This is a genomic window from Paenibacillus sp. W4I10, from assembly GCF_030816325.1.
Classification (GTDB): Bacteria; Bacillota; Bacilli; order Paenibacillales; family Paenibacillaceae; genus Paenibacillus; species Paenibacillus amylolyticus_B.
In genome coordinates this window covers 2,941,246-3,056,588 of sequence record NZ_JAUSXX010000001.1, presented here as the reverse complement: position 1 = coordinate 3,056,588, position 115,343 = coordinate 2,941,246, and the positions used below count along the sequence as shown (strand labels likewise).

Annotated in this window: 119 protein-coding genes, 2 tRNA genes, 1 other RNA gene, 1 pseudogene and 1 riboswitch (2 of these 124 only partly in view); of the genes and pseudogenes, 81 read left to right on the top strand and 42 right to left on the bottom strand. The window is 45.9% G+C overall.

Features of this window, described 5'->3' with window-relative positions; genetic code table 11:
- The 3 genes from QF049_RS13585 to QF049_RS13575 all read right to left on the bottom strand — a co-directional run.
- Nucleotides 1-179, bottom strand: partial view of a putative quinol monooxygenase gene (locus tag QF049_RS13585; RefSeq protein ID WP_307538049.1) — the 5' portion only. The gene continues 118 nt to the left of window position 1, outside the view; the window shows 179 of its 297 coding nt (coding positions 1-179); its start codon is at nt 177-179; the stop codon falls past the left edge of the window.
- A 97-nt stretch (nt 180-276) separates the two neighbouring features.
- On the bottom strand, nt 277-927 hold the full coding sequence (locus QF049_RS13580; RefSeq protein WP_307538046.1) for a nitroreductase family protein: 651 nt from the start codon (nt 925-927) through the stop codon (nt 277-279).
- A gap of 27 nt (nt 928-954) precedes the next feature.
- Nucleotides 955-1,374 carry a MarR family winged helix-turn-helix transcriptional regulator gene (locus QF049_RS13575; protein ID WP_017689456.1) on the bottom strand — a complete coding sequence of 140 codons (420 nt, stop codon included), beginning with the start codon at nt 1,372-1,374 and terminating at the stop codon, nt 955-957.
- Nucleotides 1,375-1,768: 394 nt separating this feature from the next.
- Here QF049_RS13575 and QF049_RS13570 point away from each other — a divergent pair, with 394 nt between their 5' ends.
- From QF049_RS13570 to QF049_RS13515, 12 genes are all read left to right on the top strand, one after another.
- Nucleotides 1,769-3,370 carry an AraC family transcriptional regulator gene (locus QF049_RS13570; RefSeq protein WP_307538044.1) on the top strand — a complete coding sequence of 534 codons (1,602 nt, stop codon included), beginning with the start codon at nt 1,769-1,771 and terminating at the stop codon, nt 3,368-3,370.
- A gap of 108 nt (nt 3,371-3,478) precedes the next feature.
- Nucleotides 3,479-4,462, top strand: coding sequence for an ABC transporter substrate-binding protein (locus tag QF049_RS13565; RefSeq protein WP_124113892.1), 984 nt, complete (start codon nt 3,479-3,481; stop codon nt 4,460-4,462).
- Nucleotides 4,459-5,271, top strand: a complete 813-nt coding sequence (locus QF049_RS13560; protein ID WP_307538041.1) for a hypothetical protein — start codon at nt 4,459-4,461, stop codon at nt 5,269-5,271. Before QF049_RS13565 ends, QF049_RS13560 begins: the two co-directional genes overlap by 4 nt.
- 234 nt (nt 5,272-5,505) lie before the next feature.
- Nucleotides 5,506-6,027, top strand: a complete 522-nt coding sequence (locus QF049_RS13555) for a TetR/AcrR family transcriptional regulator (protein ID WP_105598084.1) — start codon at nt 5,506-5,508, stop codon at nt 6,025-6,027.
- Between the two features lie 119 nt (nt 6,028-6,146).
- Nucleotides 6,147-7,100, top strand: coding sequence for an NAD-dependent epimerase/dehydratase family protein (locus QF049_RS13550; RefSeq protein ID WP_307538037.1), 954 nt, complete (start codon nt 6,147-6,149; stop codon nt 7,098-7,100).
- 234 nt (nt 7,101-7,334) lie between these two features.
- Entirely contained in the window at nt 7,335-7,574 is a 240-nt protein-coding gene (locus QF049_RS13545; protein ID WP_076326982.1) for a DUF896 domain-containing protein, read from the top strand.
- Nucleotides 7,575-7,895: 321 nt separating this feature from the next.
- Nucleotides 7,896-9,326, top strand: coding sequence for an NAD(P)-binding domain-containing protein (locus tag QF049_RS13540; protein WP_307538034.1), 1,431 nt, complete (start codon nt 7,896-7,898; stop codon nt 9,324-9,326).
- A gap of 134 nt (nt 9,327-9,460) precedes the next feature.
- Nucleotides 9,461-9,952 (top strand): hypothetical protein, encoded by a 492-nt coding sequence (locus QF049_RS13535; protein ID WP_307538032.1) that lies wholly within the window; start codon nt 9,461-9,463, stop codon nt 9,950-9,952.
- A gap of 310 nt (nt 9,953-10,262) precedes the next feature.
- On the top strand, nt 10,263-11,009 hold the full coding sequence (locus QF049_RS13530) for a DeoR/GlpR family DNA-binding transcription regulator (RefSeq protein WP_307538030.1): 747 nt from the start codon (nt 10,263-10,265) through the stop codon (nt 11,007-11,009).
- A gap of 2 nt (nt 11,010-11,011) precedes the next feature.
- Complete coding sequence (gene pfkB / locus QF049_RS13525; protein WP_307413972.1) at nt 11,012-11,923, top strand: 1-phosphofructokinase; 912 nt, start codon at nt 11,012-11,014, stop codon at nt 11,921-11,923.
- A gap of 90 nt (nt 11,924-12,013) precedes the next feature.
- Nucleotides 12,014-13,981: a PTS fructose transporter subunit IIABC gene (locus QF049_RS13520; protein WP_307538028.1), complete on the top strand. Its 1,968-nt coding sequence runs from the start codon at nt 12,014-12,016 to the stop codon at nt 13,979-13,981.
- 197 nt (nt 13,982-14,178) lie between these two features.
- Nucleotides 14,179-14,967 (top strand): class I SAM-dependent methyltransferase, encoded by a 789-nt coding sequence (locus QF049_RS13515; RefSeq protein WP_307538026.1) that lies wholly within the window; start codon nt 14,179-14,181, stop codon nt 14,965-14,967.
- A gap of 138 nt (nt 14,968-15,105) precedes the next feature.
- On the opposite strand, the gene QF049_RS13510 is transcribed toward QF049_RS13515, so the two are convergent.
- The 3 genes from QF049_RS13510 to QF049_RS13500 all read right to left on the bottom strand — a co-directional run bounded on the left by QF049_RS13510 (nt 15,106) and on the right by QF049_RS13500 (nt 18,584).
- Entirely contained in the window at nt 15,106-16,245 is a 1,140-nt protein-coding gene (locus QF049_RS13510) for a zinc-dependent alcohol dehydrogenase (protein ID WP_307538024.1), read from the bottom strand.
- Nucleotides 16,246-16,323: 78 nt separating this feature from the next.
- Nucleotides 16,324-17,487 carry an oxalate decarboxylase family bicupin gene (locus tag QF049_RS13505; protein WP_307538021.1) on the bottom strand — a complete coding sequence of 388 codons (1,164 nt, stop codon included), beginning with the start codon at nt 17,485-17,487 and terminating at the stop codon, nt 16,324-16,326.
- A gap of 218 nt (nt 17,488-17,705) precedes the next feature.
- Nucleotides 17,706-18,584 (bottom strand): SDR family NAD(P)-dependent oxidoreductase, encoded by an 879-nt coding sequence (locus tag QF049_RS13500; protein WP_307538020.1) that lies wholly within the window; start codon nt 18,582-18,584, stop codon nt 17,706-17,708.
- A 169-nt stretch (nt 18,585-18,753) separates the two neighbouring features.
- On the opposite strand from QF049_RS13500, the gene QF049_RS13495 reads away from it, so the two are divergent.
- Nucleotides 18,754-19,191, top strand: coding sequence for a MerR family transcriptional regulator (locus QF049_RS13495; RefSeq protein WP_091017593.1), 438 nt, complete (start codon nt 18,754-18,756; stop codon nt 19,189-19,191).
- Nucleotides 19,192-19,255: 64 nt separating this feature from the next.
- On the opposite strand, the gene QF049_RS13490 is transcribed toward QF049_RS13495, so the two are convergent.
- Nucleotides 19,256-20,191 (bottom strand): AraC family transcriptional regulator, encoded by a 936-nt coding sequence (locus QF049_RS13490; RefSeq protein ID WP_307538018.1) that lies wholly within the window; start codon nt 20,189-20,191, stop codon nt 19,256-19,258.
- A 159-nt stretch (nt 20,192-20,350) separates the two neighbouring features.
- Here QF049_RS13490 and QF049_RS13485 point away from each other — a divergent pair, with 159 nt between their 5' ends.
- From QF049_RS13485 to QF049_RS13465, 5 genes are all read left to right on the top strand, one after another.
- Nucleotides 20,351-20,626: an Atu4866 domain-containing protein gene (locus tag QF049_RS13485; protein WP_307538016.1), complete on the top strand. Its 276-nt coding sequence runs from the start codon at nt 20,351-20,353 to the stop codon at nt 20,624-20,626.
- Nucleotides 20,627-20,649: 23 nt separating this feature from the next.
- Nucleotides 20,650-21,387 (top strand): SDR family oxidoreductase, encoded by a 738-nt coding sequence (locus QF049_RS13480; protein ID WP_307538014.1) that lies wholly within the window; start codon nt 20,650-20,652, stop codon nt 21,385-21,387.
- A 59-nt stretch (nt 21,388-21,446) separates the two neighbouring features.
- The gene (locus tag QF049_RS13475) at nt 21,447-22,349 is read left to right on the top strand and encodes a LysR family transcriptional regulator (RefSeq protein ID WP_076209057.1); all 903 of its coding nucleotides are present in this window, start codon (nt 21,447-21,449) and stop codon (nt 22,347-22,349) included.
- 123 nt (nt 22,350-22,472) lie between these two features.
- Nucleotides 22,473-23,249, top strand: coding sequence for a spermidine synthase (locus QF049_RS13470; RefSeq protein ID WP_307538012.1), 777 nt, complete (start codon nt 22,473-22,475; stop codon nt 23,247-23,249).
- Between the two features lie 365 nt (nt 23,250-23,614).
- The gene (locus QF049_RS13465; protein ID WP_373428246.1) at nt 23,615-25,030 is read left to right on the top strand and encodes a sensor domain-containing diguanylate cyclase; all 1,416 of its coding nucleotides are present in this window, start codon (nt 23,615-23,617) and stop codon (nt 25,028-25,030) included.
- A 50-nt stretch (nt 25,031-25,080) separates the two neighbouring features.
- Here the strand turns inward: QF049_RS13465 and QF049_RS13460 are convergent, their stop codons facing one another.
- Nucleotides 25,081-25,443 (bottom strand): winged helix-turn-helix transcriptional regulator, encoded by a 363-nt coding sequence (locus QF049_RS13460; RefSeq protein WP_091017583.1) that lies wholly within the window; start codon nt 25,441-25,443, stop codon nt 25,081-25,083.
- A gap of 223 nt (nt 25,444-25,666) precedes the next feature.
- Nucleotides 25,667-26,659 carry a Gfo/Idh/MocA family protein gene (locus QF049_RS13455; RefSeq protein ID WP_307538006.1) on the bottom strand — a complete coding sequence of 331 codons (993 nt, stop codon included), beginning with the start codon at nt 26,657-26,659 and terminating at the stop codon, nt 25,667-25,669.
- A 220-nt stretch (nt 26,660-26,879) separates the two neighbouring features.
- Between QF049_RS13455 and QF049_RS13450 the strand changes: the two genes are divergently transcribed.
- Nucleotides 26,880-26,964: transfer RNA gene (locus tag QF049_RS13450), tRNA-Leu, on the top strand.
- A 105-nt stretch (nt 26,965-27,069) separates the two neighbouring features.
- On the opposite strand, the gene QF049_RS13445 is transcribed toward QF049_RS13450, so the two are convergent.
- The gene (locus QF049_RS13445) at nt 27,070-27,255 is read right to left on the bottom strand and encodes a hypothetical protein (RefSeq protein ID WP_036609735.1); all 186 of its coding nucleotides are present in this window, start codon (nt 27,253-27,255) and stop codon (nt 27,070-27,072) included.
- A 158-nt stretch (nt 27,256-27,413) separates the two neighbouring features.
- Between QF049_RS13445 and QF049_RS13440 the strand changes: the two genes are divergently transcribed.
- Nucleotides 27,414-28,568: a sn-glycerol-1-phosphate dehydrogenase gene (locus tag QF049_RS13440; protein ID WP_307538004.1), complete on the top strand. Its 1,155-nt coding sequence runs from the start codon at nt 27,414-27,416 to the stop codon at nt 28,566-28,568.
- A 221-nt stretch (nt 28,569-28,789) separates the two neighbouring features.
- Here the strand turns inward: QF049_RS13440 and QF049_RS13435 are convergent, their stop codons facing one another.
- Nucleotides 28,790-29,386, bottom strand: a complete 597-nt coding sequence (locus QF049_RS13435; protein WP_017689431.1) for a helix-turn-helix domain-containing protein — start codon at nt 29,384-29,386, stop codon at nt 28,790-28,792.
- Between the two features lie 415 nt (nt 29,387-29,801).
- Between QF049_RS13435 and QF049_RS13430 the strand changes: the two are divergent.
- The 10 genes and pseudogenes from QF049_RS13430 to QF049_RS13385 all read left to right on the top strand — a co-directional run.
- Nucleotides 29,802-30,218 (top strand): annotated as a pseudogene (locus QF049_RS13430) (phage holin family protein); the annotation flags it as partial.
- Nucleotides 30,219-30,503: 285 nt separating this feature from the next.
- The gene (locus tag QF049_RS13425; RefSeq protein WP_017689429.1) at nt 30,504-30,791 is read left to right on the top strand and encodes a Dabb family protein; all 288 of its coding nucleotides are present in this window, start codon (nt 30,504-30,506) and stop codon (nt 30,789-30,791) included.
- 173 nt (nt 30,792-30,964) lie between these two features.
- A complete protein-coding gene (locus QF049_RS13420) occupies nt 30,965-31,426 on the top strand; it encodes a DUF86 domain-containing protein (RefSeq protein WP_124113915.1) in 462 nt (153 codons plus the stop codon).
- A 10-nt stretch (nt 31,427-31,436) separates the two neighbouring features.
- Entirely contained in the window at nt 31,437-32,351 is a 915-nt protein-coding gene (locus QF049_RS13415) for a DUF4261 domain-containing protein (RefSeq protein ID WP_150364383.1), read from the top strand.
- Between the two features lie 185 nt (nt 32,352-32,536).
- The gene (locus QF049_RS13410; RefSeq protein ID WP_091017573.1) at nt 32,537-32,914 is read left to right on the top strand and encodes a YtxH domain-containing protein; all 378 of its coding nucleotides are present in this window, start codon (nt 32,537-32,539) and stop codon (nt 32,912-32,914) included.
- A 218-nt stretch (nt 32,915-33,132) separates the two neighbouring features.
- The gene (gene racE / locus QF049_RS13405; protein ID WP_076209504.1) at nt 33,133-33,942 is read left to right on the top strand and encodes a glutamate racemase; all 810 of its coding nucleotides are present in this window, start codon (nt 33,133-33,135) and stop codon (nt 33,940-33,942) included.
- A 228-nt stretch (nt 33,943-34,170) separates the two neighbouring features.
- Nucleotides 34,171-35,382: a M14 family zinc carboxypeptidase gene (locus tag QF049_RS13400; RefSeq protein ID WP_373428245.1), complete on the top strand. Its 1,212-nt coding sequence runs from the start codon at nt 34,171-34,173 to the stop codon at nt 35,380-35,382.
- Nucleotides 35,383-35,578: 196 nt separating this feature from the next.
- A complete protein-coding gene (locus QF049_RS13395) occupies nt 35,579-35,836 on the top strand; it encodes a hypothetical protein (RefSeq protein ID WP_017689423.1) in 258 nt (85 codons plus the stop codon).
- A 142-nt stretch (nt 35,837-35,978) separates the two neighbouring features.
- On the top strand, nt 35,979-36,281 hold the full coding sequence (locus tag QF049_RS13390; protein WP_036670085.1) for a heme biosynthesis protein HemY: 303 nt from the start codon (nt 35,979-35,981) through the stop codon (nt 36,279-36,281).
- Between the two features lie 21 nt (nt 36,282-36,302).
- Nucleotides 36,303-36,524: a YuzB family protein gene (locus QF049_RS13385; protein ID WP_017689421.1), complete on the top strand. Its 222-nt coding sequence runs from the start codon at nt 36,303-36,305 to the stop codon at nt 36,522-36,524.
- Nucleotides 36,525-36,630: 106 nt separating this feature from the next.
- On the opposite strand, the gene QF049_RS13380 is transcribed toward QF049_RS13385, so the two are convergent.
- Entirely contained in the window at nt 36,631-37,029 is a 399-nt protein-coding gene (locus QF049_RS13380; RefSeq protein WP_307538000.1) for a hypothetical protein, read from the bottom strand.
- A 150-nt stretch (nt 37,030-37,179) separates the two neighbouring features.
- On the opposite strand from QF049_RS13380, the gene QF049_RS13375 reads away from it, so the two are divergent.
- Together QF049_RS13375 and QF049_RS13370 are read left to right on the top strand one after the other, a co-directional pair.
- A complete protein-coding gene (locus QF049_RS13375) occupies nt 37,180-37,461 on the top strand; it encodes a hypothetical protein (RefSeq protein WP_307413937.1) in 282 nt (93 codons plus the stop codon).
- Nucleotides 37,462-37,635: 174 nt separating this feature from the next.
- Complete coding sequence (locus QF049_RS13370; protein WP_307413935.1) at nt 37,636-38,466, top strand: aldo/keto reductase; 831 nt, start codon at nt 37,636-37,638, stop codon at nt 38,464-38,466.
- Between the two features lie 297 nt (nt 38,467-38,763).
- Here the strand turns inward: QF049_RS13370 and QF049_RS13365 are convergent, their stop codons facing one another.
- The 4 genes from QF049_RS13365 to QF049_RS13350 form a co-directional block, all read right to left on the bottom strand.
- Nucleotides 38,764-39,489 carry a DsbA family oxidoreductase gene (locus QF049_RS13365; RefSeq protein WP_307537998.1) on the bottom strand — a complete coding sequence of 242 codons (726 nt, stop codon included), beginning with the start codon at nt 39,487-39,489 and terminating at the stop codon, nt 38,764-38,766.
- An 84-nt stretch (nt 39,490-39,573) separates the two neighbouring features.
- Nucleotides 39,574-39,999 carry a cytidine deaminase gene (locus tag QF049_RS13360; RefSeq protein WP_307537996.1) on the bottom strand — a complete coding sequence of 142 codons (426 nt, stop codon included), beginning with the start codon at nt 39,997-39,999 and terminating at the stop codon, nt 39,574-39,576.
- Nucleotides 40,000-40,074: 75 nt separating this feature from the next.
- Nucleotides 40,075-42,075 (bottom strand): LTA synthase family protein, encoded by a 2,001-nt coding sequence (locus QF049_RS13355; RefSeq protein ID WP_307537994.1) that lies wholly within the window; start codon nt 42,073-42,075, stop codon nt 40,075-40,077.
- Nucleotides 42,076-42,290: 215 nt separating this feature from the next.
- Entirely contained in the window at nt 42,291-43,445 is a 1,155-nt protein-coding gene (locus tag QF049_RS13350) for a THUMP domain-containing class I SAM-dependent RNA methyltransferase (RefSeq protein ID WP_307543239.1), read from the bottom strand.
- Nucleotides 43,446-43,684: 239 nt separating this feature from the next.
- On the opposite strand from QF049_RS13350, the gene QF049_RS13345 reads away from it, so the two are divergent.
- The gene (locus QF049_RS13345) at nt 43,685-44,317 is read left to right on the top strand and encodes an O-methyltransferase (protein WP_150364378.1); all 633 of its coding nucleotides are present in this window, start codon (nt 43,685-43,687) and stop codon (nt 44,315-44,317) included.
- 182 nt (nt 44,318-44,499) lie between these two features.
- Here the strand turns inward: QF049_RS13345 and QF049_RS13340 are convergent, their stop codons facing one another.
- Complete coding sequence (locus QF049_RS13340; RefSeq protein WP_307537990.1) at nt 44,500-45,711, bottom strand: asparaginase; 1,212 nt, start codon at nt 45,709-45,711, stop codon at nt 44,500-44,502.
- A gap of 485 nt (nt 45,712-46,196) precedes the next feature.
- Between QF049_RS13340 and QF049_RS13335 the strand changes: the two genes are divergently transcribed.
- Complete coding sequence (locus QF049_RS13335) at nt 46,197-47,399, top strand: cytochrome P450 (RefSeq protein ID WP_307537988.1); 1,203 nt, start codon at nt 46,197-46,199, stop codon at nt 47,397-47,399.
- Between the two features lie 106 nt (nt 47,400-47,505).
- Here QF049_RS13335 and QF049_RS13330 read toward each other — a convergent pair whose 3' ends face one another.
- Nucleotides 47,506-48,717, bottom strand: a complete 1,212-nt coding sequence (locus tag QF049_RS13330) for an MFS transporter (RefSeq protein ID WP_036670103.1) — start codon at nt 48,715-48,717, stop codon at nt 47,506-47,508.
- 204 nt (nt 48,718-48,921) lie between these two features.
- Here QF049_RS13330 and hemE point away from each other — a divergent pair, with 204 nt between their 5' ends.
- The 6 genes from hemE to QF049_RS13300 all read left to right on the top strand — a co-directional run bounded on the left by hemE (nt 48,922) and on the right by QF049_RS13300 (nt 55,403).
- A complete protein-coding gene (gene hemE / locus QF049_RS13325; RefSeq protein ID WP_133384225.1) occupies nt 48,922-49,986 on the top strand; it encodes a uroporphyrinogen decarboxylase in 1,065 nt (354 codons plus the stop codon).
- Nucleotides 49,979-50,929 carry a ferrochelatase gene (hemH, locus tag QF049_RS13320; RefSeq protein WP_036609705.1) on the top strand — a complete coding sequence of 317 codons (951 nt, stop codon included), beginning with the start codon at nt 49,979-49,981 and terminating at the stop codon, nt 50,927-50,929. Before hemE ends, hemH begins: the two co-directional genes overlap by 8 nt.
- Nucleotides 50,929-52,353, top strand: a complete 1,425-nt coding sequence (hemY, locus tag QF049_RS13315; RefSeq protein WP_307537984.1) for a protoporphyrinogen oxidase — start codon at nt 50,929-50,931, stop codon at nt 52,351-52,353. The genes hemH and hemY overlap by 1 nt, the downstream gene beginning before the upstream one ends.
- A 181-nt stretch (nt 52,354-52,534) precedes the next feature.
- Nucleotides 52,535-53,947 carry a CapA family protein gene (locus tag QF049_RS13310; RefSeq protein WP_307537981.1) on the top strand — a complete coding sequence of 471 codons (1,413 nt, stop codon included), beginning with the start codon at nt 52,535-52,537 and terminating at the stop codon, nt 53,945-53,947.
- A gap of 24 nt (nt 53,948-53,971) precedes the next feature.
- Nucleotides 53,972-54,724 (top strand): glycerophosphodiester phosphodiesterase, encoded by a 753-nt coding sequence (locus QF049_RS13305; protein ID WP_307537978.1) that lies wholly within the window; start codon nt 53,972-53,974, stop codon nt 54,722-54,724.
- A 46-nt stretch (nt 54,725-54,770) separates the two neighbouring features.
- The gene (locus QF049_RS13300; protein WP_124113929.1) at nt 54,771-55,403 is read left to right on the top strand and encodes a fumarylacetoacetate hydrolase family protein; all 633 of its coding nucleotides are present in this window, start codon (nt 54,771-54,773) and stop codon (nt 55,401-55,403) included.
- Nucleotides 55,404-55,525: 122 nt separating this feature from the next.
- Here the strand turns inward: QF049_RS13300 and QF049_RS13295 are convergent, their stop codons facing one another.
- Entirely contained in the window at nt 55,526-55,933 is a 408-nt protein-coding gene (locus QF049_RS13295; protein WP_307537973.1) for a hypothetical protein, read from the bottom strand.
- Nucleotides 55,934-56,321: 388 nt separating this feature from the next.
- On the opposite strand from QF049_RS13295, the gene QF049_RS31385 reads away from it, so the two are divergent.
- From QF049_RS31385 to QF049_RS13250, 10 genes are all read left to right on the top strand, one after another.
- Nucleotides 56,322-56,684, top strand: coding sequence for a MarR family winged helix-turn-helix transcriptional regulator (locus QF049_RS31385; RefSeq protein WP_373428243.1), 363 nt, complete (start codon nt 56,322-56,324; stop codon nt 56,682-56,684).
- Nucleotides 56,632-56,880, top strand: a complete 249-nt coding sequence (locus tag QF049_RS31380) for a hypothetical protein (RefSeq protein ID WP_373428242.1) — start codon at nt 56,632-56,634, stop codon at nt 56,878-56,880. Before QF049_RS31385 ends, QF049_RS31380 begins: the two co-directional genes overlap by 53 nt.
- A 65-nt stretch (nt 56,881-56,945) precedes the next feature.
- The gene (locus tag QF049_RS13285; protein ID WP_307537971.1) at nt 56,946-58,394 is read left to right on the top strand and encodes an aryl-sulfate sulfotransferase; all 1,449 of its coding nucleotides are present in this window, start codon (nt 56,946-56,948) and stop codon (nt 58,392-58,394) included.
- Nucleotides 58,395-58,406: 12 nt separating this feature from the next.
- On the top strand, nt 58,407-59,462 hold the full coding sequence (locus QF049_RS13280) for an ABC transporter substrate-binding protein (RefSeq protein ID WP_307537969.1): 1,056 nt from the start codon (nt 58,407-58,409) through the stop codon (nt 59,460-59,462).
- A 27-nt stretch (nt 59,463-59,489) separates the two neighbouring features.
- Nucleotides 59,490-60,266, top strand: coding sequence for an ABC transporter ATP-binding protein (locus tag QF049_RS13275; RefSeq protein ID WP_307537967.1), 777 nt, complete (start codon nt 59,490-59,492; stop codon nt 60,264-60,266).
- Nucleotides 60,267-60,283: 17 nt separating this feature from the next.
- Entirely contained in the window at nt 60,284-61,057 is a 774-nt protein-coding gene (locus QF049_RS13270) for an ABC transporter permease (protein WP_307537965.1), read from the top strand.
- Nucleotides 61,058-61,285: 228 nt separating this feature from the next.
- On the top strand, nt 61,286-62,095 hold the full coding sequence (locus QF049_RS13265; RefSeq protein ID WP_307543238.1) for a DUF92 domain-containing protein: 810 nt from the start codon (nt 61,286-61,288) through the stop codon (nt 62,093-62,095).
- 13 nt (nt 62,096-62,108) lie between these two features.
- Nucleotides 62,109-62,687: a TetR/AcrR family transcriptional regulator gene (locus tag QF049_RS13260; RefSeq protein WP_124113935.1), complete on the top strand. Its 579-nt coding sequence runs from the start codon at nt 62,109-62,111 to the stop codon at nt 62,685-62,687.
- Between the two features lie 60 nt (nt 62,688-62,747).
- A complete protein-coding gene (locus tag QF049_RS13255; protein WP_307537963.1) occupies nt 62,748-64,679 on the top strand; it encodes an ABC-F family ATP-binding cassette domain-containing protein in 1,932 nt (643 codons plus the stop codon).
- 163 nt (nt 64,680-64,842) lie between these two features.
- Nucleotides 64,843-65,781, top strand: coding sequence for a hypothetical protein (locus QF049_RS13250; protein WP_307537961.1), 939 nt, complete (start codon nt 64,843-64,845; stop codon nt 65,779-65,781).
- 119 nt (nt 65,782-65,900) lie between these two features.
- Here the strand turns inward: QF049_RS13250 and QF049_RS13245 are convergent, their stop codons facing one another.
- From QF049_RS13245 to QF049_RS13225, 5 genes are all read right to left on the bottom strand, one after another.
- Entirely contained in the window at nt 65,901-66,941 is a 1,041-nt protein-coding gene (locus QF049_RS13245; protein ID WP_307537959.1) for a M42 family metallopeptidase, read from the bottom strand.
- 113 nt (nt 66,942-67,054) lie between these two features.
- A complete protein-coding gene (locus tag QF049_RS13240; RefSeq protein WP_105598114.1) occupies nt 67,055-67,435 on the bottom strand; it encodes a LapA family protein in 381 nt (126 codons plus the stop codon).
- Between the two features lie 132 nt (nt 67,436-67,567).
- Entirely contained in the window at nt 67,568-69,358 is a 1,791-nt protein-coding gene (gene pepF / locus QF049_RS13235; RefSeq protein WP_307537955.1) for an oligoendopeptidase F, read from the bottom strand.
- A gap of 213 nt (nt 69,359-69,571) precedes the next feature.
- Entirely contained in the window at nt 69,572-69,757 is a 186-nt protein-coding gene (locus QF049_RS13230; RefSeq protein WP_047842378.1) for a hypothetical protein, read from the bottom strand.
- A 3-nt stretch (nt 69,758-69,760) separates the two neighbouring features.
- Nucleotides 69,761-69,994, bottom strand: coding sequence for a hypothetical protein (locus QF049_RS13225; RefSeq protein ID WP_017689395.1), 234 nt, complete (start codon nt 69,992-69,994; stop codon nt 69,761-69,763).
- Nucleotides 69,995-70,156: 162 nt separating this feature from the next.
- Between QF049_RS13225 and QF049_RS13220 the strand changes: the two genes are divergently transcribed.
- Nucleotides 70,157-70,354, top strand: coding sequence for a cold shock domain-containing protein (locus QF049_RS13220; protein WP_017689394.1), 198 nt, complete (start codon nt 70,157-70,159; stop codon nt 70,352-70,354).
- Nucleotides 70,355-70,508: 154 nt separating this feature from the next.
- Here the strand turns inward: QF049_RS13220 and QF049_RS13215 are convergent, their stop codons facing one another.
- The 3 genes from QF049_RS13215 to QF049_RS13205 are packed head-to-tail and all read right to left on the bottom strand — an operon-like array spanning nt 70,509 to nt 73,063.
- Nucleotides 70,509-71,036: an MFS transporter gene (locus QF049_RS13215; protein ID WP_307537952.1), complete on the bottom strand. Its 528-nt coding sequence runs from the start codon at nt 71,034-71,036 to the stop codon at nt 70,509-70,511.
- Nucleotides 70,924-71,682 carry an MFS transporter gene (locus QF049_RS13210; protein WP_307537950.1) on the bottom strand — a complete coding sequence of 253 codons (759 nt, stop codon included), beginning with the start codon at nt 71,680-71,682 and terminating at the stop codon, nt 70,924-70,926. The genes QF049_RS13215 and QF049_RS13210 overlap by 113 nt, the downstream gene beginning before the upstream one ends.
- A 40-nt stretch (nt 71,683-71,722) precedes the next feature.
- Nucleotides 71,723-73,063 carry a polysaccharide biosynthesis protein gene (locus QF049_RS13205; RefSeq protein WP_307537947.1) on the bottom strand — a complete coding sequence of 447 codons (1,341 nt, stop codon included), beginning with the start codon at nt 73,061-73,063 and terminating at the stop codon, nt 71,723-71,725.
- Between the two features lie 179 nt (nt 73,064-73,242).
- Here QF049_RS13205 and QF049_RS13200 point away from each other — a divergent pair, with 179 nt between their 5' ends.
- Nucleotides 73,243-74,322, top strand: a complete 1,080-nt coding sequence (locus tag QF049_RS13200) for a tetraprenyl-beta-curcumene synthase family protein (protein ID WP_307537945.1) — start codon at nt 73,243-73,245, stop codon at nt 74,320-74,322.
- A gap of 53 nt (nt 74,323-74,375) precedes the next feature.
- Entirely contained in the window at nt 74,376-75,347 is a 972-nt protein-coding gene (pfkA, locus tag QF049_RS13195) for a 6-phosphofructokinase (RefSeq protein WP_053783630.1), read from the top strand.
- 83 nt (nt 75,348-75,430) lie between these two features.
- Here the strand turns inward: pfkA and QF049_RS13190 are convergent, their stop codons facing one another.
- From QF049_RS13190 to QF049_RS13175, 4 genes are all read right to left on the bottom strand, one after another.
- Nucleotides 75,431-76,783, bottom strand: coding sequence for an MATE family efflux transporter (locus QF049_RS13190; protein ID WP_307537943.1), 1,353 nt, complete (start codon nt 76,781-76,783; stop codon nt 75,431-75,433).
- 205 nt (nt 76,784-76,988) lie between these two features.
- Entirely contained in the window at nt 76,989-78,170 is a 1,182-nt protein-coding gene (locus tag QF049_RS13185) for a putative glycoside hydrolase (RefSeq protein ID WP_307537941.1), read from the bottom strand.
- Between the two features lie 162 nt (nt 78,171-78,332).
- Entirely contained in the window at nt 78,333-78,521 is a 189-nt protein-coding gene (locus QF049_RS13180) for a hypothetical protein (RefSeq protein WP_029880762.1), read from the bottom strand.
- 173 nt (nt 78,522-78,694) lie between these two features.
- A complete protein-coding gene (locus QF049_RS13175) occupies nt 78,695-79,516 on the bottom strand; it encodes a YitT family protein (RefSeq protein WP_124113945.1) in 822 nt (273 codons plus the stop codon).
- 304 nt (nt 79,517-79,820) lie between these two features.
- On the opposite strand from QF049_RS13175, the gene cshA reads away from it, so the two are divergent.
- The 4 genes from cshA to QF049_RS13155 all read left to right on the top strand — a co-directional run bounded on the left by cshA (nt 79,821) and on the right by QF049_RS13155 (nt 83,254).
- Nucleotides 79,821-81,416, top strand: coding sequence for a degradosome RNA helicase CshA (cshA, locus tag QF049_RS13170; protein WP_307537938.1), 1,596 nt, complete (start codon nt 79,821-79,823; stop codon nt 81,414-81,416).
- Between the two features lie 208 nt (nt 81,417-81,624).
- Nucleotides 81,625-82,437 carry a YesL family protein gene (locus tag QF049_RS13165; RefSeq protein ID WP_017689383.1) on the top strand — a complete coding sequence of 271 codons (813 nt, stop codon included), beginning with the start codon at nt 81,625-81,627 and terminating at the stop codon, nt 82,435-82,437.
- Between the two features lie 51 nt (nt 82,438-82,488).
- A non-coding RNA gene (gene ssrS / locus QF049_RS13160) (6S RNA) lies at nt 82,489-82,680 on the top strand.
- Nucleotides 82,681-82,861: 181 nt separating this feature from the next.
- Entirely contained in the window at nt 82,862-83,254 is a 393-nt protein-coding gene (locus QF049_RS13155; protein WP_017689382.1) for a DUF1499 domain-containing protein, read from the top strand.
- A 72-nt stretch (nt 83,255-83,326) separates the two neighbouring features.
- On the opposite strand, the gene tpx is transcribed toward QF049_RS13155, so the two are convergent.
- Nucleotides 83,327-83,845: a thiol peroxidase gene (gene tpx, locus QF049_RS13150; protein ID WP_307537936.1), complete on the bottom strand. Its 519-nt coding sequence runs from the start codon at nt 83,843-83,845 to the stop codon at nt 83,327-83,329.
- Between the two features lie 148 nt (nt 83,846-83,993).
- On the opposite strand from tpx, the gene QF049_RS13145 reads away from it, so the two are divergent.
- Together QF049_RS13145 and gltC are read left to right on the top strand one after the other, a co-directional pair.
- Complete coding sequence (locus QF049_RS13145; RefSeq protein WP_036609651.1) at nt 83,994-84,620, top strand: rhomboid family intramembrane serine protease; 627 nt, start codon at nt 83,994-83,996, stop codon at nt 84,618-84,620.
- A 69-nt stretch (nt 84,621-84,689) separates the two neighbouring features.
- Nucleotides 84,690-85,601 (top strand): glutamate biosynthesis transcriptional regulator GltC, encoded by a 912-nt coding sequence (gene gltC / locus QF049_RS13140; protein WP_062833647.1) that lies wholly within the window; start codon nt 84,690-84,692, stop codon nt 85,599-85,601.
- Between the two features lie 43 nt (nt 85,602-85,644).
- Here gltC and QF049_RS13135 read toward each other — a convergent pair whose 3' ends face one another.
- Entirely contained in the window at nt 85,645-86,325 is a 681-nt protein-coding gene (locus QF049_RS13135; RefSeq protein WP_036609646.1) for a zinc metallopeptidase, read from the bottom strand.
- 28 nt (nt 86,326-86,353) lie between these two features.
- Nucleotides 86,354-86,782 (bottom strand): MerR family transcriptional regulator, encoded by a 429-nt coding sequence (locus tag QF049_RS13130; protein ID WP_017689377.1) that lies wholly within the window; start codon nt 86,780-86,782, stop codon nt 86,354-86,356.
- Nucleotides 86,783-87,134: 352 nt separating this feature from the next.
- On the opposite strand from QF049_RS13130, the gene QF049_RS13125 reads away from it, so the two are divergent.
- The 3 genes from QF049_RS13125 to QF049_RS13115 are packed head-to-tail and all read left to right on the top strand — an operon-like array spanning nt 87,135 to nt 90,396.
- Nucleotides 87,135-88,535: an ammonium transporter gene (locus tag QF049_RS13125; protein ID WP_074094452.1), complete on the top strand. Its 1,401-nt coding sequence runs from the start codon at nt 87,135-87,137 to the stop codon at nt 88,533-88,535.
- A 41-nt stretch (nt 88,536-88,576) separates the two neighbouring features.
- Entirely contained in the window at nt 88,577-89,662 is a 1,086-nt protein-coding gene (locus tag QF049_RS13120; RefSeq protein ID WP_373428346.1) for a DUF294 nucleotidyltransferase-like domain-containing protein, read from the top strand.
- Nucleotides 89,659-90,396 (top strand): exonuclease domain-containing protein, encoded by a 738-nt coding sequence (locus QF049_RS13115; protein WP_091032202.1) that lies wholly within the window; start codon nt 89,659-89,661, stop codon nt 90,394-90,396. The genes QF049_RS13120 and QF049_RS13115 overlap by 4 nt, the downstream gene beginning before the upstream one ends.
- Here the strand turns inward: QF049_RS13115 and QF049_RS13110 are convergent.
- Entirely contained in the window at nt 90,382-90,873 is a 492-nt protein-coding gene (locus QF049_RS13110; protein ID WP_307537932.1) for a M67 family metallopeptidase, read from the bottom strand. The genes QF049_RS13115 and QF049_RS13110 overlap by 15 nt on opposite strands.
- Before the next feature lie 226 nt (nt 90,874-91,099).
- Between QF049_RS13110 and QF049_RS13105 the strand changes: the two genes are divergently transcribed.
- Complete coding sequence (locus QF049_RS13105) at nt 91,100-91,651, top strand: TlpA family protein disulfide reductase (protein ID WP_307537930.1); 552 nt, start codon at nt 91,100-91,102, stop codon at nt 91,649-91,651.
- Between the two features lie 81 nt (nt 91,652-91,732).
- Here QF049_RS13105 and cimA read toward each other — a convergent pair whose 3' ends face one another.
- Nucleotides 91,733-93,352 (bottom strand): citramalate synthase, encoded by a 1,620-nt coding sequence (cimA, locus tag QF049_RS13100; RefSeq protein ID WP_091017507.1) that lies wholly within the window; start codon nt 93,350-93,352, stop codon nt 91,733-91,735.
- A gap of 532 nt (nt 93,353-93,884) precedes the next feature.
- Here cimA and QF049_RS13095 point away from each other — a divergent pair.
- From QF049_RS13095 to QF049_RS13085, 3 genes are all read left to right on the top strand, one after another.
- Nucleotides 93,885-95,186 carry a DNA polymerase IV gene (locus QF049_RS13095; RefSeq protein ID WP_091017506.1) on the top strand — a complete coding sequence of 434 codons (1,302 nt, stop codon included), beginning with the start codon at nt 93,885-93,887 and terminating at the stop codon, nt 95,184-95,186.
- Nucleotides 95,187-95,303: 117 nt separating this feature from the next.
- A complete protein-coding gene (locus tag QF049_RS13090; RefSeq protein WP_017689369.1) occupies nt 95,304-95,546 on the top strand; it encodes a ferredoxin in 243 nt (80 codons plus the stop codon).
- 218 nt (nt 95,547-95,764) lie between these two features.
- Nucleotides 95,765-97,207 carry a L,D-transpeptidase family protein gene (locus QF049_RS13085; RefSeq protein WP_307537927.1) on the top strand — a complete coding sequence of 481 codons (1,443 nt, stop codon included), beginning with the start codon at nt 95,765-95,767 and terminating at the stop codon, nt 97,205-97,207.
- A 42-nt stretch (nt 97,208-97,249) separates the two neighbouring features.
- On the opposite strand, the gene QF049_RS13080 is transcribed toward QF049_RS13085, so the two are convergent.
- The gene (locus tag QF049_RS13080; RefSeq protein WP_017689367.1) at nt 97,250-97,387 is read right to left on the bottom strand and encodes a hypothetical protein; all 138 of its coding nucleotides are present in this window, start codon (nt 97,385-97,387) and stop codon (nt 97,250-97,252) included.
- A gap of 254 nt (nt 97,388-97,641) precedes the next feature.
- Here QF049_RS13080 and QF049_RS13075 point away from each other — a divergent pair, with 254 nt between their 5' ends.
- The 3 genes from QF049_RS13075 (at nt 97,642) to QF049_RS13065 (ending at nt 100,158) form a co-directional block, all read left to right on the top strand.
- Entirely contained in the window at nt 97,642-98,739 is a 1,098-nt protein-coding gene (locus tag QF049_RS13075) for a quinone-dependent dihydroorotate dehydrogenase (RefSeq protein ID WP_076209015.1), read from the top strand.
- A gap of 134 nt (nt 98,740-98,873) precedes the next feature.
- Nucleotides 98,874-99,689 (top strand): GTP diphosphokinase, encoded by an 816-nt coding sequence (yjbM, locus tag QF049_RS13070; RefSeq protein WP_091032183.1) that lies wholly within the window; start codon nt 98,874-98,876, stop codon nt 99,687-99,689.
- Nucleotides 99,676-100,158 (top strand): DUF309 domain-containing protein, encoded by a 483-nt coding sequence (locus QF049_RS13065; RefSeq protein WP_307537925.1) that lies wholly within the window; start codon nt 99,676-99,678, stop codon nt 100,156-100,158. The genes yjbM and QF049_RS13065 overlap by 14 nt, the downstream gene beginning before the upstream one ends.
- Nucleotides 100,159-100,375: 217 nt before the next feature.
- Here QF049_RS13065 and QF049_RS13060 read toward each other — a convergent pair whose 3' ends face one another.
- Nucleotides 100,376-100,924 (bottom strand): thioredoxin family protein, encoded by a 549-nt coding sequence (locus tag QF049_RS13060; RefSeq protein ID WP_036609632.1) that lies wholly within the window; start codon nt 100,922-100,924, stop codon nt 100,376-100,378.
- A gap of 221 nt (nt 100,925-101,145) precedes the next feature.
- Here QF049_RS13060 and QF049_RS13055 point away from each other — a divergent pair, with 221 nt between their 5' ends.
- The 6 genes from QF049_RS13055 (at nt 101,146) to QF049_RS13030 (ending at nt 108,005) form a co-directional block, all read left to right on the top strand.
- Nucleotides 101,146-102,843: an RsmB/NOP family class I SAM-dependent RNA methyltransferase gene (locus QF049_RS13055; protein ID WP_307537923.1), complete on the top strand. Its 1,698-nt coding sequence runs from the start codon at nt 101,146-101,148 to the stop codon at nt 102,841-102,843.
- Entirely contained in the window at nt 102,840-103,586 is a 747-nt protein-coding gene (locus QF049_RS13050; protein ID WP_307537921.1) for a pseudouridine synthase, read from the top strand. The genes QF049_RS13055 and QF049_RS13050 overlap by 4 nt, the downstream gene beginning before the upstream one ends.
- 496 nt (nt 103,587-104,082) lie before the next feature.
- The gene (locus QF049_RS13045; RefSeq protein WP_036670159.1) at nt 104,083-104,886 is read left to right on the top strand and encodes a Cof-type HAD-IIB family hydrolase; all 804 of its coding nucleotides are present in this window, start codon (nt 104,083-104,085) and stop codon (nt 104,884-104,886) included.
- 97 nt (nt 104,887-104,983) lie between these two features.
- Entirely contained in the window at nt 104,984-106,027 is a 1,044-nt protein-coding gene (locus QF049_RS13040; protein ID WP_307537919.1) for a hypothetical protein, read from the top strand.
- A 107-nt stretch (nt 106,028-106,134) separates the two neighbouring features.
- Complete coding sequence (locus QF049_RS13035) at nt 106,135-106,683, top strand: GNAT family N-acetyltransferase (RefSeq protein ID WP_307543235.1); 549 nt, start codon at nt 106,135-106,137, stop codon at nt 106,681-106,683.
- 191 nt (nt 106,684-106,874) lie between these two features.
- Nucleotides 106,875-108,005, top strand: a complete 1,131-nt coding sequence (locus tag QF049_RS13030) for a glycosyltransferase family 4 protein (RefSeq protein WP_076209009.1) — start codon at nt 106,875-106,877, stop codon at nt 108,003-108,005.
- A 130-nt stretch (nt 108,006-108,135) separates the two neighbouring features.
- On the opposite strand, the gene QF049_RS13025 is transcribed toward QF049_RS13030, so the two are convergent.
- Nucleotides 108,136-109,191, bottom strand: a complete 1,056-nt coding sequence (locus QF049_RS13025) for a YkvI family membrane protein (RefSeq protein ID WP_307537917.1) — start codon at nt 109,189-109,191, stop codon at nt 108,136-108,138.
- Nucleotides 109,192-109,395: 204 nt separating this feature from the next.
- On the opposite strand from QF049_RS13025, the gene QF049_RS13020 reads away from it, so the two are divergent.
- The 4 genes from QF049_RS13020 (at nt 109,396) to QF049_RS13005 (ending at nt 111,217) form a co-directional block, all read left to right on the top strand.
- On the top strand, nt 109,396-109,977 hold the full coding sequence (locus QF049_RS13020) for a xanthine phosphoribosyltransferase (protein WP_036609617.1): 582 nt from the start codon (nt 109,396-109,398) through the stop codon (nt 109,975-109,977).
- 97 nt (nt 109,978-110,074) lie between these two features.
- Entirely contained in the window at nt 110,075-110,404 is a 330-nt protein-coding gene (locus QF049_RS13015) for a hypothetical protein (protein WP_036609615.1), read from the top strand.
- A gap of 119 nt (nt 110,405-110,523) precedes the next feature.
- Nucleotides 110,524-110,742 carry a hypothetical protein gene (locus QF049_RS13010; protein WP_124113962.1) on the top strand — a complete coding sequence of 73 codons (219 nt, stop codon included), beginning with the start codon at nt 110,524-110,526 and terminating at the stop codon, nt 110,740-110,742.
- Between the two features lie 145 nt (nt 110,743-110,887).
- Complete coding sequence (locus QF049_RS13005) at nt 110,888-111,217, top strand: carboxymuconolactone decarboxylase family protein (RefSeq protein ID WP_017689352.1); 330 nt, start codon at nt 110,888-110,890, stop codon at nt 111,215-111,217.
- Nucleotides 111,218-111,287: 70 nt separating this feature from the next.
- Here QF049_RS13005 and QF049_RS13000 read toward each other — a convergent pair whose 3' ends face one another.
- The gene (locus QF049_RS13000; protein ID WP_307537914.1) at nt 111,288-111,989 is read right to left on the bottom strand and encodes a hypothetical protein; all 702 of its coding nucleotides are present in this window, start codon (nt 111,987-111,989) and stop codon (nt 111,288-111,290) included.
- A 124-nt stretch (nt 111,990-112,113) separates the two neighbouring features.
- The gene (locus QF049_RS12995; protein ID WP_124113963.1) at nt 112,114-112,578 is read right to left on the bottom strand and encodes a C40 family peptidase; all 465 of its coding nucleotides are present in this window, start codon (nt 112,576-112,578) and stop codon (nt 112,114-112,116) included.
- A 5-nt stretch (nt 112,579-112,583) separates the two neighbouring features.
- Nucleotides 112,584-112,715, bottom strand: a riboswitch (cyclic di-AMP (ydaO/yuaA leader).
- A gap of 428 nt (nt 112,716-113,143) precedes the next feature.
- On the opposite strand from QF049_RS12995, the gene pelA reads away from it, so the two are divergent.
- A complete protein-coding gene (pelA, locus tag QF049_RS12990; protein ID WP_373428241.1) occupies nt 113,144-114,097 on the top strand; it encodes a pectate lyase in 954 nt (317 codons plus the stop codon).
- 173 nt (nt 114,098-114,270) lie between these two features.
- Nucleotides 114,271-114,354: transfer RNA gene (locus QF049_RS12985), tRNA-Leu, on the top strand.
- Nucleotides 114,355-114,490: 136 nt separating this feature from the next.
- On the opposite strand, the gene xynC is transcribed toward QF049_RS12985, so the two are convergent.
- On the bottom strand, nt 114,491-115,343 hold the 3' portion of the coding sequence (gene xynC / locus QF049_RS12980; protein ID WP_373428240.1) for a glucuronoarabinoxylan endo-1,4-beta-xylanase XynC. The gene runs 842 nt beyond the window's last position; only the last 853 of its 1,695 coding nucleotides appear in the window; its start codon lies beyond the right edge, outside the window; the stop codon is at nt 114,491-114,493.

The following is a 115,343-nucleotide window of genomic DNA, read 5'->3' as shown; positions in this document are numbered from 1 at the left end:
GCTTCATCTTTCCAAAGCTCGATCATCGTGTATTGTTGTTCGCGTTCTGTGTTTTTTGTCAAATCGTAGCTGATGTTACCTTCTTCTTGACGTGTAGCAGCAATCAGTTCTTTCGCAGCTGCGAGGAATGCTTGCTCTTGATCCGGTTTAACTTGCAGATGAGCGTGAATGATAATCATAATGTATAACCTCCATATTGTGTTTGTTTGGAATGTGTTAAGAATGTATGCTTATTGACTAGTATAATCGTGACTTACAAGGAAACCGTCCCTGATATTATGCCCAAGTTGTGATGGTTTCTACAGGCAGACGGTAAGAAGGATGACCTTCTTTGGCCGATTTACCGATCGAGATCAACATAACGGGTTGATAACGCTCTTTGTCCATGCCAAATGCTTCTGCAATTTGATCTTTCTCATAACCACCGATTGGGTTGGTGTCATAACCATGAGCACGTGCAGCAAGCATCAATTGCATGGAAGCAAGGCCAGCATCGATCAGGTTAACGTCGCGAAGATCGGAAGGAGCCATCTTTTCGTAATAAGGCATTACGGTTTTGAGCTGCATATCCTTAATGTCTTGTGGCATGTAACCAAGTTCTACAGCTTTACCAAAAATCTCATCCATGTATTCAACGTTGTTCATATCAATGAATACGCCAATAACAGCGGCAGAAGTCAAAACCTGATTTTGATTGAATCTTGCAAGAGGCGCAAGCTTTTCTTTGCCTTCAGCTGTATCTACAACCAGAAAACGCCAAGGCTGTAAATTGATCGAAGATGGTGCACGGGAAGCTTCTGACAGAATTTCAGTCATTTCTTCACGGCTGATTTTCACTTCAGGATCGTAAAGCTTAACAGAACGGCGACCGTAGGTAATTTCGTTGAAATCATTGGTTTTTTGGAATTTGCTTTGAATTGTACTCATGCATGGATCTCTCCTCTATATATGGGTTTAGAAATTGTTGTGCATACGTTCCAGGAAATCGGCGAGTGACTGAACTTCGTCTTCACTGAAATCCTGTAAAATCTGGTTGATAAAATTAGTCTTCTCAGCTTTGTAGCCTTCAATCTGCTTCCGACCGTGGTCCGTCAGACGAACAAAAGTGACCCGATTATCATCGGGGTTCTTACGTCTTGTAACCATCAGATCCGCCTCAAGCTGTTTTAAGTGGCGTGTAATCGCAGCACTATCAATGTTAATGATTTTCTGCAGCATGGATTGGTTAATCTCATCTACCTGATCCAGCTCATGCAGAATTTCAAAGCGAGAGGAACTGATACCTGTACAGCGTTCGAACTTGGGACTGATTTTGTTACCCAACACGTTCAACAGATTGATGATTTGTTCTTCTTTGGAAACAATACGTGTCATGACTAGACCTCCCGGGTGAATCTGAATCATGAACAACGGCGTATGTTAACCAATGATTAATGTTGCAGTATACAATGCCATTGCCTAATGATTATTTGGATGCTCTCGATCATTGATGTATCAATATTTGATGCGTCAATCATTGATGGCTCAATTAATATATCATGCCGTTTATGATTTGGCAACAGGTTAGAAAATGTTGCTGATGCTGGCGCTATTTTCCCGCTACGTATACATTACAGTCCGTATAGGGTGCCCAAATGTATAAGTTAATATTGATTGTTTATGTTATTGAGAATTGTTATCAATCTATCTATAATTAACTGAAAGGCAAAAAATATGGTTTAATCAGGCGATTACAGGGTTCGATCAGAACAGGGAGGGGACGTGAGCAATGGAGGAAAATGATTGGATCAAACAACTGGAGCAACTACATTTCTCTGCTGTCCACGTCTGCCATTACTCTAGCAATCCGGGGGCTGTACAGCGTCGGATCTGGAAAAGGTTCGCCATTTGCAGGGTCATCGTTGGCAAGGGATCTTTGTCTATGGATAACATTGTACATACCGTGTCTCAAGACGAGTGGTTTTTATTGAAGCCAGGAATGCATGTGGAGTTTCAGACGGATACGGAAGCACCTGTCCGATATCAGATCATTTTATTTTCCTGTGTTACACTTACCCGGCGTAAGAATGCTTGGCATACCGAGGCATTTGATCTCCCTGTGACGGGCAAACTTAATGTTCCTTCCAATACACGTGATATTCAGGAGATGATGGATACCCTAGTGAGTGGAAAGTACTCCATCACGAGTCTGGAAAAGACGCACAGGAAACATCTTTTGCATCAGTTGTTGATTCAGTTAATGATGCACGTGAATGAAGCGACACCCCCTGCAGCAGGGATGGATTTGGCACTTGAATATATGACGCATCAGTATATGCAAGACATTCGAATTGATCAGATGGCCCGCATGGCAGGGCTTAGTGTGAACCATTTTATCAGAACGTTCAAACGGCAATTAAATATGACCCCAATTGAATATATACTGAAACTACGTATGGCAAAGGCCAAGCAGCTGTTATTTTCTTCAGATAAAATCAAGGAAATTGCGGAGCAAGTGGGTTATAAGGACGAGCACTATTTCAGCAGAGTCTTCAAGAAAAACGAAGGAATCGCCCCAACGTTGTATATGAAAAATAAAGTGAATCGCATTGCCACCTTATATTACGGGTTGGACGATTATGTGATAACGCTCGGTTTGAGGCCAGTATCCGCTTTATCCTATGGTCAGAGGGTGGCTCGTCATATTGCCATACCTGCGCTTCAAGCACACAGTCATCAGGGACTTATCCTGGATAGCTTCAATCAGAACTATGATGATTTGAGGCGAGTCCAACCGGACCTGATCATTACAAGTAATCGTTTGGAGCCAAACGACTCCCTGCATCGTATCGCGCCTACCACCATGCTGGAGCACACCAACCATTTTGGCGAGAGGCTTCTGTATATGGCGGACATTATGGGTCGCACCGAACAGGCTGTACAGTGGATTGAACAACATGCTGAACTGAGCCGGGTTCTTCGAGGACGCATTCAATCGAGGTGGGGGAAACAGAGTGCCATGTTCATCCGGGTGACTTCTCATTTCTACCGAATGTATGGATTGAACAACCAGACAGGGGCCTTATTGTATGATGATCTGGGATTTTATTTGCCTCGTGATTTTCCGGAACAACAGTGGGCTGTAGAGAGTAAAGTTTGCAATTTGCAGTTATACGACGCGGATCATGTGTTTGTAATGGTCGATCCCACAGGAGAGGCAAGTGCTCAACTGAGGCAATTACAGCAATCCAGTGCTTGGTTGGCATTAAAGGCTGTTCAAGAAGGCCATGTATATAATGCAGGAGATATTTTCTTCAAAACGCTGGGTCCCACCGGACGCATGTGGGCCATGCGATATGTGGCAGAGCAACTTGGGGTTACGTTACGGTGATATTGTGCAAGAGAAGAGAGTGGAATAATCCATGGTAAGCCTGTATGCTTTTCCCTACTATAGTGATAATGATTATTATTATTAAATAGTAGAGGGGATTTACTACAAATGGTAAGACAGAGAGCAGCAACGATGATACTGTTGGCCCTGCTTGTGCTCGTCCTGACGGCATGTAGCAAGGCATCAGAAGTAACAGAAGCAACGCCTCCGCAACAGGATACACCTGTGGAAGAGAGTGGTACACAAACGATTGAGCATCTTAAAGGAACAGCGGTTGTACCGCAAAAAATAGAGCGTATGGTGGTATTATCTGCTGCTTACATCGATCACATGTTGACGATTGGTGAGAAACCAGCAGGAGTTAATGTAGAAGTTCGTTACGGAGGAGATTATTTGCCTTATTTTGCAGATCAGCTTGCCGGCGTTCCAACGGTAGGATCGGCCGACAGTCCTAACCTGGAGGCTATCCTTCAGATTGATCCGGATGTCATCGTTATTGAGAGTCGAACTGCGGAGAATACGTATGATCAGTTGGAGAAAATCGCTCCGACGATTGTACTTGGTACCGAATGGCTGGATTATGCTGATGATACAACATATTGGACACAGGATCTGTTGACCATTGCCGGGATGTACAACAAAGTGGATCTGGCAAAAGAAAAGATAGCCGAGGTAGAGCAGCAGGCGAAGCAACTAAAAGCGAAGATCGAACAACTGGATCAAAAAAAGTTGGCTTATCTGCGTGTAAGAGAGAAGACCTTGCAAATTTACGCGGCAAAAGGACATCCAACCAACACACTTTTGTATCATGATCTTGGATTTGTGCCAACGACTGTGACACCTGCCGAACAACGTGAGGACCTGTCCATGGAGAAAATTGCAGATGTGGATGCTGATTTCGTAGTTCTGGAGATTGACCCAAATGCCGATGAGTATTTAAACAACATCAATGCAAGCTCACTCTGGAAGGGAGTACCGGCTGTTGGTGCAGATCAGGTCTATACGACAGATTCGTTCTGGTTGTTTAAGGGCTGGGGAGCAATTGGGCGAAGCGAGATTATCAACGAAGTTGAAGACATGATTAATAGATGAGACGTTATCCAAGACATGATTATTCAGAGATGTCGGGAGCGTTACAGCAATTTTTTGTGACGACGATCCAAGTGGACTGCGATGATTCCAAGTATCCTTTCCGTGTGAAGGATCTGCTGAATGAAGAGAAACGAAACTTGATATTGCGTGAACAGGCTATGCAGCAAGGGCTTCAACTGGGAGGCAAAGGAAGTGTGGCCGTCGGTACACTTTTTGCCAAGCGTTACTCCGTATTCGTTATGTCCGTAATCTCAGCATTCAGTCTATACGATACTATACTTAGCATTGCAGACGATGATGTGCGGTTTGAATTGAATGGAACAGGTGGCATGCGATATGAGACTCGGCTGAAGAGCTCCTTTCTGGAGGGTGGAGACCCTGTTCAGCGCAGATCAGAGAGCGGCTTGCTCAAGAAGAGAATGCTGTTACATCTGGAACCTGTTCTGCGAGCAGTAGCCGTTAGTACAGGAGCGAGCGATAAGGTGATGTGGTCTCTAGTTGCCCATAATGTGCAACAATTGTATGAACGAATGATCAATGATCAGAGCATATGGAAGACGGATCAACGGCTTGAACAGATCAAGGAAGATCAAAGCATATGGCTTGACGAACAAAATGAAAATGCATTTACATTTGCCTTCGAGCTGCATCGCTTTGATCACCCCAAGTGGCAGGGACCGCCGTTCCTGATACGCCGATATTGTTGTTTGGCATATCAGGTTGGGAGCGGCAGTCACGCACATGCATATTGTAATAGTTGTCCGAAGCTGGATTCGGAATCCCGATTGCGCAATCTTCTCCAGCAGTGAACAGACACTCTTGTACTGCATGGTACGAATCTGTTTCAGACAATCCATGTTCCCTTCGGTTTCCAGTGGGTAGAATCTAGGATCAACAAGCTACACAACCTGCAGCGGCTTGAGCCAGCGTCTGCGGGTTTGTTGGCTTTGTCAGGGTCACGATACCTTTGCATTGAGGGATAGTATTCGTTATACTACAAGCTATTGATCAATTAATCACTAACTATTGGAGGACGAATTATCATGGCTAAAGATACAGCAGCGTCGGTTAACCGGCGAAATGATATTATCTCTGCAGCAATTGACGTCTTCGCGGAAATTGGCTATTATCGTGCGACTACAGCTCAGGTGGCTGAACGGGCACAGATCTCACAGCCGTATATATTTCGTTTTTTCAAAACAAAAGAAGCTTTATTATTAACTGCAATTGAGGTCTCATGGACACGGGTGATTGATTCGTTTCGAATTGTGGTTGAGACGGCGACGCCAGATCAGTTGGAACATGATCTAATTGAAGCCTACGATAAGATTCTGGAATCGCACAAGAGCGAAATCTTGCTTCAGATGCAGGCGCAAACGATCAGGGAGGAAGTCATTCGTCAGGCCATGCAAAAAGGCATTAGTGATGTACGAAGCATGGTACTGGAAGCTTTCACCGTTGCAGGAATTGCTGAACCGCTAAAAAGAACCATGATTTTTCTGGCAATCGGGATGTTGTGTAATGTATCTAATGCACTGGATATGCCGGAGCTGAAGGAGCGATAGAGAGGGAGGAAAAATCCCTTTTTGAATTTTAGTTATTGATCAATCACTAAATATGGTTTATATTGTTTTCAGGTAAGTAATTGATCAATAACTAAATGGATGAAAGAGGTCGATCTACGATGAAAAGAGCTATTGTTATTGGAGCCACAGGTGGAACAGGTGCAGCAATTACGGAAGAATTGATTAGACGGGGTATTTTTACAATTGCATTTGGGCGATCCCGTCAAAAACTGGAGCAACTTGTGGTAAAGTTGGGATCTCCAGATCACCTGCAAATCGCAGTGGGAGATGCATTTCGGTCGGATGATATTATCGCTGCTTCCCTAGAAACGGATGTCATGTTTCATTGTGCGAATGTCTCGTATAACGAGATGGAAAGCAGGCTAATTCCGCTGGGCGAATCCGTGATGGCGGCGGCAGAACACTTGGGTCTGAACGTGGTTGTAATAGACGGAATCTACCCTTATGGTAGAAGACAAATGAAGGAAGTAACCGAAGAACATCCGAAAGAGCCACATACCCGCAAAGGCAAGACACGACTTGCCTATGAACAGATGTTATTCAGTACAAGATGGAACAGAGCTCAGGTGATGATTGTTCGCTTGCCAGACTATTATGGCCCAACGGCAAATCAAGCTTCCTATCTGGGTTCAACCCTTGAAGCGATAGCAAAAAGTAAGATGGCTTTTTTTATCGGAAATATGAAGGTACCCAGAGAGTACATCTATTTACCGGATGCTGCAGTCATGGTGGTGGAGCTGGCTAGCAGAGAGATGACGTATGGACAGAATTGGAACATCCCTGGATCGGGGATCATCTCGGGTCATGACATCGTGCGATTGGCACAGAAGGCTGCGGGAAGAAGCAAACCTGTGATGGCGTTAGGAAAAATAGGGTTGTCGTTGATTGGACTAGGTGTACCCGTTATGAAAGAAATTGTAGAAATGTTATATCTGACCGAGGAACCCCTGATCTTGAGTAGACAGAAGTATGAGGAACGGATTGGCCCGGTTGTGGCAACATCTTTTGAAGAAGGAATTGCATTGACGATTAAGGAGTTGCAGGGGGAGTAGAGGGGAATATATTTTTTAGAGAAAAGTAATTGATTGATCACTAATTTCAGGGACTTCATAGGCTTATCGAATAGCAGTGGTGCTACGAATGGCATCGTGTGGTCTGTGCATGAGATCACCTAAACACTTCTCAATGGATTGCGCCTATGGACAAATTCGTAAAGTTGTAATAAGTTAGTTTGAAGATATTCGAAATATCTTCTGGAAAGTGGACTAACAAGTGAGGTGGATTTCATGATTCCTATTTTGGGACGCATTAACGAATTAAGTCGAAAACAACGCAGCAGCGTCGGTTTGACAAAAGCAGAAAAAAGCGAGCAGCACGAGCTTAGAAAACAATATTTGCAGGCTATTCGAGGTCAGGTACTGACAACCATGCTGGCAGTATCCGTTGTGGACCCGCTGGGTCATGATGTGACCCCTGAGAAATTAACCAATGAAAAATTGCAGCGCCGTGAACAAGCCGGCCAATAGCATTCCTTTAATAAGACAGACCAAGGTTACATCTTGGTCTGTCTTTTTTTTTCTGCAAATCATCCGTTCAGCAGGAACTGTATCAATAATCCAATTAGGGATTCGTGCGAATTAACAAGCATGTTAGATATTTTTAGTGTTGATGACAATAAAGCTGCCGCCAACTTCAATTCATCCCCGATAACTCATATAATAACGCTAATATATTTCAGAAAAACAAACAAAAAGTACAATTACTCTCAAAATAACTAACAACAAACTTACATCAAATAATTAAAGAAAGGCTAGTTCATATATGTATCTCGAAAGGGTTGATGAATCATGAGTCTGGAGGCTTTGAATGAACGTGTGAAGAATGATCTGGCTTATTTGTCATTTGGTGGCGCGAACTGGGTACGTCCAAGAGAACATGCGGATGGTCATGTCTATGATGTCGTCATTGTGGGTGGAGGACAGAGTGGATTAGGGGCGGCATTTGGCCTTCTTCGTGAACGGATCTCCAATATTGTCGTCATTGACGAGAATGCAGCAGGGCTTGAAGGACCTTGGGAGACTTATGCACGTATGGTTACTTTGCGCACACCAAAGCATCTGACTTCCATCGATCTGGGTATCCCCTCGTTAACCTTTCGCTCGTGGTGGGAAGCACAGGTTGGGCCCGAAGGTTGGGAAGAGGTAGACAAGATCCCGCGTGGAGACTGGATGGATTATTTACGCTGGTATCGGAAAGTGCTGAAGCTGCCTGTGCTTAATGAAGTGAAATTGACGCTGGTTGAGCCAATAGAGGACGGAATACATCGACTTCATGTGAACAAGGCAGGAACTCAGATGGATGTTATACTTGCTCGCAAAGTAGTGTTTGCTACTGGAATACAAGGTGGTGGAGAGTGGCATGTGCCATCCATGATTGCGGATAGATTACCTCGGGATCGGTATGCCCATACGTCGGAAGCGATTGATTTTGATCGGTTAAAAGGTAAAAGGGTTGCTGTGCTTGGCGGCGGCGCTTCTGCATTCGATAATGCGAGCTATGCCCTTACCACGGGTGTGGCGGAAGCCCATGTATTTGTACGGCGGGAACAGTTGCCTAGTGTTAATCCTATTCGTCAGATGGAACAATCCGGTATGATTGAGCGATACCACGCTCTTCCGGTTGCTGATAAATATGAAGTGATCTCTCATTTCTTCAAATTCAATCAACCGCCAACCAATGATACGTTTAATCGTGCGGCAGCCTGGCCTGGTTTCGAGTTGCATCTGAACGCTCCATGGCTGAGTGTGGAAGCGACGGAGCAAGGCGCGATTGTTCACACGGCAAAGGGAGCATTTACGTTTGATTTTCTAATTATTAGCACAGGTTTGCTCAGTGATCCGGCACTCCGTCCTGAACTGAAGCTTGTGGAGCCATACATCGCGCGCTGGGAGGACTGTTACCAGGCTCCGCCAGAGCATCGCAATGCATTGCTGGACGCACATCCGTATCTGAGTTCCGGGTTTGCGATGACTAGCAGGAGTGAACAAGGTAAGAAACCGTTGCACGGACTGTTTGTATTTAATTACTCTGCACTTGCCAGCTGCGGTCTGTCGGCATCGGCAATATCGGGGACCAAGAGTGCGGTGCCCAAACTGGTCACTGCCATAGCGGATCAATTGTTCCTCGATGATCGGGAGATTATTTTGCAGCAATTCTATGCGTATGAAGAACAGGAATTTACGGCTACATGGGTGAAAAGTGGTGCCCTCGCTGAGTAATTGCACTCCATAATATTGCGAACGTGTGGCATCTGATGCTGCACGTTTTTTTGTTTTTCATATGATGAAGGTTACACTTGCCTTTAAATTGTTGTAAAATGTCGGTTGGAACATGTTAAAGGCAGGGATAATAGATGAATGAAATAAAAATGAACTATGAACAATTTAGAGCCCATTTGAAGAAAGCGTCACGTAAACGAAATGTACCTTTGATTAAGATCGTTGCATTTCAAGAGAAATACATGAAGATTGAAGAAGTTCAATTTTACGATGTGGAACAAAATCATATGAGTGTTCAGGCCTGCAATACGTTGTGGTTGCATCTGGAGAATAAATCTTTCCGTAATATGGTGTCCCAACATTTGCAATTTTATAGAGATATGGAGAACCTGGGTCGGCATTCCTTTGAGAATCTGATCAAAGAACTATATGATACGTCTGTTCCTGTACTGCTCGATTACAATCCCGCTCATTATTACACCTCGGGGCAGCTCGCTGAGATTCTGGTCATGGACGAGGAGAGGCTGATTGAACAATTGGAGATGGGCCGCTTCAAGGGGGCTTTTATTAATGAAGATGGAAAATGGCTTAAACCCAAACCGGATGGAATGGTTGTAGAGTCATAAACGCCATAAAGGTTTCATGATAAGCAAAATCCTGCAGCGCCGCGCATCAAGCGCTGGAAGCTGCAGGATTTTTAATGGAGACACGAAGGGCACGAAATTCCAACTTTAAGAACATGAGGTAAGTCAGGTCACCACCTTCGATAAAATCGGGACTAGATCAGATGTGCGTTCAGGCGTCAGAGAAAGGGAAAATTGGACAAGGAAATAAGTCGAAAGATGCGTGTTTTTGAATGTTTTTAAATTATTTTGAATGAAAGTGGTTGTTTTTTGAGTGGATTATGATACTATAGAAGCAGTTGGAGGAATGAAGATGCTGACTGAAGAACGATATGCTGCAATTATAGAGCGCTTACATTTACAGGGAATTGTGAAATTGCAAGAGCTTGTTGATGTGTTGAGTGCTTCTGAATCAACGATTAGGCGTGACTTGATCGATCTGGAGAGTCGTCAGATGCTCAAACGCATCCACGGCGGTGCCGCACTGGTGAATGAAAAAACGCTGGAACCGGGCATGGAAGAAAAAACGTTCAAAAACATTCAACAAAAAACGACGATTGCCCGTTTGGCTGCACAGGAGATCGAAAATGGCGAATGCATTTATCTGGATGCAGGAACGACAACGTTAGCCATGATTCCTTTTATTGAAGCTAAAGACGTAACGGTTGTTACCAACGGACTTTCACATGTTGAAGCTTTGGTAAGCAAACGTATTCGCAGTTATTTGCTCGGAGGTATGATGAAAATTCATACAAAAGCAGTCATTGGCAGTATCGCATTACAGAACATGGATAATTTCCGTTTTGATAAATGTTTTCTTGGAAGCAACGGAGTTGACCCCGAAATGGGGTATACAACACCGGATCCGGAGGAAGCCTTGATTAAAAGGCGTGCACATCAATTGTCGGGAAAATCTTATGTGCTGGCTGATTCCAGCAAAATAGGGGAAATTACTTTTGCCAAATTGTTTGATTTGGAGGAGGCCGATTTGATTACAGAGCAGATGCCAGAACACTGGCGGCCTGGAATCGCCCAGAAAACTAAAATAATTGAGGGATAACGATGATATATACGATAACACTTAACCCGTCCATTGATTACATCGTGGAAGTGGATGAGCTGAAGCTTGGCGGATTGAATCGAATGAATCGGGATTTGAAGCTCCCTGGCGGCAAAGGCATTAATGTCTCTCGCATACTGAATCAACTTGGAGCAGATAACACGGCCATTGGTTTCCTTGGTGGATTTACTGGACGTTTCATTAATGACAAGTTGCAAGAAGATAACATTCGGACAGACTTTGTTACGATTGCAGACGATACTCGCATTAACATCAAGCTGAAGCATGGAGAAGAGACAGAGATTAATGGTCTTGGACCTGCAATAAGTGCCGAAGAGGCCGAGCAGTTGCTTCACAAATTGTCTTCGTTGGAAAAAGGAGATATTGTCATTCTCTCCGGAAGTGTACCGCCTTCACTTGGAACAGATTTTTATGATCGTCTCATTAAAGTATGCAAGCAAACGGGTGCTGAATTTGTAATTGATACAACTGGCCCTGCGTTAATGGAAGCTCTTGAACATGCACCATTGCTGGTGAAGCCAAATCATCATGAACTGGCTGAACTGTTCGGTGTAACGATTGATACTCGCGAGGAACTGGTGTTATACGGGCGTAAGTTGCTGGAAGCCGGTGCCAAACATGTGTTGATTTCCATGGCAGGTGAGGGTGCACTATTCATTACCAAAGCGGAAGTTCATCATGCGAATGTGCCAAAAGGCACTGTGAAAAACTCGGTTGGTGCCGGTGACTCCATGATTGGCGGATTCGTAGGTACCTATGTACAGAGCGGAGATTTGCTGGAAGCTTTCCGCACAGGGGTTGCATCTGGAAGCGCGACTGCGTTCTCGGATGATCTGGCATCACGAGAATTGATTGATGAATTACGTAATCAAGTAACCATTACGACGATTTAGTCTAACGGCCATATAAAAGGTTTTTACTGTAATTGTAATGTAGTGAGGCCTGTTTAGGCAGGCCGACTGAACTTAAGGGAGTGTACCAAGATGAGAATAACAGACTTGATGATCCAGGAAACGATGATCATGGACCTGCAAGCCACAACCAAAGATGAGGCTATTGATGAACTAATTGCAAGCCTGAACCGAAGCGGACGAATTAATGATCCGGTCCTGTTCAAGGAAATGATCTATAAAAGAGAAGCTGAATCCAGCACGGGGATCGGTGGCGGAATTGCGATGCCACATGCCAAAACAACAGCGGTGAACGAACCAACAGTTGTATTTGCCAAGAGTAGAAAAGGGCTTGATTTTGAAGCGTTGGACGATCAGCCAGCTCATGTGTTCTTCATGATTGCGGCTCCAGAAGGCGCAGGTAATACCCATCTGCGTACGCTTGCAGCTCTTTCCAGGTTGTTGATTGATAGCGATTTCATCTCACAATTGATGAGTACAGATACACCTGCCGAAGTTAGTGCATTGTTTGATGCCAAACAGGCAGAAGCAGCGGAGAAGGAAGCAGCCAAAGAAAAAGCAAAAGCTGAAAAAGCAGCGAATGCCGCATCAGGCTCCACTAGCAATCAGCAACAAAACACCTCTGGTATGATTGTAGGTAATGCCAATTCGGAAGATTTTGTTGTTGCGGTTACAGCCTGTCCAACCGGTATAGCGCATACATTTATGGCTGAAGATGCACTTAAAAAGAAAGCTCAGGAAATGGGCATTAATATTCGCGTAGAGACCAACGGTTCCGAAGGAGCACAGAATGTTTTGACGGCTGATGAGATCGCTCGTGCTAAAGGGGTTATCGTTGCCGCAGACAAAAATGTGGAGATGGCACGTTTCGATGGCAAACCGGTATTGCAAAGACCGGTGAGTGATGGAATCCGTAAATCCGAAGAGCTGATTCGCAAGGCCGTTAACGGTGATGCACCGATCTATCGCAGCCAAGGCGGAAATGCCAAGGAAGAGGGCGCAAGCGCTGGCAAAATCAGTGTAGGTAGCAAAATCTATAAAGATCTGATGAATGGTATCTCGCATATGCTGCCATTCGTTGTAGGTGGCGGTATTCTGCTAGCAATCTCCTTCTTGTTCGAACAGCTTGCTAGCCCTGAGAATCCGATTGTGCAACTGCTTCAAACGATCGGTGGCGGAACAGGTGCGTTCCACTTCCTGATTCCGGTACTTGCCGGATTTATCGCGATGAGTATTGGTGATCGCCCGGCCCTGATGCCTGGTATGGTCGGTGGATTGATGGCGGTTAACTCAAACGCCGGTTTCCTTGGTGGTTTGGCTGCCGGTTTCCTGGCGGGTTATGTAGTTATTGGTCTCCGTAAGTTGTTCAAAGGATTGCCAAAAGCGATTGATGGCTTGAAACCAATCTTGCTGTATCCGGTATTTGGCTTGCTGATCGTGGGTGCAATCAGTTTCTATGTCTTTGATCCAATCTTTGGTTCCCTGAACACATGGCTTGTAGATGCACTGGGTAATCTGGGTACAGGTAATGCGGTATTGCTGGGCTTGCTGCTTGGCGGTATGATGTCCATCGATATGGGTGGACCGTTCAACAAAGCGGCTTACACGTTCGCCATTGGTGTATTCACATCCAGTGGTAACACAGACGGTGCATGGATGGCAGCGGTTATGGCAGGCGGTATGGTGCCTCCTCTGGCGATTGCACTTGCAACAACGTTCTTCAAATCCAAATTTACAGAGCAAGAACGAAAATCAGGCCTGACTAACTATGTACTTGGATTCTCTTTCATTACAGAAGGTGCAATTCCATTTGCTGCGGCTGATCCATTGCGTGTATTGACTTCTTGTATTCTGGGTTCCGCTGTTGCTGGCGGATTGACACAACTGTGGAGCATTAATGTACCAGCTCCGCACGGCGGGATCTTTGTTGCAGCACTGGCGAACCACGCACTATTGTTCCTGCTCGCTGTTGCGATTGGTTCTGTGATCTCCGGTCTGATTCTGGGCTTTTGGAAGAAGTCACCAACGCTTGTGAAGTAACAAATATAAGTAACATCTCCTGAGTGAAATTCACTTGGGGGATGTTTTTTATTTCAGCTTTTTCTTCGGGTAGTGGAAAGTTGCCTCCGGATTTGTGTAAAATGCTTATTTAGATTTTACATTCATGTGTGGTAAACTAAATATAATTATTTTGAAACTATGTTTCGTCTAATGAAACTTATGCAGGAGGAATTGGAATGTCTGATGTAATCAAAAGTCAGGTGCAGAAGCAGTTTGCGAAAAATGCAGGAAAATACGTGACGAGTGCGGGGCATGCCAAAGGTGAGGATCTCGCGTTACTCGTGGCTTCATCTCAAGCCACTCCGGATATGAACGTGCTGGATATCGCCACAGGGGGAGGGCATGTTGCTAATGCTTTGGCTCCACTTGTTCAGCGGGTGACAGCCCTCGATCTAACGGAGGAAATGCTTCAGGCAGCTGAACGATTTATCCAGGGGAATGGACACGGTAATGTAGATTTTGTAGCCGGAGATGCAGAGAAGCTGCCATTCGATGATGATGTCTTTGACCTTGTGACCTGCCGAATCGCTGCTCACCATTTTCCGGACGTTTCTTCGTTTGTTCATGAGGCATTACGAGTCATGAAGCCTGGTGGAAGGTTGTTATTTATTGACAACGTGGCACCTGAACGTGATGAGAATGACCAGTTTTACAATGAAGTGGAGAAGTGCCGGGATGCAAGCCATGTTCGAGCATGGCGCAAGACGGAATGGATTCATATGTTGGAGTATGCCGGCTTCCGAATGGAAACGATGGTTTCCTTCCAGAAGCGCTTTAAGTTTGAAGAATGGTGTAACCGTGCAGCACTGCCGGAACAGGAAAGAGAGGAACTTGAAGCGAGCATGTTGAGTGCACCGTCCATTATCAGAAAATTTTTTAATTTTGAAGTGACAACGAACGGGAAGCTCGACAGCTTCCAAGGGGAAAGTGTGTATATCCAAGCGATTAAACCGACTCATGTCTGATTAGGTAAAACAAAAGATTTAGCTGTGCAGTTTATGAAAGAGCTAAAGGATGAATGTCGATAAAATAAAACAAGCAGAGTACCTTGAACAGGTAGTTCTGCTTGTTTTATTTTGCATATTTATAATCAAAACGACGGTTCAGGGTTTTAGTATAACTTTGGTACATTCGTCTTCATGATCGTTGAAAATGCGGTACGCATCGCTTGCATTCTCTAGTGAAATTCGATGGGAGATGATCTCGGTTGGATCAAATTCATCAGCAGTGATTTTGCGGAACAATTCAGGCATGTAATGTATAACAGGAGCTTGTCCCATTTTAAGATTGATATTGCGTTCAAACAAATTGCCCAACGGAAACATGTTGTAGGAAGAGCCATATACACCCGTAAGTTGGAGTGTACCGAATTTGCGGATCGCTTTCATGCCGATTTCGATCGCACTCAGTGAACCGCCATGAAGTTTGAGCTTCTGTCCGATCTCCTCCAGCGTGGTTTTTTTTCCATCCATACCTACACAGTCGATAACAACGTCGGTTCCGCCTTGTGTAATCTCGCGAATGTGCTCACCCATATCATCGTAATCTTCGAAATTAAAGATTTCTGCATCGTTCAAACGTTTGGCTTTCTCCAGTCGATAGGGCAGGCGATCCACGGCAATAACGCGTTGGGCACCTTTCATCCAGGCGAACTTCTGCGTCATCAACCCAATGGGTCCGCTACCGAGTACGGTGACCGTATCTCCCGGTTTAACCCCGGCATTCTCGACGCTCCAGTAAGCGGTTGGAAGAACATCGGACAGGAACAATAAGGCTTCATCTTCCAGTTCACAGGATTCCGGAATCACAAACGGAGTGAAGTTCCCGTAGGGAACACGCAATAATTCCGCCTGACCTCCAGGGTGGTTTCCGTAACGCTCGGTGAACCCAAAATAACCACCTGTATGAATATCCGGATTGCCATTGGAATTATCGCATTGGCTCTCCATGTCATGATTGCAATAGAAGCATTCACCACAAGCGATGTTAAAAGGCAGGACCACACGATCCCCCTTCTTCACACGTGTCACTTCCGGACCAACTTCTTCTACAATGCCCATCGGTTCATGACCGATAACGTAATCTTTGGCAGCAGGCAAGGCTCCCTGATAAATGTGCAAATCGGATCCACATATGGCTGTGGAAGTAATACGAACGATAATGTCGTCCTTGTCTTGCAGTTTGGGATCCTCAACCTCTTTGACTTGGATATCCTTGATTCCCTGAAACGTAACGGCTCTCATCTTCATATTCCTCCTTGTATAGTGGGATTCTCTGACAATTACCCAGTTTCGGCACAAATGATAGAGGTGCATACTAAATTAAACGACAGGCCATTTTATTTTTCGCAGCGCATCGAGCAACTCAGGGGGTGCATTCAGATTGTCACGGACCAGATCCCGAGGCGTTAAAGCCATCCACTGATTCAATGACACATCCTCAAAGCGATCACTCCGGAATATCTCCAAGAACCATAATGTGTCTGTACCGGTATTCTGTATATAGTGTCCCAATGCCACGGGTACATATCCCACATCTCCAGCCCGATAATCAAATGTTCGAGCAATGCCATTGCCTCCGAAGACGGTCATTCTTCCTTGTCCTGTCAGATAGTATTGCCATTCATCTGCATTGGGATGCCAATGCAGTTCACGCATAGCACCAGGTCTGATCTCAACAAGTGCGGCTGCAACAGTAGTTGAGATGGGGAAGTTGGTGGAGTCTACAATCCGAACGCTTCCGCCGGGTGTAATTAGCGGTTCCTGAGCCAACAATCGGTGTTTGAATGTGAGAGGAACGGTGCCGTATGGCGACTGAACTTCCTGGCTTTCGATGGAACCCGGAACGGTATCTTGGAAAATGTAGACCTGTTCCTTCGGCATCGACTGAAATGCGGATTCGGGCACACCGAAATTGACAGACAGTACCTCTGGTGGTGTATGGGCAAACCAATCGGATATGGATAACGTATTCAGATCGGAGAAAGAGCCATCATCAAACACAAGCAGAAATTCACAACCATCCTCCAGCCCCTGAATGGAATGAGGCAGACCTTTTGGAAAAAACCAGAGATCTCCCGGTCCGACATCCGCAATAAAATTACGTCCGTTCTGATCTACCGAGGTGATTCTTGCGGTTCCCCAGATCATATAGGCCCATTCGGATTGTTGATGCCAGTGCAGTTCCCTTACACCTCCGGGCGTCAGACTCATGTTCACACCAGCCAATGTAGTGGCAATAGGGAGATCCCGTACGGTGATTTCACGTGACCAACCCCCATGGTTCAATTGCATATGCGTATCGGAAAAAGACATTTTTAGATTGGGCAATAACCCGTTATCGGTTACCGGAGGTACCAGCATATCGGGGTTCTGTATATCTCTCATGACGTCTCTGGGTCCCAGATCAGGTCCTCCAGCGCCATCACTGCGAATGGGTTGCGGGATAATAAATGGTTTTTCGTTAGGTTGCTGTCCTTTGGTCATTGAGTGATCCCTCCAGATTCAATAACATGTCACACGCGACATTGCATCGTTATGTTTACACCTATGAATCAGGGCCTGGATAATATGAGGGACAAACGACAAAAAAGACGTGACCGAATGTGGGCACGTCTTTATACGTATAGGATAGGTCGAACAATTCATGTATCCAATTATTGAATCAAATGAAGGCACTTATTGCTTGCTTGCAATCCTCATGATTAGACTGGGGTGGATGCGGGATTTCCAGACTGATTTATAAGAAAACGTTGCTCATAGATCTCATTTACCCGATGGAGAACGGCAGGACCTTGCTCTGTGAAACGAAGTGCTGTCGCTTTATTTTTCACCAGAAATGTACCGGATTCATGTCTGGTGGGTGATAAAGCCGCATTGTAGAGCAGCGAAGCGCCATGGCTTGGATGAGGAAAGAACCATTTCATAATAGGTTTGATATAGAAGGGCAGGCCGGATGTTTTGTTGCCCCTTAGCGTATTATTTCCACCGGGATCTACGCTAAGCAGTTGTATGCCATCCGCTTTGGCAGAATTGGCAACCTCGCGTGTCCATAGAGATAGACCGAGCTTCGAGACAGCATAGGGACCAAACAGCTTTTTGAATTCAGCTGGACGTTCCAGGATGTTTAGATCAAATTGTTTGACCATACTGAACGCGGTGGTGGAAGTATTGACGACTGTTTTCATCTGTCCTTTGAGCAATAGCTCCACTAATTCCATGTAGATGATGTAAGGGACTACAGTTTGAAGTTCAAAGTGCAGTTCATGCCCCTGATCAGAGAAACGAAGCTCCGAAGCGCTGCCCCCTGCATTATTAAACAAGACATCAATTGAATCGGTATCGGATTTAATCTGATCCAGTGCAGTCCTCAGACTGTCGTAGTTGGTCAGATTAGCCTGAACCCAACGGAGCTGGCCTGAACGTAAGGCGTTCTGAATATCGGTATCCTCAAATGGGAAAGCAGAACGGTTGAGACCGATTACCTGCCATCCTTCAGCCAGTAACTTGCGTGTCAGTTCAAGACCAATTCCTGACGTTGAACCTGTGATAAGAGCTGTGCGAAGTTGATTTTGTATATTCATATATACCTCCAGATAGAATGGGATTACAGAACGAATCTGTATGCTGCGCTCATTCTATAACTTGGAGTCGACTCCAAGTCAAGAGGTATTGGGATTGAATGGATCATGCTTGACTTGGAGTCAGCTCCAAGTTGTAATATGGAGAGAAATGAATGTGGAGGAGGCCCATATGATGAGAGAGAAAGAAGTATTCTCCATTAAAGAAACGTCAGAACAGGCCGGATTATCAGAAGATACAATTCGTTATTATGAGAAGATTGGGCTGCTTCCTCGAGCTGAACGCAAGGCCAATCGCCATCGGGTATATCGCTCTGAGGATATCCATACGATGAAGTTGATCACTTGCCTGAAAAAAACAGGAATGTCTCTGGAGGAAATGAAGCCTTATTTACAAATGTCCATGGATTCCGATCTCGCAGATTTCCCGGATGAACGGGAGATGCTGGTAAATCACCGGAAGAAAGTTGAAGCACAGATTGCTTCGCTACAACAAGTCGTTGATTTTATCGATGAGAAGTTGGAGAAACGAAGTATGTATCCTGATGAATGTCCTATTACCGGGGAGAACCAGATGTCTGTTTTTGAAAAACAGAACATATTCTCTTGATGGCGCAGCTGCCTATTTGAATCCGAAAACCCACGTCATGATGACGCGGGTCTTTTTGCTGTTTCTAGCATTTAATATCGAGTGTATGACGAAGTCGTTTGATATCGCTTTTGGGAGGGAGACCATACATGCGGGCATACTCCCGGCTGAATTGAGACGGACTTTCATAGCCAACCTGGAACGCAGCGTCGGCGGCATCGGTTGAACCTGCAAGCAACATTCGCCGGGCTTCATGCAATCGAATTTGTTTCTGGAATTGCAAAGGGCTCATGGCGGTAATGGCTTTGAAATGATGATGTAATGAGGAAGAACTCATGTTGATCATGGCAGCAAGTTGTTCAATCCGAAGTGGCTTAGCATAATCAGATTGGATGACTTCGATCACCTCGGCGATGTGCTGTGCATGACTGTCCTGAATAGCAAACTGCTTGATGGAATGTCCATGTTCATCCTGAATAATACGATATAGAATTTCGCGGATAAACATAGGGGCAAGGACGGGAATGTCTTCAGGTGTATCCAGTAGTCGAACTAATCGGATCACGGCTTCAAGAAGGTCAGGTTTGGTTGAACTAACAAACAATCCTCTTCGTGTTGAATGGTCAGGTATGGGTTGTACAGAAGGCGTATCCTGAATCAGATCGAAAATCTGTCTTGAATTAAAATCCAGTCGAATACATAGATAGGGATGTTCGGTTGTAGCCTGTACAACCTGCCCTGAAATAGGCAAGTTTACGGAAGCTACCAAATATTGTGACAGGTCGTAGATGTAGCTCTCGCGGCCGAGTATAACTAATTTGGAACCTTGGGCGACAATGCAGAGGGAAGGCTGATAAACGGAATATATGGGTTGTGAGATTTCGGAGGCACGGATTAAGACAAGCGACGGAATTGCTGTAGGATGTATCCCGTCACTTGGGGTGAAATGCTCAATAAGTTGAGCCAATTGTTGCTGCTGCTCCGTGATGCCCGTATCCGTTTCATTTGTTTTGATAAGCATGAATTGCAGCCCCCTTGTAAACCGCTATTACTATTATTTTAAAACGCGCTGGAGGAATAGGCAAGAATATTGCGGGATTTTTCTATCGTACAACGACTGATCCTCTACATAATGGAGATAAGCAACAGAATCTTTTGAAGCAGAGAGGAGCGAGAAACAATGGAGCGTAATTTAATGGGCGACCAACAAGAACCAAAACACCCGTATGTGGGGATGTGGGTCACGAAGGATGGATATATCAGACACGAACTTCTTCCTTGCGGTAGATATGATGAAGCGAGAGGAGATCGGCAAAGTGCATATCAGGGTCGCTATATTGTTCATGGGAAACATATAGAGTACGTGGATGATACGGGATTTACAGCGGATGGAGACTTCAGAGACGGCGTTTTGTATCATGCAGGCATGGTTTTGTATAGAGAAAATGTACAATAACAACGAATAAGGAGCGATTTAATATGTCCAATGTAAAGGGGAAAGTTGTTGTGATTACCGGTGCGAGTAGTGGAATTGGTGAGTCAACAGCTCGATTGCTTGCACAGCATGGAGCACATGTAGTTATTGGAGCTAGACGTATGGAACGTTTGGAGGCATTGGCCTCCTCCATTCGTTTGGAAGGCGGATCGGTGGAGTATCATTCGCTGGATGTTACCAGATTGGAAGAGATGCAAACGATCGTTGACCTCGCTCAAACTCGCTATGGACGTATCGATGTTATTTTAAATAACGCTGGAGTCATGCCGCTATCTCCCCTTGAATCGTTAAAAGTAGATGAGTGGAATCACATGATAGATGTTAACATTCGTGGTGTTCTGCATGGCATTGCGGCTGGACTACCCGTCATGAAAAAGCAGGGTTTCGGCCAGTTTATTAATATCGCCTCTATTGGAGCCTATGCCGTGTCACCAACGGCAGCGGTATATTGTGCAACCAAATACGCGGTCCGCGCCATCTCGGAGGGGTTGCGACAGGAGGTAGGCGGAGATATCCGTGTAACCCTTGTATCACCGGGCGTGACGGAATCGGAACTCGCGGATACGATCTCTGATGAAGAAGCACGTGATTTCATGAAAGAGTATCGGCGCATATCCATTCCCGCCTCGGCGATTGCGCAAAGTATCTTGTTTGCCATTAGCCAGCCTGCAGAGGTGGACGTAAATGAGATTGTAGTCAGACCGACAGCAAGCATGGCTTAAGGTCGGATCCTCTTTTGGTATATAATAGGTTCAATTGATACGAAAAGAGGAATAGTGCAGTGACATTACAACAACTAAAATATGTGATCGAAGTTGCCACGCGCGGTTCCATGAATGAAGCAGCCAAAAGGTTGTTTATCTCGCAACCCAGCCTTTCGAATGCCATTCGGGATCTGGAGCAGGAGTTGCGAATTACCATTTTTGAACGTACCAATAAGGGGATATCTCTGTCTAAAGAAGGCGTTGAGTTTCTGAGTTATGCCCGTCAGGTGGTAGAACAAGCTGAATTGCTGGAGAATCGTTATCTGAACGCTAAGCCATCCCCGCAGCACTTCTCTGTATCGACGCAGCATTATGCGTTTGCCGTGAATGCCTTTGTTCGTCTGGTACAGCAGTATGGTCAGGATGAATACGAGTTGGCGCTTCGGGAGACAAAGACCTACGAGATTATTCAGGACGTGAAAAGCCTGCGTAGTGAAATTGGCATCCTGTATTTGAATGAGTTCAATGCCAAGGTCATTAACAAATTGTTAAAAGATGCGGGATTGGTTTTCACGAGTTTGTTCACAGCCAAGCCCCATATCTTTATCAGTGTGAAGAACCCGCTGGCGAAGCAGGAGTCGGTTGCAATCGAGCAACTGCAGGATTATCCGTACTTGTCATTTGATCAGGGAGAGTACAATTCCTTTCATTTTTCCGAAGAAATCCTGAGTACGTTATCTCACCCCAAAAGCATACAGGTCAATGACCGCGCAACATTGTTTAACCTGTTGATTGGTCTGAATGGTTATACGATCTCTACGGGTGTACTTAGCGCTGATCTGAACGGAAACGAGATAATTCCTGTACCGCTGGAATGTGAGGAATCCATTAATGTAGGGTGGATAAGCCACAAGAGTACTTCTCTATCTAATCTGGGTGTAGCATATGTCCAGGCTCTGCATGAGGCCATAGGGTCTTAGGAGTGTTAAATGGTTCATCAAAAGGCCGTTTCCGTATGAGTCGGAACGGTTTTTTTGTTGTACTATGACCTTTCAAGTATATAGGGTGGAATGTTGTCATCCCGTGTAATAGAATGAAGGTATATGTCGAAAAGGCTTAAGAGATTGAAGGGAGAACGGTTAGTGAGAGTTCTGTATCGGAATAAAAGTGAACAGCATGAGCTGACGGTATATGATACCAAAAAGCTTTATGGAGAGAAGGGCCAGTTTCGTGTATTAGAATTCTCCAACGCAGCTGTGCAGGGAGCCATGGATTTAGATGAGCCTAACCGGATGGTGTTGGAGTATCTGAGAGCGATGGTGCATCTAATGGAACGGAATGATCCTGAGTTTGATACCGTATTTGTGGTGGGACATGGTATTGGCACATTGCCAACCTACTTGTCTGATCGTCAGGTAAAAGTAGCTGAGCTTGACGCAGAGGTCGTGGAGTTGAGCCAAACCTTTTTTGGATATGAGGGAAGTCCTGTGCTCATCGGGGATGGTCGTGAATTATTAGGCCAAGAACCCGCTGCGACATATGATTATATTATTATTGATGCCTTTACGGCAACGGGTACACCCGAGCAGTTTATATCCAGTGATTTTTTTGCCATGGTCAAGGACAAGCTGGACTCGGACGGAGCTGTGATCCTTAATGTGTTTGGGCGTGCGGGCAACGATCGGCTTGTCAATGCGATCTATACGACACTTCAGGCACAGTTTGCCTATACACGTGCATTTGCATTACCTACAGAAACAGCGGATGAAGTCCAGAATCGAATTTTAATGGGCAGTCATCACCCAATCGAATTTCAGGTTCGTCACATGGCAGGGTTTGTTGAACAAGAACCAGAAGAAGGATATATCATTGTCGATTAAGGCGATCCTGAACAGTGATTCTTCCAGGGAAAGTAAAATGTCATTAAATCGTCAATCTTACGATGTAATTGTTAAGATTTCTCAAACTCTTTATTTGATCTTAACAACTTTTGTATAAGATAGAAGGAATATGCCTTTTCATGAAAATCCGGGGGAAGTAAACGATGATTGCACAGATCAAGAGATCTAGGTTACGAAAAAAAATAAAAAACATCAAGAAGATCAGCCTCACGGCTTTACTCGGCGGGTTGGTCACTATATCAGTTATAATGACATTGACCCTCATGGTCATCTCATCTTATACATCTCAGAAACAGTCACTCATTGATAACACCCTTTCGCTAAACTATGCAAGCGCTGTGCAAATGAGCCAAACGCTGGATTCGCTTTTTTATTCCATGCAGGAGAGCTTGAAATATGCAGCCCAATATTTCCCGGATATGGATCACGCCAATACAAAAGAGTTGAATTCCACATTGGATTTGGTTCGCAATAGTAGTAATTTTTTTAATTCCGTTTCTTTGGTAAATAAAGCGGGGGTAGTCAGGTCTACCTCACCTTACTCACAGGCTAGCGTAGGTCACCATGTTAGTTCCAATGCAGCAAAAGAAGCGGTTAAATTGAGGGCTTCGTATATTTCCGAAGCGTACCAGACACCCAGAACCAAACGCAGAATTGTATTTGTCAGTGAACCAATCTTTGATTCGGCAGGGGAGTATCAAGGAACAATCGGTGGAAATATCTTTTTGCAGGAAAATAATATATTGAGTCTGTCTTTTGGTAGTCAGCTCAAGACAAGTAATGGTTCCTACTTTTTTATTGTGGATAAGAAGGGCACTTTGTTATTTCATCCAAACACCAACCGAATTGGTGAAAATGTCAGTAAAAATGAAGTGGTGCAAAAGCTGTTGGCAAACAAGAACGGTAAAGAACAATACAAAAACCTGGCAGGTGTGGATTCGCTTGCAGGTTATTACAAAGTTCCATCAACAGACTGGGGCGTCGTAATCGTGTCTCCAACCCAAACGGTGTACGATCAGTTGAATCATCATATCCGTATGTTGTTACTGTACACTTCAGTGCCTTTCCTGATCCTGACCCTTATTGTGGTTCGGGTTGCACGCAAGCTGGCCAGTCCTTTTGCTATGCTCGCTGATTTGGTGAATCAGGTCGATAAGGGACAAGTGGATCTACCTGTGATGAAGCCTCATTGGAATAGAGAGGCAGACCTTCTAACGAGAGCAGTTGTTGGCGCATTGGCGAACTTTAGGAAACAGACAAACCAGCTTGTCTATGATGCCAGAACCGATGTTTTAACAGGCATGAACAATCGCAGAACTTTCGAAGAAGTCATCCAGGAATGGATTCAGGATGAGGTGCCATTCTCCATTATTGTTCTGGATATTGACCGCTTCAAGTCCATTAATGATACATTCGGGCATCATGCTGGGGATGAAGTATTGAAACACATTGCCAATATCATTCAATTGTCTGTTCGACCAGAAGATGTCTGCGCCCGGTTTGGTGGAGAGGAATTTGTAGTCTTGTTAAGAAATTCCGAGTCTAACGTGGCTTTTGAGATTGCTGAACGTATCCGAATAACGGTCGAAGAAAGCATATTGCCTATAGATCGTTCCGTCACCATCTCGGCTGGAATTGCTGAATATCCGAAGCACTCCACAACTTCCACAGAACTGTTTCACTTGGCGGATAATGCATTGTATCAAGCGAAGGAAGACGGGCGTAACCGTACGGTTACGATCCAGACGGTTATTAAATAAGCAAGCAAAGAAGCTGTTCCCTAAAAACTAGGGACAGCTTCTTTTGTGTTTTATACCTCTTGCGAGGATCTGGCCAGAACCTCATTTGTATACGTTTCTCCCCAATCTCGCATGCTGAAGATAATCGGCCGTAACGTTTCACCAAATGGTGTGAGGGAATACTCTACTTTAGGTGGAATCTGGGGGTATATTTCACGATGAACAATTCCGCTGCTTTCCAACTCTCGAAGTTGCAGGGTGAGCATACGCTGGGTGATTTCAGGAAACAATTTTCGGATCTCGTTAAATCTCAAAGGACCGGAGAATAAATGATACAAAATGGCACCTTTCCATTTGCCTCCGATCACACTGAGGGTAACTTCCACGGAACAGCCGTATGGCGCGGGACATAGCTTGGTAGCGTCCTTTTTCATTATAAGTACACCTCCACTTTAGGGTGATTTTCTATGGTATCTATTTGGGTGGTTATATTTCATAAAGTACGTATAGTTCATGAAAGAGCATATCACTTATGATGCAGATTATAAACCCTAATTATAGTCGAAGGCAGATGTGTTGATGTCTATAAGATAAAAAAGAGCCCCGGTTTCAGGCTCTTCTCTGAATGTATAAAATATGATGATGAGCGTATATACGCTACTTCAGTGACGATAGAATGGAGTCACATAGAGCCATCGTTGCTATATTATCCTTGGCGCTGGAATGTGGGACAGTCTGATTCTGGCAACACGCGATAAAGTGCACCATTTCACCAACAAACCCGCGTAGATAAAGGTCGCGATAAGCTCCTGACATAGGAGATCCGGAAGGTGTATATACAGTATCTTGCTCCTCGAGAGATTTCCAGGGAAGGCTGGTCGAGCTTCGGGATTGATGAACAGTAAGTGTGTTGATCTCTTCAGCTGACGCAAATCCGTTGTCAAAGGTGACGAGTACACTTTCACTCTCCCGTGACCAAGCGCTCATGCCGGTAAAATAAGCGCTGCCTACTACGTTATTCTCAAAAACAAGGGAAATGCTTTGATTAATGTGTTCCCCATCCTTCACGGTTGTGCCTGTAACCCGTATTACTTCTCCGAATAAGTAACGCATCAGATCGACCATATGTATGGCAGCGAGCTTCATGAACTGTTCCTCATCCTTGCAAAATGGGGTACTGTCTACAGCGAATTTCATCTGGAATGAACGTACCTTACCTAGCGAACCACTATCAATGAGCTCCTTCAGCTTCATGTATACGGGAGCATAACGTTTCATAAAACCGACCATGACAACGACGCCAGCCTGCTCGGCAGCTTCTGCTACAGCTGCGGCTTCCGCTGCATTCCATCCGAGTGGCTTATCCACGTATACATTCTTACCAGCCCGAATGCATTCAAGGACAAGAGTGGTCTGATCTACAGGCTGGGCGACCACAACGACTCCGTCACAAGTTTCCTGTTGTAACATTAGCCCAGCGTTATCATACGCTTTTCCGTTGCTGCCAAATCGCAGCAGAGCTGCTTCAGAGCGTTCCATACTGCGTGTGGCAATGGCCTGGATCTGCGCTCCGGCTTCAACAACAGAAGGATATATATTCGTGGATGCATGAAACCCGGCACCGATAAAGCACAGATGGGTTGTTTTCAAGGTGGATCTCTCCTTCATTTTTTGCATTTGTATGGATGTTATATTTGTTTAATGTTACGATAGGGTGTTTGAAGTTGAGAAAAAAGGACATATGTCCTATCTTGAATGAAAAAAAGAAGTTGCATTTTTATTTTGGAGCATGTATACTCTGAATTACGGTAAAACAAGGAATTGCTTCACCGGAACGCTTTTCATCGATGGATGAGGAGATACATATTATGCGGTCGTGGCGGAATTGGCAGACGCGCACGGTTCAGGTCCGTGTGGGCTAACCCCCCGTGGAGGTTCGAGTCCTCTCGACCGCATCTAACAAAAAAGGTTCGTGAGTTGCTCTAGGGCAATTCACGAACCTTTTTTTATTTTTTGGATCATTCGTGTGAAGCCTACATTTTGCTACCAGCATGCTAATACTAATGTTGCCGTTGGCGCAGAATGACTGCCGTGATGATCCCGGCAATGGCTCCTGCAATACCAAATAGCGTAACACTGGCAACCACTTCAACCGACTGGAGACGAAACAAAAAAGCGATACCACTGCCAAAAGTGGTTCCGGCCAGAAATCCGAGCGATATTCCTAATTCTTTCGTTAATTTCATTGCTTCACCTACTTGGAAATGTGAGATGTGGATTTGCAAATATTGGGTACAGGCAGTAAAGTGTGATCAGGAAAATCATCACATTTTATTTCCTTTTTTATCTTGTGGTTTTAACCCGTTAATTATGCATGATATCTCATATGGGAGGGTAAGAGCGAATGAATATGAACGAACGAATTGCAGCATGGAATGAGGAAGCACAACAGTGTGCTTGCGGTCATCAACACCGGGTGGTGGATATGCTGATTCATCTGGAAGCTGGGGCCATTCAGAGGTTACCGGGTTATTTGTCTGAGCAAGGATATCGTCAGGTGACGGTTGTTTATGATCGACATACGTTTCAGGCGGCCGGATCTGATGTGCTGAGCAGTGTTCGCGAAGCGGGAATACATGTGGATGAGATCGCTCTGCCGGAAAATCGTGCGGGTGATATCATTGCGGATGAAGCAGCTATTGTACAGGTCATGTTGGGTGTGAAACTGGAAAGTCAGGCTGTAATTGCGGTGGGTTCAGGTACCATTCATGATCTGGTGAGATTTGTTTGTTCCAAAATGAACAAGCCCTTTCTGTCCATACCGACAGCGGCTTCAGTGGATGGGTTTACCTCTGCGGGTGCACCCTTAATTGTAAGCGGCGTCAAACAAACATTTCAGGCTGTTCCGCCGGAGGCTATCTTTGCCGATCTGGATATTCTGGAGCAAGCCCCGCAAGTGATGACAGCTGCCGGATTCGGAGATATGCTTGGTAAATATACTTCACTTGCAGACTGGATTGTTTCTCGTGAACTGGGCGGAGAACCGTTCTGTCCAGTTGCTTATCGGATGACAGAAGAAGCGCTGAATACCTGCATAGATCATGTACAAGCTATTGCGGAGGGGCGAGCAGAGGGAGTAGCTGTATTAATGGACGCATTAATTGTTTCCGGTATCTCCATGCTGATCATTGACCATTCCCGTCCGGCATCCGGAGGTGAGCATCATCTGTCTCACATCTTGGAGATGGATCTGATGCAAGCGGGAGAAAGACCGGTTCTGCATGGTGCCAAAGTTGGCGTAGCTTGTGCATTGCTTACGGTGAAATATAAAGAGCTTGCACAGACATCGGGTGAGCCGGTGTTTGGGATATATGACCAATTGCCGGAGGCTTCTCAGCTCATTGCATGGTTGGAACAAGTAGGTGGACCTGTGACTACTGGGCAACTCGGTGTAACCCCTGAGATGGTGGAACATGCGTTCAACACAGCGCATACGCTTCGTCCTCGATATACGGGGTTGAGATATATCAATGAAGTGTTGAACACGAGGTTAGGATGACCTTTTAGAGAGAATGGTCATGATGAAATGCATAATCTTAGCTTGTAGCGGGCTCTGATGGCTCTCCTAGGGAGCAAAAGGCAAAAAAGGGGAGGTTATCTGACACTTCTGATGGAATAGCCAGAACAGTGCTTCAAGTCCGAGAGAGAAGGTATGCATTTCATTTTAAAAAGGCTCTGGCCTCCTAAGAGGAGATCAGAGCCTTTTGGCTGTTCGCTTATTTAGTTGTTGCGACGATCTTTCAAGATGACATCTGCGAACAAAATAGTTTTCGGGATACGGAAAAATTGCTCCGCTTGTTCCTGAAACGCAGCAGAAGGCAGTGTTCCCTGATGCAGCCATTTGCGGAAAGTGCCGGGATGAACCCCGATCCAGTGGCTGACATCTGTCACCGACAAATCATGGACCATACACAAGCCTGTCAAAATACGGTTACTAACCGGAGAGCGGGTCACCGTACGCTTCATGAAGCGAGATGACTCGGGTTGACATATGACAGGGCTATTACGCACAACTTCTTCGTTGAAGAGGATATGACGCGGGTAGCCGAGTAATTGGCAAGTCTTGTCCAAATTGGTACTGCCGGGTATCCGTCCTTCATATACCCACGCACTGACACTGCGTGAAGAGATGGAGAGGTCTTCAGCAAGCTGGGACAACTTGATATCATTGGCCATCAGCACGGCAAGAAGAACCCGATTGCGGATTTGACAGCGTGTCGGTTTTCGGAATCGTTTAACACGGACGCCTTTTCCCAAGTATTTACGGTTGATCAGAGACCACGCCTGGATGGAATGTTGTTCTGGTTGATTAGGCATATTTCCTCCGATTTTTTTTAACCAAATACTACAATAAACAACGGGGTACTTTCAAGTGCCGGGTTTACCGGTTACAAATGCGTCAATGCGTCAATTCATGATAAAGAGGGAACTACGAACTAGACCATGCGCAATTCACATCCTAGTATATTCCTAGATTACAATGTTTCACTAAAAATGAGGGGAGAAATTGAACAGGAATAAAAATAATATAGTTCTAATTACTTATTATTAGGTCTAAAGAACTTTTATCTGTTTTTTGTTGATATGATGCGGTTTATTTCCCTGAATTCCCCAAAAGCATGTGAATTTCGCTCCCCTGTTGCGAAGAGGATGTGCACAAATCTGAAATGATAAATCCGCGTGTTCAGCATGACATGTGACCTGTCAAATCTCTTATTTTTACATATATTGTATGATACTCAAGTGTAAGGGAGAGGTGAGGGACGTGAATCTATCTGTGAATACCTTTGCTGCCATCTCGGGAGCGTTTGTTACGTTTGCTTTTGGCGGATGGGATCAGTTGCTGAGCCTGCTCGCGGTCGCGATGGCTGTGGATTATATAACAGGTTTGGCAGCGGCGGTAAGAACGGGTACCGGGTTGAATAGCAACATTGGATTCTGGGGGATTGCTCGCAAAGGGCTCATGCTGACCGTTGTTTTGCTTGCTCATCGAATTGATCTGATCATGGGAACGGATTTTATCAAAGGCGGAGCTATTTATTTCTATCTGGTGAATGAACTCATTTCGATTACCGAGAATTATGCCAAAATCGGTCTTCCATTGCCTGCAAAGCTCAGACAGGCCATTGCAGTGTTGAAGAAACAGGAAGATCAGGAGTATCTGATGAATCGTGAATGGGCCAAACCGCAGCAAACTCCAGACAACAGCAAGCAGCAGGCTGAAACAGGACAAACTTTGCAGGATGACTCAGCGAAACAGACGGAGGATGGATCGCAAAAGAAATCCGAATCGAAAGGAAACGGTTCGGGTTAGTTTTTCTTATCAAGAGAACGTTTCCAAGTATCCTTTCGTAATAGAGAACGTTATGATATATTTTGGATACATGAAAATTCATTCATTTCTACTATTATATTAAACGAGGTGCTTGCCCAGATGATAAAACATATTGTCCTGTTTAAAATGAAAGATCGCTCAGCAGAAAGTATTGAAGCTGCAGCCCAGGTGCTTCGCAATCTGGAAGGTAAAATTGATGTCCTAGTTTCACTTGAAATCGGGATTGATGTGCTTCGCTCGGAGAGATCGTTCGACATTTCACTCACAGCGGAGTTTGCGTCATTGGAAGATCTCCAGGCGTATCAGGTACACCCGCTTCATCAGGAAGTTATCAAGTACATGAACGAAGTCAGAGAACAGTCAATTGCAGTGGACTACGAAATCTGATCTGTCATTCAAACTACGTTGAGATAAAGGGGACTCTGCATGAGCGATTTAAGAGACGTTATGGAATTTCTATATATTTTTGTTGTGTTTCTAATCGCTTGTCCTGTGATGATATTCTGGCTTAAGCGAAGAGGGAAACGGAACCGATAACTCACTGAACGGGAAGTGAACGAATGTATTATGTGAACAGAGAACAGATTGCCCGCCGGCTTGCTGCTGTACCGGAAGTAGCTGAAGGACTTCGTGGGGCAGCAGAGGCTTGGGACGGCAGTCTCATGCTGGGGATGGTACAGGAACGTTGTCTTCACCTGGCGATAGAAATTGTTACCGATGTGGGAAGTTATCTGATAGACGGCTTCATCATGAGAGATGCGAGCAGTTATGATGATATTATTCAGATTAATTATGAAGAAAAGGTTTTTGATGATTCGACCTATGAGATATTGCGTCAGCTTGTCACGTTACGCAAACCACTGGTGCAGGATTATTACAGTTGGGAGCGGTCTGAGCTGCATCCGATTAGCGTAGAGTTGCCGAGTATACTTGAACATTTTACTACTCAGGTTAGCGCCTACGTGGAAACAGAACTTGGTCCTTTCAATACGGCACAGGCCGAGGGACAGCGTAAGGAATGAGGGAAATCGCATGACAAATGAATCAAGAGAATTCAATGAAGTAAATACTGAAAGTAACGAAACGAATGAAACACCTTCCGGATTCCATCCGGTGTATATGGTTGAATTCTTGTTCCGGGAACGTCCAGAGGTGGATCACTTGCGTTTGCAGGAAGCGATGATTCGTCATACAGGACAAGTCCGACTGGATGTGAAACAAGAAAGCGGAGGGCAAAAGCATGAGATGCTCGTCTTCTACCATCTGGACCATAAGGTATCCTTTCAGGAAGGGGATATCCCTGCGCAGACCTGCATGCTTCCTGTGAATGAAATCGCAGATCGTGCTCGCTTTGGCGGTGCTCTGCAACAAGCATGGCATTGGCCGGAAGTGGGACAGGTTGTAGAAGCTTCGCGGTACTCCATCCGGATACATGATATGTTCACGGCTGCCATGCCTCGTAAGCAGCGCCTGGAGCTGTTTCAGAAGACTGTGCTGGCAATCATGGAAAGTTTGACCTGTGACGCGCTGTATTGGTATGGCAGTGATAAGCTCGTTGAACCGGAAGCATATACGCAAGCTCAGGAACGTGAGGAACATCTGTATGCAGCCATGAATGTTCGAATGTATCAAGCCGGAGGTACAGAGGAACAACGCGGGTTGGTCATGGATACCGTGGGATTATCTGCGCTGGGTGTACCTGATGTCCAGTGTCACTTCGTCGGTCTTGATCCAGATACGGTGGCTCAGACCTTACTGGGTGCAGCGTATTACATATTTGATCAGGGGGATGTCCTGCAAGATGGACAGACGCTGGGTTCTTCAGGTGGACGTCGCTGGCGTTGTGAACATCAGGCGGCATTGATTGCACCTGGACGATATGTGATTGATTTGGACCCGGGGGATGAGCATGCCGCGGCTGATCTCGAGCCGGCTCGTCAGAACTGAGTTTAAGCCAAGTCATTTGCATCCATTCAAAAAGGGCGTGCAGATTATTTTTAACATCTGGAGTGTCAAGTCAAGCCTGTGCTGCTTATAATGCATCAACAGAGTAGGCATTCGCCCGGATGGCTGAGCGACAGACCGTTGCTTCTAGTCCGGTACTTAAACAATAGTAAAGGGAGAGATGTGACGTGAAGGATTCTAACAAAAGTTTGTTGTGGGGAGCTCTTATCGGCTCCGTGGTTGGTTCAGTAACGGCATTATTGCTGGCACCGAAATCGGGACGTGAACTTCGTCAGGATATTACAGAAGGTGCTCGTCAGGTATCGGAGAAAGGTCAGGAACTGGCTGGTATCGTGGGTGAACAAAGTTCCCAGATCGTATCCAAAGTTAAAGAGACCGCAGATGTCGTGATTCAGGATATTCAATCCTGGCGCAATTGCGCTGAAGGAAAAGAAATTCGCATATCGGCAGCCATTGTTGATAACGAGATTGATAAAGAAGCTGATGAACCCGGAATTGACATTGTAGCGAAGCTTCCTGCGGATGAGTCCAAGGACGACAACTAAGCAAAGCTTGATAAGCAGGCTTTCCTCTATTTAGAGGAGAGCCTGCTTTGTTGCGTGTCCACACATAGATGGCAAGCGCGTGGATTTAATTTGAACCCTGCGATGAAATCGGGTAAGATGTAGGTACCTTTTTGCCGGAATGTTCATACGGTAGGAAGAAAGCTCTGAGAAACAATCGTTTTGAGAACCAATTCAATGAAGAAGGAAGCGGTGTGTTCGTGCAGCAAGCAATCGCTATATTAGACTCCGGTGTGGGGGGATTGACCGTCGCCAAGGAAGTGATGCGTCAGCTCCCGCGGGAAAAGATCATTTATTTTGGGGATACTGCCCGGACACCGTACGGACCCCGTTCGTCCGAACAAGTAAAACAATTTACGGAACAAATCGTTGATTTCTTGATCCAATTCGATCCGAAGGTTATCGTTATCGCCTGTAACACAGCAACAGCAGCCGCGCTGGAGTATATCCGTGCCAAGGTGAATGTGCCTGTCATTGGTGTTATACATCCGGGTGCGCGGGCCGCAATCACAGCGACACGTACAGGACGTATTGGTGTGATTGGTACCACGGGTACCATAGGTAGTGGGGCTTATACATCGGCACTCAAACAGTTGTCCCCCTATATTGATGTGGTCAGTCAGGCTTGTCCGGCGCTGGTGCCGTTGGTGGAACAAGGTGAATTTCGTTCCGAGCACACGACACATACGGTGGAACAATCATTGGGCGAGATCAAACAACAGCCAATCGATTGTCTTATTCTGGGTTGTACGCATTATCCCTTTCTCATGGACACGATTCAGGAAGTTATGGGGCAGGAAGTGAAGTTAATCAGTTCAGCAGATGAAACGGCACGTGAAATCAGTACGATTTTATATGATAAACGAAAGCTGGCCAGTGGGGATGAGACCCCGGTGCATCAATTTTTCTGCACGGGTGACCCGCGAATGTTCCAGAATATCACCCGTCGATGGTTGGGGGAGCAGATCTCCAAGACCCCTGTTGTCTGGCAGGTAACGCAATTATCATAGTTATACTCAAAATATGCATGAATAAGACTTTTAATTAATGTATTTTGGTTGTGGACTATCCCGGAACTGTGAAGTTCCGGGATTTTTTGTCGTCATTATGCATTAACCGGAGATAAACATGATTCATGTCACATGACGGACAACCCGACCTGCATACATATGTTACAGACACGAAATCGGTCAGAACTGGACAGGAGACCTGTCTTTTCCTGTGGAAAGGAGAACAACATGGATCTGCAGTGGATTATCGTTCAGCGGGGAGATACATTGCCGCGAATTGCGTCAGCGTATCATATGTCCAAAGAGTTTCTTGCCGCACTGAACCCGGAAGTGGCTTCCCAGCCATACTTGCTGGCAGGTCAGATGCTGCGTATTGTCCCCGGGACAGGTCGCAGATACGCTGTACCGCCTGGAGAAAGTGTAGGGGAGATTGCAGGCAGATTTGGTCTGGACGAAGAGGTGTTGCGCCAGGCCAATCCCGAAATCACCAATGTAACCGACTGGGTTGGTCGCTGTATTCATATTCCGGCTTCGAATGGAAAAACTATTGTGAAGATTCAGGGAGAGTATGGTTATCGAGAATTAATTAGGGACATAGAAAAACTGGAAAATCAATACCCTTTTATTGAGACGGGGTCCATTGGAACAAGTGTCATGGGGAAGTCGCTGCCTTATTTGTGTATTGGGCAAGGGTCCAGACATATCCATGTTAACGCTTCCGTTCATGCTAATGAGTGGTTGACAACTGCAGTTCTGATGAAGTTTATCGAGGAGTATGCCGAGGCGTATAGTGCGCATAGGACATGGCATCAATACCAGACAGAACGTTGGATGCAAGAGACGACACTCTGGGCCGTGCCGATGGTTAATCCGGACGGGGTCGAACTGGTTCAGGAAGGTGTGGTCAATCATCATCCACATGCACAGCAGTTGTTGGCCTGGAATGCGGACAGATCACATTTCACCCATTGGAAGGCCAACATCAGAGGGGTGGATCTGAATGATCAATTTCCAGCTCATTGGGATGAAGAGGCAGCGAGAAGAGGTGTGACCTCACCTGGCCCCAGGGATTATGCAGGGACAGCGCCATTGACAGAACCGGAGGCACAGGCCCTTGCGCGGTGGACGCAGCAACATACATTTGATGCGGTTGTATCCCTGCATAGTCAGGGACAGGAGATCTATTGGAACTATCGTGATCTTGAACCTAGAGAGAGCGGACCGTTGTCGCGGAGACTCGCCAAAGCTTCCGGCTATAAGGCAGTGAAGCTCGGTGGCAGTGATGCCGGATACAAGGACTGGTTTATTCAAGATTTCGGTAGACCGGGCTTCACGGTGGAAGTTGGATTGGGTGTTAATCCGCTTCCCGTAGAACAGTTTGATGATATCTGTATAGAAGTGGGAATGTTGCTGGCTGAACTGTTATCCAATGGACAATGAGGCAAGACCCCGAATGATGAAGGTGTGAAACTTAACAGTAGATCATTCGTATAACAGGAACGGACGCTATGAGCGACGTTCCCTTTTTATTATTTTTTATAATGGCATGTCACATCATTCGTTCTGAATGGTTTTCGAACGGGTAATGATGGATGTGCCGTTTCGGCGACATATACAATTATACGGAGGGATTCAAATGAAGTGGAGAAGACTGCTGTCGTTCAAACGATGGACACAAGTTTTCAAAAGGCTCCCCCGGCTGCTCCGGGCTCCGCAGATTCCTTTGGGAGAAAAGTTGTTGTTTATTATTCCGGCGCTGTTATACTGGGTACTTCCTGACGTAATGCCGTTTATGCCCATCGATGATATCGGGGTCACTTTGATTCTGATGAACTGGTTTGTAAGCCGGGCAGAACGTAAATATCCTGTGCTTCAGGAGGGGGCACCTTCTTAATTTGCGGCCCAATGGATCATTTTAACACTGAATTCGCATCAATGTTATTGCGAAGAGCGGTAACTTTCTTTACAATAGATGCTGTAGTTTAAGAATGCTGAAATTGTTGAAACCTGCAATTACAATATAGGAGATGAAGAGAATGAACTGCAAAATTACGCGTAATGCTGCTAAAGTACTGAAGCTTGAATTGGACAAGCCGGAGAACGAAGGAAAAAAACTGCGCGTTGTCATCACACATGCACATGGTGACCATGCTCACTATGGGCTTGATCTCGACACACCTAAAGAAAATGATACGGTTGTATCTACGGATAAAGAAATTGATGTCATTCTCGCGAATGATCAGCCTTTGTTGAACGGTGTAAAAATTGATTATCTCTACTTCCCGGAAGAGGGATTTGTTATTACGAATCCGTCCCAAGGCAATCACGGCGACCACTAAGGGCGCGAAGAAGGGGAACTCATGGCTAACGATATCCGCGTATGCGAAAAGTGTAATCATGTTCGACTGAAATCGATTGTGCCCAAGTTGCAAAAAATGGCTCCCGACACGGAGATCAAGATTGGGTGCAAATCCTATTGCGGTCCTTGCGCGAAACGTGCGTTTGTCTTTATCAACGGTCGGTACATCAGTGCGCCGACAGAAGAAGAAGTGCTCGCCAAAGTCGCAAAGTTCGTGAAGTAATAGGATATGATATAACAAGGTGAGTGGAGAAAACTGTCCACACATCACAAAGGAGGGCTACGTGCCTCTCCTTTTTTTTGCGTTTGGGTAACAGTGAAAGGATGTGTTACTCCATAGCACCTTTGACCATTTCAGTAATTTGGAAGGTGTTTTCTTGAATTTGAATGGCGATGACGGTAGTATCCTTTTTCAGAAAATGTACATGTCCCAGCCGTTCTTCCTCTAATTCCACCCATCCTGTATCCGCTAACTTCTTAAAATAATCCATTGGTGGGTATAGTCCTTGCTCACCCCCAATATGTTTCAGTTCATACTTAACACCTTCTTTAAGAGTGGGATGATCGGAATAAGCTATGTTTTCAATGAGCTTTGCATTGGTTGGAACCGGGATGTCTGGGTTCATGTATGATGCTGTATATCCTTCTATCTTGTATGTTGCAGGAGCGCAGCCTTGTACCCAAATGAGGAAGGGCAACATACAGAGTGTCAGTAATATTTTCTTCAAATGAATTCCTCCTGATTTGGCATGATTATCTAATAAACGTAGCTAAATCAACTAAAGTTACGATAAAAACACAAAAGAAGAATAAGGAAGGCTTGTGTTATCCATCCTAAAGGAGTAACAGGAACATGATAATCCCAAGGAGGAATACTCATGCCGAAGCGTTATGATTCCAGTTTGCAAGCCGATACCACCGTATCTCAGGCGCAAAATGCGGTGAACAAGCTTCATTATGCTGTATCTCAGGCCCTGTCTCATCCGACGGCACAGACCATTGTACAGGCGGAACGTCGTCTGGCACATACGGAGCAAGCGATGCGACAAGCAGAGCTTTCACTCGGAGGGCAAGGTGTTGAGTTGGCAGAGGAAATGTTCATCGAGGAGAAGAGAAGATTGAATTCAATCCAGAGTCAGCACGGTCAAGGGAATATATAACGTTCCTGTCACATCAGAACCCGCAGGGCAGCAATGCTTTGCGGGTTTTTCATATCTTTTGCAAAGACTCTCGATCCATGGGTTTACTCCGACAGTATGTCGAATGGTCGCTTAAAATTCTGTGAGAAGGTTAATAGAACAAGAGCAGGCAAAATTCCATACGGGAGGTACAGAATGACAAAACATATTACAGATTGTACGATTCTGAACAACGGAGTAACGATGCCATGGCTAGGATTTGGAACATATAAAGCAAAAGGTAAGGAAGTACAACAGGCGGTTGAGACCGCTTTGGAGGTTGGATATCGCAGTATTGATACCGCGTCCATTTATGGCAATGAGGAAGAAGTGGGACAAGCTATTGCAAGCAGTGGTGTTGCCCGTAACGAACTGTTTGTGACGACCAAGCTCTGGAACGAGGATCAGGGATTTGATTCAACGTTGAGAGCATTTGAAGCCAGTCAGAAGGCACTGGGACTGAATGTGATTGATCTTTACTTAATTCACTGGCCTGGCAGAGACCAGTATAAGGAGACGTGGAGAGCATTCGAACGTCTATATAGCGAAGGAAGCATCCGTGCGATTGGTGTGAGTAACTTTCAAGTTCACCATTTGCAAGATATCATAGATGAGGGCGGAACGGTGCCTGCGGTAAATCAGGTAGAGCTGCATCCGGGTCTGATCCAGCAGGAACTTCAGGATTTCTGTGGGGCGCAGGGAATTCAGCTGGAGGCATGGAGTCCTATTATGAAAGGTAAGCTGAACCATGAGTCCACCCTCAAAGCACTGGCCCAGAAATATGGGAAAACACCAGCACAGATTATTCTGCGTTGGGACATTCAGAATCAGATTGTGACGATTCCGAAGTCCGTTACCCCGGAGCGTATTCGTGAGAATGCGGACATCTTTGACTTTGAATTGACACCGGATGAGTTGAGACAAATTGATGCACTGGATTCGGATAAGCGGACGGGTCCACATCCGGATCAACTGTTCTGGGATTAAGGGAGTAGGCGCTAATTGAATATAAGTGTTTGATGATAAGTTAGTGGAGGTTCCGGTTACGGATCGTTCTTTCGATCGCTGTTGTCTCCAAATTTTTTTTGATTCTCTTTCCAGAGGTTAAAATTTGGAGACAAAGGCGACCGCTTCGCTTCTTCAGAATCGATTCCGTCCCCTCCACAGTAACTGTCCATCAAACACAAAAATATACAATGAGCTAGAATGGTGTGTAGTATATAAAAAAAGCAGCAGGATCGGGAAATATCCCTAGATCCTGCTGCTTTTTTCGTGTGAATTGGCTTAATTTTTTTTCGGAACTTCGCAGCCGTCATCTGTGCAGACACCGCTGCCGTCTGTTTCTGTTGTGTTAGATTCAACCATTGTGAATGGGGAACGCTCGTCCCATGCTTTTTGAATGGCATCCAGGAATACCTCGTCAGGCTGAGCGCCTGACACGGCGAACTTGCGGTCGAATACAAAGAACGGTACGCCGCGGATGCCGAGTTGCTCGCCTTCTGCTTGGTCAGCACGGACATTGTCGGTGAATTGATCACTGGACAACACTGCTGTAGCTGCGTCTCGATCTAGGCCAACTTCTTCTGCTAACTGAGCCAACACTTCAGTGTCGCCGGAGTGTTTACCTTCAATAAACACAGCTTGGAAGATCCGTTCACTCAGTTCAAGCGCTTTACCTTGTGTATCCGCCCAGTGTGTCAATCGGTGAGCTGAGAAGGAGTTCGTAGGGATCATGGCATCGATATTGTATTCCAGTCCTGCCGTGCGAGCATTGGCATTCATCTGGGCATTCATCCCTTTGGCCTGTTCCACGCTCATATTATATTTGGCAGCCAGATATTCCGAATTGGTTTTGCCTGGGTTCAATGCAGCATTTGGATCCAGCTCAAAGCTTTTGAATTGCAGCTTCACTTCATCACGGTGTGGAAACTGTTCCAATACATTCTCCAAGCGGCGTTTGCCGATATAACAGAAAGGGCAGAGAAAATCAGACCATATCTCAATATTCATTATGTTAAACCTCCATTATCCTTTTAGTTGAAACTAATATAGTTACAATTATAAAGCCACTTTCTATAATTCGCAAGGAGATTGCTATTTATCCCGATATGCCTTGGACCAATGATAAGGCTGGATCTCACTCAGTCTCTTGAAGACCAGTTGACCAGAAGGATCGTATACGGCAGCTTTGACTTCTTCGCCCCAGTAAAATAATCGTTCCTGGCATACACCGCAAGGTGTAAGGACCTTAAATTCTGAATGCTCGTCATCACGAGCGATACAGAGGGAGTGGGTGACACGTTCGTTCAATTTGTGGGCTTCCAGATAAGCTCCTGTTTCCATGCACAGATGCGTGGCATCGTTGATGACCTCTGGAGCTACGCTAATCAGCAGGGAACCGGCTTCGGTATAAACGGCAGCCGCACCGCCCCATCCCTGAGGATAACGTTGCTTCACAAAATTTTCGGCTGCATCCAACAATTTCTGTTCAATATTAAGTGGTTCAGTGTGTGATGTCATGTAATGAGAGTTCCCCTTTGTAAATCCAATTCAATTGATATCGTGTATTTGTTTAGTTTGTCATTACGATATTGCTCATTGCGATGTTGCTGTTGAACCGTCTTCCTCTCGAAAGCGCTGAATCAAATCATAGGTAATGACCGTGTCCGAGACGTGTAATCGCTTGGCTGCTTCATCATGACCGGGGCGGCAAGCATTGATATCTGTTTTGTCACGTGTGGACAGGTCATAACAAGCGCCATTCTCATAGATATAGTCATCCGATGGAATGTAGAATACAGAACCATCCGAGAATGCGCCATTACGCAGCACAACCGTACGTGCAGACCTGTCATATACGTCGTTACCCATATGATAATAGGACTGGTGGGACACGCCGAGCAGATGCAATACGGATGGCGTGATGTCCAGTTGCCCCGAAGGTTCGTCGATGGTTCCGGCAGCTGCTCCGTCCGGTAAATGCACGAGCAGGGGAACCTCGTTCATGATCTGTGCCATATCCAGTTCGTTCAGCGAACGTCCCAGGAACTGTTCGTATTGTGATTGTTCCTTGATCGAGTTGTCGTGGTCTCCGTAGAACATAAAGATGGTATTTTCCCATAATCCCCGATTTTTCAGATCCTCCACCATCTTGCCGAGCGCCGAATCCACGTAATGAACGGATTGCAGATAGTTACCGAACATGCTCCCCTGGAACTCGCCTACATCCAGTTGCTGTTTCTCTTTAGGCAGGGCGTATGGGTGGTGACTGCTGAGTGTAATGAGGAAGGAATAGAACGGTTCGGTCACCTCACTACCCATTTTCTCAATGGATTGGCGGAAAAAGGATTCGTCAGACAGGGACCAGCCAAGCGGGTCATCCTGTGCAAAATCATTTTTACTATAAAACTTGTCGTACTTCATGTTCTGATACATCGTATACCGATTCCAGAATCCACTCTCATAAGCGTGAAATACATTGGTGCTATAACCGTTATCCTTCAGAATGGAAGGAAGGGAATCATACGTATGGTCTGCATATCGTACAAAGGCTGATCCAACCGGAAGTGGATGTAGGGAAATGTTTGCTCCAAAATCGGCATCAGACGTTCTGCCCTGACCGGTCTGGTGGTAAAAGTGACTATAATACTGACTTTCTTTCATCAGTTCATTAAAATGGGGTGTGATCTCCTGACCGCCAATGCTCTGGCCGATCATGAAGTTCATAAAAGCCTCACCCTGAACAATGATGACATTGCTGTCTTTATATTTGCCAAACAAGGCATCATTCTGTGGGGCAGTTTCTTGCCTTTCAGCGAAGAACGCTTTTGCTTGCTCAACATCAGCGGGATCAGCCTGCGGCCCGGAGCCGATGTGGTCTTTGGCATAGTTGTACAGATCATAACCGTGAAAAGCGAGCAGTCCGGTCACATTATACATGGATACATTCCACCAGTTGTTATCGAACAGGCCTTTGGCCCATGTTTTGCTGTAAAAATAAATCGGGCCGACAGCGAGGCCAAGTCCCAGCACAAGGGCGATGCTGCCAGCCGTGAGACGGCGGCGCAACCGTGCCTTGCCATCGTTATACGAATAACTCCCGTAACCAGTAACAGATGTACTGGAGTGCTTCGAACGGTAACGTCTACTGAACATTACGATAGCTGCGAACGGAATGACGACAAGCCAATCGGCAAAGAACCAGAGATCACTTGTGTAAATCAATGTAGCGATGCTGTCACCCAATGCGTCAACTTGTCTCGCCTGCAACAATACCGGAATGGTCAAGAAATCCTGGAAATAGCGATAATACACCATATCGGCGTAGATTAGTGCGGTAAGCAGCAGGTTAAGGTTCGCGAGAGACACGATCATGCCTCTACGTGGCAGCAACCAGGTCCAGAAGGACAAGAGTAGTAAAGATCCAATGGCAATGACTTTATCCAGCAGTCCCATCGTAATGTTATAAGCGTGAAGATTGTGATGGAGCCACATGAGTTTGAGCAGCATGAGCACAAGAAAAATAAGATATAACGTTAATGGATGATTTAGAAGCCCGCGTGGCATGGAGCTGCGCGTTGGCCGAGTGACAACCATATGTATGTCCCCCTTGCTTTTGTTGTTTTGTTATCGGAATGTAAAATAGGGCTCCATCCATTATAGCGTGGCCTCATGTGTTTTCAACTATGCCTCAGGGAGAATTGATTTCTGCAGAAGCGAAGGCCGAAGTTGGTGAATTCATATGACCAGAAAAGCGCACGAAAAAAAACGCCCCGGCCATGAATGGCAGGAGCACTTTAGATTCGAAATAATTATGAAGATTGTGGTGCTTTATTTCGTGGGGGCAGTGGGCCCAAATACTGATAGTATTGGGTTTCAATTCGTCCGTTGAACAACTTGCGACGTTTGTCTGCCTTATGACCGAAATACTCCTCGAAAGCTTTGGTCGACGTGATTGCAAAAAAGGACCATGTTGGCATGTCGAGGTAACTGCGCCCTAATGAGCGGAGCAACTTCTGAACTTCTTTTTCTTCACTCAAACGTTCACCATATGGGGGATTGGTAATGATGACACCATATTCACCCTGTGGTCTTGCGCGATGCGCGGGCAGGACGCTGACTTCAATATCTTTGGCGAAGCCGGCACTCTTGATTGCAGCCTGAGCTACTTCAATCGCTTCAGGATCAATATCGCTGCCTGAAATTTGTAACGGGACATCGTCACGTACAGCATCGAATGCTTCTTCGCGCGCCTGTTCCCACAATTCTTCAGGAATAACAGCCCAGTCCTCTGAGTTGAAGGTCCGACGAAGTCCTGGTGCAATGTTCCAGCCGATCATAGCGGCTTCGATCAGCATTGTGCCTGATCCACAGCATGGGTCATAGAATGGACGGGATACATTCCAGCGACTGAGTTGAATAAGAGCGGCAGCAAGTGTTTCTTTGAGTGGCGCTTCGGTAACGAGTTTACGATAACCCCGTTTATGAAGACCTGGTCCCGTTGTATCTAAAGTAAGCAGGGCGCGATCGTTCAACAGAATGACCTCAATTACATAACGAGACCCATCCTCTGGGAACCATTCCGTGTCATAAGTCAGCTTCAGTTTCTCTACGATTGCTTTTTTCACGATTCCTTGTGATGCAGGCACACTGCTTAACTGGGATTTTTGAGAACGACCCTCTACAGGGAATTCGCCGTCGGCTGGAATCCACTCTTCCCAAGGCAGTGCTTTGGTGCCTTCAAACAATTCGTCGAAAGTCGTGGCAGGGAATTCACCCATTTTCACCAATACACGATCCGAACTTCTCAGCCACAGATTACAACGGCAAATATCAATATAATCTCCTGTAAAGAAAACCCGTCCATTGTCGATCGTAACATCTTCATACCCCAGTTGTTTCAGTTCCCGGGCAACAACAGCCTCGAGTCCCATCGCCGAGGTTGCAATCAATTGCAATTGAGCCATGTGATTCATTTCAACTCCATTTCAAGCTGGAGAAGGGAAATCCTTCTCTCTGCTGTATAGTAACGGTGCGGCCTTGCCGCTTTCCGTGAAAAAACTTACAATGAGAAATGCGGTGAACGTATGCATTCCTCTCTCAAGGTGATGCACTAGTCAACCGCCTGTGTTGATAACAAACATTTATTATAGAACATTGGCATCCATATGGAAAGCAGTCCAAGTGTCCAAGGAGGATTTTAGTGGTGAATCTGACCCCTGATGAATATGTAAATCAATTATTTCAAGAGGATGAGCTTTTGCTAAAAGTGAAAGAGGCTATCCGTTCGAACGGTATGCCGGAAGTTTCGGTTGCTGCGGCGTATGGACGACTGCTCACGTTTCTAGCCAAGACATCCAAAGCAGAAGCTGCGCTCGAAATCGGCGTGCTGGGCGGTTACAGTGGGATTTGCATCGCACGCGGTTTACGTGAGAGTGGAACCCTGACTTCGCTGGAACTAAAAGAGGAATATGCGGCAATGGCGCGTGGTCATCTGGAAGAAGGCGGTTTTGGTGAAAAGGTGGAGTACCGCATTGGCCCGGCGGCAGACAGCCTGAAGCAATTGGAGCAGGAAGGCCGCACATTCGATTTCTTCTTTATTGACGCAGATAAGGAGAATTATCCGGTATATCTTGACTATGCCATTAAGCTGGCCCGGCCAGGTGCTGTTATTGTAGGCGATAATTGTTTCCTGCGAGGTCGTACACTGAATCCGGACAAGCAGGGCCCGGCCGTGCTTGCTGTTCGTCGCTTCAATGAACAGATGGCAAGTGACCCGCGTCTGGTGACGACGATGTTGCCGGACTACGATGGGCTGGTACTTGCCTGGGTGAAGTGAAGAACCCCTAATGATAAAACTCTGACGGAACACGATCTCACCTTTTATGTTTGTGAGGGGGATCGTGATTCTGTGCGGAGTTTTCTAAAAACACACAAAGAAAGAGATGACTACATTTTGAATGACAGAAAATGTGTCGTCTCTTTCTTTGTGTTTACAGATATCGTTGTAGTAGTTCTTTTTTATACTTCAGGTGTTCCGTACGTTTCGAACCATTTTTTGATGGTGTCAAAATCATCACTGAAGGACAAGCCCAGCATCAATAATACACGAGCTTGTTGTGGACTGAGGTTGTCGCCTGCAATGATACCTTTGCCACCGCCGTATACACTTCCCGAACCCGTCCGAGTGGTGGTCACAAAGATGACACCTTCTTCAATGGCTTTGGTACGAGCTTGTCCCATAGCTCTGGAGATACCGCCAGCTCCGGTACCGGAAGTCACGATTCCTTTGGCACCGCTGCTCACAAATCCTTCAATGGCTCCGCCGCCAGCTTCTTGATATGAGATCGCAATTTCTACTTTGGCCAGATCTGCCTTTGTGATTTTACTTAGATCAAATACGGGCTTTGCTGTGCCTTCAGGTTTCAAGGCACGTGCAGGAGCACGGTAGATTCGAATGTTCTCTTCATCAATATATCCTACAGCGCCGAGCATCGGCGTTTCAAACGTATCTGTCCGATAATCATTTGTCTTGGTTACACCACGAGCAAGCTGGATTGTGTCATTCAACATGAGTACTGTGCCAAATGAAGTGGTACGACCACTACCTGCAAGCTTGATGGCGTTGTACAGATTGGCTTGAGCGTCAGAGCCGATGACGGTCCATGGACGCATGGAGCCTGTGATGACGACCGGTTTGTCACTCTGAACAGTCATATCGAGGAAATAAGCGATTTCTTCCATTGTATCTGTACCCGTGGTAACGACAACACTGTCGTACATTGCCAGAGCTTTGTCTACCGTCTGCGACAAGTCATAGAGGTCGGCCATGCTATAGGAACCTGAACCTGAGTTTCCGAATTGGAGCGTGCTAACATCAGCAATCTTCTGTTTATCCGGTAAGGCGTCTACCATCTCTCCAATCGGAAGTGTGCCTGCCTTGTAATTCTGGAAGCTGGTGGCATCCTCGGATTGTCCGGCAATCGTTCCGCCAGTTCCGATTACCAATACATTAGGTAGTGCAGATTGCTTGGAAGAGTCTGGTATTGCGGGGATGGAAGTATTGCGAGCTGGGGTAGTGGTTACTGTCTGAACAGCACCTGTTGTGCCTTTCACCTCTACCGTAGCTGCGTGCGCGGCGTAGGTTCCAATGGGGGACAACGAGATGGTTAATGCTGTTAAAGCTGCGGTACTCCATACGGCCCAGGGACGAAGATTGGATGTTTTACTCATGAATAGCACTCTCCTTCAAGTAAGTGTGATGTTAAGTTTGTTAAGAAGAATATGTATACCATTTCAAATTGATTGTATTTTATGTTAAGTAATATGACAAACATAGATAATGGTAGAGTAATCGGTTACATTCATAGATAATGAGAGTAAATTGATTATTTATGAGGAATTACGAAAGAATATTCATTCTGATAGAGATATATAAGAGTTGATTTTAGTTGTTTTGAAGAGCAATATGCCTTAATTGTGTTAGTTAATATTACATATTGAGTCTTTTGTCCTGATAAAATGAAGAATTTTAATAAAAGAATGTCGAATTGGGACTCATATCAGAAGTAGGTAACAGAATAAGAGGATGATAGTAACGCATATTAGGTAATGGGGATCAATTACGGTCTAAAGAGTGGTTTCGTTATAGAGTTATGTTTATAATAGGGTGATCAACATATGTAAATAAATATATAATATTGATTGGAGGAGAAACGATGAAACAGGCACCGAGAAAGTATGCAAATTACATTCCGATTCGGGAACTGGAGACTTTGGAAGAGAGGTTATCTCCCTTCAAGGTGTATGCAGAACTTCGTGATAACACTCCAGTCCGATATGATGAGCATCGAGAATGTTGGGATGTTTTCGGGTATGAAGATGTGAAGTACGTTCTGAAAAATCCCAAACTGTTCTCTTCTGCACGTGATCGTGCCAATACGAGCATGTTGACGACAGACCCTCCCAAACACAAACAGCTGCGTGATCTGGTGAATCAGGCGTTTACACCCAAGGCAATTGAAGCATTGGCTCCGCGTATTCAGGAGATCACAGATGAGTTAATTGCTCCACACCTGTCAGAAGGACATATGGAACTTATTGATGACGTTGCAACCCCATTGCCCGTCATTGTCATTGCGGAATTGATCGGAGTCCCTGCGGCGGATCGTCAAAAGTTCAAAGACTGGTCTGATGTATTGGTGAAAGGCGCACGTGACGATAGTGAGCAGGTCTTCCAGGAGTTATTGGAGGAGAAAAAAAGAAATATGCAGGAGTTGCATATCTATTTCACTGGCATTATGGAAGAACGTCGGTTGCAGCCAAAGGATGATCTGATCTCATTACTGCTTGCTGCGGAGATTGATGGTCAGAAATTGACTTCAGATGAAGTGGTAGGCTTCTGTATTCTCTTACTTGCTGCCGGTAATGAAACAACAACCAACTTAATTACCAATGCGGTTCGTATTCTGTCTGAACAACCCGAGCTACAACAGGAGTTGCGCGAACATCCTGAACGGATTACTTCTGCGATTGAAGAGACGCTGAGATATTATCCGCCAATTGTCGCGATAGGGCGGGTCGCCAAGGAAACTGTAGAGTTGAATGGTCAGACGATTCAAGCTGGAGAGCAGGTGATTTCCTGGGTTGGAGCAGCCAATCGGGACAGTGCCCAATTTGAAAACCCGGAAGATTTCATCTCTGATCGCAAGCCGAACAGGCATATGGGCTTTGGTTTTGGCATTCATTTTTGTCTGGGTGCACCACTCGCTCGATTGGAGGCAAGGGTAGTTCTTCATACATTGCTTCAGCACATGGGAAACATTCAACTTGTGCCGGGAACGGCTCTGGAACCGATACAAAGTGCTTTTGTATTTGGTGTGAAACATTATCCGATACAATTCAATCTAATAAATAAATGATGAATGGCGCATGAATGACAAAAGCCGCTCTCAGGCCAATTAGGCGCTGGAAGCGGCTTTTACAAATGAAAAAGTAAGATGGACTAATTAAGAAATGGATAGGGAATCAGGATTCCCGAATGGAAGCAGGTTTGTTATACAATTTGAATCGGACCCAAACCATATTAAGCAGCAGCAGTCCGCCAGATACGATAAACAGACCTTCGATCCCGATGAATCCTGCCATAAATCCTCCAATGATCGCTCCAAGCATGTTGCCCAGCGCCAGAGTACTCGTATTAAAACTGAATGCACGGCTGATCATGCTATCGGATGTATAGGAACGGATCAGGGCATTAACGCTCGGAAGCAGGCCACCCATGAACACACCCATCATGAAACGAACAAGAATGAGCTGCCACACGGTCTGAACAAATGCCTGCGGAATAAGCATGAGTCCTGTTCCTATGAGGGAGAACGTAAGTACCTTGTGAGGACCAATCCGGTCACTCAGCTTCCCGAGAATCGGAGACATAGCCATATTGGATAGTCCCGTAACTGCACCGACAAGTCCCGCCCAGAAGGCCACGTTTACATCCGAAGCATGCAATTTTTGCACATACAGCGGCAAGAGTGACATGGGGCTAATCATTGCAAACTGCAACAGAAAGGTCACAGCAAACAGTGCGGGCAGTTGAGGTGACTTGTTCAATTCCTTCAGACCGGACAATACGGATTGTGCCGGCAGTTTGGCTGCTTCTTGACGGTCAAACTTCTCTCTCACCAGGAACATGGCGAGCATGGAAGCAACAAAGATCAGTCCACCTGTAATATAGAAAATGGGGCGGAAGCCTACCGCATCCGCTAACAAGCCACCAATGAGCGGCCCCAGAATTGTGCCGGCAACCTGCCCGGACTGACTGATTCCCATGGCAAAACCCATGCGGTCTTTGGGAGTGGTACCCGATATCAGCGCAACAGCCGCTGGATTGAAACCGGAGATGGTACCGTTAAGCAAACGCAATAAGAGAAGCTGCCAAGGATTCTGTGCCAGACCCATAAGGGCAATTACGATGGCCATCCCGAATCCCGAACGCAGCAGCATTACTTTTCGGCCATACTTATCTGATAACTTGCCCCAGAGCGGTTGGAACAAAAATGAGGTGAGGAAATTGGCTGCAAAAATAAATCCCGCCCATATGCCAATTTCATGTTCGCCAACAACGCCCAGATCTCTTGCGAGATACAGAGACAAAAATGGGGTAATCATGGTCATGCCCGAATTGACCAAAAATTGTCCGAACCAAAGCACAATGAGGTTTACTTTCCATGTTTTCAAAGTGCTTTCACTTCCTTTCAAAGATATTTCTGTAATTCTCAAAAAAACACCATTCTTTCATTATAACATAATTGGCATATGAGGGATGGGTGTAAGGAATGTCATAGTATTGTCACGTAGAACGCATCTGCATGTGGTTGTTACGGCTGTTTAAAAAGGGCATAATGGTAATTATGAGTCCAAAAACTATTGGAGGCTTCTTACATGAGCTATAATGATCGACTGATTCGGGCAAGTTTCAAACAACAGGTAGACCGTGTCCCGGTGTGGTACATGCGTCAAGCTGGGCGTTACGATCCTGAATATCGCAAAATTAAAGAAAAGTACTCCTTGTTAGAAATCTGCAAACAACCCGAGCTGGCGGCTGAAGTTACACTCATGCCGGTACGCAAACTTGGTGTAGATGCGGCTATTTTGTATTCCGATATTATGAATCCGGTTGCCTCTCTGGGCATTGATTTTGACATTGTAAAAAATATTGGTCCAGTTATCGATAATCCTATTCGGTCCGCTGCAGATGTGGATCGGCTCCGTCCCATCGACGTAGAAGGAGATCTGTCACATATTCTGGAAACCATTCGAATTCTGGATAAGGAGCTTGACGTGCCTTTGATTACGTTTGCGGGCGCACCATTCACGATTGCAAGTTATCTGATTGAAGGCCGACCTTCGAAAGGTTATATCCGCACCAAAACGATGATGTACAGCGAGCCTGAGGTGTGGCATAAGCTGATGCAGAAGCTTGGTGATATGGTTATTACATATGTCCGTGCGCATATTGCAAATGGCGGTAAGGCATTCCAGTTGTTTGACAGCTGGGTTGGAGCACTTTCTCCCAAAGACTTCAGAACATATGTGTTGCCTACGATTACCCGTATCTTTACCGAATTATCGGATTTGAATGTACCGAAGATTTATTTCCCTGGTGTTGCATCCGGTGAGTTGTTGCCAGCACTGCATAATCTGCAAGCCGATGTGATTGGACTGGACTGGAGAGTATCCATTTCGGAAGGGCGTCAACGTCTTGGCGGCAAATTTGCAGTACAGGGTAACCTGGACCCATATGTGCTGACTGCGCCGATGGAACTGATCAAGGAGCAAGCCAAAGTGATTATTGACGAAGGAATCAAGGAGCCGGGTTATATTTTCAACCTGGGACACGGATTATTTCCTGAAGCATCGCTAGAGAAGCTCAGAGAACTAACGGCGTATATTCATGAATATTCTGCCGAAGCAATGAAGACTGGGGTGACGGTAACCAATGACTAATACTGTAGGTGTACTGGTGATGTCGTATGGCACACCCGAAAATATGGAGAGTGTTGAAGCGTATTACACACATATCCGCAGAGGACGTCCGCCTGAACCGGAGCAATTGAAGGAACTGACGGATCGTTATGAAGCGATTGTTGGCGGTGTTTTCCCCCTTCGGGAGAACACAGACAATCAGGTCAAGGCCCTTCAAGAGACATTAAACCGCGATGAGCGTGGCACTGATGTGGAATTCCGTTGTTATCAAGGACTGAAGCATGCCTATCCGTTTATTGAGGATGGCGTGGAGCAGATGGCCAAGGATGGAATTCAGACAGCGATTGGTATTGTACTGGCTCCTCATTTTTCCACGATGAGTGTAGGCAGTTATATCAAACGTGCGCGTGAAAAAGCAGAAGAGCTGGGCGTTCATATGTCCTTTATTGAGAGTTATCATCTGCATCCGAAGTTAATTCAGGCGTTGTCCACACGTGTCAGTGCCAAGTTGGATGCGTTCGAAGAAGCTGGAGCAAAACGCGGAGATGTGAAGGTGTTGTTTAGTGCGCACAGTCTGCCGGCACGTATTGTGGAGATGGGTGATCCATACCCGCAACAATTGCTGGAAACTTCGGAAGTGATTGCCTCACGTGTAGGAATAACCAATTGGCAATTTACGTGGCAGAGTGCCGGACGAACAGCTGAGCCTTGGCTCGGACCGGATATTCTGGATACGTTACAGGAGCTTTCTCGTGAACAGGTAGAGGATGTGCTTGTGGCACCAATCGGGTTTGTCTCGGATCATCTCGAAGTGCTCTATGATCTCGATATTGAGGCCAAATCGATTGCCAAAGAGATCGACATGCGCCTGATGCGTATTGATTCTCTCAATAGCGATCCTCTATACATGGAGACGTTAAGCGACGTTATTATAAGCCAATGGCAGCAAGGGTCGGATGAGTAATGGGTGATAAGAAACGCCGTGTTGTTGTTGTCGGCGGTGGCCTTACCGGCCTCAGCGCGGCATTTTATATCCGCAAGCATTACCGGGAAGCGGGCGTTGAACCCGTGATTACTTTGGTCGAGAAAAGCTCGTCCATGGGAGGCATGATTGAGACACTGCACCGGGATGGATTTGTGATTGAAAAAGGGCCGGATTCTTTCCTGGCTCGCAAAACAGCAATGATTGACCTCGCTAAAGAATTGGAGATCGATCATGAACTGGTCAGTCAGAATCCGGAGTCGAAGAAAACGTATATCATGCAGCGTGGCAAGCTTCATCCTATGCCAGCAGGACTTGTTCTCGGTATTCCGACAGAACTAAGACCATTCTTGAGAAGTGGTCTGGTCTCTCCGGCAGGCAAACTGCGGGCGTTGATGGATTTTGTCATCCCGCCGCGTCGTACAACAGAGGATGAATCGCTCGGTTATATGATTGAACGCCGTCTTGGAGCAGAAGTGCTGGAGAACTTGACGGAACCACTGCTCGCGGGAATCTATGCAGGTGATATGCGGCGATTGAGCCTCCAGGCTACCTTCCCGCAGTTCGGAGAAGTAGAGCGCGATTACGGCAGCTTGATCCGGGGCATGATGACGGGTCGCAAACCGGCTGAGACGCATACCGGAACAAAACGGAGCGCTTTTCTGAACTTTCGCCAGGGACTTCAGAGCCTTGTTCATGCACTCGTCCATGAGTTGCAGGATGTGGATCAACGTCTGAACACCGCGGTCAAATCGCTGCAACGACTTGGTGGAGCGGAGACCAGATACCATGTTGAGCTGGAGAATGGTGAACAGCTTGAGGCGGATGATGTAGTGGTTACTGTGCCGACATATGTCGCGTCGGAGCTGTTGAAGCCTCACGTCGATACAGCAGCTCTGGATGCGATTAACTATGTGTCTGTAGCCAATGTAGTGCTCGCTTTTGAGAAAAAAGAGGTGGAGCATGTATTCGACGGGTCGGGTTTCCTCGTTCCGCGGAAAGAGGGTCGGAATATTACGGCTTGCACGTGGACATCGACGAAATGGCTGCATACCAGCCCGGATGATAAAGTACTGCTCCGCTGTTATGTTGGTCGCTCCGGTGACGAACAGAACGTAGAGCTTCCGGATGAAGCGCTGACGAATCTAGTTCTCAAGGATCTGAGAGAGACGATGGGAATTGAAGCAGTGCCGATTTTCTCCGAGATTACAAGGCTTCGTAAATCCATGCCACAGTATCCGGTGGGACACCTCCAACATATTGCCGCCCTCCGTGAGGAGCTTGGCAGCAAATTACCGGGTGTATACATTGCAGGTGCAGGTTATGAGGGTGTAGGCTTGCCTGATTGCATCAGACAAGCGAAGGAAATGTCTGTTCAGGCTACACAAGAGCTTGCAGCAGATTAAGTACAGCAAGAGAGCTGTCTCAAACGTAGAATTATCTACTGGAGAGATGGCTTTTTTTATATGAAGATCTGGAAGCTAACCGAGTTAATACCCTTTCAATCGATACAGTTCCAAGGAATGATGGAAATCCAGAATATGCCTGATATAATGGTATGGCTGTGAAGAAGAAGAGGAGTTGCTTATGTATCCCCCAAGATCAGAGCGAAGTGTAAAGAAGAAAAAAGGCAAACGCACGCGCAATACAATCATCTGGACAGTTAATATTGTATTGATCATGGCAATTGGTCTGGTGGGCATTTTTTATGTCATTAATACACGTCAGCAACAGGCAGACCAGCCAGTGAAACAAGAAATAGTTGATCAGGATAAGCCTTCCATTGGAGACGATGCCAAAGGTGGGGATCAAGTAAGTTCTCCAGACTTGGAATCCGATGAGACTTCGGAAGAAGAACCCGAAGCTACGGATGAAGAGACAACAGCGGATGCAGATAAGACATCTGGAGTAGCGACACCTGACACTTCAGGCAATACCAATAGTGGGAAAGCAGAATCCGGAACGAAAAAACCTGCGGCAGATTCGACACCGTCCGGCACCAAGGGAAATGCAGGTGTGGATCAGGAATCAGGGACGTCGAAACCTTCCAATTCAGCGAAGGATGTCACGATTAACTTTGTGGGTGATATTCAATTTTCGGGCAAAGTTGCTGAGTTGCTGGATAAGAACGGTTATGACTATCCCTTTGCCAAACTCGGCAGATTATTCAAGGATGATGATCTTACCATCGGCAACTTGGAGACACCGATAACCCTGGGTGGAACTGGTGCAGTCGACAAAACCTATGTATACAAATCCTCGCCCAAAGCATTGGCGGCAATGGCCTCTGCGGGTTTTGATGCTGTCAACTTGGCTAACAATCATATTCTGGATCAGGGCGTAGAGGGCTTGGTGGATACGTTAACTTATCTTAAGGAATATGGCATAGCTCACACCGGGGCAGGTATGAACAGGGATGAGGCCTATGCACCAGCATATCTGGAACGCAAAGGTATGAAGATTGCATTGCTTGGATTCTCCCGAGTGGTACCGGAAACGAGTTGGAAGGCGGAAGGCAATCGGGCTGGCGTGGCTGAAGCCTATGATTCCACAGGAGCAGTAACAGCGATCCAGGAGGCCCGTAAGAAGGCTGATCTGGTGATCGTGGTTGCACATTGGGGAGAGGAACGTGTAAGTACCCCGAATAGTGACCAGACCCGATTGGCTCATGAGTTTGTAGATGCTGGCGCTGATCTGGTCATAGGTGGTCATCCTCATGTGTTGCAAGGGTTGGAGTACTATAAGGGGAAGTGGATTGCATACAGTACGGGAAATTTCATTTTCTCCAGATCCACAACCGAAGAGACGTGGAAAACGGCGGTATTTCAGGCTCGCTGTAGTCAAGATGCAGCTTGCAGCATGAAAGTTATCCCTTATGAGGCCGGGTTAGGTCAGGCCATTCCAATGATTGATGAGGCGAACAAACTGCTGTTGGAACAGATGGCAAAGCTCTCCCCGGGTATTCGATATGATGGGAATGGAGTCGCTTCACCTAATTAAAAACCTTTTTGAGGAGGGAATCGAATGAACAACCTTTGTGTAGCACACCGTGGATTTTCTTCTATTGCACCAGAGAATACGATGGCTGCATTCCTGATGGCCATGGAGCGGCCTGAAGTTCAGTGGATGGAGTTGGATGTGCAGTTGTCGCGTGATGGTGTGCCAGTGGTTATTCATGATTTTACAGTGGATCGCACGACGAATGGGAAGGGTCTGGTTCGGGAAACCAATTGGGCTGATCTGCAACGTCTGGATGCCGGAGCATGGAAAAACAAGTCTTACAAAGGCGAACGGATTCCGGCGCTAAGTGAATTGTTAGATCGCTCGTGTGGCAGAGTGCGTTTGAACATTGAATTGAAAACACAGGGAGACATGTACCCGGGTCTGCCTGCGGCTGTTATACATGAAGTGAGAAAAAGACATATGCAAAATGATGTTGTGATCACCTCATTTGAACCAGCCGCTCTGATCGAAGTGAAGAAACTTGCACCGGAGATCCAGACGGGGCTGATTATCGATGCACGACCAGGTGATCTGTTAACCGCCCTGCGGCAGATGAATTGTACATTCCTCTCGATTGGATACACCAATGTAGACAAATCCTTAATGAACGAGATGCGGAGTGCAGGCATTCGGGTGATGGCTTGGACAGTGGATGACAAGACCATTATGAAGAAACTGGCGGCAGTTGATCCAGAACTCATGTTATGTACGAACCGTCCTGACGTATGGGAGTTGGCATTTCAGGAGACGAGCAGCCGATTTTTCAGACCCTAACTTTCCTATATGCACTAATGAATCCGATAAAGGTGGTAATATACCCATGTTGACTAACATTCGCAATGTATACTGTGTAGGACGCAATTATAAACTTCATGCGGAAGAATTGGGTAACGCGGTTCCGGATGAGCCAATGATCTTTATGAAACCTTCCCATGCAGTCGTGCCCCTGAATGGTGAAACCCTTGAATTGCCTGCTACCAAGGGTGAAGTTCACTATGAAGCTGAGTTGGTCGTGCAAATCGGCCGGAGTTATGAGCCAGGTATGGCGGTAGATGAGCTGGCGGATGCGTATGCGTTTGGTATTGATTTTACGTTACGTGACGTACAGACCGTGATTAAGAAAAAGGGCCACCCGTGGACAGCGGCTAAAGGGTTCAGAAATTCCGCTCCGGTTACTGCATTTAAGGCATTTCCGGGTGCGGCAGCATTACTGGAGAAAGACTTTACATTGACCAAAAATGGTGAGGAAGTCCAGCGTGGTAACATTCGTAACATGATCTTCAGTTTACAGGATATTGTGGATTATGTAGGTCACCATTACGGCCTAGGGCCGGGCGATGTCATTTTTACAGGAACACCGGAAGGCGTTGGACCAACACAAGCAGGAGATGTGCTCGAACTGGCATGGGACGGCGAATCCTTGGGTGCCTGCACGATTGGGGCAGCGCAATAAGGATTACACATCATACCTGCTTGAGATGAATAGGTTACAAGAAAGGGGCGTGAATACGCTCCTTTTTGCTGTGTTATCGTGGATATATGTTTATACCTTCATCGTACGGATACGCTACTAATTTACGCCAAGCTGTATGCTGTATTTGCGCTCTGTGTGACCAACTCTTCCAGTTCGGCTTGTTGTGCAGCATGTTGCTCCGCACTGATACTTCCACTTGCGAGCCGTTCATCCAACTGCTCTCTGAGCTGTCTTATTTGTATAGCAATGACCTCATCCAAATTCCCGTTGTTTTCTTCCGTAATCGTCCTCAGTGATTTGCCGTTGTACAGCTCCTGATACAGATCCGCTTCTGAAGCCTGATTCAGAGCGCTGAGCAGCTCGTCGCTGTTTCCCTCACGAGTATCCAAGTCAACGATGGACCATTTAGCAGTAGGTATGGGAGAGATGGCGGATTGGCCCCAGGCTGTTCCAGCGAAGGACATGGTGACAATCATTGTGCCTATAATAATGACTCTTTTCATATTCATATGGATAATCCTCATTTCTGTAGTTGAGTACGAACTGAATCGTAACTTGTCGTTGATGTATTTGTAGGTGTTTTGATCTGAGAATAGTGTAAACGGGAAACCTGAAGTGAAACTTAAAACAGGATAAGTAATTTCAACCTAGCGGAGAATGGTTGCAAAAAGAAAAGATCACTAACATAATTCACACTTGACAGGTTGGGTTAGTTGGTTATATGATGATCTCAATTATTTTAATACTCATTAAATGAACAGTGAAATAATTTGAACTGAAAACTGCATTGAGCTGATTGGACCACCAAAGGCTCCCGGGACTACTCCTCTAAGGAATGTCCTCGGGGGCCTTTTTTTGTTCGCTGTTGAAGCTTCAAACGATCAAGGAGGTTATGAAATGAGTGATAGGGACTGGGAAGCGTTGGAGCGGACGGATTGGTTATTTCGCAAAATGGTCAGACGATTCGTCAAAGAGCGGGATCGTATCTCTGTAGAAGGTATCAGCCTGCCAGGCATGCTTATCCTGCACAAAATCATTCGTGAGGGAGAACAGCGGCTTGGAGATCTGGCAGAACAATTGGATTTTACATCGGGTGCCATTACAGCTCTGACCGATAAGTTGGAGAAAAAGGGACTCACCATCCGCAGACGAAAGGAAGATGACCGCCGGACGGTTTTGCTGGGACATCACATCCAGCGGGCGGGAGATGTATGCGAGAAACAGCAATATCGGTGCCCGATGTATCACGCTTCTGTTTGAGGGTTTTACGAGTGAGGAACTGGAGCAACAAAGTCGATTCTACGAGCGGGTAGTAGCGAATCTGGAGGGATTCTCGGACACGGTGCTGGAATTGGCGGAGAACAACGGGATACAAGAACATGATCGGTCCTCCACAAGTAACCTTGAGCAGAAGCAGCGGGACAATACCGGGAAGAGTAACTATCTCAGTTATTGAGGTTGAGGTTGGGTCACAGTAACGACATTTGATATACCACAAACATTCTAGGGGAGAGATGATCAATGGGACACTCAACAATATATCCAACTGGAGCGACGTTATACAATCCGGATAAGGCTTGGGGCGGTTATACCGTTTATCAGGCAGGTGAGGAAGGCGTAGTATTGATCGATATGAATGGTAAGGAGGTTCACCTGTGGAAAGGATTATTAGGTTTTCCGGCCAAAATATTACCTGGTGGCTACGTGCTGGGCAGCACGGGTCGGAGAGATCCGAAGTTCGGTATTCAGGATAATGTCGATCTGGTTCAGGTGGATTGGGACGGCAACATTGTATGGAAATACAATAACTACGAACACATCGAAGATCCGGGGTATGAGCCACTATGGTATGCCCGCCAGCATCATGATTATCAGCGTGAGGGAAATCCGGTAGGTTATTATGCACCTGGCCTTGCGCCAAAGACGAAGCGTGGTAAAACCCTTATTCTGGCACACAAAAATGTGAGTAACCCGCAAATTTCAGATAAGCCATTGCTTGATGATGTCATTATCGAAGTCGATTGGGAGGGGAAGGTACTTTGGGAGTGGCTACCTAACGAACACTTTGAAGAATTAGGTTTTGATGAAGCTGCTCGAAGTGTCCTGTTCCGTGACCCGAATACACGCTCTTTCGGTCATTTGGGTGGTGGTGTTGGTGACTGGTTACATATTAATTCTGCTTCTTATGTCGGACCCAACCGTTTCTATGAGGAAGGAGACGAACGGTTCCACCCCGACAATATTATCTGGGATGCCAGAGAGGCCAACATTATCGCCATTACAGACAGACAGAGCGGAAAGATCGTGTGGAGACTAGGACCAGACTATACTTCAACTGAAGTGAAACACATTGGCACAATTATCGGACAGCATCATGCACATATCATTCCCCAAGGTCTACCGGGTGAAGGGAATTTGCTCGTATTCGACAATGGCGGCTGGGCAGGTTACGGCCTTCCAAATCCGGCTTCTCCATTTGGATTGAAACATGCGATTCGGGATCACTCCCGTGTACTGGAGATTAACCCGGTCACCCTGGAGATTGTCTGGCAGTATACATCGGCAGAAGCAGGTTTCTCGGTTCCGACGGATTCTTATAAATTTTATAGCCCATACATCAGTTCCGCCCAGCGTTTACCTAACGGCAACACCCTGATAACCGAAGGTTCCAATGGCAGATTGTTCGAAGTCACAGCGGAGCATGAGCTGGTCTGGGAGTATGTCTCCCCGTACACGGATGGGCGGAATACCAATATGGTCTATCGCTCGTATCGAGTTCCTTATCAGTGGGTTCCGCAGTTGGAGAAGCCGCAGGAAGTTGCCATCGAAGCCATTGATGTCTCCACCTACAGGGTCCCGGGAGCAGCACCCAAAGGTTCTGCATCCATCGTGAGCGTAGAGACAACTCTTCCATTTGTGGAGGGTGCAGCCTGTGTGGCAACGTCGGATGAAGGCAAGTCAGGCGGTTAAGCTTCAAGAATCATGACTAGATCGAATGGGGTGTATATTGTGAGAAAACCATCCATAATTACCGGCGTATTGATATTATTCCTGGCTACGGCACTCCTATTATCCGGATGTAGTTCAAACGCAGCAGGATCTGGAGCAAAAGACGCTACCGGCAAGAATACCGATAATGTAAAAATTCGAATTGCAGATACAAGTACGAACCCAACGTTCAGGGTAGCCATTGCCAAAGGTTTTTTTGAAAACCGGGGCATAGATGCAGAGAGTATCACGTTTGGCTCACCGGCTGAAGGTGTAAATGCACTATTTATCAAACAGGTAGATATTGCGTACGGAGCGGACTTCCCTGTATTGAATGCTCTGGCTAAAGGGGAATATTCAGTCATCGCTTCTGCAGGCCAGACTACGGATGAAGCGGCAGCCGCCTGGAAGCTGTATGCAAGGGATGATATTCAGAGTGGAGCAGATTTGAAAGGCAAGAAAGTGAGTTTCATTCGAGGCACATTTATTCCATATCTATGGGATGAATATTTGAAAGATCAGGGGGTGGCGCTGAGTGATGTGACGCAAATTGGTCAGGGGGCTTTTGATGAAGCCTACATCGCACTGAAACAGGGAGACCTTGATGCCGCTTGGGTTATAGGTTCCGCGTTAACCGATAAATTCGATGCACTCGAAGGAGTCCATCAGCTGACGGATATGTCTCAGACCCCTATACGCCTTGGTATGGGATTGGTATCAAGTAATGAATTCATCCAGGCAAACCCTGAAAAGATAAGTGACTTCCTTGCGGCGCTGGATGAAGCATCCACGTATGCCCAAGCGCATCCTGAAGAGGTTGCCGATCTGATGTATCAAGAGACCAAACAGCCTAAAGATGCCACGTTGAAAGATCTTCCGATCAATCCATGGGAAGTTGGATTTACGCAGGCTGCTTATGATAGTTTGGCGGGTCAGAAGCAATATATGGTGGACACTGGAATCATCGAACAGGATTTTGATCTCGACACCAAACTCAATCTGACTTCTCTCCAGCAGGCTCTGCCGGAAAAAGTGACATATAGTAAATAATTCTTATTGAAATGGGAGGTGTCCGTTATGTCCTTACCTGCAACTCAGCATACCATTCATATTGAACAGCTTCGGAAAACGTATCATGCCCCGACCAATGTGGATGTGCATTATATCATTAAGGATGTCGATCTGGTTATCAAGGGAGGAGAGTTCTTTGTCCTGCTTGGTCCCAGCGGGTGCGGGAAGTCAACGCTGCTGAATATGATCGCGGGTTTCATCTCCAAGTCGGGTGGACAGCTCAAGGTAGACAACAAGGAGATCGACAGACCGGGCAGGGATCGGGCAATGGTATTCCAGCAGGCGGATTCTTCTCTCTTTCCATGGCTAACTGTGAGGGAAAATGTTGAATTCGGACTTCGAATGTCCAAGGTACCTAAGACACAACGACGTGAGATCTCTGATCGATACATCCAGCTTGTGGGACTGAGTGCTCATGAGGGGAAATTTCCAAAAGAACTATCGGGGGGCATGAAGCAGCGGGTTCAATTGGCCCGTGTACTTGCGAATGACTCAGCGATCTTGTTGATGGATGAGCCATTCGGTGCGCTGGACGCGATGACACGGCGGACGATGCAGAAGGAACTGGTGAATATCTGGAAAGAAACTCATAAGACCGTTATCTTTGTCACCCACGATATTCAGGAGGCGTTATTGCTTGGTGAGCGCATAGGCATTATGTCCGTAGGTCCGTCTTCGAATATAACGGATATTTACCACAACACGTTACCTTACCCTAGGAACATCGCCTCGTCTGAGTTCAACACCCTGTATGACCGAATTCAAGGCCACTTTGAAGAATAACCGAGGTGATATGTAAGATGAAATGGTTAGAGAAAAAATGGGTGTCTATCCCGCTTCTATGGGTAACGGTCATCTTAATCTGGCAGCTTGGTGCCCTTATCTATGGGCCCGACGTGATCCCTGGTCCGTGGGATACGATCCTGGGAGCACGCGAACTGATAGCTGACGGTACGCTGATGGAGTATATCGGAATCAGCTTCACTCGTGTACTGGCGGGCTGGGTACTCGGAAGCATCATTGCTATTCCGGTAGGGCTGATTATTGGCAAAGTTCATCTCATCCGGCTGTTCGCGGAACCGTTCCTTAACTTTATACGTTTTATCCCGCCGATCGCCTTTATTACCTTATTTCTGGTGTGGTTCGGAATTGGTGAGCAATCCAAGATCGCGCTCATTATGTATGCAACCTTCTTCATTGTTGTATTGAATACACTGACAGGTGTACTCTCCGTTGAAGAAGACAAAATCCGGTCGGCCCGCAGTATGGGAGCCAATGAACGGCAGATTCTGCTGCATGTGATTGTTCCGGCGACAACCCCGTATATCTTCACGGGTGTGCGACTGGCGATGGGAACCTCGTATATGGCCATAATCGGTGCTGAGATGATTGCCTCGAATGAGGGAGTGGGTTACTTAATCTGGAATTCCAGACTCTTTTTCCGAACAGATTGGATCTTTGTCGGACTGATTTCCCTGGGTTTTATGGGATTCCTGACGGATCGATTGTTCAACTGGTTTGGTCGCAGAGTACTCAACCGATATGGAGTCATTGGAGGAGCGAAGCGGGTCTGAAACAGAACCTAGAAACACCGAATTACAGACGTTACTTGAAAAGGGAAGTTATCTTGTTTTAACGTTTGATCAATAACCTGTTTTGGCACTTCTACACGAGGCCAAAACAGGTTTTTTGTGTGCTGGCGTAAGGAGTTTCGGCATTGGGATCAAACCGTGGTATAATTGAATTTCAAAAATACAATTAACGTCATGCGGGCTGTACATACGCTGCATGCAGGAGACATTATGGATTGGATTATTGGCGCCGTATGCGCTTCTATGGTGGCAGGTGCTGCCTATGCGAAAAAGTCGCTAACCCTGTCTGGCTGCCTGGCAGCCATCATGATGGGAACGATATATTACGGAGCGGGTAACCTGTTCTGGTTTGGCACGTTATTGTTGTTTTTCATTACTTCAACGTTGCTCTCCAGGTTTCGTAAAGATCGGAAGCAGGAGCTGGAGAAATCCTATGCCAAGTCAGGAAATCGGGATGCCGGGCAAGTGATGGCTAATGGTGGAATGGGCATGTTCCTATGTCTGGGATACTGGATATTTCCACATCCGGCATGGGTATATGCTTTCATTGGTGTAATGGCTACCGTTACATCGGATACATGGGCAACCGAAATTGGGAGTCTCAGTCGTAAGCCGCCGCGCTCTGTGCTCACGTGGAAGGTACTTACGCCAGGTGCTTCAGGTGGTGTTTCACTTCTTGGCACCGTGGCTGCAGCCGTAGGCGGGGCTCTGATTGGTGCGGGAGCATTCTTGTTTTCCTGGATCGCCGGGATCGAAGGGCTTGGTCTGCTTAGTTGGTCTTTTGTCGGTCTTGTAGGCGGGTTGGCAGGGGCTTTTGCCGATTCCTATCTGGGCGCAACGGTGCAGATGATGTATCGTTGTACTGTGTGTGGCCGTGAAGTTGAGGTACATGAACATTGTGGGCATCCAACGGTTCGGGCTCGTGGCTGGGCATGGATGAGTAACGACCTGGTGAACGTGCTTAGCTCAGTGATCGGCGGATGTGTGGCGATTGGTTTAGGTAACATTTTGGCGTTGTAGGAGGGAGTAACATTTGAACACTGTACAGGGAGACAAATCGGAAGCTATTTTGGATGCGGCCTATGGTATTTTTGGCTCGAAAGGTTTTTATGAGACAAAAATGTCTGATATTGCAGACGAAGCCGGCATCGCAAAAGGCACCATTTATTTATATTTCAAAAGCAAGGAACAATTATTTATCGCAGTATCCAAGCGGGACTGTAACAGCTTTATTAGCCGCCTGGAATATGCTTTGAACTCGCATGAGAACACAGGTGATAAACTTGGAGCAATAGCCAAGACTCACCTTACGTATTATTATGAGCGCCGCAATCATACCAAGCTCTTTTTTATGGCACCCAATAATGATCCGGACCTGATGAAATTCATGAAGGCATTCATGAATCAATACATGAGTATGGTTTGTGAGGTATTGGAAAGTGCAAGTGTACCTGAGCCTGTATTGCTTGCTGAAGCCTACATTGGAATCCTGGACCGGCTGAAGATGGATATTATGTTGAATCCGGAGTTTAATGAGGAACATCTGAACAAACGAATTGCTTTTGCAGCAGCATTGTTTCTGGATGGATGCCGTTCCTTTTTACAAGTTTAAAGTAAGTGCGCGGATGTACGTAATATTGAATTTTAATTTACAGAGAAGTGGGTACGAGCAATGAACATAATGACGGTAGAACAAATTGCAAAAAGTTATGGCGAGAAAATATTGTTCAAGGACGCTTCATTTGGCATGGCTGATCAGGACAAGATTGGTGTCGTTGGGGTAAATGGAACCGGAAAATCCACGTTTTTGCGTGTAATTTCTGGCATGGAACCTGCAGATTCGGGACAGATCTCGATCGGTAATGATGTGCGTATTCAGTTCCTGGCGCAAAATCCGGACTTCAATCCGGATAATACGGTACTGCAACAAGTATTCGAAGGTGACAGCATGGAAATGAAAACCGTGCGTGAATATACGGAAACGATGGAATTATTGGAGCTGAATTCGTTCGATCCAGCATTGCAAGAGCGGTTATTACGTTTGAATCAGCAAATGGAGCAGCTTCAGCTCTGGCAGATGGAGAGTGAAGCGAAGAGTATCTTGTCCAAACTGGGTATTCGTCAATTCGATGCACTGATGGGCACTTTGTCTGGTGGACAACGCAAAAGGGTAGCACTCGCTGCTGCGTTAATTCATCCTTGCGAACTACTCATTCTGGATGAGCCGACGAACCATATTGATAATGATTCGGTAGTATGGCTCGAGCAGTACTTGCAGAAGCGTCGCGGCGCACTGCTTATGATTACGCATGATCGGTATTTCCTGGATCGTGTGGCCAATGTCATGCTGGAATTGGATCATGGTCGTTTGTTCCGGTATGAAGCCAACTATACACGCTTTCTGGAACTGAAGGCAGAACGTGAAGAACGGGAAGCTTCTTCCGAACAGAAACGTAAGAACTTGCTTCGGACGGAGCTCGCATGGATTCGTCGCGGTGCCAAGGCACGGACAACAAAACAAAAAGCGAGAATTGATCGCTTCGAACAACTCAAAGACCAACAAGGAGTCCAGCGCTCGGGTTCATTGGAAGTATCGGTTGGATCCACTCGTCTGGGTAAAAAGATTTTGGAGATCGAGCATCTTTCCAAATCCGTCGGTGGTCGCAAACTGATTGAAGATCTGAGTTATATTGCCGTACCTGGAGATCGGGTCGGGATTGTTGGACCGAACGGTAGTGGTAAGTCCACGCTGTTACAGATGATATCTGGCAAGCTGGAACCCGATGCAGGTGTGGTTGATGTTGGTCCTACGGTCAATCTGGGCTATTTCACACAGGAACATCAGGAGATGGATGAATCCCTTCGTGTGATTGAGTACATCAAGGAAGTGGCCGAGAATGTGAAAACAGCCGATGGCTCTCTGATTACAGCATCCCAGATGCTGGAGCGGTTCCTGTTTACTCCGGCATCCCAGTGGACGCCAATCTCGCGTCTGTCTGGTGGAGAGAAGCGTCGCCTGTATCTGCTGCGTGTGCTGATGGCTGCGCCGAATGTATTGCTGCTGGATGAGCCGACGAATGATCTGGACATCCAGACACTCGCCGTACTGGAAGACTATCTGGATGATTTCCCTGGTGTTGTTTTTGTGGTATCCCATGATCGCTATTTCCTTGATCGTACTGTGGATAAAGTGCTGTCTTTTGAGGGCAACGGTGCTGTACGTGTACACGTCGGCGACTACAGTGAGTATGCGGAATGGATGCTGAAAAATGCACCCGGAGTTACTCAGGAAAGTGACACAGGAGTAGCGAAGGTGAAGCAGTCATCGGAGAAAACGACGCCTGCTGTGTCAGTGGCTAAACCGAAGTTGAAATTCAGCTTTAAGGAGCAACGTGAATACGACCAGATTGATGAAAATATTGAGAAGGCTGAAGCCAATCTTGTCCGGATTAACAAAGAGATGGAAGAGTCATTTAGTGATTCTGCCCGTCTGCAGGAGTTGATGGCGGAGCAGGTTGAGGCTGAGCGTCATCTGGACGAATTGATGGAACGCTGGACCGTTCTGAATGAACTTGCAGAGCAGATTGAACAGAGCAAGTCTTGATTTATAACTAAACATCGCCCTTTCTTCTATAGTGACTTTATGTCGCATTGGAGAAAAGGGCGATTTTTTTGTCTGTGAATTTGCGTATTAAAGTGAAACGTTCTGTATGCTCATTACGTTTTATAAGTAAAGAATTCCATAGAAGGGAGAGAACACCACACTTATGTATAAGGAAATTAATCAACAGTTGGCAGTGCTTAAGGAAAAGGGGAGAATTTACGAGAAATGGACCAAACGTTTGGAGAAGCTTCAAACGGAGGAAACTGAATGGGAAGCAAAGGTAAAACGTCGTCTGGAGCATCTCCAGAAGGAGCAGAAGGACGTTGATCGATTGAACAGTATGACATTGTCAGCATTTTTCTATCAACTGATTGGCAAGAAGACAGAACGTCTGGAGAAGGAAGAGCTCGAACTCATGGAGAGCAAGGCTGCATACGACACCGCTTGTCGCATGTTACAAGACGTACAGGAGCAACGAATCCATGTGGAGCAGGAGTTGGAGGGCGGGCGGCAGTATCAGTACTGGCAAAGCGATTACAACGCTCTGTGGGGGAAGAAGGAAGGTCGACTGCTGGACCAGGATGCGGAATTGCAACAGATGGCTGAGAATCGGGAACATCTGGCGAGCGAGCTACAAGAACTGGATGAAGCTTTCCGGGAGGGAGAATATCTGCTCTATGCTCTTGAACGTGCCGAGAAGGCTTTGTCTTCGGCAGGTAATTGGGGTGTATATGACATGATGGGCGGTGGGGTCATCTCCACGCATATCAAGCGAGGACGAATGGATGACGCTCAGGTCGCCATCATGGATGCAGGTAAGCGTCTACGACGTTTTCAGAAGGAACTGGAGGATGTAGAGATGGCAGTACACGCGGATCTGCATCTGGGAGGTCTGCTTTCATTCGCAGACTATTTCTTCGATAACCTCTTCGTAGATTGGATGGTTCAGGACAAAATTCGCAAAGCCGAACGTCAGGTGAAGGATGGACTGAGCGCGGTTCGGCAAACCATGCATGTGTTAAGAAATGAAATCCGTGACCATAAGGCAGAGTTAGAGATATTGGATCGTAAGTATCATGCATATGTGGAACAGGCAGATTAAGAGATATGACAACAAAGGCCCCTTCCAAGCATACCGAATTGTGTGCTTGGAAGGGGCCTTCTGCTTAGACGAACATGTGAATGTTATCCATGACAATTTCGTCGATCAATGATTCTGTTTTACTTGGTTGTAATGTAGGCTGCGAGCAATCGTGCCGTATTCAGGACAGCATCCTTATGCGTACGCTCCATGGAATGAGATGCGTGAACCCCCGGACCGATCAGTGCTGCTCGGATATTGTTTCCTCCGCGTAATGCTGCACTGCCATCTGAGCCATAGTGGGGATAAATGTCCACGACGTAATCCATCCCATCCTGTTTGGCCAGTTCAATGAGACGACTGGTCATATCGTAGTCATACGGGCCAGAAGAATCTTTGGCACATATGGAAACGTCAGTTTCTTTACAGCTCAGGTCATCACCCATGGCTCCCATGTCTACAGCGATCATTTCACTGATTTCCGCAGGGATATACGATGCGCCATGTCCAACTTCTTCATAGTTCGAGATAAGCAGAGAGACGTTATGTAATGGTTTCCAGCCTTCACGATGTGCAGACTCAAGGATGCCGAAGAGGGCTGCCACGCTGGCTTTGTCGTCCAGATGACGTGATTTGATATAACCACTCGGCGTGATGACTGCGCGAGCATCAAAGGAGATAAAGTCACCGACAGAGATCCCAAGTTTCAACACATCTTCCTTGGAGGAGACAACTTCATCGATTCGAACTTCCATATGGCTCTCGGTCCGTTCAAATGTGCGTGCATCCGGATAGACGTGTACAGACGGATGAAGGGAGAGAATGGTACCTGTGTATGTCTTTCCATCCCGTGTATGGATGGTGCAATATTCGTTTTCGATACTTTGCATCGAAAACCCACCGACAGAGGTAAGCTTCAATGTGCCATAGGATGTAACCGAGCGAACCATGGCCCCTAGCGTATCTACGTGAGCGCTTAAAGCAATTGTCTTGGAAGAGTCCTGTCCGGGCAATGTAAGCACCGCACCGCCCTTGTTATTCAGCTCACAGGCGATGCCCAGTGCTGCTGCTTCCTTCCGGATCATCTCGATAATATGATGTGTGTAACCACTTGGGCTTGGTGTATCCAGCAATTTTTTCAGGAAAGACAGAACGTATGATTCATCAATTGTAAAACTCATTGTGTAATTTCCTCCTCGGATCGTGGGTATGGTGTGAAACAAAATACAGCCTGTCTGGGGGAGAGAATGTGATACTACCATTCCTGACTCGCCAGCAGGCTGTCTCTGATTGGTTACAGTGTTCCCGTAGGGTTTCCTTTGCGCTGACTCTGGATCGAATCATTCTCCAATAGGCTGTTGGGTTCATTTGAGTCAAGAGAATCCATCGTTTTGAAAGAATCGAGTGAAGATTGGCTTGTCGCGGAACTTTCCAATTCAGATACACGCAATTTCAGTTGTTTATTTTCACGTTGCAGTCTGTATTGGCGATAAATGCCATATGACCCTACAATAATTCCACCGATCAGGGTACAGCCGAGAATGAGCAAAATCAGCGGGATTTGTACCGTGTTAAATAACAGGTTGACTTGTACGGAATCCACATTAATGACCGCAAAGATTCCCGTGAGCAGTGCAAAAACAAGACCTGCTATGAGTGCCCATTGCATTTTCATGGTGTTGCCTCCTTGTTGAACAATTGAGAACTAGATATGCATTACCCGTATTCAGGTATGTTGCATCTTGCAATGATGATAAAATCCCCTGCCCAAACGGGCAAGGGATGCAGGTCACATGGAAAGACAACCTTATTTGGTTAGCTGCTCCATCTGTTCAATCAATTCCTTGAACACACTCATAGCTTCACGAATTGGCTGTGGTGTAGACATATCCACACCTGCTTTTTTCAGAATGTTGATGGAGTAATCACTGCCACCGCTCTTCAGGAAGCCAAGATATCGGTCAACAGCCGGTTGGCCCTCTTCCAGGATTTGCTTTGAAAAGCTTGTCGCTGCGGAGAAGCCTGTAGCATATTTGTAAACGTAGAAGCTGTTATAGAAGTGGGGAATACGAGCCCATTCCATTTCAATTTCTTTGTCCACAGCCATGCCTTCTCCGTGATATTTAACGTTCAGATCATAATAGATCTCGGATAACAATTGTGGTGTTAATGCGTCACCTTGTTCCGCACGTTCATGAATGATTTTCTCGAATTCAGCAAACATGGTCTGACGGAATACCGTTGTACGGAATTGGTCGGCATAATAGGTTAACAGATACAATTTTTCCTTTGGATCTGTTGATTTGTTAAGCAGATAATCCATGAGCAACGCTTCATTGGTTGTAGATGCAACCTCAGCCAGGAAGATGGTGTACTGGGCATCACGATACGGAAGTGTTGTATCCGAGTAATGTGAATGAAGAGCGTGACCCATTTCATGTGCGAGTGTGAACATGCTGTTCAGGTTATCTTTGTGATTCAACAAGACATACGGGTGAGTGCCGTAAGCGCCCCAGGCATATGCGCCTGAACGTTTATTTTCATTCTCATATATATCGATCCAGCGGTTATCATATCCAGTCTGCAATGCGTCAGCATAGTCCTTGCCGAGTGGTTTCAGACCATCTTTGACCGTTTGTTTCGCTTCCTCATAGGTAATATCCATTTTGTATTCGTCTACGAGTGGAGCGAACAGATCGTACATGTGCAATTGATCCACACCCAGCAACTTTTTGCGCAGGTCCATATAACGATGCAATAACGGAAGGCACTCGTGAATGGTGTCTACCAGATTGGTATACACATCCGTTGGGATGTTATCTCCATATAGGGACATTTCCATCACGGAAGGGTACTTCCGAACATTAGCATAGAACATATTTTTGGTTACATTTGCGTTCAAGGCAGCGGCAATTGTGTTCTTCTGTTTGGCATAGGTTTCGTATACCGCTTTGAAGGCACGTTCGCGAACTTCACGGTTAGGGTTCTCCAGGAACTGAATGTAGCTGCCGTGTGTCAGCTCGACTTCCTTACCATGTTCATCCTTGATTCTTGGAAACTTGAGATCGGCGTTATTCAGCATGCTGAAGATGGTCTGTGGTGCTTGTGAAAGGTTGCCTACCTGTGCAAGCAAAGCCTCTTCTGCTTGGCTAAGAACATGGGCTTTTTCGCGTTTCATCTCTTCCAGCGTAAATGTATAAGCAGAGAGTTTTTCGTTCGCAATAAATGCGTCCAACTGATCATCCGGCAGGGAAAGAATCTCCGGTGTGACAAAAGAAAGTGCTTCACCAACCCGTACGCCTAATTTCTGGGCTTTTTGGGACAGGTTTTGATATGTAGGATTAGCTGTGTCTTCATCTTGATGCATACGTGCGTACACAAAGAGGCGTTCTATTTTGAGGCTGATCTCATCTTCGAATTCGAAGCAAGATTTGAGTACATCGGGTTGATTCAGTTTGCCTTGGAATTCGGAGGCCTTCTTGGTCAAAGACGATACTTCTTCATATTCCTGATCCCAGGCTTTCTGATCGGCAAATAAATCTTCCAGTTTCCAGCTATGCTCAGCTGGCACCTCGGAACGTTTCAATAATTGACTCATGGAAATCCTCCTTTGATGATCTGATGAATGTATGGACGAAGCTGCCTTCGTCGCGCTCGCCTGTGCGGAGAGAGACGAAGGAATCAGACTAAGTACCAGGATAACAGATAGCGATTTCTGGTATTTCAACGGCCTTCCTCCTTACGATACGAATAATCTCGTATAGTATGACCTTAGGCACGTTGAAATATTTGAGCATCTGGGTCCCCGTGATTAGGTTCCCATGTTATACAGAAAATAAACGATCAGGAAAAAGGCGAAACAAATGAGCAGGGTAGCAATAAGCGCCATTCCCCGTCTCAGTCGATCCGGGATGGAATTGCGTCCCAGAATAAGCACAATACCAAGGGAGAAGGCAAGGATAATAAAGATGACGACATTGCTTGAGTCAAGCTGCATGGGTTAGACCCCTTTGAAGGCAGCCATCAATTGACGCCATTCATCCTCACGGTTCTCAAAATCTGCTTTTGGGAAACGGCGTTCAGCCCAGTGCATTAATGCAGGACGGCTTAGGAAAGTATGGCATTCTTCGCCCCACTCTTCCGAAATTTCTCGCAGTACGAGATATTTGCCTTGAACTTCTACGGTCATCATATTCCACTTGTCTGTTTTGTATATTTCATGTTTTTTTATCATAGGTAGTCTCCAAACTAACGGTTTTGGTAAAATGATACCGTACCCTACGATTCAAAGCAAATTTTTTCGACATTTATGGAAAGATAAATTGCAAAATGGAAGCCCATACAGTATAATAAGGGTATTCGCCATAGATGGCGATATTTTTAGGAGGTTTTTCATTTGAAAGGTACAGTTAAATGGTTTAACGCAGAAAAAGGCTATGGCTTTATTTCAGTTGAAGGCGGCGAGGACGTATTCGTACATTTCTCCGCAATCCAAGGAGATGGCTTCAAAACATTGGAAGAAGGTCAAGCGGTAGAATTCGAAATCACTGATGGAAACCGTGGTCCTCAAGCAGCTAACGTAAACAAACTGTAAGAATTTTTCCGGTCAACGGACTTCTTATATATGATAAATTTATAGCTGAATATTAAGAATCTAAGCACAGTCCCCCAAGGGAGGCTGTGCTTTTTTTGATTCTAAAATTTTCAGTGTAAATAACGGTTGAATACGGTGTATGTTCCCTGTGTGTTCAGGAGACGCGATTGGTCATGCTGGACCATAACTTCAATCCGAAACCGATCAGTGCAGCCAGGGAGAAAGCCATAGCGGTGAGATAGAAGGTTTGTCTACCTGCATGTTCCAGCAGCAGTCCGCCTAACGTTCCGCTAAGAAGTCCCGAAGCACTGGACCAGACAATGGTGAACAAAGCCATACCCGTAGCTCTGTAGCCGTCCGGAACTAGGCGAATGATATAGCGGACCGCCGTAACGTAGAAAATACCAAAGGTAACACTGTGCATCGTCTGAATTGCAACGACAGCTGCTGGTGTATCGGATATGGACATGAGAAGCAAACGAACCGTATACATCAGTGCAGCAAAAGCAATTAGCGGCAGTTCTTTATAACGGTTTCCATACTTGCTGAGCAGTAGAAATATGGGGATTTCACTTACGGAAGAGATCAGCAAAGACCAGCCGATCAGCCCCTCGCTGGCACCCAGATCTTTTAGCGTGATGGTAAGAAAAGCTTCGTTCATGCGATGTCCCATGGCAAGCAAAAATACACAGCCAAAAAAGGTGAGCACATCTCTGCGTTTCAAAATAGCCCATAACCCCGATAGGTCCATTTTTGCTACTGCTCCCCGAAGGTTGATCCTTCAATTGAAAACTGATCAATAGTGTAGTTGCAGCAAGACCAACGCAGACCCAGATCGTCCATGCTGGACCAAAAGATCCAAGGAAATATCCGATACTTAATGCAAAGAAGGCATAACCGATCGATCCGAAGACTCGAATGGAAGTGAAATTTCGGCCGTACTTGCTGGCCGTTGTAATAGCCATCGTATCGGAAAGTGGATAGACCGGATAATAGAAAAAGTAAAACAGGGTCACGAGTACAAATACCTGACCGAAAGTTGTTGCGTTGGCAAGCATGATCCCTGTGATCAATTGACCACCAAGCAGAATGATCATCACTTTGCGTACCGTTTGGTAGCGGTCGCTGGCCATGCTCCAGAACATATTGGAGAACACGGAGATGAGGGGGCCAATTCCGTAGAGATATCCAATCTCAGCCCGACTGAAGCCCAGATGACTGAAGTAAAGCTGGAAGTAGGATACCACCAGAACGGTGGAACCAAAGATGGTGAACATGAGAGCCCGCAGCCAGTTCTGGTCCGGGCGGGCGTTGTGATTTAATTTCATGATGAGAGACTCCAATCCTGATAACAATTCAATGATTTTATTACCCTTTCAGGGATGTTGATTTACGGGCTTTCGGCACGGACATCGTAGGTTCTTGCTTCGTGCGCCGGATGACGAGCCAGACAATAACAAGTTCGGCGAGCAGACCAAGGGATTGGGCTACAGCTCCGATCATGCCGTTCCACGCAGGGAAAATACTAACCAGTATAAGCAGCACAATTACCGTGCAGATTGCATTCGCCGTTTGCGAACGAAACATCGTTTTCGTCTGACCGCGAAGCAGAATAAGGCCATTGCTGAAATCCAGAAAAGGGAAGATCAACGGAAATAAGACGAACGCACGCAGTGTCCACAGACTTTGTTCCAACAGTTCGCCCTGAACACTCATGACATTTTCGAGTACCCATGGTCCCAAGGGGGTATAGGCAATCGACACCATCATCGCAAACGGAATAAATCCGGTGACAAGTGCGAATTTTCGTACCAGTTTGGCGTCCACAAGGTAGAAATTCAGCACGATCTGATGGATGTATGTAAAGAAGCTTAGCATCAACTGCATCAGACTGCTTGCTATGGCAAAGGACGAAATGGCTAGTGCGATCCCGGTCGTTTTGCCAAGTACAATGTTAATAACCGGTCCTATGAACAGCGCTACAAAGCTGGATAACAGCAGTGGCTTATAAAAGCGAAATACGTCTCCCTTGCTCTCGACGGGATGGTCCTCAAGCTTGGCTGGCATCTTGCGCTTGATGCTGTTTCCCTCCAGAAAGCTGACGAGCGCTTCAATCATCATGCCAGCAGCAAAAATGATAGCGCCTACACGTCCACTGTCAATGCTGTCTGTGAATATGAAATAGAGGGATAGGCCGTACATGCCGGCTAAACGGAATACCATGCCGATGGTTAACCACTTGGTGCGGTTATTCGTAATGATGATCCCCTGATAGATGTTGCGGATCACTGAAAAGATGCTCACATACATGAGAATTTCATATACGTCGATGACTTTGGTCAGCAGATCCGGACTTACACCAAACAAGTATTTGAACACCCCGGTACCAACGGGAGAGTATACGATGAGAAATCCAATGAGAAGCACACAGGCAAGAAATATTTTGGTCACAAACGTGAGGGCCTGAAAGGAAAGGCGATCGCGAACCAGTGCGGAACAGGTTTGCCGCAGCAGGGTGGATGGGCGTTCCGTGAGGGTTAACAAGCTACCAGCGATGGCATAGCTGGCAATAACCGTCTCGGGATGAGCGGAACGTGCTAATGTGCTGTTTATGATGACGTGAGAAATGGTGACGAGAGAGGCGGAAATGCCAAGTGGCACAAAAAAAGAAAATAACCGTCTCCACGAAAGTGATTCACTTGACGACATGTCAACGACTCCTTTGATGGATGAAATATGCCTAGTATATCACAAAGCTTTGGGCGCGGATGCGATTTTTTATGCGGAATATGCGGCAGATCATTTGTACAATTAAGGGGATCATATTATAATAGGAATGGTTAAAAATCGCTCTAATACGTATTCAACCAAGTGGAGGCACATTTATTTTGAGCCAATCAAATCGAAAACGTCATCAATATCCGCGTGGACCGCTGGCATTGATGAGAGGGGTGTACAAATACACCATTCCGGAAACACGGAAGGCACTGAATGGATGGCGTGCTCAAGCTGAGGCGATTCCGAATGAGGAATTGCGTACACAGGCACTTGCCAGTCTGAAGGATAAACAGTTTCACTGTGAAGGCGGAACCGTCTATGCATTAGCTGACTTGCCCAACAGACACATTCTGATTCCGCTGATCGTTTCATATCAAACTATTAGTGATTATTTGGACAATCTGTGCGACCGCAGCACCTCGATGGACCCGGCTGACTTTCGTCTTCTCCATCAATCTATGCTTGATGCGGTAGATCCCGAAGCAATTCCCGTCAATTATTATGCCCTCCGCGAGGAGCAGGATGACGGCGGATATCTGCGGAATCTGGTGACCACATGTCAGGAACTGACCCGTCAGTTACCAGGCTATGAGTCCGCCAAGCCCCAAATTCAGGATCTGGCAGGCCTATACACGGACCTGCAGGTATATAAGCATATCAAGCCGGAACTGAGAGAAACGGCACTGCTCGAATGGTGGTCGGAGCATCGTCATCGCACACCTCAGTTTCGTTGGAACGAATTTGCTGCTGCAACTGGCTCTACACTGGGCGTTTTCATGCTGTTTCTGGCTGCGAGTGACGATCAGTTGACTGAAGAGCAAGCGGCCTCGATCCACACGGCCTATTTCCCACATGTATGCGCATTGCACATTATGCTCGATTATTTAATTGATCAGGATGAGGACCGCATCGGGGGAGATCTCAACTTCTGCAACTATTATGAGAATGTGGAGACAATGCTGGACCGAATTGCTTTTATTGTGGAGATGGCACGCAGTGATGTACAGAAGATTCCGGGAAGCTCCTTTCACCGGATGATCATCGAAGGACTGATTGCCATTTACCTGTCTGATCCCAAAGTCAGCGAACAACAGGAAGTTCGCGTCGTATCCAAACGTCTGCTGAAAAATAGTCCGATCACAAGAATATTTTTCTTCATTTTCAGTCGCTGGATTCGGAAAAATATGTAAGTCAGGTGTAATATTGCGGAGCCTGAAGTGAAACTAGAGGAGGAAGAAACATCATGACAGCAGTAAAGAAAATCGCAGTATTAACGAGCGGTGGTGATTCACAGGGGATGAACGCGGCTGTTCGTGCGGTTGTTCGCAGTGGACTGTTTCACGGTCTCGAAGTATATGGAGTTCAACGTGGATACCAGGGTCTTTTGAATAATGACATTTTCCCAATGGATTTGCGGAGTGTAGGGGATATCATCCAACGTGGCGGAACGGTTCTTCAATCGGCACGTTGCAAGGAGTTCTATACCGCTGAAGGTCAGCAAAAAGGTGCAGACATTCTGCGTGCGCGTGGCATTGATGGTCTGGTTGTTATCGGTGGGGATGGTTCTTACAACGGAGCAAACAAACTGAGCAAGCTGGGCATTAACACGATGGGTCTTCCAGGAACGATTGATAATGACGTTTCGTTCACCGATTATACCATCGGATTCGATACAGCTGTAAGTGTAGTGGTGGATGCCGTGAACAAATTGCGTGATACGATGTCTTCACACGAACGTTCTTCCATCGTGGAAGTTATGGGTCGTCACTGTGGGGATATCGCTCTGCATGCCGGACTTGCTTCAGGTGCTGAGACGATTCTTGTGCCGGAAGTTCCGTTTGACATGGACGAAGTGGCAGATCGCATGAAAGCTAACTTTGCACACGGCAAACGCCACAGTATTATCATCGTTGCTGAAGGCGTGGGCAAGGGTGAGGATGTAGCAAAAGAACTGATGGAACGTTGCCCGACATATGAGCCGCGTGTAACCGTTCTGGGTCACATTCAGCGTGGGGGGACGCCAACTCCATTCGACCGTAACCTGGCAAGCCGCTTAGGTGACTTCGCTGTTCGTAGCCTGATCGCAGGCGAGACAGACAAAGGTTGTGGCATTATCAAGGGTGAGCTTACCCTGACGGATATTGATAAAGTGGTTAACACAAAAAAAGATTTCGATATGGTGACTTACGAGCTTGCACAACGTTTGTCCCAATAATTCGATTCATAAGCAAAGAGCACAATCCCGCTTTAACATGGATTGTGCTCTTTTTGTTGTTTTCAGGAGTGAGTATATCAATGCTACGCCTTGCGGAGTGCGGCTTGTTTTTGTACCAGGAAGAGTCTCCAGAGAAGCGCTGTTGCTCCTACAGCAAGGCCGGCAATGAGGCCGATCCAGTATCCGAAGGCTCCGAGTGAAGTATACGTAGCAGTTAGATAACCTACAGGCAAGCCAATGATCCAATATGCTACGAACGTAATGATTAGTGCCGGATTAACATCTTTGTAGCCACGTAATGCTCCTTGAGTCGGTGTAGCAATCGCATCCGAGATCTGAAAGAAAATAGCGTAGATGAGGAAATGCTGTGTAAGTGCAATGACCTCTCGATCGTTTGAATACACGCCTGCAATCTGTTCGCCGAACACAATCAATACGATCGCTGTCAGCAGTGAGAGGCCGATGGCACCACCAATTCCGAGCAGACTGTATTGTTTGGCATCTTTCAGACGCCCTGCACCTGCCTCATAGCCCACGAGGATTGTAAGAGCCATGCATATACTCACAGGCAGCATGTAGAGCGTAGAAGCAAAGTTCAGCGCCGCCTGATGGGCAGCAATTGTTGTGGTATCGAAACGGCTCATCATTAAAGTCACAGCAGCGAAGATGGACGTTTCGAAAAAAGTCGCGAATCCAATCGGCACTCCAATCTTGAGTAACTCTTTCCATTTGGACAGTGATACACGGGTCCATTGACGGAAAATGCCATACTGGGCGAAAGGTTCGACCCGATGGACAAAAAAGAGACTAATAAGAAAGATCAGCCAGTATGTACATGCTGTGGCAACACCAGCACCAACACCGCCCAATTGTGGAAAGCCCCAGCGGCCGAATATCAGCAGATAATTCAGCAAAATATTAACGGGCAGGGAGACCAGCGTAATGAACATTGTAGTTCGCGTCTGGCCTAGTGCATCCATAAAGCTGCGCAGCACCGTATATCCGAAGAGCGGGATAATGCCAAAAGCAAGTGCGCACAAAAAATAGAATGCAACTTGGGCAACTCGGGGTTCCAGAGGCATTCCGTTTAGTATAGAGCCAAGTAACAACGCCCCGGCTCCGATCACGACGAGACTGACAGCAATCCCGAGATACAACGCCTGGATGACGTTATACCCGATCTGATCATTACGTTTGGAACCTAACAGATGGGAAACGACAGGTGTAATACCGATCAGAATCCCGCTTAGTCCAGTTTGAACTGGCATCCACAGACTTGTGCCGATTGCGACTCCTGCAAGGTCGGCCGGAGAAAACTTGCCTGACATATTGGTGTCGAAGAACGACATGGCAGAGAGGGCGATTTGTGTGGTGAAGATGGGCAAAAATATAATCAGGAATTGCTTCACTTTTTGGGAAAAACTTGTTGTGTTCATGTTCACTGGCAGTGCCTCGCTATTCTAAAGAGATGTCATCCAAGTGTCATATATGGACAGCTATTTATTGTAGAGGATTTTGTTCAATTTGAATAGGGACAGAAGCAGAGTAGGGGGTGTACAGAGAAAAATGAACACCAAAAAACCTCGCTCCGCTTCAAGCAGAACGAGGTTGGATGAAAAGAGAAGTATGAAAGAGTGCGAATTACTTATATTGTACACCTGATGTATAACGGTTGGACGCATTCCAGAGCAGATATTCATGCACATCCATGTCCTTCATCGCTCTAATCTGGTCTTCCACTTGTTTCTTGCCATACTTGATATAATGCCCACTGCCCAGCCAGCTTGCTGTGAAGTCCTGAATCCACGGACGAATGACGGGTTTGAGTTCATTAGTAGGGTCCAGTTTCTTGTGTGTATCTTCCATTGAACCCTTGATGGTTGTGTAAGGATCTTTGTCAGGGTCCTTGACCCCATACCAGCCGGTTGAATAGTGACTAGGGTATACCATCGGTGAGATCACGTCCACGTTTTCGGATATTTTAACAAAATCCTGTCCAATGCCTTCAGCTGCAGGTACAGAAGCGGCATAACCGAAAATATCAACCGAGACACGAACACCTAGCGGGGCCAACTCCTTGCGTGCATATTGCACGAATTCAGCCACAACATCGACCCGTGACTTATCGGATTTGGTATATTTCAGGACATCGGCTCGAGTTTCGAAACCTTCCGGGAAACGAACGTAGTCGAATTGAATCTCTTTGAATCCAAGCTTGGCTGCTTCCTTGGCAATCTCAATGTTGTAGTCCCATACTTCCTTGCTGTACGGATTCACAAAGCTATCGCCTTTGCCATTTGCCCACACAGATCCATCCTTGTTGCGGAAGGAGAGCTCCGGATTTTTCTTGGCAAGAATCGTATCTTTGAATACAACGACACGTGCAATCGGGTAGACATCATGTTTTTGCAACCGTTTCATCAAGGCATCGATATCCCGAATAAAGGGCTGAGATTTGCCCATTTTCTGTAGCGCTTTGTTTTCTGTGGGATAAGTTATGTATCCGAGATCGTCTTTGATATCAATGACCATGGCATTCAGTTCGGTACTGTCTGTCAGTTCAAGCAATTCTTTCATACGTGCGCCGCCAGCGCTGTAGGCTGTGACATAAATACCTTTGACCACAGGTGCGTCAGGTTGAGGATCAATTTTGGCAGGTGGGTTATCGGCATCAATAACGACCTGATCTTTTTGAGATTGGATGATTGCGGTGTTAAAACTGTTGGTTAACGATTGGAACTGGGGATTTCCCTGATCCGCTGCTGCGGGGGCACCACCAAAGCTTCCAAAGGCCATTGCCAATAAAGCCAAAAACATGTTCATTCATTTCCACTCCCTTATGTGCATTCCATGTATGAATTATACATTAAAGCCTCCGGGCTTTTAACCATATTAAGCAAGTAATGAAACACATGGAAAAAATGAAAACCGCTTCCTGCTGAGGAAATCCCCCTGCAAAAAGCGGCGTGATCAATCTGAAAAAAATTATTGAATGTAAATCTCATTTTGATGCTCACAAATACTGTACTGAATGATTTCCATTGCGTCTCCCTGTTCCAGGATGCCCAGCCCATCCCGGAGGACAATCAGTGAGTCGAGTTCATTCGGTTTCAAGAAAGGGAGCATTTCCGGGCACCATCTGTTGACAATTTCAAACAGTTTTACCGTTTCCATATCCACATTAATCACCCTTTCCTACTCGAATTCCAAAATGGTAAGTCATTCGGTGCATTCGGGAAAGCATATGGCCTGTGAAATTGAAGGGTTGAACCTGCTATACAACATATTTAGGAGCCGTACACCGTTATTATACCACAATGTTGTGAATTGTTAACCGTACAGGTGTCTTAACTTCTGCGAAATGAGCCCATAACACCAACCGTTTCCACTATGTTAACAAAAGCATTTGGATCGGTATCCTTGATAATACGTTTAATTTCAACCAACTCGTAGCGGGTGGTAACGGTCATGAGCATGTCCTTTTCAATATCCGTGTATGCTCCCTGAGTCTTAATTTTGGTAACTCCACGAGGCCGAACAAGTAATTTTTTTAACATGGCTTCGGTTTCGTTTGTGATAATATACAGTGTTACTTTGACGTGACTGATATGGATCAGATCAAGCACTTTGCCTGTAATGTAAATGGATACCATGGAGGCCAAGGCTGTGTTCCAATTGTCACTCAGGTATCCTGCAAGCATAATAATCGAACCGTTCATGCCGGCCATCACTGTACCAATCGGAAAGTCTCGTTTACGCGTGAAAATGGACCCAACAATGTCAAGTCCTCCGGTGGAGCCACCGACTCGGAAGGAAACGCCAGTGCCCATTCCAATAAGCACACCGCCAAATACAGAACTAAGTAAAGGGTCTGTAGCCACAGCAAAAACAGGCAGAAGCGCAATGAACCAAGAAGTGGCTGCTACCGAGAGAATACTTAATGTAATGAAACGACGTCCAAGAATAAACCAACCTGCAATGAGCAGGGGAATGTTAAGAACAAAATACATTATACTAAGATTCAACGTTGTAAAATAACCCAGAAGCATTGAAATACCGGACACCCCGCCGCTTAAAAGCTGATGGGGGACCAAAAACCAGTTAAAGCCGCAGGCAATAGCTGCAGCACCCAAAATGATCACTATAGAGTGCCAAATTATTTTGGGCAATTTAATCACCTCATTTATATTTAAAACCAGATTGCTGGTAATCTTGAATTGTTTTGTGATATAATAATTTGTGGATATTCTTGAGTAGGAAACTTTTCCTAAATGGAGCAATAAAATTTTGAAATGTTTCAAACACATGTATGTAGTTTTAGTCTTATGTTGGGGACCCATTCATGGAATTATATTCGTTATGAAAATAATTCGTCCCGTTGGGATACCCTATAAATATTAACGCTACTTAAGAATACAGACAACAAAGTGGATTGTCCACCATGTCCACCATATAAAAGGAGCATGAATAATTTTGACAAATTTAAACTTTACAGATTTCAATCTTGAACCACTGGTGCTGCAAGCCATCACTGAGCTCGGGTTTGAAGAAGCAACACCGATCCAATCCAAAGCGATTCCTTTGGCACTCGAAGGCAGAGATTTGATTGGTCAAGCTCAAACAGGTACGGGTAAAACAGCTGCATTCGGTATTCCGTTGATCAGCAAAATCACAAAAAGTGATGAGAAAATCCGCGCCCTTATTATGGCACCTACACGTGAACTTGCAATTCAAGTTGCTGAAGAGATCGAAAAACTCACTCGCTTCAAAGGTCTGCGCTCCCTGCCAATCTACGGCGGACAAGATATCGTGCGTCAAATCCGTGCACTGAAAAGAAAACCACAGATCATCATTGGTACACCTGGACGTCTCCTTGACCACATCAACCGCAAAACAATCAAACTAGATGATGTACAAACTGTTGTACTGGATGAAGCAGATGAAATGCTCGACATGGGTTTCATGGAGGATATCCAATCCATCCTGAAACAAGTTCCAGACGAGCGCCAAACCATGCTGTTCTCAGCAACAATGCCTCCTAACATTCAAAAATTGGCACAACAATTCTTGAACAATCCTGAACACATTTCTGTGATTCCGAAACATGTTAGTGCACCATTGATTGACCAATCCTATATCGAAGTACCTGAGCGTCAAAAATTCGAAGCATTGAGCCGTTTGTTGGATATGGAATCTCCTGAACTGGCGATCGTATTCGGACGTACAAAACGTCGTGTTGACGAATTGGCTGAAGCTTTGCAAAAACGTGGATATTCTGCAGACGGTCTTCATGGTGACTTGTCCCAGAATCAACGTGATGCGGTAATGCGTAAGTTCCGTGACGGAAGCATTGACGTACTCGTTGCAACAGACGTGGCTGCACGTGGCCTCGACGTATCTGGCGTAACTCACGTTGTTAACTTTGACCTTCCGCAAGATCCGGAGAGCTATGTTCACCGTATCGGTCGTACAGGTCGTGCGGGTAAAGAGGGTGCTGCTTGGTCCTTCGTTACACCGCGTGAGATTGATCACTTGCACTTCATCGAGCGTGTAACACGTCACCGTATTCCTCGTAAACCACTGCCAACAATGGCAGAAGCGGTTGAAGGTAAACAACGTTTGACAGCAGAGCGTTTGCTGGAAATCGTACAATCAGGCGAACTGAACGAATACAAAGGTATTGCGATTCAAATGCTTGAGCAATATGATTCTGTTCAACTGTTGTCGGCTGCACTGAAGCTCCTGACAGGTGACAAGAAAGATGCTCAAGTTGATCTGACTCCTGAAGATCCAATCCGTGCGAAACGTCGTAAACCAGATGTTCGCTCTGGCGGACGTAAACCATCAGGTTACAGCGGTAACCGTACAAGTGGTAGTGGCGGCAGTGGTGGTGGTTACAACCGCGATCGCAACAGCAGTGGTGGCGGACGTGGCGGTTACAACCGTGATCGTAACAGCGGCAGCAGCACTGGCGGTGGAAGCAGAGAAGGTGGTTACAACCGTGACCGCAAACCGCGTCCAAGCAGCACCGAAGGACGTCGTCCAGCGAAAGATTCTTCTTTCGAGTAATATAAACGTATAATCTTAAAAATGGAGCGGGCAACTGCTCCATTTTTTTATTTTCAAAAGTACTGCATCATTTTATTTCACTGCCAGAAGCGCTAGTTAAGGACAATGACGATCTCTTTTCGGGAAGTACTGGCTTTTCCTATCTATAATAAGGTATATTAATATTAGACTTCAGGTAATACGCAAGGCTGCAGAGGAGGAGAAATGTTTGGAATTTAAAGGAGCTATGGGTGGGATCTACCGGCTTACAGAGTGGATTACGAGACTGGCCGCAACCAATCTGTTGTGGGCTATTTGTTCGTCTCCGTTCTTGTTTTTCTTGATTATGAAACTGCTCGTGATGCAGCAGAACCTCGCAAACGAATCATTGCAAATGAACTGGGCTATAGCTATTGTGGCACCGCTTACACTGTTTCCGGCGACTTCGGCGCTGTTTACGGTTGTTCGTAAATGGAATATGGGCGATACGGATGTACCGATCTTCCGTACTTTCTTTGTAGGTTACAAGGAAAACTACAAGCAAAGTTTAATTGGGGGTATTTTTTACACACTGCTGTTCGCGATTATGTATCTGGATTATACAGTGTACATGACGCAGTTCCGCAATATGCAGCTCGTAGGAATCATCATGCTAGTACTGCTTCTCTTGTTATTTGTATCACTCTTTAACTTTTTCTCGATGGTTGTACACTATCATATGTCCATCGGACTCATTATCAAAAACGCGGTATTACTTACGCTGATCAGACCATTCCGTGTATTTTCCACATTGCTGGGAAGTGGGTTGCTGTTCTACATCGGTTTCCGTTATCCGGTCTTGTTCGTTTTCTTCATTATCAGCATCATTGCTTGGTTCGCTTTCTTTAACTTCTACGCAACCTTCAACAAGATGCAGGAGCAGATGGAGAAGATGCAACTCAAGAAGGAAGAAGAGGAAGCTGCTGCGCTGGCTGAACAATCAGCAGAGAATGGTGAAACATCTGAGCCATCAGACGACAAAAACATTACATTGCAAAAATAAAACATGATGGATCGCCATTTACTTTTTACACAGTTAGGGATATAATAATTGTACATCCTGCGATGTACGTTTCGGTTATTCGTTGTTTTGAACCAATGATGATGTCTTCGGGAGATCAACACAGAATGTTGCTGAAAAGCCCTGTCTATACGACATGGGGACTTCAAAAAGCATTTTTGCGGTCACCCACCTGCCAAGCAGGTTCATAAGACAATGTAGCCGGACGGCATAGGCGGGTTCCTAAATCTTATGTACAGCACCCTGACTTTTCCTCTTCAGAAGGAATTTCAGGGTGTTTTTAAGTTGTGATGAATGTTTTTGATTGGTTTTACGATAAATATGATGCTTGCCCTTTTGTTACTACTTGAACAATGTTACACTAAGATACATAAATGGAACGGTTACATTCAAAGGAGGAAGGGTCTTGACCTTAAAGAGAACGCTCGTCGGTATCATCCGCAGCATGGAGGGGACCAGCGATCGAGCCAAGGATCCCAAATTAAAAACACGGTATTATAACTTATCCAAAGACAGAGCCTGGGAAGAGGTCTCTTCTACACTCAAAAAGATTCCGGGTTATAAAGTGCTGCATGAAGTGCCTTCTGTTGGAGAAGTTATTCTGGAGAAGCGGACTACCTTTGGACGGACGATGGATATTACAGTTTCCATTATCTCGGTAAGTCCTGTTCGCAGTGCGGTGGATATGTATTCAGCTTCTCGTGGTTCACTTGGAGACTTGGGTTCCAATTATCGCACGATTATGAACTTATTCTCTGTACTGGATAAAAAGCTAAGCAAGTATAAAGCAAATGATTGAAATAGATGATAAATAACAAAAAGCGAGTGAAGGTTAACCTTCCTCGCTTTTGTTCTGAACGTATGATAACTTCTACAGCAAAGCTTTTACAGCAGCAATCGCTTGTTCGAAGTTAGGGGAGTCTGTCATTTCAGGCAAATACTCCACATATGTAATCCGGTCTTCGACATCCAAAACAAAAATGGAGCGCATGTCGAGTTGGAATTCTTTGATCAGGACGCCGTAGTCTTCACCGAAAGAACGTGTTTTGTAGTCTGACAATGTAACTACGCGGTCAACACCAGCCGCTCCACACCAACGGGCCTGAGCGAACGGAAGGTCAACACTTACTGTCAAGACAACAACATTGTCTCCGAGTTCTCCGGCTTCCACGTTGAAACGACGAGTTTGCGCATCGCATACGCCAGTATCCAGGGAAGGAACAACGCTGATTAATTTGATTTTGCCTGCGAAGTCTTTCAGGGAAGCATCCTCAACCAGGTTCTTGCTCAGTGTAAAATCAGGTGCTTGATCGCCCACTTTCAGTTCGGGTCCGATCAATGTAATAGGGTTGCCTTTAAATGTGGCTGCGCCTGTACGTTCTTGTGTCATAATAATGTTCCTCCTTATAAATTGGTGATCCGTGCCAAAATCCATTATAATCTTTTATGAAAGGCATTGTCCAATTCGGACATGTACCATTACGATGGATCAGAGATGTAAGTCCGATCTGAACAGGGTGGAGTGAAAGAAGAAATTTATGATATTTATTCGCTATGAGAACTGGAAAGGTTATTTGAAGTATTTCCCTTTGACGTCGCTTTTTTTAATTGCCAATGTAGTCATGTTTATTGTGTTAACGGTGAACGGTGGATCAACGAACAATATGGTGTTGCTGAAATTCGGGGCACTTACGAATCATGAACTGTTCGCGCATGAATGGTGGCGTTACATTACATCCATGTTCCTGCATGCGGGCTTCAGTCATTTATTGTTTAACAGCTTTGCGTTAATCGTATTTGCACCACCGATGGAGCGGTTGCTCGGGTCGGTAAGGTATGGTGTATTGTACCTGGGTGGCGGTGTATTGGGTAATATTCTTGCTGTTGCGTGGTACAACTCGGTTGGGAGTATTACCATCTCGGTAGGGGCTTCAGGAGCGATCTATGCCGTCTATGGTGCATTCCTGTATGTAGCGCTGTTCCAGCGAACGATGATGGACGAGGCTTCGCGCAAAACGATGTACACGTTGCTTTTGTTCGGGATCATATTCTCTTTCGCCATGTCAGGCATCAACTGGATGGCTCACCTTGGCGGATTGTTGGGTGGATTCTTTATTTACGGACTGTTGATCAGATTGTGGAAACCCCGCAGCTTAAAGAGGTAGTCAGAACGTTCTCAAGATGGAATGCAATCAAGGATAAGCAGGGTATAACAGATTGGAGCGATCAGGCGAGTGGAATTAAGACAGTTGCATTACTTTTTGAAAGTGGCACAGAAGGAACATGTAACACAGGCTGCTGAAGAGTTGCATGTGGCACAGTCGGCGGTGAGTCGTCAGATTCATCAGCTGGAAGAAGAGCTGGGCGTGGATCTTTTTATGCAAAAGGGGCGAAATCTGCAGCTGACTGCAGTAGGGCAGCTTTTTTGCAAACGAATTGAAGGTATATTAAAAGATTTGGACAAGGCAGTCGGGGAAGTTCATGAGTTTCTTGATCCGGAGCATGGGGAGATTCGAATTGGATTTCCGCATAGCCTGGGGATTCATCTCATTCCTTCCGTGGTGGCTGCTTTCCGTCAGCGTTACCCTAACGTGAAATTCAGATTCAAGCAGGGGATGTTCCCTACACTGATTCGTGATGTGTTATCTGGAGAGGTAGACTTGGCATTCATTTCTCCTTTTCCAGAGAAGCATGATCAAGTAGATGGTGATATTGTACTCACAGAAGAATTGCATGCGATCCTTCCTCCCAATCACCCGTTAGCTGGTGAAGAGACCATTGCGCTTGAACAACTCAAGGATGATAAATTTGTATTGTTTAGCAAAGGTTATTCTCTTCGTCCTATTGTGTGGCATGCCTGTCTGGAAGCTGGTTTTACACCCAAGATCGCTTTTGAAGGGGAAGAGACCGACACCATCCGCGGATTGGTTGCTGCGGGCATGGGGGTCAGTCTGCTGCCTGAGATGGCGTTATTCCAGACGAATCCTTTGCAACCGGCACATGTGGCCATCTCTCATCCCAAAGTAACACGGACCATCGGGTTAATTCACCGTGCGGATGACAAACTGCCGCTGGTTGCCCAGTCTTTTCGTTCATTTTTGCTTCATTATTTCGGTTTACAACAAAACAATACCCCATCCGATTAACGGTGGGGTATTGTTTTTTGTTTTTCTTGTATTAGGTATCCAATTAATCGCGGCTGTTGAAGATTCCGATATAACGAATCAACTCAAGCAGTGAGATCAACGCTGCAGCAACGTAAGTCAAGGCTGCGGCATTCAGAACCTTTGCAACACCTTTTTCTTCTTCATTACGAATGTACCCTTCGGATACCATAATCTCTCTAGCGCGATTACTTGCATTGAACTCAACCGGTAAAGTGATGAGTTGGAATGCTACAGTTACGGAGAAGAAGATGATACCGATACCTACAAGGTTCATGGCATTGAAGATGAATCCTGCAATCAACAGGAATGGAGCTAATCCGGATGCAAAGTTCACAATTGGGAAGATCCGGTGACGCAGTGCCAGCATCGGATAACTTTCTTTATGCTGAATGGCGTGGCCAACTTCATGACACGCTACCGAAACAGCTGAGATTGAGTTTTCATAATATACTGGTTCTGATAAACGTACAACCCGATTGATCGGATCATAGTGATCAGAGAGCGTGCCGCGTACAGGTTCAATTGGAACATCATGCAGGCCGTTAGCATCAAGCATCTGGCGAGCGGCATCGTAACCAGTCATTCCGTTCTGGTTCGGTACCTCCGACCAACGTCTAAATGTACCTTTAACGCGAAATTGCGCCCATAAAGAGAGCAAAAAGGCGATAATGATCAATACGAACATACCGTTATTAAAACTCATATTCATTCCTCCGCTTTCTAAGAATAAGCTACATCATGGTGTTCTCAAGCAAGATTTTTAGTGCCTCCATTGTACCGGCACTTTTGGTGAGGAGTCCTGCCATCATTTTACGTGCTTGTACAGGTTTCATCTCTCCAAGTAGCGGTTTGAGTTCGTTAACCTCTCGCTCAAGTTGTTGTACATGAAGCTCCAATGTTGTCAATTTGCTGGCAACTTGTTCTTCTGTACTAACCAGACGCCACTTTTCAAGAGATTGCTTAATCTCGTCGAGACTATACTTCTCTTGTTTCATCTGTACAATACGTTCAAGCCTCGTTAAAGTTTCATTACTATAGAGACGATAATTTTTTTGTGTACGTTCTTCGGGAGCGATTAGTCCAAGCTTCGTGTAATAATCAATCGTCCGTTCACTAACACCAGCGGTCTTGGCAAGTTCGCCAATCCGAAAAAGTTTCATATCCCCAATGATATTCACCTCGCTTGCAAGTTCAAATGTAGGGAATTGTAGTTTCCACTTGTGAATTTCTAGACTACGCCCAATTTTTCTTACTAATAAGTATGATACATGATCTTTAACCGTACAGTCAAACGTTATGCTTTGGCAATCAGCATACTGCATTTCTATATCTATGTACTCATAGAATGTGATTATGTACTTAAGTGCAAGAAAAAGACGTATGACTTTATTCCCAGAAATAATTTTCAGTTTTGATGAAAATACTCTTGTCAACTTTCCTCTCTTCTGCTTATAATGACATTAAGAGTTTCACGTTATGTGAAGAAACTTAACATAAGAGGGAGTGGGGTATATGAGAAAGAAATGGTTGGTTTCCGTGTTAGTAATGCTTACTTTGTTCGCTTTTCCGGTCAGCGCATTTGCGGCTGCGGAGGGTCCGACTAACATTGAACTTCAAAGTGGTTTGAACTCAGCCTTTACGTTTTTGGCTGTTGTACTCGTGTTCTTGATGCAAGGGGGATTTGCTTTACTCGAAGCGGGTTCAACACGAATGAAGAATGCAGGACACATTGCGGGTAAGACCATCCTGACATTGGGAATTTCAGTTATTGCCTTCTGGGCTTTGGGTTTCGGTCTTGGTTTCGGTAATGGTAACAGCTTCTTTGGAACAACAGGATTCTTCCTGAGTGGTGACAAGATGGCTGCTTCCTTCGAATCACTGGCTTTCTCCGATGTTCCACTGACTATTAAATTCGTATTCCACCTCGCCTTTGCGGCGGTATCTCTGGCCATTGCCTGCGGTGGTATGGCTGAACGTGCAAAGATGAGCGTATATATTGTTTTCGGTACTCTTTATACCATTATCATGTATCCGGTTGTTGCTCACTGGGTATGGGGCGGCGGCTGGTTGGCTGAGCTGGGTATGCAAGACTTTGCAGGATCGACGGTTGTTCACTTGACTGGTGCGACTGCAGCATTGGTAGCTACCATCTTGTTGAAACCACGTATTGGTAAATATAATAAAGACGGCAAACCTAACATCATTCCAGGTCACAACCAAGTGTATTCCGTACTCGGGGTTATTATCCTCTGGATCGGTTGGTTCGGATTCAACCCAGGTAGTACATTATCTGCCATGGGGGATGGATTCTTCGGTTATGTTGCATTAACTACTAACGTAGCTGCTGCAGCTGGTGGTGTTGCTGCGCTGTTGATCTCATGGGCAGTACTTGGTAAGTCTGATATTCCTAGCATGTTAAACGGTGTGCTTGCGGCACTCGTTGCGATTACAGGAGCATGTGCATTCGTTGAACCTTGGGCAGCGCTGGTTATCGGTGCTCTGGCGGGTATCATCACATTCTTCACAGCACAGTACTTCGATCGTAAAGGAATTGACGATCCAATCTACGCTTTCTCCGTGCATGGTATTGCTGGTATGTGGGGTGCGATCTCCACGGGCTTGTTCGCTACTCCTGAACTTGCCGAGAATGCTGGTGTAGGTCAAGCGGGTCTGTTCTATGGCGGTGGATTCCACCAATTGGGCGTACAGCTTCTCGGTCTGGCAGGTGCTTTTGCCTTCGTACTGGTAATGTCCTTCATTATTCTGGGCGGAATGAAAGCGATCATGGGCATCCGTGTTACTGAAGAAGAAGAAACAATGGGTCTGGATATCAGTGAGCACGGTACTTACGGATACCCTGAACAAATGAAAAATGTAGATTCTAAATCCAATGGTGGTACGTTCAGCTCCTGAGGTGAATGATGCTGAATCATGCTTCAAGGAGGCTGGACATGATGGAACCCATCTCGTATACAAACTATTCCTGGTCTTATCAGGGAATCGATGGTGCGGTGTCTTCTCAAGAACTGCGGCAGGCACGTGTGATATTACAGAACGAGCTCCAGGAATTGTTGTCCGCTTCCTTGTCGCCGATCGAGTGGTACCAAACGGTAAATGAACTGCATGACCGGATCGCACGGAAAGCAGTAGAGTTATGCATTCAGGGGATGGTTGAGGAAGGCTTCGGCCAACCTCCCGTCCCCTATGCCTTTATCGTATTTGGCAGTTCCGGCAGGGAAGAAGCGACGTTATGGAGTGATCAGGATAATGGCATGATCATTAGCGATACTCCGCATGAAGGTAAAGAGGAATATTTTGCTCACCTCGGACAGCGAATGACGGATATGTTGGAAGAGCTTGGTTACGCCAAATGCGAAGGCAAAGTCATGTGCTCTGAGCCACTCTGGAGAAAAACGCTGGCGTCATGGAAGCATCAATTAGCAGATTGGAGCTCGGATCTGAATTGGGAGCCCGTTCGTAATCTGATTATTGCTTCAGACATGCGTTTTGTTGCAGGTGAGCAAAGTCTGGCGGAGGAATGGATCACGAGTTTTTATGAACAGTTCAGACTGGTTCCTGAACTTTCGGATGCAGTTCTTCGCAATACGGTTAAACATAAAGCTACATTAAATGTACTTGGACGTGTGGTCACAGAACGATTTGGTGAACATGCAGGCGGATTTGATGTTAAGTATGGTTTGTACATTCCACTGGTGAACAGTGCCCGTTATTTGGCTTTGCAACATGGGATCAAGGAGTCATCTACGTTAAAAAGAATGGAGAGACTGACTTCACTTGAAGCTGTTCCGTTTACATTACTGGATGCATGCCAGCGGGCCTTCTTAGCCGCTTTGAAGTTTCGTAGAAGTACACCGGTTGTCATCCAAGGGGATTTGCAACATAGCAGTGGGTTCCTGGATGAGAAACAGATGAAACAAAAGCAAATTCATTATGAGCTCAGGGATACGCTCGGGTTGGTACGACGAGTGCATCGTGCTTTGCAAAGACAGTTGCGTTTTGCGGAAAGGAGACGTCCATGAGAGAGCCGGCAAGGGGCAATACAGGATTCTGGAATTCGCTGCGTCAGGGAGGGGTCCCTTCCGCCATCGCTTCCATTATGGGAGCCCCTACGGCGCAACACATGGCGTTTATCCGCTCTATGATGAGAGAACAGCGCAGACCTGAGGTTCTGCATACGCCTCTAAATGAGCTGGACGCAGTTGTATTTGATCTGGAAACGACGGGTTTTTCGCCCCAGCATGGGGATGAGATTATCTCATTTGGTGCGGTCCGTATACATGGTGGTGTCGTGCTGGAAGGAGAGCAGTTCTATACGGTGGTGCAGTCCAAGACTGCGGTTCCGGAACATATTACTGAACTTACAGGTATTACACAGGAGATGACGCTGGACGCACCGACTTTGCTGGAAGGGCTGCATGATTTCATGTCTTTTGTAGGTGGAAATGTTCTGATTGCACACGCAAGTGCGCATGACCGAGCTTTTCTGAATGCCGCTCTGTGGCGGACTTCAAAGGTAAGGCTGACACATCGTTTAATTGATACGATGATGTTGGCCCGCTGGCTTGAACCAAGCAGGCCGGGGTATGGTCTGGATGAATTGCTGGAATCCAGAGGGATTCCGATCTATGGGCGTCACCATGCACTGGAAGATTCAAAAATGACTGCGCAGTTATGGTCTTGTTACTTGGAGGACATGATGCGTAAAAATGTGGAGACCTTGGGTGATTTGTATACCCAGCTAAGTCACGCATAACGGAACGGGAAGCAGATTGTACGAAGGCACAACGCGGTGTGTCGGATCCTGCGATTCCTTCGAGGATTCAATCAGATAACCGTTCAGATGCATATGAGATCTTAACCCGCTTGTTAGGTCGGGTGAGCCGATGAGGTACATCTGAAGCAAACCGGCGAAGGCCGGAAGAGCTTGCAAGTCCTCTAAGGAAGGAACAGGCCTGGTCTGCGGATGAGAATGGAAGATACCAATGAGCTTAGGTTCGGAAAATACGCACCGAATCCATTCGGCATCGTCCAGAGTAAAATGGTGCAGCGGGTCAGGTGCTACGTTACGAATGGGCTGAAACCGACTGATTCGTATACCGCCCGCTGCGGTTTCACCCAGCATAACCCCGCAGGCTTCTTGCGGCAGCGAAAGGAACATGTGCTTTGACATCTCTTGTTCTACGGAAGAAGGGATGTAGAAGGCGTTTTGCTGCCCGTGAAGTGCTGCCATTTGTATTCACCCCTCTCTCTTTGGCTCCTGCTTAGGCAGGAGTCCTTTTTCATTTTATTTTCTGTAATCCGGATTGTAAAATTTTAAAGGAAAAGGGTACAATAATAAAGAGAACATTTGGGAATCATGTTCTGGTGAACTGTCTTAGAGCGTGATAAACACTTAGCATGTGCAGAAATTACGGTTTTAGTTTCAACAGGCTAATTATATAAAAGGGTGGCGGGTTATGAAACGAAACATATACATACTCCTTGGTGTTGTCTTGCTGGTTGGTATTGCACTGGCCCAGAATGCGGGTGACGGCATTGCAGCCGTCTTTAAGCAGGAAGAACCCATGCCTACAGAGACGGGACCACGTGCGGGTCTTCTGGCACCTGCTTTTTCTCTGACAGCAATGGATGGGAAGACGTACAGTGTGGGCGGTGCCAAAGATAAGGCCACGTTCGTCAGTTTCTGGGCATCCTGGTGTGAGCCGTGTAAGCAGGAAGCTCCAGAGCTGAATAGAATGGCCGCGAAATACAAGTATAAGCTTGACATGTATGGGGTTAATGTAACATCATACGATAAACTCAAAGATGCCAAAGCTTTTGTGGATGAGTACCAACTGAATTTCCCTATTCCCTTGGATGAGAAGGGGACTGTGTATGCTCAATACAATGGGGTGGCTTTTCCAACGAATGTTCTGATTGACTCCAGAGGAGTTATACAGGAGATTGTTCTGGGCATATTGCCCGAGAAAGAGTTGGAGCGTAAGATTAAAAAGTTAATTGCGAATTAATTTTCTGCAAAGAAAGAAGCCTTTGCATCCATGAATCATGGGTACAGAGGCTTCTTTTTATTTTCCGGGAAATAAGCGTTATTAGTGGTTGCTTATCCCATGAGCAGGAATAGGGAGTGTGCCCGGCTCATCCTGCAATTTTTCTTGAAGCAATGCATAGCGGAAACTGTGAACGAGCGCTTCCCAACTTGCTTCAATTACGTTCTCGGATACACCAACAGTGTTCCATGTGTTCTCCGTATTTTTGGATTCGATCAATACACGAACTTTAGCGGCGGTGGCATCTTTCTCATCCAGTACACGCACTTTGTAGTCCGACAGATGCATGTTGGCAAGTGAAGGGAAGTATTGTACCAATGCTTTCCGAAGCGCATTATCGAGTGCGTTCACCGGACCGTTACCTTCAGCAGCGGTATAAACACTTGTTCCAGCTACATTAAGTTTGACAAAAGCTTCAGAAACAACGGATTTCCCCGCCGTTTTCTCCACAAGCATTTTGAATGATTCAAAAGTGAACAATTCTTTCATGTCACCGTTCGCTTCACGAATTAACAATTCAAGCGAAGCATCTGCACCTTCGAACTGATAACCCTGATGCTCCAGGTCTTTGATCTTCTCAATAATCTGACGTGAATTGGCACTGCTTGGATCGAACTCAAGCCCCAGTTCCTGCGCTTTGGATACAATATTACTCTGTCCGGCAAGTTCCGAGACCAGCACACGTTGTTTGTTACCGACCAGTTCAGGGACGATATGTTCATAGGTACGTGAATCCCGCAGGATGGCAGAGACGTGAATCCCACCTTTGTGAGCAAAAGCAGCATTGCCGACATAAGGCTGATTAATCGGCATATTCACATTGGCAATCTCGCTAACATAACGAGCCACGTTTGTAAGTTGTCTCATGGAATCCTCAGTAACACATTCATAGCCAAGTTTCAGTTGCAGGTTCGGGATAATGGATGCGAGATTGGCGTTACCACAACGCTCTCCATAACCGTTCATTGTTCCTTGCACCTGACGGGCTCCGGCTTGTACAGCGCTGAGTGTGTTGGCCACAGCCAGTTCACAATCATTATGTGTATGGATGCCGAGATGTGCGTGAGGCAGGCTTCTATGAAGTGTGGATACGATCTCGTGTACCTCGTTTGGCATCGTCCCGCCGTTGGTATCACACATAACGAGCCAGTCCGCTCCAGCTTCGTGTGCCTTGGTCAAGACCGCTTGAGCATACTCCGGGTTATGTTTGAATCCGTCAAAGAAGTGTTCTGCATCAAAGATCACTTCCATACCATTCTGCTTCAGATAGGCGATGGAATCATAGATCATGGACAAATTTTCTTCCAATGTAGTCTGCAAAGCGGTATGCACATGGAAGTCCCATGATTTACCGACTAAAGTTGCAGCCTGAGCACCAGATTCGATCATGCGCTTCAGGTTGGCGTCTTCACTAGCAACGCTGCCTTTACGGCGGGTACTGCCAAAAGCAACAACCTTTGCGTTCAGGTTTAATTCCTTGACTCTTTTGAAAAACTCAATGTCCTTGGTATTGCTGCCGGGAATTCCGCCTTCAATATAATGGACACCCAGGTCATCAAGCTTCTTGGCAATTTTGAGTTTGTCGTCTGCCGATAAGCTGACACCCTCCCCTTGTGTGCCGTCACGTAAAGTCGTATCGAAGATGGAAATGGCCTTTGACATGAAGATCCTCCTTTGAGATAAAGCGCTCTTTTAAAAGTTTGGATTGTAAGTTGGGAAAAGCTGTTAAGTACGTTAGTGGACGAATCCTTCGATTCGGCAACGCTACACTGTGTTAAACTGGGTGCGCTGATTTGTCCTAAAGTCGTCAATTTGTATAATTAATTATTATAGCACCATTATAGCCAAATGCTACATAGAAATCGCAGTTTCATGTAACAATTAACGGATTCTAGAGAAAAAAGAAGGAGGGTAATCATAATCCGGCTGTATGTTATAATCTATTATTGAGTTTTAATTGGAATATATGGAAGAAAAGGAGGGTTAATTTTTGACTTTTGTATGGGAAAATACAGTTATTGCCCTGATCACTTTGATACTTTTTGTGAGTGTAGGCTGGTTGATTATTCGGTCTCTGATCAGATCTCGCAGAAAATAAATGTTCGTGACTGAATTAACATAACGGGTTTGATATACTATAGAAGAAAGAAATTCGTTACATTAATTAGTGTGCAAGAAAGGGCGGGGGTTCATGATGTCTTCAGACGGCAATCCTCCAGCGAATGTGGATCAATACTACCCTACAGCCGGACGGGTGATTCTGCATGTCGATATGAATGCTTTCTACTGCTCTGTACATGAAGCCGAGGAACCAGATTTATATAGAGGAAAAGCAACGGCCGTTGCAGGCAGCAGTGAACTGCGAAAGGGTGTAATTGTAACCTGCTCATATGCCGCTCGTAATCGAGGCATCTCAACAGGTATGGTTGTCCACCAAGCCTTGAAAAAGTGCCCTGATCTCATTGTGATTCGTCCTGATTTTCATCTGTATCGTCAATATTCAAGAGCTTTCATGCAGATTGCGTATAGTTATACCCCTCAACTTGAGGCAACGTCCATTGATGAATGTTATCTTGATATTACAGGGTCAAGGCAATTCGGGAATCCAATGGAGATTGCGGAGAGCATTCAGCGTAGAATCAAGGATGAATTGGGGCTACCATGTTCCATTGGCATTGCACCCAATAAATTATTGGCAAAAATGGCTTCGGATCTGAAAAAACCGAACGGTATCTCCATTCTACGTATGAGGGACGTACCCCGGATTCTTTGGCACAGGCCATGTAACGAGATGTTTGGCATTGGCAAAAAAACGGCTGAAAAGCTGAAAAAACTGGGCATTGAAACGATTGGTCAATTGGCCAAGTCGGATGAGAACATGTTGACCGAACTATTCGGAGTTAATGGAGCATGGCTCAAAAATTCTGCGAATGGCATTAACCATTCTGCAGTTCACGCGGAACGGGAAGCCAATAAATCCATTGGACATACAACCACTTTACCGGCGGATGTATCGGATATGAATGAGATTCATCGGGTATTCCTCAATATAAGTGACCAGGTAGCCAGAAGATTGCGCAAGCACGAAATGTTCAGCCAGGGTATTCAGATTACGATCCGCACACCGGATATGAAGACAATCACCCGATCACGTCTAATGGAAGTTCCTACGGAGGATGCAACGGTCATATACCGTGAGGCCTGTAAACTATTTGAGAAGCATTGGGGTAGTGGCAAGCCTGTACGCATGCTGGGTGTGACACTTCAGAACCTGATTCCAAGAGAAGAATCCGCTGTGCAGATGGACTTGTTTGAATATGAGCAGAAGCCCAAGAAGGACAATCTGATTCGGATTATGGATCAGTTACGTGATAAATTTGGTGAGAATGCTGTTGTGACCGCAGGCATGCTTGGGGACGATCCTTCCGTGCTGCTTCGGAATCATAAAGTGCGCGGTACTTCCCTGCAAAAAGATAACTTGCAAAGTCTTGATTAAATAAGGGATAATAGAGACTTGTGGTTGCAAAATGATTTGTAATTATCCTTACTTTGTATTAATATGTTTCTAGATAAAAACACTGTACGTTTCGAATTTTAGGAGGAGAGAATGTAAATGAGTAAATATACTTGGGTTGAAAAAGACACATGCATCGCATGTGGCGCTTGTGGAGCAACGGCTCCAGACATCTACGATTATGATGATGAAGGTTTGGCTGAAGTTATCTTTGACGGCGATGCTAACCATGGTGTCAAAGCTATTCCAGACGACTTGTTTGACGATATGCAGGATGCATGCGATGGCTGCCCTACAGATTCAATCAAAGTAGCGGACGAGCCTTTCAATAAAGAAGGCTAAGTATTTCTCACATGAACATAGAGCACTTTCTTTTGTCTTAACGACAAGGGAAGGTGCTTTTTTTGCATTCATTTAACTGTGATTATCTGACTATGGATCAAGGACGAACATTGTCGAACCCCCTTTTTTCCGCCGGGTACTCAAGTCCTATGGATTCAACGCTTGGTTATGCCGATATATAATGATATACGGAAAAAGGCGAAATAGTGGAGGATCGGATGCAAAATACTCATCTAAGAACATATGTCAAGAAACATCCCGACAATAAAATGGCCTGGTACTTGCTTGGAAAGGAGTACTTGGGCGAAGGACAGGAGGCCAAAGCCAATTATTGTTTTCAGCAAGCGGGCGAGGTTTACGAGGCATTTGAACGTAGTAAAGCTCCTGCTGACATCTGGGTGGACTATCAGGACAAACTGGTGGAAATGTCTGAGCAAAAAGAGAAAAAACAACGTAGACGCAAAATGTGGCTTACGTTGTTCATGCTGCTTGTGCTGGCAGGTCTGCCACCTGCGGACGCTCCGGGTTTCAGTCGTGAAGCGGCCGACGCACTGTCAGCAGCATTGGAATCCACAGAGGATATCGCAGCGCCTGTAGAAGCGGATAAACAGGTTGGGACTGCATCCATTCCACCAAGTAATGTGTTCACCGCTGCGGCATTTGGTGGAGGCAACCATGGGGAGGCTGCGCTCGCAGCTGCCTGGTCCGGGTCTGGCCCGAAAATAGAGACTTCGGCTGTACTGGGTATGCAAACCTCGGATGAATGGTCTTTATGGAAGCGAAATATGCCTGTGAAATACATAGTACAAACCAATACAAGCGGGAAATTGACTGCACAGAGTTATGATGCCAAGCAATGTAACTGTGAACCTCCTGAAATTACACCGAAAATCAAAAAGATGGCCTTGGCATGGACCGCCAAGCAGGAAGCAGCTGCATCATTATCAAGTGCAATCGTTGCCTACCGCAAAAAAAATGACGCTTGGCCAAAGAGTGTAACGCAATTGGCCCAGCCATTTCCGAACAATATTCTGGGAGAGACTGCGCCAGGTATGACCGAGATGTTTCCGAAGCTGTTAGCTTTGCATCAAGGAAAGGCACAGGAAGGGAAGAACGATTCGAGTGGTAAAGAGAATGGTTCAACGACTTCGAATTCGTCTCAAGGCAAAAATGCCGCTTTTGCAGATACGCTGGGAGGTCAGCCTTTTTTGCAGGAACCGCTGGAGATTGTCATTGATAAGAATAAACATAAACTTGCATTAATCAGTGGGGATACCATTGTTCGTATGTATGATGTGGGACTTGGCGGTGATCGAACACCGGAGGGGTCATTTGTCATTACAGATAAAGTGGTCAATCCGAATGGACGCTCGAACGGGGAGTTCGGAAGCAGAGGTATGCAGCTCTCGAATACGAATTATGCCATCCATGGGACCAACGAGCCAGACAGTATCGGACTGGATGAGTCCCTTGGATGTGTGAGAATGCGTACGGGAGATGTAGAAGAGTTATTCGCTCTTGCTCCGCAAGGCACTCCGGTACGCATTGGAGAAGATGTACTGCCAGATCTGACGCTTGTTCCAGAAGCAAAGCAGCGTTATCAGCATACACTTGTTCCAAAGCAGAATAATCCGAACAAAACGTATCACTGGCTGAATTGATTTGTTTGATATGTAGAATCAGATGGATTCAGCCTGAATCATCTACATGTTGGCAATAATGATAAGAGCACCAATAATGATGATCAAGCCGCCTACACTCGCTGCAGTCCATGCAATGGCTTTGCGATTCACTTCTTCTTTCTTTTGCTGTAATGCAGGTGGTTTACGTTTGGGAGCCATGAGTTATTCCTCCTTATTTGGAATAGAACTGGTGTAGAGTAACCATGCTCTCATTGTAAAGAATTCAACTCGTCATTACCAGTGGGCGGTGGATTTCTTGTGAGCATTTTGTATTATTCGATTTGTGCTGTCTATGCGCAAACTACTTTCCTTTTTAATAAGAAACAGATAGACTTGTGTGTAGAGTGTTTTTTTACATATGAAAAGACGGAAAGCGGCTTTTTGGCGTACCGGACCAGAACGGAGTGAGTGATTTGTTATACAGAAGTCTTGCTAAACCTTTGTTGTTCAAAATGGACCCTGAACAGGCCCATCATCTGATTATTGGCGGCCTTAGTGGCGTGGGTAGCATCCGTCCGGTTCCTTCCGGACTGCGAGTGATGTACGGCGTTCGTGAAACGTCTGATCTGGCTGTTGACATGTTTGGGTGTCATTTCCCTACACCTGTTGGTCTGGCTGCGGGTCTGGACAAAAACGGGCAGGCCGTAACGGGCTTTTCTTCCATCGGATTTGGATTCATGGAAGTGGGAACCGTGACACCACTTGCACAACCAGGTAACGATCAACCACGGCTGTTCCGTTTGCCTCCAGATGAGGCTTTGGTGAACCGGATGGGCTTCAACAATCTTGGTGCGGAAGCGATGGCAGGTGAATTGGCACGTCTACAGGATCGGCGTATTCCAGTGGCTGTTAACATCGGCAAAAATAAGGCAACGTCTAATGAGGAAGCTCACTTGGACTATTCGAAGTGCATTCAGGCATTATACGATTATGCTGATCTGTTCGTGGTTAATATCAGTTCACCAAATACACCGGATTTGCGTAATCTGCAACATGGGAATGAATTGAAGGAACTGCTCGCTGCGGTTATGAACGAGATGAACGTGCAGCATGCACGAGCGGGCGGAGCGACCAAATCCGTTCTGGTGAAGATCGCACCGGATGTGAATGATCAGGAACTTGAATATATGGTTCGCACCATTGCAGACAGCGGTGTTGCTGGCATTATTGCAACGAACACAACCATCAGTCGTACAGGACTTTCCCACCAACATGCGAAAGAAACTGGCGGTCTGAGCGGCAAACCTCTGCGTGAGCGTTCTACGGAGATTATTCGCCAGATCTATCGTCAGACCGAAGGCAAACTTCCGATCATCGGTTCAGGTGGTATTTTCACAAGTGAGGATGCTTACGAGAAAATTAAAGCCGGAGCAAGTCTGGTCGAAATATATACAGCATTAATCTACGAAGGACCTGAGGTGAATCGGCGTATTCATGCCGGACTGCGTGAGTTACTGCGCAAGGACGGTTATCGTCATATCTCTGAAGCGGTTGGTGCGGAGCATCGTTAAGAAGGAAGGTGGATCCCCGGATTGAAAATATAGAAGCATGGAAGAGCGTAAAATGGTTCGGGACTCTTCCCCCCACCAAACATCATGTATAATGGAATAGAACAGGGGACGCTATAGAGACAGGAGGCATAAGCATGGACGGTAGAGACTGGGGTACATTTTTACTTCCTTATGAACAAGCGGTAGAGGAATTAAAAGTTAAGTTTAAGACAATGCGGGCGGAGCTGAAAAAACGGGAAGAGTATGCCCCGATTGAATTCGTTACCGGTCGTGTCAAAAAAATATCCAGTATTCTGGAGAAATCCAGACGACTGAATGTGTCGCTTGATGACGTGGAGACAGGCATTGAGGATATTGCAGGTATCCGTATCATGTGCCAATTCGTAGATGATATCCGTCGGGTTGCCGAATACATTCGAGGCCGCAAGGATCTCACGGTACTCATTGAGAAAGATTATATTACGAATTTCAAAGAGAGCGGCTATCGCAGCTTCCATATGATTATTGAGTATCCCGTTCAGACGGCTCTGGGACAAAAGATCGTATTGGCCGAGATTCAGATCCGGACACTTGCCATGAATTTTTGGGCTACCATTGAACATTCTCTGAGTTACAAATTTCGGGAGAGCTTACCGGATGACATGCGAGCCAGGTTGAAAAAAACAGCTGAGGCCGCTTTTGTACTGGATAATGAGATGTCTGCAATTCGTCTACAGATTTTGGAGGCGCAGAAGGCCTTTGAGGATGATTCCAATATCGTGTCAAGAACATTGAATATCATTCATCAATTATACTTCTACCACCTTGTCAGTGAAGCGATTGAAGCACAGAAGCGATTTAACGATTACTGGGAACGACATGATATGGAAGGGCTCAAAGACTTGCTGGATGACGTGAAGAAACTTCTGAACAACGCCAGAAAGGGCGAAAACCCGGATGAGCATCTATGAGCCACTGTACATTGACTACTTAATCTACTTCAATCGGGATCAGGATTATTTCGAGTGCCATGAGGTGCTGGAAGAATTGTGGCTTGAGCGGGACCGGGATTCTCTCTATAAAGGATTGTTGCAGATTGCTGTTGGATTATACCACTTCAGGAATGGCAATCTCCGCGGAGGAACGATGATGTTACAGAGCTCACTTGATCTTCTGGAATCTTATCCTGCTACGATTCTGGGCATTGACCTTGGGACTTTGGTACGGGATGTACAGGAAATCGTGAAGGAACTGTCCCAATCAGATATTCAGTCTGTGACTTACAGGGATTTGTCCATACGAATTGTTGATGAGGTCTTAGAACAGGAGATATCTAGAAGATCGCTTGAGCTAAAACCTAATATTCCGCAACGCCGGAGTCCTACCAGAGGGCGAATATACGAAGAGAAGATGAAGGCGATGGATCAGGGTAAAAGTTAAGCCGTTATCAGCGTTAGCATTCAAATGAGCATCCCATGGATATGAAGTTCCTTTTATATGAAACACCCCGACGATTCCTGTAAAGGGAAAGATCGGGGTGTTTTTGAATGTTGCGTCATATTCAGATAATTGCAGGTGGCATAGCCTGTCCTTCAACAGAACAGTGTCGGTGATACAAGTGCCTGATTGTAGATACTTCTGGAAACGGATCTAGCAGTTAGCTTGCCGAAGGAGCGGCACTGCCTTTATATTTTTGGAAAAATTGTTTGTAATCATCCAGTGTGTAGCCTTGGTCACTCCCATTCTCTTTCAGTCCGCCCACCATACGGTCTTTCTCGACACCAGCCTCATAATAGACGAGTGTAGGTGTGAACTCGATATTGTAATCGGTCCATCCTGCTTCGAATTCACGCAGATTGAACTGTGGAAGCTCAATACCTTCACTGTCAACCAGTGGCATCAACTGAGGTGTTGTGGCACGGCAGTGCGAGCAGTCGGAAGCAAAGAAATAAACAAAAAAGCTGTCTTTGTTATCGATTTTGGCTTTGAGATCAGTGGGTACAATAATTTGTTGATAGTTGGGATCACTCAGTAGCTCCCGTGTAGCTGGATTAAGTTTGGAAGCAGCGATGCCATAAGCATTTTCCACTGAATCCATCTGTTTCTTGGATTGCTGGTCTACGACAACCAGTGCTGCAATCATAATGATTAAAATACCCAGGAATATAAGGATCGCAGCACTTTTCTTTTTCTTCTTGGATTTCATTGGACATCCCCCATCGATCATATCGAAATATAGTTTGGGCAAAAATAAAGGTTGGGATAATATGCATAAACACCCGAATTTTTGCTCAGGAATCAATCTACTTGCCATTATACTACATTACACGCTGTAGTGGAATAGATACGATATGATAGGAAAGCAAAGCTTGGATATGATAAAATAAAACGATATTGCAATCTTACCAAGACAGGATGAGTGGGAATATGGGTGTAAAGTTACCTTTGATATTTGCTGAGCGAATGAAAAGTTTGCTGGGGGATGAGTTTGAACAATTTATGAAATCTTATGAACAGTCTCCCCATGCGGGACTGAGAGTGAATACGCTAAAAATATCGATGGAACAATTCGATGAGATTGCTCCGTTTGACCTAAGACCTATTCCGTGGTGTGAGACAGGATTCTATGTACCTCATGGTGTTAAACCGGGGCTGCACCCTTATTATCATGCAGGTCTGTATTATATACAGGAACCAAGTGCAATGGCTCCAGTTGAATTATTGCAGGTGGAGCCTGGAGATCGCGTGCTTGATCTATGTGCTGCTCCGGGAGGAAAAACGACACAGATTGCTGCAAAGCTGCAAGGCAAGGGTGTACTTGTCACGAACGATATCCATGCTGAACGCACCAAAGCGCTGGCCAAAAACGTGGAATTGTATGGGGTGCGTAACGCGGTTGTTTTGAATGAGTCGCCAGAGCGGATCGCAAATGCATTTCCTCATTATTTTGACAAAGTATTAATTGATGCGCCTTGCTCAGGTGAAGGCATGTTCCGCAAGGATGAAGACATGGTGAAATCGTGGGAACATCATTCGGTGGAAAAATGTGTGCTCATGCAGCGGGATATCTTGGAGACTGCGGCACGATTGCTAGCCCCGGGAGGAACCATCGTATATTCGACATGTACCTTTGCGCCGGAGGAAAATGAAGCGATGATTGCGGAGTTTCTGAATGTAAACCGTGATTTCGTAGTTATGGACATTCCTGAAGAGACAGGGTTTGCTCCAGGACGTCCGGAATGGGTACGTCAGATGATGCCTGAGAAGGCAGAAGAGACGGAAGCTGTACTGAATCAAACGCGTGGTACCGCAAGATTGTGGCCTCACCTTTTGGAAGGAGAGGGACATTATGTCGCTGTGTTGCAGCATCGTGCAGGGCAAGGATTAGAAACAGATCAACCTGGAGTAGTTAAAGAAGGAGCAATGGAGTATGGACAGGTCGAAGATGTGTCCAGGATTGAAGTAGAGGGGAACAAGGATCACTCTATTGCTGCTTCTTCAATTGCTATGACCAAGGCTGATCGTAAAAAGGAACGTTTGTTGCGAATCGAATCCCGTGAGTCCCATGACAGACAGGCTGGTGGCGGCAAGAATTCGGGTAGACAGAGCAAAAAAGGTAAAGATCACGGTGGACGTAAATCGGAACGGGGTCAGGGACGCGGAGCTGATCCGGCAAGTATTGATCCGGTTGCGATCTATAATACCTTTATGAAAGAACAATTGGAGATGGAGTTAACTGGAGAAACGGTATGTTATGGAGATCGCGTGTATCAATCCTCGGTTGGTGCAGCTCGGTTGGAGGGACTGAAAGTCATTCGTCCAGGCTGGTTTATGGGCACGATCAAGAATGGACGATTTGTTCCGTCCCACCCGCTTGCGTGTGCTCTGAATGCATCTGAAGCACGGAGAAGCGTAAATCTGTCATCCGCTGATGGCGAAGCCGTGAGATACCTCAAGGGTGAAACGTTAAATATTGAAGAAGAACGAGTGGTGCTCAAGGCGGATACGTTTGCCAAAGGGTACGTTCTTGTATGTGTAGATGGTTATGCCGCTGGCTGGGGGAAATGGCTGGATGGTGTACTGAAGAATGAATATCCGGCAGGTTGGAGGTGGACATCGGTATGAGTGGAAAAGGCAAACAAACGCTGCGTCTGGACAAAATATTAAGCCATATGGGTGTGGGAACACGGAGTGAACTCAAAAAGATGGTGAAACAGGGCAGAATCCATGTAGATGGCAAAGCAGTGAAAGACAGCGGCGTACAGGTGAATCCGGAGGTTAACGTCATTGAAGCCGATGGGGAGCGAATTGTGTATCGGGAGATGATCTATCTGATGCTGCATAAGCCTCCTGGTGTCGTGTCTGCTACCGAGGATAACAGAGATAAGACGGTACTGGATCTGTTGCGCAAAGAGGATCGGGTTTTCAATCCTTTTCCTGTGGGACGACTGGATAAGGATACGGAGGGACTGCTCATTCTCACGAATGACGGTCCACTTGCCCATGATCTGTTATCTCCACGCAAGCATGTGCCCAAAACCTATGAAGCCCGTGTACTGGGAAACGTGGATGAAGCGGATGTGCAACGTTTCAAGGCGGGCATTCAATTGGATGACGGATACGAGACGCTGCCGGCCGAACTGACTATACTTGGTCAGGAAGAGACGGAAGAAGGCATGATCTCGTCGATTTCGCTTATTATTCACGAAGGGAAGTTTCACCAGGTGAAACGTATGTTTCAGGCGGTAGGCAAGCGAGTGATCTATCTGAAACGCGTCGCCATGGGTGAGCTTGAATTAGCTTCCGATCTTGCTATCGGAAGCTATCGTGAACTAACCGCAGATGAGTTGAACCTTCTGCGGAAGTAAAAGCTCCGTCCTTCGCGAAGCGGAGCAGGGAGTTGTGGAGGGAAGCGAAGCCCCGATACTAACGCCGATGGCGAGAAAGCTCCCGTCCTTCGCGATGCGGAGCAGGGAGTTGTGGAAGGAAGCGAAGCCCCGATACTAACGCCGCAGGCGAAAAAGCTCCCGTCCTTCACGAAGTGGAGCAGGGAGTTGTGGAGGGAAGCGAAGCCCCGATACAACGCCGAAGGCGGGAAAGCTCCCGTTCTTCACGAAGCGGAGCAGGGAGCCGGGCAGAAAGCGAAGCCCTGCCCGAAATGGTCCCGGTTAAGCTTGGGCGGGACCGCCGCTGACCAGCGGTGTGCCCGGCAACAAGCGTTCCTACGACAACCGTTACATAGCAAGACCCGACCTAACACCGATGAGCAAGACGGGAGTCCAGAGGGCAGAGCCCTCTGGGGCCCTCCCTCGGAAGGGAGGGTTTGGGTGGGTGCGACAACTAACAGATGAGGATGAAGCCAGAATGACTTATAAATTAATTGCACTTGATGTAGATGGAACACTGCTGAATGATCATCATGAACTTACCGAATGGACTCAGGAGACCTTGATCCAAGCTTCCCGTCAGGGAGCAGAGATAGTCCTGTGTTCAGGTAGAGGTCCTGCCAACACGATTCCTTTTATGGAGCAGATGGGACTGGATGGATATGTGATTACGCATAATGGCGCCGTAACGGCGCAAGTCGATACCCGTGAGGTGGTTCATCATTTTGCATTAGATGGACAAGGACTGGAGCCAATCATATCCTACTGTCGAACCAATGGAGTACATTTTGATATCAATACAGCATTTGGTCTGTATGTGGATCAACCAGAAGGTTTGGGTTTGCAGGTGCGTGAGATGTATTACAACTTTATGGCAGAGCCACTGAAGTTACCCAAGTGGGTTGACATGACAGAACCGCTGGCGAAATTCACTGCATTTGGTCCGATTGAACAGATGGATGCAGTACTTCAGGAATGGTCTACTTGGAATCTGCCTTATTATATGACACGGAGTGGTGACTTTTTTATTGATCTGATGCATCCCGAAGCGTCCAAAGGCGCTGCGCTTAAAAGGCTTGCCGAATCAAAGGGAATCATGCCTTCGGAGATCATGGCAATTGGTAACTACTTTAATGATATTACGATGCTGACCTTTGCGGGCAAAGGTATTGCCATGGATAACTCACCGGACGAGGTGAAAGCTGCTGCGGACGAGGTTACACTCTCCAATAACGAGCAGGGTGTGGCACACGCGATCCAAAAATATGTGTTATCCGTTTAACCTTACATCTTATATTTGATATCCACGGTTCCCTCATAATCTACCGTCTTTAGGGGCATCCTAAGAGAATAACTTTAGGAATGGAGGAGGACACGTGATGAAATATGATGTGGAATTGGTTGCAGACCTGCGGACATCAGGTGGAGAAGTACAGGACGTGATGGTCAATGGTCAATATGCAGGCTCACTTTTCCTTGTGTACAGAGAAGGAGATCGTTTATCAGGTAGTCTTCAGATCGAGCAGGAGTCTCTGCCAGATGGTACAGAGGAACGTATCGTGGAAAAAGTACATGCCTATGTCCAATCTCTTGCAGATGCGTTGGAAGCTGCATATTATGAAGTGCTGGTTAGTTGTGGCTCATTACATTCGGTTCTGCATAAGCCTGAGTCAGAGACAGTGTGGCCGTCTGAAGAGATGAATCATGATGAAGGCAGTTATGACGATATAGACAGCAGCAGTGGCAGTAAGGTAATCCCTGTTTCTCAAGCCGAATCGTTTACATATGAAGATCGGGATCAGGTTCTGGAGATGGAAATGGTAAGCGCGGGACGCAGCATATCGACGTATATATTCAATGATGTCGAAGGGCAGGAACTTGCAGAAGCTTCCTTAAAACAATATGGCGCTGATGTACAAGGTGAAATACACTGGTATGACGAGCCGGAAGAGAATCAATTGGAAGCTGCGGCAGAGTTGTTGGTCAGAGAGCTGGATGAAGATATCATCGATACGATTACGATCCGCATGTGGCATCAGGGCAACGAACTTGAGACGCTAGAGTGGGTACATCGCGATTTCTCCGAGGATTTTGAGGATACCGATGAATCGGATCTGGATGAGCTCGAAGCTGCTGAAGAAACATGTTATGTCATGTTGAAGCGTAAGGATCGGGAGTTCCGGGTATACGAGCTGTTTCTTCAGGAACGAGGTGGATTGCCTGTGGGTACAGCAACAATAGACACTTCTCATTCGGATCTTACGGGATACATTGATTACGAAGTTCCTGGAACCAGCATGCAGCGAAAGAGTCTGGTCGAAGTGTTGATGCAGGAGTTGGAAAAGGAAATGGAGTTTGATACCCTGCACCTGACGATGTTGTATCGAAATCAGATTATTGATGAAGCCAGAATAGATGGGTAAAAGGCAGCTGCCTTTTACCTTTTTTATGTTCTCATTTTGACGAAAAATCCATTTCCCGGTATAGTACCATTAGTTTAACAGAGATCAGGAAGCGGAGGAGAACAATGATGCACTCATTCAGGATCAGTAGCGAATATATTAATGATGGTTTTCAAGCGGTTCATGCGAAGCCGGAAGATACGGAGGATGTGATGTCGCTGCTGGTGGAGACAGCCGAATGGTTACAGAGCCAAGGTTCTTCCCAATGGAACGCTTTGCTTAAAGGTGAAGATTCACATGATACGGCAGGGGCGATTCGGCGTGGAGATGTGTTTGTATTTAAAAAAGGAGCGGACGTAGCGGGGATGGTCATCCTTTTGGTTCAGCCAAGCCCTTGGGATATTCATCTTTGGGGTTCAAAAGCTCATGTCGAGGATGGTGCAATTTATCTGCATCGGCTAGCGATTCGAAGAAAATATGCTCAGAGCGGTCTGGGACGATCCATTTTGCAATGGTCCAGCAGCGGCATACATTTTGAAGGCAAACATACTGTTCGGTTAGATTGCGGAGCGAGCAATGCTACGTTGAACGCCTTTTACGCGCGGAACGGGTATACTTTTTTGGGAGAGACCGATGGTTACAGTACATATGAGAAGCCCGTGGAGGTATTAAGCTGAAATTCTGGTTATCCAATGAATATGTTGACGACAAGCACGAGCGGTTGACTGCTGGATTAAGCTTTTGCTTCTGAGGGGAACGTTTCATGAATATGTTGTATATACGAGTTATCGTAATATAGATGTTCCGGCTTCCCTATGTCATAATGGATAGTAGAGCAGTACGTAAGTTAGAAAGGGGGAAACTAACGGTGAAATTGCTGCAGGCGCTTTTCTTTCCTCCGGAGCAGCCCGGAGGTGTATCCTCTATGATTCCGTATATGCAAGAGAGATTTACAACCCCGAGGTGGGAAATGGATCTATTCTCGTTGCCAAAGCGAATTCGCAACAAGGGCAGAGAGGAAGTTCAGTTCGAAACGTTTGACTGGACGGAATATCAGGATAGTCCTGTTGTCCAAAAATATATTCAAACCTATCGTGATTATCTTTGGTGGACCAAACTGCGTATTCAGAAGCCCTATGATCTGATACATGCCCACCACCCAATTGCAGGACTTGCGATGAAAACGGTTTTCCCGGATACACCCCTCATTCAGACGATTCACTCCAGTTATGAACGAGAATTAATCCTTAATGGACGCATTGAAACGGATGGACCGGAGCATCGATTCCTGCTTGCGATATATGGTGAGCTGGAACATCAGGCAGAGCGCCTCTTGACGGTGTCGGATTCGTTCCGTCGTTATCTGGCTCCCTACGTGAAGGAACCTGATGTCATCGGTGTGATTCCCAATGGATTTGATGAGAAGCGGTTTAAGCCGATTCCTCATGATAATGCGATACCACAGCTGGTCACGGTATGTAGGCTTGTTCCGGCGAAAGGGTTGGATATTCTTTTCAAAGCTTGTGCGGAACTGAAGGGCCGAGGTCATGATTATGTGTTACATATTATTGGAGATGGACCGATTCGTCCTGATCTGGAAGAATTGGCGCAACGATTGGGGATCTATAATGAGACCATTTTCTATGGTTACACACTGCACCCTGAGGAATTCATGCCATTCTTTGATATTTTTGTACTTCCTTCACGGGCCGAAGCATTTGGTTCCGTCTTCGCTGAAGCGGCGCTGAGTTGTCTTGCCCTTGTGGGTACGGATGTAGGTGGTATACCGGAACAGATCGAGAACGGTAGCAATGGGTTGCTTGTACCGGCAGAAGATCCTTCTGCATTGGCTGAAGCGCTTGAAAAGGTGATGCTGGACCCGGCTTATCGTTATGAACTTGCCCGTTCAGCGTGTGAAAAAGCCAAGACACATTACTCGCTCGGCAGATCGGTCAATGAGTTGAAAAAGATGTATCTGCAGTTTCCTGGCAAAGCCTAAAACGTAGAGCAAAAAGTGCGAGCCGCTGTGATAAACAGCGGCTTTTTGTCATGTTTAAGGAAAGCGTGCCCGCGGTGACTTGTGGTTATGAGGCGAACGGATGCTCATCATTCATGAAGTACATCACCGTTTATACATTTTTGCGTCCACGAAAGGCGCCCCAGCGGTTTAATACCAATTTGGCTGCCCAGAACAGTGCCAAACTTCCGAAGATAGGGTAAAGGATGGACAGCAGGGAACTGAATCCAAACTGACTGAGTGAGTAACACAACAGCATAATGGTTAATGTAATGAAACGGGGGTGGACGCGTATATGTTGTCTCAGTTGCAAGGTCATTCCATAGATATCGGCTACAAAGGTACTGAATATTTCCATGAAAATAAGGGATACATATACAGATTGCACTGCCCATCCAAGTTGAAAGGCAATACTACCCATCGGGATTTCGAATTGGATGATGCCGGGCATCTGAGCTGACATGGCAAAATGAGCTGCCATCAGCATGAAACCAACGCCAATTCCACCCAAAACTCCACCCCACTTCAGTACATTCCGACTACGAATCTGGTTACCTACAGGCACAAGAACAGCTTGAGCCAGCACCAGATTGAATGAAGTATACAACAGTGGAGACAGCCACACTTGAATAGGGTTTGAGTCTGTCGTCAGTGTGATGAATCGGGAAGCACCTGGATGATGGATGGTACTGGCGATCATGAGCAGAGATAACAGGAGCATCATGGGCACGACGATGCTATTCATTTGTAGGATGGCCTGAATGCCTCGACCGAGAAGCAGATATGTCCCTACAAGTGTGACGATCAGACCTGTCTGATAATGCAAACCCAGATGTTCGACAAAAACGGAACCTGCTCCGGCAAGCATGACACTGTTCACACCAATGAGAATGAGAAGGGTCACCCAGGTGATCCATTTGCCTGCCTTTTGGCCGAATAAATGTTTGTTCAGATCCTCATAAGAGCGGGACCCGGTATCGTGAGCAATCAGCATCATTTTGGTACCTAACCAGACAAAGAGCATGGTGGATAAGCCTATGGTAATGGTGGCCCATTTGCCATACTGGGTAAAAAACTGCAAAATTTCCTGCCCTGTAGCGAAGCCGGCTCCGACAACCGTTCCGATGTATGTAAATGCGATCTGCAGCACCCGAAATGCCTGTTTCATGTGTTTCCCCTCTCAGGCCCCTGTTTAGTTTGGACATGCGGGTACCATGGTACAAGGTATGCTTGACCCACGAAAGTCATGACAATGAATAATGAGCTTTGGCTTGAATTGCGTCTCAAGGACAGCGCACAGGCAATTTCGCTTGAACTTATAGATAGATATATGATACTTTTACCTCATAGGATAGGCTTGGGAGGTCAAATCATGGAATTATTGAAACAACGAATTTTACAAGAAGGTGTGGTTATCTCGGATCAAGTTTTAAAGCTGGATGGTCTGTTGAACCACCAGATTGATCCTGCATTAACGATGGAGATGGGACGTGAGTTCGCTGCCCGTTTTCGTGAAAGTGGAGTAACTCGGGTCATCACGGTAGAATCCTCAGGGATTCCGGTTGCGTTTGCCGCAGCCTATGAACTTGGGGTGCCACTTGTATTCGCCCGTCGTAAAAAAACACTTCTGGCTGATCCTGATGCATACTGTGAACGCGTACCGTCCTTTACCAAAGGAATTGTAACTGATATTATGGTATCCCGCGAGTTCATTCATGAGAATGACCGCATTTTGTTCATTGATGATATTATTGCCAATGGAGATGCTGCTCGTGGCGTCATCAAAATTATCGAGCGTTCCGGTGCGGAACTTGTCGGATTCGGCGTTGTGGTCGAGAAAAGTTTCCAGGCAGGGGCACGCACGATTCGTGAACAGGGTATTCCAGTGGAAGCCTTGGTACGCATTCGTTCTCTGAACGATGGTACGGTACAATTTGACGATAACGAAATGTGACATTTTAAAGGAATAGGGCCTATTTTTTGAACTATGCCTTTGCATGACCGCGGATTTCATTTATAATGGGGTTATGTTAGGGAGAGGAGGCAACACCATGGGGAACCAACCGGCAACAGAACAATTTTTTAATGATAAGCTGGCGGAATCGAAAGTTCATTTTGAACGTGCCCTGGATTGTAAACATACGGAATTCGATGACCTTTATCCCTATATGATTGAACATCCTCAATTTTTCTGGTACAAACGCTATGTTGCCTGGTCAGAATTACTGACGATTGTAGGCTTGTGCGAAGAGTTGTCCTTCTCTTGGAAAGAACAATTTACACCGCATCAAGTGGAGTACCTTGAAGAACGTGTGATGTCCGCCAAAGTGCTTGATTTTTGGTTCGAGAAGAACGACAGCAAAGAGCACGCGCAGCGGTAACTTTCAGTCGGGACATAATTTCGAATGACATGACAGTCCAATACAGTCACGTGAGACCTAAATGACATTTCATTTAGGTCTCTTTTTGTAAATAAATTTGGAATATAGGAGCCATGAAGATGATCAGTGATACAGAACTGGACGCCCTGCGTCTGTCAGGTGAGAAAGTAAGAGTAGTACGGGACGAGTTGGAATCTAACGATGTAACCGGGATTGTTGTTGCCTGGGATGGCGAGCAGGTACTTATCCGGCGTCAGAATCGACGTGTAGTTAAGCTGGATCGCAGTTACAAATATCAGCTGTTCAGCGAGCCTCGCCAGAGTCCACTTGGTGAGTAGCAATCGCTTATAATTGAGCAGGGACGATGAGCGTTTAAATGTTTGGAATTACCATGATTTCTTGGCATAATTGACTCACTCGGGAGAGAAGATAGGTACAGTGAGGAAGATCTGTAACTATAGCCGAGAGGGTGTGCTACGAGCCATGACATTGATGAATGATAAAGTTCATGCCTACAAGGATCAGATTGGAGCATTAAGCGATGTACTGCCAGGTGTGGTGAAGTCATATCATGAGTTTACCGGAGAATGTTTCCAACCTGGCGTGATTGATGCCAAGACAAAACAGCTAATTGCGCTTGGTATTGGATTGTTTGCCAACAATGAGGTATGTACCTTCTACCATGTAGAAGAAGCCCGTGCCAAGGGAGCAACAGATCAGGAGATTATGGAGACCGTAGCCGTGGCCGGAGCTGTTGGAGGAGGACATGCCCTGTCTCAGGGTGCGATGCGAGTGCAAAAGGCACTGCATTAATATAAAAAAACATTGTGAAACAGTAACAGGGTTATACTTCCCTTCAATATGGGAGTATAACCCTGCTTTTTTAAAGATCGTTTTTACTTTCTTTACTGTTTGCTTTTTTATTATACTTGTCCACATCAGCAAATTTCTCCATAACGGAGTAGTTTGCTGTATAGTTTATTGTGGAGTACCGTTCAGGACGAAATTCAATCTTAGAGCGATCAGTATCCCAGAAATATGTAATGGAATTATCGAAGGTCTTACTTCCAGGCTGACCATATTTATTCGTTAGCTCTTCCAGAATTTCATCAGAATCCTGACTATTTAACATACCAAAATAATATGTGGCCTCGTGGAGCAAGAAGTCATCTAATGGATATTCATCTGCTGCATTTTCCATTTCTTCAAGGCGCTGGTCCATTATTTTGTATATCTCTTCTTTCCTTGTTTCTGTTGTATTGGGGTTATTTAATTCCTCTGATAATTCCTTTCCTTCTTCCATCTTTTCCAGAATGCTATCATTGTCTAATAAATCAATAAAAACGTATTTGGCATCTGCTTTCTTACCCAGAACTACAAGATTAGAATATTCGATACTTTTCTCATGTTCATTATGTACGTCCTCTTCATAGCCTGAGTTCCCATTCTTTTCTTCGGCTGAAATGACTTTGTCGATCTTGGTCCCCCATGAAACATCTCTAAAATCTTTTTCGTTCTCACTACTGCAACCTAAACTACCTATTACTAAAATAGCAAAACTTAAAACAAACATTAACTTTTTCAATTGTTCTCCTCATCTCCTTTTATTTCCTAAAACATTTTACATTGTTTAAGAAAGCAGTTGAAGACAAAAAATGGTTAAACAAAAAAGGCATCCGGTTAATAACCGATGCCTTTTTGTATGTGAATTACATTTTACCTAACATTTTATCATACATAAACTGTCCAGTTACCCGACGTGCTGTTACGTAACGATCATTGAAGTATGGATTCGATAACTTCGTGATGCTTACACCTTTACTGCTGGAGGCATGAGCGAATTGTCCGCCGCCGATATATACACCTGTATGTGAAATGCCTTTGCCCATCGTATTGAAGAACACCAGATCACCTGTGCGAATGTTGCTTTTCGATACAGGCGTACCTGCTTTGGCTTGCTGCTGTGAAGTACGTGGCAATTCAATGCTGTATTTGTTGAAAAGATATCTCATAAAACCAGAACAGTCGAAGCCGGCTACAGTCGTGCCACCCCATTTGTAAGGTATACCTGTCATGTTGTTCACTACGGAGTTGATACTGCTTGCCTCTGTGCTTGTTGCCCCGGATGTAAATAATACAGCTGCTCCAAAAATGGAGATAATCAGTTTTTTCAAAATCAATGTTCTCCCTTCGATGCCTACGGAGTTAGCTAAGGGTTCGGTAGAAGGTTCCCTATATTTCCTATGTATAAGAATAATTCACCCAAATTGGTTCCCCCGTTTTCAAACATGAAACTCGGCAATGAATAATTAAGTTTTTGTAACTATTTGAAACTATATTGCATAAATGCGTAATTGTCAAACCCATTTAAAACCCTTCGTAATACCTCAATGTTAGCGGAATTAAGGTTTTTATATGAAAGAAGGGATCAAGTTTGGGAATCATTCATGACAAAAACGTCATTAATGATTCGTTTAAGACGAATTTGGATAAATAAATAGGTTTGTCATGAGTTAAAAGAACTATCCCGTTATGTAGAATTAGAGAGATTATATTCATTAAGTTGCATATATTGACAAAAATCGAATTTTTGCATATTATCTGATTATCCAATCCACATATTGGATTAAAATTGATTTTATTATGCGATAAATACAAATAAAGGAGGTTTGGGGGCGTATATCATAGGTAAAGTAGAAGTGGAAGATTTATAAAAATGAACATAGGAGAGTGTTACATTTGAAAGCGAAGAAAATAATTACTTTTGTCCTGGCATGTACGATGGTGTTCTCAGCAGTTGGAATGGCAGTTCTTCCTGTAGGGACGGTATCTGCTGCGGATGCATCGGGTACTACAGCGAGTATTTCTGATATTTTGAAGAACCAGCTGCCGGATGGAGGTTGGAGAAAAGATTATAAACAGACAAGTGGAGAGTGGGCGAAGTCCACGATTGACAACAAGGCTACATACTCAGAAATTAGAAGATTGGCGAAGGAATTTAAAAAGACAAATGATCCGCGATACTCCACAGCTGCAATCAAAGGAATTAACTTTTTGATCAACATGCAGTATTCAAACGGCGGATGGCCACAAGTTTACCAAAGCTCCGGATATCACAAGCACATTACCTACAATGATGATGCCATGATTAATGTAATGATCATGCTGGATGAAGTAGCAGCACGCAAAGGTGATTTCTCGTTTATCGACAGCACACTTGCTAACCGTAGTAAAAATTCAGTTGCCAAAGGTGTGGAGGCGATTTTGAATACACAAGTCGTTTCAGGTGGTAAGCTGACAGCATGGGGACAACAACATGATTCCAGTTCCCTTAAACCAGCGAGCGCAAGAATCTACGAAGTGCCATCGCTGACAGCTGGAGAGAGTGTAACGATTGTTAAATTTCTGAAAACCAGACCTGCTAACGCTAAAATTACCGCATCCATTAAAGGAGCGGAGGCTTGGTTTAACAAGGTGAAAATTACGGGGTACAAATATGAAAGAGCTAATGGAGATAGTAAAATTATCGCTGATTCCAAAGCTGCACCAATTTGGGCACGCTTCTATGAGATAGGAACGGATAGACCAATCTTTATTGGTCGTGACGGGGTAGTTAAATACAAATTAAGTGATATTGATAAAGAAAGAAGAGGCGGTTACGCATGGTATGGCAACTGGCCTTCCAAGCTGTAATTTGCAGTATGCTTCCGTTTTAATGAACCAAGCTATTAATAGTTAAAGGTAAAACCCGAATCGACATGGACGTCTGGTTCGGGTTTTATTGTTATTATTTTCAGTGTTGACATGATAGATTCCGCATGATATATTATTTCTTGTCGCCGATATTGATCACGGAGATACAATATGCGGTCGTGGCGGAATTGGCAGACGCGCACGGTTCAGGTCCGTGTGGGCTAACCCCCGTGGAGGTTCGAGTCCTCTCGACCGCATCTAATAAAAAGACTCCTTAAGCTAACGCTTAAGGAGTCTTTTTTTGCATTTTTTGATATAACATTAACTTAGATTTGAGTACTTAGTGCTTAGCTGCACGTACAGCAAATGTCTTCCATTAGCCATACGGAACGTTTATTGTGCTGCGGTAACATTAACGCTGTCAATATTCGGTCCTTCGGATCCGGTGGTGACCACTTTCAATGTATTGGTCCCCGTGTTCATGGGGACCTGTATTGTTTTTTCAACCCATGTGGACCAGCTTCCCGTAGCCGGAAAGGGCTCGTTGCTAATGACTTTGGTTCCGTTCACAAAAATGTCGATGTTCCGAGTGCCGCTTTCCAGCGCATAACGAAACTTTACATTTTTGGTGCCTGTAATCGTATTGTTAATGGCGTTCCATTGAATGGCTGAACCAGTCATTGCATTGAAGTTAACATACCCGGAGCCAGTGTAACCTGGGTAGATCGTTTCAATGGTAGCATCCGTAAGAGTTGTTCCGGTCTCGGCTTCATAAGTAGTGCCACTACCTGTATTTCCGCCGTTATTCCCGCCAGTAATGTTGGCAACAAACGTTGTTACGCTTTGAGGTGGGAGCTGTGCCGTGAAGGCTCCATTGGATACGTTAAGCGAGGCCCCGCTTGCCAGGTTGCGACTGCTGTCCGTAATCCATGAGGACACCGTGGAGGCATTACCATTTTGCAGAACGAATTTTTGGCTTGTGGCCGAAGTTCCACGGTTAATTGCTACGACAACGACCTTGTTATCCCCTTTGTAGGCAGAAACAAATGTGTTCGTATCCGGGTTTTTGGTTGCATCCACTCTGAGATAGCCAGGCCGTACAAATTTGGAGAAATGGGCCATATTATACCCGCGTTTGCTTATGGTACCGTCCTCTTTCATCGGACCATACTGTCTGCGGATGTACCACCACACATAGGCCTGGAAATCACCTTCTACCATGGCATTGTGCATGTGATAGGAAACT

What these genes read in the sequence shown, in the direction of transcription:
- QF049_RS13125 (WP_074094452.1), top strand. Translation starts at nt 87,135, where the DNA reads ATGAGAAAGAAATGGTTGGTTTCCGTGTTAGTAATGCTTACTTTGTTC.
- QF049_RS13045 (WP_036670159.1), top strand. Translation starts at nt 104,083, where the DNA reads ATGACTTATAAATTAATTGCACTTGATGTAGATGGAACACTGCTGAAT.
- QF049_RS13060 (WP_036609632.1), bottom strand. Translation starts at nt 100,924, where the DNA reads ATGAAATCCAAGAAGAAAAAGAAAAGTGCTGCGATCCTTATATTCCTG.
- pfkA (WP_053783630.1), top strand. Translation starts at nt 74,376, where the DNA reads ATGACAGCAGTAAAGAAAATCGCAGTATTAACGAGCGGTGGTGATTCA.
- QF049_RS13395 (WP_017689423.1), top strand. Translation starts at nt 35,579, where the DNA reads ATGAAGTGGAGAAGACTGCTGTCGTTCAAACGATGGACACAAGTTTTC.
- QF049_RS13180 (WP_029880762.1), bottom strand. Translation starts at nt 78,521, where the DNA reads ATGGAAACGGTAAAACTGTTTGAAATTGTCAACAGATGGTGCCCGGAA.
- QF049_RS13335 (WP_307537988.1), top strand. Translation starts at nt 46,197, where the DNA reads ATGAAACAGGCACCGAGAAAGTATGCAAATTACATTCCGATTCGGGAA.
- QF049_RS13575 (WP_017689456.1), bottom strand. Translation starts at nt 1,374, where the DNA reads ATGACACGTATTGTTTCCAAAGAAGAACAAATCATCAATCTGTTGAAC.
- QF049_RS13495 (WP_091017593.1), top strand. Translation starts at nt 18,754, where the DNA reads ATGATGAGAGAGAAAGAAGTATTCTCCATTAAAGAAACGTCAGAACAG.
- QF049_RS13530 (WP_307538030.1), top strand. Translation starts at nt 10,263, where the DNA reads ATGCTGACTGAAGAACGATATGCTGCAATTATAGAGCGCTTACATTTA.
- QF049_RS13295 (WP_307537973.1), bottom strand. Translation starts at nt 55,933, where the DNA reads ATGAATATGAAAAGAGTCATTATTATAGGCACAATGATTGTCACCATG.
- QF049_RS13480 (WP_307538014.1), top strand. Translation starts at nt 20,650, where the DNA reads ATGTCCAATGTAAAGGGGAAAGTTGTTGTGATTACCGGTGCGAGTAGT.
- QF049_RS13550 (WP_307538037.1), top strand. Translation starts at nt 6,147, where the DNA reads ATGAAAAGAGCTATTGTTATTGGAGCCACAGGTGGAACAGGTGCAGCA.
- QF049_RS13515 (WP_307538026.1), top strand. Translation starts at nt 14,179, where the DNA reads ATGTCTGATGTAATCAAAAGTCAGGTGCAGAAGCAGTTTGCGAAAAAT.
- QF049_RS13210 (WP_307537950.1), bottom strand. Translation starts at nt 71,682, where the DNA reads ATGAAATTAAATCACAACGCCCGCCCGGACCAGAACTGGCTGCGGGCT.
- QF049_RS13015 (WP_036609615.1), top strand. Translation starts at nt 110,075, where the DNA reads ATGGGGAACCAACCGGCAACAGAACAATTTTTTAATGATAAGCTGGCG.
- QF049_RS13360 (WP_307537996.1), bottom strand. Translation starts at nt 39,999, where the DNA reads ATGACATCACACACTGAACCACTTAATATTGAACAGAAATTGTTGGAT.
- QF049_RS13115 (WP_091032202.1), top strand. Translation starts at nt 89,659, where the DNA reads ATGAGAGAGCCGGCAAGGGGCAATACAGGATTCTGGAATTCGCTGCGT.
- QF049_RS13460 (WP_091017583.1), bottom strand. Translation starts at nt 25,443, where the DNA reads ATGAAAAAGGACGCTACCAAGCTATGTCCCGCGCCATACGGCTGTTCC.
- QF049_RS13005 (WP_017689352.1), top strand. Translation starts at nt 110,888, where the DNA reads ATGACATTGATGAATGATAAAGTTCATGCCTACAAGGATCAGATTGGA.
- QF049_RS13225 (WP_017689395.1), bottom strand. Translation starts at nt 69,994, where the DNA reads ATGATAAAAAAACATGAAATATACAAAACAGACAAGTGGAATATGATG.
- QF049_RS13485 (WP_307538016.1), top strand. Translation starts at nt 20,351, where the DNA reads ATGGAGCGTAATTTAATGGGCGACCAACAAGAACCAAAACACCCGTAT.
- QF049_RS13570 (WP_307538044.1), top strand. Translation starts at nt 1,769, where the DNA reads ATGGAGGAAAATGATTGGATCAAACAACTGGAGCAACTACATTTCTCT.
- QF049_RS13470 (WP_307538012.1), top strand. Translation starts at nt 22,473, where the DNA reads ATGTCGAAAAGGCTTAAGAGATTGAAGGGAGAACGGTTAGTGAGAGTT.
- QF049_RS13250 (WP_307537961.1), top strand. Translation starts at nt 64,843, where the DNA reads ATGTATAAGGAAATTAATCAACAGTTGGCAGTGCTTAAGGAAAAGGGG.
- QF049_RS13205 (WP_307537947.1), bottom strand. Translation starts at nt 73,063, where the DNA reads ATGTCGTCAAGTGAATCACTTTCGTGGAGACGGTTATTTTCTTTTTTT.
- QF049_RS13370 (WP_307413935.1), top strand. Translation starts at nt 37,636, where the DNA reads ATGACAAAACATATTACAGATTGTACGATTCTGAACAACGGAGTAACG.
- QF049_RS13255 (WP_307537963.1), top strand. Translation starts at nt 62,748, where the DNA reads ATGAACATAATGACGGTAGAACAAATTGCAAAAAGTTATGGCGAGAAA.
- QF049_RS13310 (WP_307537981.1), top strand. Translation starts at nt 52,535, where the DNA reads ATGTATCCCCCAAGATCAGAGCGAAGTGTAAAGAAGAAAAAAGGCAAA.
- QF049_RS13510 (WP_307538024.1), bottom strand. Translation starts at nt 16,245, where the DNA reads ATGAGAGCCGTTACGTTTCAGGGAATCAAGGATATCCAAGTCAAAGAG.
- yjbM (WP_091032183.1), top strand. Translation starts at nt 98,874, where the DNA reads ATGGACGGTAGAGACTGGGGTACATTTTTACTTCCTTATGAACAAGCG.
- QF049_RS13375 (WP_307413937.1), top strand. Translation starts at nt 37,180, where the DNA reads ATGCCGAAGCGTTATGATTCCAGTTTGCAAGCCGATACCACCGTATCT.
- QF049_RS13400 (WP_373428245.1), top strand. Translation starts at nt 34,171, where the DNA reads ATGGATCTGCAGTGGATTATCGTTCAGCGGGGAGATACATTGCCGCGA.
- QF049_RS13185 (WP_307537941.1), bottom strand. Translation starts at nt 78,170, where the DNA reads ATGAACATGTTTTTGGCTTTATTGGCAATGGCCTTTGGAAGCTTTGGT.
- QF049_RS13445 (WP_036609735.1), bottom strand. Translation starts at nt 27,255, where the DNA reads ATGAAATTAACGAAAGAATTAGGAATATCGCTCGGATTTCTGGCCGGA.
- QF049_RS13565 (WP_124113892.1), top strand. Translation starts at nt 3,479, where the DNA reads ATGGTAAGACAGAGAGCAGCAACGATGATACTGTTGGCCCTGCTTGTG.
- QF049_RS13355 (WP_307537994.1), bottom strand. Translation starts at nt 42,075, where the DNA reads ATGGTTGTCACTCGGCCAACGCGCAGCTCCATGCCACGCGGGCTTCTA.
- QF049_RS13580 (WP_307538046.1), bottom strand. Translation starts at nt 927, where the DNA reads ATGAGTACAATTCAAAGCAAATTCCAAAAAACCAATGATTTCAACGAA.
- QF049_RS13560 (WP_307538041.1), top strand. Translation starts at nt 4,459, where the DNA reads ATGAGACGTTATCCAAGACATGATTATTCAGAGATGTCGGGAGCGTTA.
- QF049_RS13275 (WP_307537967.1), top strand. Translation starts at nt 59,490, where the DNA reads ATGTCCTTACCTGCAACTCAGCATACCATTCATATTGAACAGCTTCGG.
- QF049_RS13270 (WP_307537965.1), top strand. Translation starts at nt 60,284, where the DNA reads ATGAAATGGTTAGAGAAAAAATGGGTGTCTATCCCGCTTCTATGGGTA.
- QF049_RS13305 (WP_307537978.1), top strand. Translation starts at nt 53,972, where the DNA reads ATGAACAACCTTTGTGTAGCACACCGTGGATTTTCTTCTATTGCACCA.
- QF049_RS13440 (WP_307538004.1), top strand. Translation starts at nt 27,414, where the DNA reads ATGAATATGAACGAACGAATTGCAGCATGGAATGAGGAAGCACAACAG.
- QF049_RS13190 (WP_307537943.1), bottom strand. Translation starts at nt 76,783, where the DNA reads ATGAACACAACAAGTTTTTCCCAAAAAGTGAAGCAATTCCTGATTATA.
- QF049_RS13435 (WP_017689431.1), bottom strand. Translation starts at nt 29,386, where the DNA reads ATGCCTAATCAACCAGAACAACATTCCATCCAGGCGTGGTCTCTGATC.
- QF049_RS13425 (WP_017689429.1), top strand. Translation starts at nt 30,504, where the DNA reads ATGATAAAACATATTGTCCTGTTTAAAATGAAAGATCGCTCAGCAGAA.
- QF049_RS31385 (WP_373428243.1), top strand. Translation starts at nt 56,322, where the DNA reads ATGAGTGATAGGGACTGGGAAGCGTTGGAGCGGACGGATTGGTTATTT.
- QF049_RS13465 (WP_373428246.1), top strand. Translation starts at nt 23,615, where the DNA reads ATGAGCCAAACGCTGGATTCGCTTTTTTATTCCATGCAGGAGAGCTTG.
- cimA (WP_091017507.1), bottom strand. Translation starts at nt 93,352, where the DNA reads ATGTCAAAGGCCATTTCCATCTTCGATACGACTTTACGTGACGGCACA.
- QF049_RS31380 (WP_373428242.1), top strand. Translation starts at nt 56,632, where the DNA reads ATGTATGCGAGAAACAGCAATATCGGTGCCCGATGTATCACGCTTCTG.
- QF049_RS13245 (WP_307537959.1), bottom strand. Translation starts at nt 66,941, where the DNA reads ATGAGTTTTACAATTGATGAATCATACGTTCTGTCTTTCCTGAAAAAA.
- QF049_RS13130 (WP_017689377.1), bottom strand. Translation starts at nt 86,782, where the DNA reads ATGAAACTTTTTCGGATTGGCGAACTTGCCAAGACCGCTGGTGTTAGT.
- QF049_RS13135 (WP_036609646.1), bottom strand. Translation starts at nt 86,325, where the DNA reads ATGAGTTTTAATAACGGTATGTTCGTATTGATCATTATCGCCTTTTTG.
- QF049_RS13285 (WP_307537971.1), top strand. Translation starts at nt 56,946, where the DNA reads ATGGGACACTCAACAATATATCCAACTGGAGCGACGTTATACAATCCG.
- hemE (WP_133384225.1), top strand. Translation starts at nt 48,922, where the DNA reads ATGAGCTATAATGATCGACTGATTCGGGCAAGTTTCAAACAACAGGTA.
- QF049_RS13145 (WP_036609651.1), top strand. Translation starts at nt 83,994, where the DNA reads ATGATATTTATTCGCTATGAGAACTGGAAAGGTTATTTGAAGTATTTC.
- QF049_RS13050 (WP_307537921.1), top strand. Translation starts at nt 102,840, where the DNA reads ATGAGTGGAAAAGGCAAACAAACGCTGCGTCTGGACAAAATATTAAGC.
- QF049_RS13535 (WP_307538032.1), top strand. Translation starts at nt 9,461, where the DNA reads ATGAATGAAATAAAAATGAACTATGAACAATTTAGAGCCCATTTGAAG.
- pepF (WP_307537955.1), bottom strand. Translation starts at nt 69,358, where the DNA reads ATGAGTCAATTATTGAAACGTTCCGAGGTGCCAGCTGAGCATAGCTGG.
- QF049_RS13545 (WP_076326982.1), top strand. Translation starts at nt 7,335, where the DNA reads ATGATTCCTATTTTGGGACGCATTAACGAATTAAGTCGAAAACAACGC.
- QF049_RS13300 (WP_124113929.1), top strand. Translation starts at nt 54,771, where the DNA reads ATGTTGACTAACATTCGCAATGTATACTGTGTAGGACGCAATTATAAA.
- QF049_RS13105 (WP_307537930.1), top strand. Translation starts at nt 91,100, where the DNA reads ATGAAACGAAACATATACATACTCCTTGGTGTTGTCTTGCTGGTTGGT.
- QF049_RS13520 (WP_307538028.1), top strand. Translation starts at nt 12,014, where the DNA reads ATGAGAATAACAGACTTGATGATCCAGGAAACGATGATCATGGACCTG.
- tpx (WP_307537936.1), bottom strand. Translation starts at nt 83,845, where the DNA reads ATGACACAAGAACGTACAGGCGCAGCCACATTTAAAGGCAACCCTATT.
- QF049_RS13500 (WP_307538020.1), bottom strand. Translation starts at nt 18,584, where the DNA reads ATGAATATACAAAATCAACTTCGCACAGCTCTTATCACAGGTTCAACG.
- pfkB (WP_307413972.1), top strand. Translation starts at nt 11,012, where the DNA reads ATGATATATACGATAACACTTAACCCGTCCATTGATTACATCGTGGAA.
- QF049_RS13090 (WP_017689369.1), top strand. Translation starts at nt 95,304, where the DNA reads ATGAGTAAATATACTTGGGTTGAAAAAGACACATGCATCGCATGTGGC.
- QF049_RS13385 (WP_017689421.1), top strand. Translation starts at nt 36,303, where the DNA reads ATGGCTAACGATATCCGCGTATGCGAAAAGTGTAATCATGTTCGACTG.
- QF049_RS13120 (WP_373428346.1), top strand. Translation starts at nt 88,577, where the DNA reads ATGGAACCCATCTCGTATACAAACTATTCCTGGTCTTATCAGGGAATC.
- QF049_RS13020 (WP_036609617.1), top strand. Translation starts at nt 109,396, where the DNA reads ATGGAATTATTGAAACAACGAATTTTACAAGAAGGTGTGGTTATCTCG.
- QF049_RS13095 (WP_091017506.1), top strand. Translation starts at nt 93,885, where the DNA reads ATGTCTTCAGACGGCAATCCTCCAGCGAATGTGGATCAATACTACCCT.
- QF049_RS13010 (WP_124113962.1), top strand. Translation starts at nt 110,524, where the DNA reads ATGATCAGTGATACAGAACTGGACGCCCTGCGTCTGTCAGGTGAGAAA.
- QF049_RS13540 (WP_307538034.1), top strand. Translation starts at nt 7,896, where the DNA reads ATGAGTCTGGAGGCTTTGAATGAACGTGTGAAGAATGATCTGGCTTAT.
- QF049_RS13265 (WP_307543238.1), top strand. Translation starts at nt 61,286, where the DNA reads ATGGATTGGATTATTGGCGCCGTATGCGCTTCTATGGTGGCAGGTGCT.
- QF049_RS13365 (WP_307537998.1), bottom strand. Translation starts at nt 39,489, where the DNA reads ATGAATATTGAGATATGGTCTGATTTTCTCTGCCCTTTCTGTTATATC.
- QF049_RS13035 (WP_307543235.1), top strand. Translation starts at nt 106,135, where the DNA reads ATGCACTCATTCAGGATCAGTAGCGAATATATTAATGATGGTTTTCAA.
- QF049_RS13420 (WP_124113915.1), top strand. Translation starts at nt 30,965, where the DNA reads ATGTATTATGTGAACAGAGAACAGATTGCCCGCCGGCTTGCTGCTGTA.
- QF049_RS13555 (WP_105598084.1), top strand. Translation starts at nt 5,506, where the DNA reads ATGGCTAAAGATACAGCAGCGTCGGTTAACCGGCGAAATGATATTATC.
- QF049_RS13280 (WP_307537969.1), top strand. Translation starts at nt 58,407, where the DNA reads ATGACTAGATCGAATGGGGTGTATATTGTGAGAAAACCATCCATAATT.
- QF049_RS13080 (WP_017689367.1), bottom strand. Translation starts at nt 97,387, where the DNA reads ATGGCTCCCAAACGTAAACCACCTGCATTACAGCAAAAGAAAGAAGAA.
- hemH (WP_036609705.1), top strand. Translation starts at nt 49,979, where the DNA reads ATGACTAATACTGTAGGTGTACTGGTGATGTCGTATGGCACACCCGAA.
- QF049_RS13065 (WP_307537925.1), top strand. Translation starts at nt 99,676, where the DNA reads ATGAGCATCTATGAGCCACTGTACATTGACTACTTAATCTACTTCAAT.
- QF049_RS13240 (WP_105598114.1), bottom strand. Translation starts at nt 67,435, where the DNA reads ATGAAAATGCAATGGGCACTCATAGCAGGTCTTGTTTTTGCACTGCTC.
- QF049_RS13025 (WP_307537917.1), bottom strand. Translation starts at nt 109,191, where the DNA reads ATGAAACAGGCATTTCGGGTGCTGCAGATCGCATTTACATACATCGGA.
- QF049_RS13230 (WP_047842378.1), bottom strand. Translation starts at nt 69,757, where the DNA reads ATGCAGCTTGACTCAAGCAATGTCGTCATCTTTATTATCCTTGCCTTC.
- QF049_RS13490 (WP_307538018.1), bottom strand. Translation starts at nt 20,191, where the DNA reads ATGCTTATCAAAACAAATGAAACGGATACGGGCATCACGGAGCAGCAG.
- QF049_RS13390 (WP_036670085.1), top strand. Translation starts at nt 35,979, where the DNA reads ATGAACTGCAAAATTACGCGTAATGCTGCTAAAGTACTGAAGCTTGAA.
- QF049_RS13350 (WP_307543239.1), bottom strand. Translation starts at nt 43,445, where the DNA reads ATGGCTCAATTGCAATTGATTGCAACCTCGGCGATGGGACTCGAGGCT.
- QF049_RS13110 (WP_307537932.1), bottom strand. Translation starts at nt 90,873, where the DNA reads ATGGCAGCACTTCACGGGCAGCAAAACGCCTTCTACATCCCTTCTTCC.
- QF049_RS13340 (WP_307537990.1), bottom strand. Translation starts at nt 45,711, where the DNA reads ATGAGTAAAACATCCAATCTTCGTCCCTGGGCCGTATGGAGTACCGCA.
- hemY (WP_307537984.1), top strand. Translation starts at nt 50,929, where the DNA reads ATGGGTGATAAGAAACGCCGTGTTGTTGTTGTCGGCGGTGGCCTTACC.
- QF049_RS13040 (WP_307537919.1), top strand. Translation starts at nt 104,984, where the DNA reads ATGAAATATGATGTGGAATTGGTTGCAGACCTGCGGACATCAGGTGGA.
- QF049_RS13505 (WP_307538021.1), bottom strand. Translation starts at nt 17,487, where the DNA reads ATGACCAAAGGACAGCAACCTAACGAAAAACCATTTATTATCCCGCAA.
- QF049_RS13055 (WP_307537923.1), top strand. Translation starts at nt 101,146, where the DNA reads ATGGGTGTAAAGTTACCTTTGATATTTGCTGAGCGAATGAAAAGTTTG.
- QF049_RS13085 (WP_307537927.1), top strand. Translation starts at nt 95,765, where the DNA reads ATGCAAAATACTCATCTAAGAACATATGTCAAGAAACATCCCGACAAT.
- QF049_RS13415 (WP_150364383.1), top strand. Translation starts at nt 31,437, where the DNA reads ATGACAAATGAATCAAGAGAATTCAATGAAGTAAATACTGAAAGTAAC.